The sequence below is a fragment of the Streptomyces sp. NPDC050564 genome, assembly GCF_044457265.1.
Classification (GTDB): domain Bacteria; phylum Actinomycetota; class Actinomycetes; order Streptomycetales; family Streptomycetaceae; genus Streptomyces.
In genome coordinates this window covers 249,511-357,512 of sequence record NZ_JBITGS010000006.1, presented here as the reverse complement: position 1 = coordinate 357,512, position 108,002 = coordinate 249,511, and the positions used below count along the sequence as shown (strand labels likewise).

The following is a 108,002-nucleotide window of genomic DNA, read 5'->3' as shown; positions in this document are numbered from 1 at the left end:
CGCCGCGGCGGTCCCCACCCCCAGACGAGCCCCACCGCGCCCAAGCGGCCCCACCCCCCCCCGCACTGGGGGCGCGGCACCAAAAACCACCCCCCGGGGCCCCCCCCCGACCGGGGGGGGCCCCCTTCTGTGTGCCGGACGGCTCAGTTGAGTTCGTTGATTTGGTTGATCACGGCTACGGCGTTGTCTCCGTGGTCCGAGGAGTACAGGTTGTCGTTGATGCGCTGGTCATTGGCGTCTGTCTCGACGTGGCTGTTGGCGCCGACGATCTGCCCGTCGGATGTGACCATGGGGCCGCCGGACGCGCCCGCACCCATGTCGCAGTCCATCGACAGACGGTTGTCGAACGGATTCAAGTCGGCTGCGTCCTCGACATTTCCGGTGCAGTAGTACTGGGTGTACCCGTCCATGTCGGTCCGCTGGTAGCCCTCGCCCGGGAACCCGGAGTCGATGATGTCCGACCAGTCCGAGCCGTACCCGAACTTGTAGCCGAGCGCGCCGACGGTGGCCGTCAGGTTCGTGTATCCCTGGGCGGGTTCGACGGTGAAGGCGGCCATGTCGGCATCGTTGAAGTCTTTGTCCTGCGTCCACGCATTCGGGGCGACGAACGACTTTGCGACCCACTCGCCCCAGGGGGCGTCGTAGCCGCCGACGGCCTCGGAGTTCTTCTTGTAGCCGGGGATGAACACGACCAGGTCGTAGAAGCCGTCGGCTCCGCTGCCGTCGCCGGGGTGTACGCAGTGCCCGGCGGTCCATACGGTGTTGTTGCCGTCCGCGGCGATCGATGCTCCGCTACAGCCGTGCTCGTTGCCTGCGTGGTCAATGAACACGATCTTTCCGACGACGACCGCGGGGGTCGACTCGGGGAACGGGACGGGTTCGGCGTGGGACATGTCGGCGGCCGCGGCCATCGTCGAGACGGCCGTCTTCTGCGCGGGACGGATCTGCGGGGCCTCGGCGGTCAGGTGCGGGGCGGGGTCGGCGGCGGACACCGTTTTGTCCTCGGCCGCAGAGGCCGCCGTCTTGGCGGCGACCGCAGCGTCGCGGGCAATATCGGCCTGGTCGTTCTTCTCATTGGCCAGGGCCCGCTTGATGCGTGCGGAGGTCCAGTAGGCGCGGACCTTGTTCGGGTCGGTGGTCTGCTTGCCGACCGTCACACCCGGCGCTGCGGTCGCGGTCGCGGTGGGAGCCTCGGCGGCCGAGGCGGTCGTAAGGGAGGCGGGTATCAGCGCCATCGCGAGCATTACGGCCGTGGCCATCCTGCGGGGTCGGCGTATATGCACCGTAAAGCCTTCCAGTTGATGGATCTTCGTTCTGTCGCGCCGGAGCAGTGAATCATGATCACGTTGGGGTTTCCGTGAACTTCCTGTGCGTATCGGGTAGTTGGTGGGAACCGGGCTGGCCTGCGCCGCCTGTGAACCACCCCGCGATTTCGCCGCGCGGGCACTTTGATGCCGTGCGGGATGCGCATGCGCGCGGTGATGCGGGCGAGCTGCCGGCGGTGCGCGATGACGGCAACGAGCGCGTACGACGGCCTGGAGATCGGCACTGGCACCGGCCATTCCACGGCCCTGCTCTGCCACCGGCTCGGCGACGATCTGGTGACGTCCGTTGAGGTCGATGAGGGCGTTTCCACTCGGCCCCGGACCGCGCTCGGTCAATCCCGGTACGCCCCGCGCCTCGGGGTCGGCGACGGGCTCGCCGGATACAAGGAGGGGGCGCCGTACGTCCGGCTCGTAGCCACTTGCGGCATTCCGGATCGTGGGCAGCCTTCGACCAAGACGCCGGAGGCCGCCGGCTCGTTGGCCAGGGCGGACCCGAACCCTTGTGGGACGCCATCGACGAACACGTCCAGCGGTGGCAGAAGGACGGCGCGCCACCCCTGGAGCGCTTCTCGATCGAAGTGAGTTCAGAGGGCCGGCAAGTCACTTGGCCCACGGCTTGGCGCATCGCAGCGAGAAAGGCGACAGCGGCCGGTCCTGCACCCACGCAAGTTCGAGACAGGCCGCCGTGCCGTCAGCCATTACTGGCGCTGTACGTCAGAGCGCGTCCACGCCGCTCACCCTCCAGCCCTCGGACGTGCGCGTCAGCGTCATCCGCACCCGGTTCAGGTCCACGCGGGAGCCCGAGACCTGGGTGCTCGTGGTCACCTGGTTGACGAAGAGGAGGACCACGGCTCGGTCCGCCGAGGCCGAGACCACGGAGGCCGAGGGGGAGCCGCCGGTGGGCTGTGCCACCGTCGCCTTCACCACCCCGTGGTACTTCCTGGCCGTCGGTCCGACCACCGTTGTGGTGGTCTTGCCGTACTCGTCGCGGAAGTGTCCGGTGAGGTGGGCGCGTGCCTTGGCGAAGTCGTGGTCCAGGTGCCGGTAGTCGTACGACAGGACGACGGGTGCTGACTGCCGCGCGGCCGTGAGTGCCTGCCCGCGCGCCTGGTCGGCCCGGACTCCCTGCCGGTACTGCCATCCGAGCACGGCGGCCGCGGCCAGGCCCGCCACGAGCAGGACGCACAGGACCGCGGTGAGCAGCCGCCGCCGGACGCGCCGCGTCGCCGCACCGAGGGCAGGGTTGTCGCTGCCAGGCCCTGTCGCGGTACCGGAGCCCGGCTCACCCCTGCCGCGCCGCGTCGCCGCATCGCGGCCCGGCTCGCCCTCATCCCCCGGCGCGTCCTCCTCGAAGGACTCCGGTGACGGCTCGGGCGGGTCGTCCCAGCCCTCCTTCTCCGGGGCCTCGACGAGCAAGGTGCGTCCGGCGGCCGGTGCCTCGGGCCGCCCCAGGGCCTCCTCGTCGGTGGAGGGTCCCGGCTCGCGGTGGCCGCGCTCCGCGCGCTTGGCTGCCGCGCGCTTGGCAGCCGCGCGGGCGGCCGCGGTCATGGTGTGCCGGGTGCTCGAACCGGAACCCGAGCCGCGGCCTTGGGTGGTCGTCTTCGCCACGGTCTTACTCCTCATGTGCTCTTGGGGCGTACGGCGGTCAGGGCGCGGTCAGCCGACGAACTCGACATCCGAGGTCAGCCAGCGGCCGTCCCGTTGCACCAGGTCGAGCTGGAGCCGATAGGTGCGCGCCTCGCCCTTGGGCGCGGCGGTGTTGGTCACCTTGCTGTCGGCGACCACCAGGACGCGGGCCGAGTGCTCGTCGGAGCGGACGATGCCCGCGTCCAGGACCTGGCCCTCGGACACGGACTCGTTCTCGGCGACGAGCTTGGTCAGCTGCCCGGTCTGCGCGGCGAACTGCTTCTTGAAGTCGCCGGTGGCGCCCTTGAGGACGTTCGCGCTGTCCCGGTCGTAGTGCCGGTAGTCGAGCGAGGTGAAGTTCAGCGCCGACTGGCGGGCCGCGGCCAGGATGTCCTGGCGCCGCTGCTCCGCCTGACGCTGGTCGTAGAGGTTGAGGCTCAGCCAGATCGTCAGTGCGGTGGTCAAGACGGTCGCCACGACCAGCCCCACCGACCAGGCCCTGCCCGACCAAGCCCTGTGCGACCGGGCCGCCCCCAAGCAGGCCCTGCCCGTCAGTGCTTTGCCCGGCCCGGCTCCGCCCGTCTGTGCTTTGCCCGGCCCGGCTCCGCCCGTCTGTGCCTCGCCCGACAGGGACCTGCCCGTAAGCGCCTTGCCCGTAAGTGCCTCGCCCGCCATGTCCCCGCTCACGCCATCGGTCCGACTAGCAGCCATTGCCACGACTCCCTTCCGAACACCGCCTGTTGGCCGCCCGTCGAGCCGATCTCGACGGGGATTCCGTCCGGGCCGGTGGCGGTGCCGGTCTCCGGGTCGTACGGCGTCGCGTACGCCGTCTGGTTCGCACCGGCGGAAGCGGTCGACGCCCCAGGGGCGTTCTGCGCGCCCCGTACCGACGTCTTGCTTCCGCGCGGGGCCGTGCAGTGCGCGTCGGTGTTCGCCGCGCGCGTGCTGGTGTCGGCGGGGTCGCGCCGTGTCGTCCCGTACCCCTGGGTGCACGGAGCCGGGTCGTCGGCGTTCACGACCAGGCCGAAGTGGGTGGTGCCGTCACCCGGGACGACGGTGTAGCTGCCCGCGACCAGTGCCGGGAAGGTGACCAGGGACTGCTCGACGCCGGGCAGGCGGGCCAGCGTGACCTGGCCGCCGCTGATCAGGTTGGCCAGCAGGACCGAGAGCTGTGGACCGGTGGACTTCAGCAGCGAGTTCACCTGCTGGGCGGCAGGCGTCGCGTTGCCGATCAGTTTGCGCAGGTCCCCGTCGCTCGACTTCAGCTGTGCGCTGAGCGTCGCCAGATCGTGCGCGAACGACTTGATGGACGAGCCCTGGTCGGCCTGCGTTTTGAGGACCTTCCGCGAGTCCTCGATGAGCGAGATCGTCTGGGGGAGTGAGTCGGACGCCGACTCGACGAGGGCGTTGCCCGAGTCCACCAGGCGGCTCAGGTTCGGACCGGTGCCGGAGAAGGCCTTGCCCAGTTCGTCGACCGTGACCTGGAGGTCGTCCTTGCCGACCGAGTTCACCAGGCGGTCCAGGCTGAGGACCAGGTCCGTGGTGGGCAGCGGCACGCGGGTGCTGCCGCGGGGGATGGCGCTTCCGTCGAGGAGGTACGGGCCATGCGAAGTACGCGGCTGCAGATCCACGTACTGCTCGCCCACCGCCGAGCGGTTTGCCACCACGGCGAGGGTGTCCGCCGGGATGCGCGGCGCGCCGTCCTTGATGTCGAGGTCGATCGAGACCCCATCGGCGCCGGTCAGCTGCAGCGCGCCGACGCGGCCCACCGGCACCCCGCGGTAGGTGACCTCGGCGCCGGGGAAGATGCCCCCGGAGTCGGCGAAGTCCGCCTGCACGGTGTAGCCGCGGCTCAGGACCTCGTCCACCAGGCCGGTGTACTCGGCGCCGACGTACGACACCCCGACGGCGGTGACGGTGGCGAAGGCGAGGAGTTGGGCTTTGACCGTACGGGTGATCACGGCTGGACTCCCTTCAGCATCAGCTCCGCGAGCGCGAGGTTGATCCCCTCGGGCAGGCCCGCGTCGCTTGTGCCGGTCGTGTAGCTGCTGGTGCACACCGGTGGGCACAGCGGCCCGCCGCCGCTCGACGGCGCCGAGGGGGACGACGGCACCGAGGGGGACGACGGCAGGCTCGGTGTGCTCGGCAGCGCGGTGGGCGTGGGGACCGTCGGCAGGTCCGGGAGATCCGGCAGGTCGGGGGTATCGGGCCCTTGGGAGTCGCCGTTCCCGTCGCCGGGCTTGCCCGAGCCGTCCGTCAGGTTCCCGTAGAGGTCCGACAGGTCGAGGTCGGCCGTGATGTGGAGGTTGACGTAGTCACCCTTGACGGCGTCCACCGCGTTGCGCGGGAACGGGTAAGTGGTCAGCAGCTCGAGGGAGTTGGGCAGATCGTCGCCCGCCTTGTTGAGCTGCTGCAGGATCGGCCGCAGCTGTTTCAGGTTCGCGACCGTGTCGTCGTGCGAGGCGTTGACCACCTTGGTGCCGGTCTTGCCCAGCTTCGACAGGGCGGTGAGCATCCTCGTCAGGTCGCGGCGCTGGTCGGCCAGGACCTTCAGGGCGGGTGGCATCGTGTCGACGGCCTGGGCGATCGTCTTCTTCTCCTTGCCGAGCCGCCCCGCGAGCCGGTCGACGGCCTTGAGGGCGTGGACGATGTCCTTCCGCTGGTCGTCCAGACCGCCGATGAACGTGTTCAGCTCCTTGAGCAGCGACCTGACCCGGTTCTCCCTGCCGTCCAGGGCCTTGTTCAGCTCCACGGTGATCGTCTTGAGCTGGGCCACTCCGCCGCCGTTGAGCAGGGCGGAGAGCGCGGACAGCACCTCCTCGATCTCCGGGTTGCGACCGCTGCGGGACAGCGGGATGCGGTCACCGTCGCCGAGCCGGCCCACGGGAGCGGTGCCGGTCGGGGCGGAGAGGGCGACGTACTTCTCGCCGAGCACGCTGGTCTGCCGCAGCTCGGCGATCGCGTTGGCGGGCAGCTTCACCGAGTCGGCGACCCGCAGCCGTACGCGCGCGTGCCAGCCGTCCAGCTCCACCTTCTCGACCGCGCCCACGGTGACGTTGTTGACCTTCACCGCCGACTGCGGCACCAGGTCGAGGACGTCGCGGAACTCGACGGTGACGTGGTACGCGTGGCCGTCGGCGGCGGCTCCGCCGGGCAGCGGGACGTCGTACCAGCCGTTGAACTCGCAGCCGGACAGCAGCAGCGAGCCGACCGCGGCCATCGCCACCGCCCCGACCCTGCGCCGCGCGCTCATGCGCTCGCCCCCAGAATTCCGCCGAGCGTCCGGTCGACCGTTCCCGTCACCGCGGAGCCCTGAGGCACCTTCGGCAGGGAGTCGAAGAGGTCCTTCAGCCCCTTGCAGTCAGGGTTCTTGCCGCCTTCGTCGCCCGTCGTCTTCAGTACGGAGCACAGCAGCGAAGCCGGATCCTGTGCCTGCTGCGCGTTGTTGCGGGTGTCGAGGGTGCCCGCGGACGGGTTGTAGGCGTTGTTCAGGTTCGACAGGCCCGTGGGAGCGACCTCCAACAGCTCGGCCAGCGCAGCCCGTTGGGTGACGAGCACCTTGGTCACCTTGCTGAGGCCCTTCACGTTCGAGGTCAGCGACTTCTTGTTGTTCTTCACGAAGGCGGACACATCGCCGAGCGCCGTTCCCAGGTTCGTGAGTGCGTCCGCGAGGTCCTTGCGCTCGCCCGCGAGCTGTCCTGCGACCTTGGCCAGGCTGGTGTTGAACGACCGCACGCTCGTGTCGTCGGCGGCCAGCGCCGCCGTGAACACCTGCAGGTTGCGTACCGTGCCGAAGAGGTCCGTGCGGCCGTCGGACAGCGTGGTGACCGCCTGCGAGAGGTCCTCGACCATCTGGTTGAGGTTCTCGCCCTGGCCGTCGAGGTTGTCCGCGCTCACCCCGAGCAGCCGCGACAGCGAGCCGTCCTTGTTGGCGCCCTTGGGGCCGAGCGCGTCGGCCGTCGTGTGCAGACTGTCGAAGATGCGGTCCAGTTCGACCGGCACGGCCGTCCGCGTCTCGGGGATGACAGCGCCGTTGCGCAGTACCGGGCCCTTTCGGTACACCGGCAGCAGCTGCACGTAACGGTCGCTGACCACCGACGAGTTGATGATCGCGGCCTTGGCGTCCGCCGGGACCTTACGGCCCTCGTCGTACTTCAGCTGCACCCGTACCCGGTCGCCCTGCGGCGTGATCTTCTCGACCTCGCCGATCCGGACGCCGAGGACGCGGACGTCCGAGCCGGGGTAGATGCCGACGGTGCGCGGGAAGTACGCGGTGATGTGCACGGACTCGGAGCGCGGCCACAGCACGTAGGTGAGCCCGGCGACGAGGGCGAGTGCGGTGACGACGGCCACGCGCCTCTTCAGGTTCTTCACTGGGTGCCTCCCGTGCGCGGCACCACCGGAGCGGCGACCAGGTTCTGGACGTAGCTGTCGAACCAGCGACCGTTGCCGAGGGCGTTGGTGAAGACCCGGACGTACGGCGCGAGCAGCTTGACGCTCCGGTCCAGGCTCGACTGATTGCGTTCGAGCATCCGCACCACGGTGTTCAGGCCCTTGAGCGCGGGCCCGATCTCCTTGTCGTTGTCCGCGACCAGGCCGGAGAGCTCGATGCCGAGCGCGGCGGAGCTCTTCAGCAGCTTGTGGATCGCCGTGCGCCGCTTGCTGATCTCCTTGAACAGCTTGTCGCCGTCCTTGACCAGCGCCGTGAAGTCCTCGGAGTGCTCGGCCAGCACGCCCGTGACGCCGTTCGCATGGTCGAGGAGTTCGCCCAGCGCCTTGTCACGAGAGGCGACGGTCCGGGAGATCCTCGACAGGCCCTTGATGGACGCCCGCACCTCGGCGGGCGAGTCCTGGAAGGTGGTGGAGATGGTGTCCAGGGCCTTCGCCAACCGGTCGGTGTCGACCTTCTCCGTCGTGGTGGTGAGATCGCTGAACGCCTGCACGACGTCGTACGCCGGAACCGTCCGCCTGAGCGGGATCTCGCTGCCGGGCTTCAGTTGACCCGATCCCTTGGGGTGCAGCGCGAGGTACTTCGCGCCGAGGATCGTCTTGACCCGGATCGAGGCGCCGGTCTCGGTACCGAACCTCGGATCGCCCTTGATCTTGAAGGTGACCTTGACGTGGTCGCCGTCCAGATCGACGTCCTCGACCTTGCCGACCTTGACGCCGGCGATCCGCACCTCGTCGCCGGGCTTGAGGCCGCCCGCCTCCGAGAAGGCCGCGCTGTACGTGTCGCCGCCGCCGATCAGCGGCAGGCTGTCGGCATTGAACGCGGCCACGGTCAGCAGCCCCAGGATGGTGAGGCCGACGGCTCCGATCACCACGGGGTTGCGCTCCCGGAAAGGGATCAGCCGCGGGCGGCGTATCCGTATGCGGGGCAGCTTCGGTGGGTCGATGCGGACTTTGACCAGGGGTTCGGGGCGGCGGGGGCGCGGTGCCCGGCGCGGCAGGAGCCGTATTTTCGGGAGCTTGGGTGGGTCGATGCGGACTTTGACCAGGGGTTCCGGGCGGCGGGGGCGCGGTGCCCGGCGTGGAAGCAGCCGTATTTTCGGGAGCTTGGGTGGGTCGATGCGGACTTTGACCAGGGGTTCCGGGCGGCGGGGGCGCGGTGCCCGGCGTGGAAGCAGCCGTATTTTCGGGAGCTTGGGCGGGTCGATGCGGACCTTGACCAGGGGCTCCGGGCGGCGCTTACGGGTCCTGCGCGGAAGGAAGTGCTTCGTCATGCGCCGCACCTCGCCCTCGCCACGTGCAGCTCGGGGGTGAGCACCTGCTTCGTCTTCGGCAGCACGATCCGGCCGTCGAAGTCGCAGAGGTAGAAGTTGAACCACGAGCCGTAGGACGCCGTCCCGGTCAGCTCGTTGAGCTTGTTCGGCAGCCGCTTCAGGACGCCCTCCACGGTGTTCTCGTTCTTGTTGAGCGTTCCGGTGAGATCGGTCAGCTCGGCGATGTCGTCCTTCAGCGGCGGACGCGCGTCCTTGAGCAGCCCGGAGGTGGCGTCCGTCAGGTCGCCGATGCCCACCAGCGACTGCCCGATGGGCTTGCGGTCGGCGGACAGCCCCGAAATCACCCGCCGCAGCTGCTTGAGCAGCCCGGAGAAGCGGGAGCCGCGCTTGTCCAGCGTGTCCAGCACGGTGTTGAGGTTGTCGATCACCGAACCGATCAGCTTGTCGCGGCCGGCCAGCGTCGTGGTGAGCGAAGCCGTGTGCACCAGAAGGCTGTTGACGGTGCCGCCCTCGCCCTGGAGGGTCCGGATGATCTCGGTGGCGAGCTGGTTGACGTCCTGCGGGCTGAGCGCCGCGAACAGTGGCTTGAAGCCGTTCAGCAGCGCGTTGAGGTCCAGCGCGGGCTGCGTGCGCGACAGCGGGATGGTGGCGCCGGGCTTCAGCCGGGTGCCGTCTCCCGCGCCCTCGGTCAGGGCGACGTAACGCTGTCCGACCAGGTTCCGGTAGCGGATGACCGCGCCGGTGCTGTGCAGCAGCGGACGGTCCGCGCCGACCGTGAAGGTGATCTCAGCCAGCGTCCGGTCCTTGATCCGGATGCCCTCGACCTCGCCGACCCGCACCCCGGCCACCCGGATGTCGTCGCCCTTCTCCAGGCCCGTCACGTCGCTGAACACCGCGCGATAGGTGTGCTCGGGGGTGAGGGAGATGTTGACGATGGTGGCGGCCAGCAGGGCCGTCGCCAGGATCGTCACCAGGGCGAAGAGGCTGAACTTGATCAGCGGGGCGGCGGTCTGCCGGGCTCCAGACGTCCTCGTGGCCCTCGTGGTCTTCGCGTTCTTCGTCGTCTCCGAAGTCTCCATAGCCTTCGTGGTCTTCATCGTCTTCGGGGTCCTCATGCGACGCTCACCGCCGTCCCGCGCGCCATCGGTCCGAACAGCAGGGTCGCGACCGGCGGCACCTCGTCAGCGGGTACGCCCATGACGGGCGCCACGATCGAACCGACGGCGCGCTGCTCGGCCCGGGTGGCGGAGACGCCGCCCGGACCGGAGGAACTACCCTTCGCGGACCCGTCGTTGAGGTGGACCCCGGGCGCGGGCACCTGCGGATGGGGCAGGTCACGGCAGTTCGGCCCCGACCGCTCGCCGTAGCGGGGGTACTCACCGGGTTCGTACGCCCCTTGCTGGCGCACGACTTCGAGCGTGATGTGCATCTTGCCGCCCCGGAACGCCTGCTCGGATGCCTGCTCCTCGCGCACCAGGCCGGCGAGGAGACAGGGGTACTCGGGCGAGTAGCGGGCGAAGAGTTCGAGCGTGGGGCGGGAGACCCGGCCCAGGGTGATCAGCCGGTCGCCGTTCGCGTCGAGGAAGTCGTTGGCGGTGCCCGCGGCGGTGGCCGTCGTGGTGAGCGCCGACGCGAGCCGGTCCCGCTGCTCGACCAGGGTGCGGCTGGTGGTGACGGTGTTGCGCAGGATCTTCATCAGGTCGGGAGCCGCGTCGCCGTACACCTCGGCGACGTCGGCCAGCCGGGCGAAGTCCTCGGTGAGGGAGGGCAGGTGAGGATTGAGCCGGTGCAGATAGTCCTCCACGCGCGTGAGGTTGTCGCCGATCCGGTCGCCGCGCCCTTCGAGGGCGGTGGCGAACGCGGAGAGCGTGGCGTTGAGCTTGCCGGGCTGCACGGTCCGCAGCAGCGGCAGCAGGTCGTTCATCAGCTGCTGGAGTTCGATGCCGACGCGGGTGCGGTCCTGGGTGATGACGTCCCCGGCGCGGATGGGGCGAGCCGCGGAGTGCGCAGAGCGCGCGGGCGCGACCAGATCGACGTACTTCTCGCCGAACAGCGTCTTGGGCAGCAGACGCGCGTGCACATCGGACGGGATGGACGCGACGTACTGCGGCTTGAGCGCGATGTCGAGAGTGGCCTTCGTCCCGTCGGCGTGCACCGCGCGCACCTCGCCGACCAACAGCCCGCGCAGTTTGACGTCGGCGCGCGGGTCGAGCTGGTTGCCGAGGCTGTCGGCCTCCAGCTCGATCCGTACCGCCGGGGTGAACACCTGCCGGTACACGGCGACGGACAGGGACAGCAGCAGCGCGAGCACGGCGAGGAACACAACGCCGTACAACCGCAGTCTCAGCACCCTCATACGGCTCACCCCGCAATCCGAACGGTCGTGTTGGCGCCCCAGATCGCGAGCGACAGGAAGAAGTCCAGGACGTTGATCGCGACGATCGAGGTCCGCACGGCGCGGCCCACGGCGACCCCGACGCCCGCCGGGCCGCCGCTCGCGTAGTAGCCGTAGAAGCAGTGCACCAGGATGATCAGGACGGCGAAGACGAGCACCTTCCCGAAGGACCAGAGCACGTCGACCGGCGGGAGATACTGCTGGAAGTAGTGGTCGTAGGTGCCCGCCGACTGGCCGTAGTAGCCGGTGGTGATGGTGCGGGCGGCGAAGTACGAGGACAGCAGCCCGATCACGTACAGCGGGATCACGGCGACGAAACCGGCGATCATCCGGGTGGTCACCAGGAACGGCAGCGAGGGCACGCCCATGACTTCGAGGGCGTCGGTCTCCTCGCTGATCCGCATCGCGCCGAGCTGGGCCGTGAAGCCCGCGCCGACCGTCGCGGAGAGCGCAAGGCCCGCCACCAGCGGGGCTATCTCCCGGGTGTTGAAGTACGCCGAGAGGAACGCCACGAAGTTGGAGGTGCCGAGCTGGTTCAGCGCGGCGTACCCCTGCAGGCCCACCTCCGTGCCGGTGAAGAACGACAGGAAGGCGATGACGCCGACCGTGCCGCCCACGACGGCCAGGGCACCGCGGCCGAAGCTCACCTCGGCGAGCAGCCGCAGGATCTCCTTCTTGTAGCGGCGTACGGTACGGCCCGTCCACGCCAACGAGCGGCCGTAGAAGGACAGTTGGCTGCCCAGTTCCTCCAGGCGATTCAGCAGCGCCATGATGACTCAGCCCCTCTGCGGAACGACTTGGAAGTACACGGCGGTCATCACGAAGTTCGTCACGAACAGCAACATGAAGGTGATCACCACCGACTGGTTCACGGCGTCGCCCACACCCTTCGGGCCGCCCTTCGCGGTCAGGCCCTTGTACGAGGCGACGATCGCGGCGATCGCGCCGAACACCAGCGCCTTCATCTCCGCCGCCCACAGGTCGGAGAGCTGGGCGAGCGTGGTGAAGGAGGCGAGATAGGCGCCCGGTGTGCCGTTCTGCAGCACGACGTTGAAGAAGTAGCCGCCCGCGACGCCGACCACCGACACCAGGCCGTTGAGCAGCACCGCCACCACCATCGACGCCAGGACCCGCGGGACGACCAGCCGGTGGATGGGGTCGATGCCCAGCACCTGCATCGCGTCGATCTCCTCGCGGATCTTCCGCGCCCCGAGGTCCGCGCAGATCGCCGTGCCGCCGGCGCCCGCGATCAGCAGCGCGGTGACGATCGGTGACGCCTCCCGCAGCACCGCGAGGACCGAGGCGGCCCCGGAGAAGGACTGGGCGCCGAGCTGCCGGGTCAGGCTGCCGATCTGCAGCGCGATGACCGCCCCGAAGGGGATGGACACCAGGGCCGTCGGCAGGATCGTGACGCTCGCGATGAACCAGGCCTGCTGGATGAACTCCCGTGCCTGGAACGGCCGCCGGGGCATGGTCCGGACGACGTCCAGCGCCATCGCGAAGAGGTTCCCCGATTGCCTGAGCGCTCCGGTCGGTGACAGCCTCATGCGTCCGCCACCTCACTTCGGTGCAGCTCCGACTCGCGGCGCGCGATCGCCTCCCAGCGAGGCGGGCGGGTGATGGCGGCGCTCGGCAGCAGACGCGGCGTCATGTCGTTGCCGACATGGCGGGCCCGTCGGTCGACCTCGCCGAGCCGCGCCAGCTCCTCCTCGACCTGCGCGGCGTCCTTCTCCTCGGCCATGCCGATCGGCCCCTGCATCCGGCCGTTCAGGAACTGCCGTACGACGGGCTCGTCGCTGGTGAGCAGCTTCTCGCGGGGCCCGAACATGACCAGCTCGCGCCGGAACAACAGCCCGATGTTGTCCGGCACCTGGCGGGCCGAGGCGATGTCGTGCGTGACGATCAGGAAGGTCGCGTTGATCTGCGCGTTGAGGTCGACGATGAGTTGGTTGAGGTACGCGACGCGCACCGGGTCGAGGCCCGAGTCCGGTTCGTCGAAGAGGATGATCTCCGGATCGAGGACCAGCGCCCGCGCCAGCCCGGCCCGTTTGCGCATCCCGCCGGAGATCTCGCCGGGCAGCTTTCCCTCGGAACCGATCAGCCCGACCATGTCCATCTTCTCCAGCACGATGCGCCGGATCTGGCTCTCGGACTTGCGGGTGTGCTCGCGCAGCGGGAAGGCGATGTTGTCGTACAGGTTCATCGAGCCGAACAGCGCGCCGTCCTGGAAGAGCACACCGAAGAGCTTCCGCACCTCGTACAACTCGTGCTCGCGCAGTTTCGTGACATCCCGGCCCGCGACCTTCACGGAACCCCGGTCCGGCTTCAGCAGTCCTACGAGCGTCTTGAGGAACACCGACTTGCCCGTGCCCGAGGGGCCGAGCATGACGGAGACCTCCCCGGCGGGCAGCGTCAGCGAGACGTCCTGCCAGATGACCTGGTGACCGAAGGACTTGGTCAGCCCTTCCACACAGATCTCGACACCCATCCGGTCCACCCTTCGCACCGCAGAGCAACTCCGACATCTGCTCTACGGGGCGGGGCGGGGCGTCCGTCGCGACGGACGCGGATTTTTTTCGAGGGTTCTGAGGGCTCTACGGCAGCGCCGTCGGCGTCGGTATCTCGACGGGAGCCTCGGGTGCGGCCGGAAGCGTCGTCGGGACCGCGGACGCGACCGGAAGATCAGGGAGAGCGGGCACGCTCGGCAGGCCGGACACCCCCGGGACCTCGGGAACGGACGGCACCGGCGACAGCGAGGCGTCCGGCAGGGGCGGCACCGACAGCGGCAGCAGCGACCGGTCGTGGCCACCGGGCGGCGCTGTCGGCGTCGCTTCGTGAGAGGTGGAGGCGGGCGACAGATCACGGGCGTTCGGGGTGGCTGCCCGGCCGGCGCCGTCGGGCCGGACGGTCTCCGTGGTCTTCTGGGCCATACGGGACACGGACGGACGCGGAGTCGTGCCCTGCCCGTCCCCGTCGTGGACATATGGCAGCACGAATCCCGCCACCACCAGCGTCGCGGCGGTCGAGGTCACCGCCACGGCCTGCGCGTGTCCGCCCGCGCGCGGCTTGACGCGCCCCCACAGGAACACGGCGAGGCCCAGCGTTCCGGCCAGCGAATTGCGCAGCGTGCGCCGGGCCCGGGCGAGCAGCGACTCGACGGTCCGATAGCTCAGCCCCATGCGCACGGCGACCTGGCCGACGTCGAGGTCCTCGGACTTCAGCCGGAGCGCCTCGGCCTGGCGCGCGGGCAGTTCCCCGCTGCGTACGGCCAGCCACTTGGCCTCGGCCCGGTCGCACACCGCCTCCTCGACGGGCACCGGCCCCGGCGCGGTGAGCGTGGGGCTGCGGTGCACCTCGGCCTCACGGTTGACCTGGCGGTACCGGTCGACGCACAGCCGCATGGTCACGGTCGTCAGCCAGGCGCCGAGGCGCTCGTCGTCCAGGTCGGGGCGTTCCGCGGCGCGCAGCATCGCCTCGTGCACCGCGTCCTCGGCGTCCTCCGGGCTCATCGACCTGCGCCGGGCCACCTTGAGCAGTTGCTCGCGGTGGCTCCACATGCGCTCCCAACGGTCGTGGGCCGCCTGAATCTCCGCAGGCATGTCCGGCATGTCTGTCGCCATGAGGGCCCCTTTGCGCTCACCCGCCGGTCCTGTGCCGTCCGGCGGGTGGCGACATTACCGCCCAGTATCCAGGGTTGTGGAGGGGGAGGAGGGCATCGAGTCCACACCGTTGCTGGTCAGCGGGCCGTCGCTGGGCAGCAGGTCGTCGCCGGGCAGTTCGATGTCCGGGCCGGGCGCGGGGAGTTGGGGCTCCTGCGTCTGTGTGGCCCCGCCCGCCGGACGGGACGTGGTGGGGGCCGGCGAGGCAGGCGCGGACGGCGCCGGGGAGGGGGTGGCGCTCGGACGGGTGGACGGTTTCGGTGTGGCCGGCGGCTGTGACGGCTTCGGGTGCGCGGAGGGCTTCGCGCGGTCGTCCGGCACCACCCGGTGCCCTTCCAGGTAGTACGCGTACCAGGCCCTGACCGTGCGCAGATACGCCTCCGAGTGGTTGTAGCCGAGGACCGCCCGGTCCAGCTCGGCCGGTTCGGAGAGGTCCCGCCCGCCAGCGCACAGATAGCGCCCGGCGGCGAGCGCCGCGTCGAAGACGTTGTCCGGGTCGGCCCGCCCGTCGCCGTTGCCGTCCGTGCCCCAGCGGGCCCAGGTCGACGGGATGAACTGCATCGGTCCGACCGCCCGGTCGTAGACCGGGTCCCCGTCGTATGCGCCGCCGTCGGTGTCCCGCACGAGGGCGAAGGCGCCGCCGTCCAGCCGCGGCCCGAGGATCGGCGCCACGGTCGTACCGTCCGCCGTCACCCGACCGCCCCGCGCCTGCCCGGACTCCACCTGGCCGATCGCGGCCAGCAACTGCCACCGCAGCCGGCAGCCGGGCGCGGTGCGCGCGAGCTCCGCCTCGGCGTGCCGGTAGGCGGCGAACACGCTCGCCGGCAGCGCGGCGCCGGTCACCGATGCCCCGCGCTCGCGTTCCCGGGTCCGCAGTGGCGGGAGGCCGGTGCGGTACGGGGTGTCGCCCGACACGCTCGGCCCGTGCTCGGCGGGCGCCTCCCGCTGAGGCACGGAGGCCCGTGCCGGGACCGCCCCCGGCGCCTGTGACGCGGTCAGCGCGGCCATCGCCGCCGCCGCGATCGCCGCACCCCGGATGCCTCTGACGCTGTGCCCTGCGTGCCCTGCCACGTTGCGCTCCCCTCCCTGTGGGCCGATGTCGTCTGCTCTACGGGGCGGGGCGGGGGGTCCGTCGCTCGCGGCGCGGCTATTTCGGGAAGGGGAGCGCACGCGTGTCCGCAAGGGGGGCGCACGCGGGTTCGCGGGGGGCCGGCCTTGCAGCGGGAAACCGATCGGTTTACTCTCGCAGGAGCGGGTAACCCGATCGGTTTCCTCATTCCGCATTTCTCGTTCCTCGTTCCCGGGAGTACCCATGACATCCATCGAAGGTTCGGTCGCCCTGGTCACCGGCGGCAGCCGCGGTATCGGCCGGGCGCTGGTGCAGTCCCTGTACGAGCGGGGTGCGAAGAAGGTGTACGCGACCGCGCGCGACGCCCGGACGGTCAAGCACCCCGACGCCGTGCCGCTGGCGCTGGAAGTGAGCGATCCCGCATCCGTCGCCGCGGCCGCCGAGCAGGCGCAGGACGTCACCGTCCTGATCAACAACGCCGGCGCGTCCGTGAACGCGAACTTCCTGGACTCGCCCGTCGAGGACGTCCGCCGCGAGTTCGAGACGAACTTCTACGGCCCCCTCCTCGTCACGCGCGCCTTCGTCCCGATCATCGAGCGCAATGGCGGCGGCCACATCCTCAACGTCCACTCGGTGCTCTCGTGGATCGGCCTCCTGAATTCCTACAGTGCGTCCAAGGCCGCCCTCTGGTCGCAGACCAACTCCCTGCGGCTCGACCTGAAGCCGCGCGGCATCGAGGTCACCGGACTCCACGTGGGTTACGTCGACACGGACCTGGCCGCCCATGTCGATGCGCCGAAGTCCACTCCCGAGAGCGTGGCAGCCCAGGCGCTCGACGGCATCGAGTCAGGTGCCTTCGAGGTGCTGGCCGACGATGTGTCCCGGCATGTCAAGGCCCAGCTGTCTCAGGACATCGGCGCGATGTATCCGCAGCTGGTGGCGTAATCGGACCGTGGGCCGGCGGCAGACGGGTGGCAGGCCCGCAATCGCAGAGGGGCGGCGGGCCTGCTCGCAGACGGCCGGCAGGGCGGGTGATCGCAGCCCGGCGGCAGGCGGGCGATCTCAGCCCGGCCGCAGACGGCTGATCTCGGACCGGCGGCAGGCGGGTGATGTCAGACCGGCAGCAGGCGGGCGATCAGCTCGCTGAGCTGCCGGGCGTTGCGGCACTCGTGCATCTCGACGAGTTCGGCGTAGGCGGGCGCGGCGGAATCGCCCGTGCCCCACTGAGGCCGCTGCTCGGGGTTCAACCAGTAGACGCGGCGGGCCCGTTCGGAAAGGTGCCGTACGGCCGGAAGATTCGGGTCGCTCATGTTCGTACGGGCGTCGCCGAGGACGAACACGGTCGTACGCGGCCCGACCGCGTCGGCGTACCGCTCGTCGAACTCGCCGAACGCGACACCGTAGTCGCTGCTGCCGTGCCAGCCCGTCAGCGTGGCCTCCGCCTGGATGCGGGCGCCCAGTCCCTCCGGGTCGGCCCTGCCGTGCACCAGCAGCCCGGTCACCTCGTCGATGCGGTTGACGAAGGCGAACACCCGCACCTTGCTGAACTGGTCGTGCAGCGCCTGCACCAGCAGCATCGTGAAGTCCGAGAATCCCGACACCGAGCCCGACACATCGCACAGCAGCACCAGTTCGGGCCGGACGGGGCGGCGCCTGCGCAGCACGGGGCGCATCGGCACCCCGCCCGTCGACAGCGACCCGCGCAGGGTCCGCCGCAGGTCGATGGTGCCCCGGGCGGCTCGGCGGCGGCGTGCGGCGAGCCGGGTGGCCAGCTTGCGCGCGAGCGGCTGAACCACCCTGCGCAGCTCGGCGAGTTGGGTTCGCCCCGCGAACAGGAAGTCGACCCGGTCGGCGGTCGGGGCCACCGCCCGCCGTGCGATCTCGTCCCGGCCGCGCCGCTCGGCGACCCGGCGCCGCGCCTCTGTGGCGACCTGTGCGCGGAAGGTTTCGATGCGCTGCCGGATCTCGTCCTCCAGCAGCCGGTCGGTGAACCCCGCTCCACCGCGCTGTGCCCGGACGCTGTCGCGCACCCGCGCCATCAGCGTCTGCGGGCGCAACCGGTCGAGCGTCTGGTACGACGACCAGCCGTCCGACCCCGGCGAGGAACCGTAGCCGCCGAACCCGTCCACTGCCTCGACCGCCAACTGCGCGATCGCCGCTCGGTCGTCGGCCGCGAGCGCGGCCGCGAGCCGGCTCCGCAGGTCCTCCCGGTCGGCGGGTGCCGCGCTGTCCGGCGGCGCCCCGACGCGACGCGGAAAGTACACGTCGAAGACCGGATCGAACACCCGCCGTTGCCCCGTGCTGTGGAGCAGCGTGGCGGCGAGGCCTTCGCGCAGCCGTTCCCGGTCCGCGAGGCCGAGCGCCTCCAACGCCTGCGCGGCGTCCAGGGTTTCCCCGGTACCGATCCGCACCCCGTGCGAGCGCAGCGTTCCGACAAGACCTGTCAGCCGCTCCGCCACATCGGCCGCTTGGTCGGCTGCACCCGCTGTTCCGACGGGACCCTTCAGCCGGTCCGCGTCACCGGCCGCCGGGTCGGCTGCGCCCGCCGGTCCGACGAGACCTGTCAGCCGCTCAGCCGCACCGGCCGCCTGGTCTGCCGCGCCCGCCGGTCCGACGAGGCCCGTCGGCCGCTCCGCCCCACCGGCGGCAGGGTCGCCCGCGCCCGCCGGCTGATCCGCCGCACCGGCCGACGCCGCGGTCACACGGCGTCCAGGTCGAGCTTGGCGGTCGCCTTGAGGACGTCGTCCTGGTGCTTGAGGAGCACGCCGAGGCTGTCGTGCACGACGCTCTCGTCGAGGGTGTCCGCGCCGAGCGCGAGCAGTGTGCGAGCCCAGTCGATCGTCTCGGCGACCGAGGGGACCTTCCGCAGATCCATCTCGCGCAGCGCGCCGACCACCCGCACCACGGACTCCGCCAACGCCACGTCGAGGCCCGGCACCTTCAGCCGTACGATGCGCCGCTCCAATTCCTCGTCCGGGAAGCCGATGTGGAGGAAGAGGCAGCGGCGGCGCAGTGCCTCGGACAGCTCGCGGCTCGCGTTCGAGGTGAGGACCACGAAGGGGCGGCTGGTCGCGGTGATCGTGCCCAACTCGGGGACGGTGACCTGGAAGTCGCTGAGCACTTCGAGCAGCAGGCCCTCCACCTCGACGTCGGCCTTGTCGGTCTCGTCGATCAGCAACACCTTGGGCTCGTCGCCGCGGATCGCGGTCAACAACGGGCGCGCCAGCAGGAATTCCTCGCTGAAGATGTCGGTGCGCGCTTCGTCCCACGTCTCGTCGCGGCCCGCGCTGATGCGCAGCAACTGCTTGGCGTGGTTCCACTCGTACAGCGCCCGGGACTCGTCGACGCCCTCGTAGCACTGCAGCCGGACCAGTCGTGCTCCGGCGACCTGCGCGACGGCCTTGGCGAGTTCCGTCTTGCCGACCCCGGCGGGGCCCTCCACCAGGAGCGGCTTGCCGAGGCGGTCGGCCAGGAAGACCGTCGTGGCGACGGCGGGCGACGCCAGATAGCCGGTCTCGGCGAGGCGCGCGGAGACATCGTCGACGGATGTGAACAGCAACGGGGCCTCCAGCTCGGCACGGGCGAGGTCGGCTCACTATCTAAGCGCTTGTTCACCACCCTGTCACGTGTGAGCGTGCTCGCACAGCGTCACGCGTGTGCGCGCTCGCAGAGGGTCACGCGAGGGTGCCGGCGGAGGGTCGGGTCACGCGTGTGGGTGCTCGCAGAGCGCCAGGCGTGAGGGTGCTCGCGCAGTCGTATACCGATCGGTTTCCTCGCTCCCTCTTGCGAGGTAACCTCGCGGTATGGCCACTACAGACAAGGCGTCCCCGAGAGACCGGCTGCTGGACGCGGCGGCCGAGCTCTCCTACCGCGACGGCGTCTCCATCGGCATCGAGGCACTGTGCCGGTCGGCCGGTGTCTCGAAGAGGTCGATGTACCAGCTTTTCGCCGGCAAGGACGACCTCCTCGCGGCCAGCCTGGAACGGCGCATTCCGGGGTACGTGGAGGAGCTCACGCCCGATCCGGGGGAGTCCGTCACACCGCGCGAGCGCATCCTGGGCGTCTTCGAGCGGCTGGAGAAGACAGCGGCGCTGCCCGAGTTCCGCGGCTGCCCCTTTCTCGCCGTGCTGGTGGAGCTGAAGGACCCCGAGCACCCGGCGAGCGCGGTCGCCGGGGGCGCCAAGCAGCGCCTCAAAGAGGTGTTCCGGGTCGAGGCCGAGCGCGGTGGCGCGCGCGACCCCGATCTCCTCGCCCGGCAGTTGATGCTGGTCTTCGACGGTGCGAGCGCCCGCGCGGGCGCCGGGATCGAGACCCTCGACGGGCTCACCACGACGACCGCGACGGTGCTGCTGGACGCCGCGGCCGTCAAGTAGCACCGCGCCGCTTTCGCTACCGCTGCCTCAGCCGGTGACCGTGAACCACGTGGTCCGGGACTTCTTCCACTCCGGGTGAGTGAGGTCCTTGGCCTCCGTGCCGTCGCCGTACAGATCGGCGGAGCCGTCGTCGGTGATCAGCTGGGCACGGGTGCCCGGGACGGTCAGGTCGGGGACGTCGACGACGGATTCCCAGCCGCCGGGGTCCGAGGTGGGGAGGTCGAGGCACTTGACCGGGGCGTGGGCCGGGTTGCCGTCCCAGGAGTACAGGGCGTACGGGTCGGTGTTGTCGTCGGCGGCCCAGGAGCCGGCGACGATCAGGTACTGGTTCGAGGCGTTCTTGCGGATGTCGCGGACCGAGAGGCCGCCGAGGTCGAGCTCGATCGGGGTGCCGAAGGTGGCCGACGCGCCGCTGCCGACCATCTTGTCGATGTTCGTGACGGGGACGAGGAGCGCCTTGCCGCCCGCCACCGCCGGGGCGAGGGGCGCGCGGAAGCCGATGTACGCCGTGGTCGTCGAACCCGGGGCGAACTCCAGGCCCTCCACGTTGAAGCCGTCGATCTGCTTGGGCACCTGACCGTCGGCGGTGCCCGCCGCGAAGCCGTACCGGTCGCCGTTCGCCTCGTCCCAGGCGACGAGGTCGTCGCGCAGCTTCGTGTACGCGCCGCCGTACGAGAGGGTCGTGGCCGCGCCCGTACCGGTGACCTTGGTCGTGAAGACCGTGTTGCGGGCCGACTTGTATTCGCCGTCCTTGTTGTTGCCCAGCGAGCCCGTCCAGTAGATGGTGTCGCCGACGCGGGCGGCGCCCTCGATGTCGATCTCCTTCGAGACACCGATCTTGGAGCTGAAGTCCCAGGTCCTGACGGGCGCACCCGATGTCGAACGGTCGTACAGGCGCAGCACGTTGGACTCGTCGTCCGCGACGACCGCGTACCCGCCGCCCACGTCGACGGCGGCGGAGGCGTCGCTGGAACCGGTGAAGTACCTGCTGTCCGCGCTCTGCTGGACGGCGGCCGACGCGGCGTAGTGCAGCGTCTTCGTGGCCGTCTGGCCGTCGACCCCCGTCACCTTCACGGTGAGGTCGGTGTAGCCGCGGCCGCGCGCGGCGACGGCGACCTTACGGGTGGCACCGGTTCCGGTGACGGTGACGTCGCCGGTGGTCGCCACGGAGGTCTTGCTGCTCTTGGTCACCGAGACGGCGAGCGCACCCGCGTCGGCACCGCTCTGGGCGACCGCCACCTGCACCACCGGATCACCGCTCGCGCCCACCGCGCCGGACAGGTACGCCGCCGACAACGAAAGGCTCGGTGTGCCGTAACTCGCCGCCCGCGCCTGGCTTCCCATCCCCATGACGGCGAGCGTAAGCACCCCGCTCACCACGGCAATCGCCCCGCGACCTGAGGGAAAAACGTAGTCCTGCACTGGGACCCTTTCGTCGACGTGATGCCGACGAGAAGGCTCAGCCGCCTCCGCCAACTCCATGCGGCGCGCGTAGGTCCGCGGGGTGAATACCTCCGGACACCGGCAGGTCGCGGGGTCGCAAGTGCGTCCTATGTTCCGGGAGTTGGGCCCTTGCCGACGGGTCCGAGCGACCGCTCCGTGACGCTCGCCAGGTGGGCGGTGAAGACCTCGCGCGCGTCCGGCGCCAGCGTGCGCAGGGCCACCAGTGCCGTGATGACGACGTCGCAGAGTTCCGACTGGACGTCGTCCCAGGTGTGGCTCGTGCCCTTGCGTGGGTTCTGGCCCGTCGCGCCGATCACCGCCTGGGCGACCTCGCCGACCTCCTCCGACAGCTTCAGCATGCGCAGGAGCAGGCCCTCCCGGCCGCCGTGCGCCCGATGGGCGTCCAGCCAGGCGTGCAGGCGGTCGATCGAGTCCCAGACGTCTTCATCAGCCATGCGGCCAGCCTCCCCAGCGACGGCACGCCCGACGCCTCCTGCTGGACCCGACGCCTGCTCGTCGACGCTTGCCTGCTCGTGAGCCCGACCACCCCTGCTCGTCTACTCGTCGATGAACGCCTGCTCGTCGAACAGCGCCTCCTGCTCGCCCTCCGCCGCCACCCGCACCCTCTTGTTCCGCGCTCCCACGACCAACGCCGTGACCGCCGCCGTCACGCCCAGTGCCGTCGGCACCATCCAGCCGCGGTTCACCGCGTGGCCCACCAGATGGTCGAGGGACAGCCGTCCGGGTCCCGTCACGGCGAGGCCCGCCGCCGTCAGACCCAGCGATGCCGCGTACTCGTAGCCGCCGTCAGCCGCGAAGAAGCCGTTCGGTGCGTGCACCGCCGCGGCGCCCGCCATCGCGCCGGCCGCCGCCGCGCCCGCCGCGGGCGTGGCGAGGCCCAGCGCCAGCAGCGTGCCGCCGCCCGCCTCCGCGAGTCCGGCCGCCCTCGCGCTCGTCTTCCCGGGCGTGTAGCCCATGGCCTCCATGGCCGCACCGGTCCCTTCGAGGCCGCCTCCGCCGAACCAGCCCAGCAGTTTCTGCGCCCCGTGCGCGGCCAGCACCCCGCCCGTGCCCAGACGGAGCAGCAGCAGTCCCAGATCGGTTCGGTCGAAACAGGTCACGGTGACTCCCAGAGCAGACAGCGGGCAACGGTTCCCTCCCCGGGTCTCCACCGTCGCACCGAACGGGCGAAGCCGACGCTCCCGGGCAGCCGTTCGGGTGGCGGACGCGGGGGACCGGTGTGAGTCTGGCTCCCATGACGATTCAGGTAGCGAAACTCAGCGATCCGGCCGTCCGGGCCTTCGTCACCGCGGTGAACGCCCACGACCGGGACGCCTTCCAGGCGCTGCTCGCACCCGGCGCCACCATGTCCGACGACGGCTCCGACCGGGACCTCGCCGACTGGACCGAGCGGGAGATCTTCTCCTCCCACGGCCACATGGACGTCGACAACGAGTCCAACGGAGGCCACTCCCTCATCGCCCGCTACAGCAACGACACCTGGGGCGAGATGAAGACGAAGTGGAGCTTCACCGTCGACGACGGCGGCAGGATCACCCGCTTCGAGACCGGCCAGGCGTAACCGTCACTCGCCGGGGGCTTGCCTTGGTGTGCGCTCCAACTCCTAGCGTCCAGTGGCATGGAGACCACTGAGCACGGGACGACTGGGACCACTGGGCACGGGACGACTGGGACCACTGGGCACGGGACCACTGAGCACGGGATCACCGAGCACAGGACACTGGGACGCAGCGGTATCGAGGTGAGCCCTCTCGGCTTCGGCTGCTGGGCCATCGGCGGCGAGTGGTCGACCCCCGACGGGCAGCCGCTCGGCTGGGGCAAGGTCGACGACGAGGAGTCCGTACGGGCCGTTCGGCGCGCCCTCGACCTCGGTGTGACCTTCTTCGACACGGCGGACGCGTACGGCGCAGGGCACAGCGAGCGCGTTCTCGCGCGGGCGCTGGGCAAGCGGCGCTCCGACGTGATCGTGGCCACCAAGTGGGGCAACGTGATCGACGAGGAGCGTCGGCTGCTCACCGGCAGCGACGACTCCCCGGCGTACGCCCGCCGTGCGCTGACCGCCTCACTGCGGCGCCTTGACACCGACCACGTCGACCTCTACCAGCTGCACCTGTCCGACGCGGACCCGGAGCGGGCCGCGCAACTCCGCGAGGCTTGCGAGGAGTTCGTACGGGAAGGGCTGATCCGCGCCTACGCGTGGAGCACCGACGACCCCGAGCGCGCGGCCGTCTTCGCCGAGGGCGCGCACTGTGCGGCCGTGCAGCATCGGCTCAATGTGCTGCAGGACGCGCCCGAACTCCTGGCGCTCTGCGCCGAGTCGGACCTCGCGAGCGTCAACCGCAGTCCACTGGCGATGGGGTTGCTGACCGGGAAGCACACCACGGGGCAGACCCTCGAAGCGGGGGACATCCGCAACACGCCGCCCGCCTGGCTGCCGGGCTTCACCGAGCAGGGCGGCGCCGACCCGCGGTGGCTCGCCCGGGTCGACGCCCTCAAGGAGATCCTCACCAGCGGCGGCCGTACCCTCGCGCAGGGCGCCCTCGCCTGGCTGTGGGCGCGCAGCCCGCACACCGTTCCCATCCCGGGGTTCCGCTCGGTCGCCCAGGCCGAGGAGAACGCGGGCGCGATCGCCAAGGGGCCGCTCACCGCCGGGCAGCTGGCCGAGGTCGACCGCGTACTCGGACGGTGAGCGGCGTCGCCCTGGAGGACGGCGTCCTCCAGGGCGTCCGCATTCCCCAGGACCGCGCACAGGCAGCCGTAAGACCACCGAAGGTCAGTGACCCTGACCGCCGTACGTCTGCTGCTGGGCGTACTGCTGCTGGGCCGGCTGCTGGGCGAACGGCTGGGCCGCGGCGGCACGGCGCGCGCCGCCCTGCTCGGTCAGCATGATCTGCCCCGCCTTGATGGTGGCCAGGCGCGGTGCGCGCCGGGCGATGGACGAGTCGTGGGTGACCATGATGAAGGTCAGCCCGTACTCGTGCCACAGGCCTTCGAGCAGCCCCATGATGTCGTCGCGGGTGCCCTCGTCGAGGTTGCCGGTCGGCTCGTCGGCGAGCAGCACCTTCGGCTTCTTGACCAGCGCGCGGGCGATGGCGACGCGCTGCTGCTGGCCGCCGGACAGCTCGCTGGGCGCATGGCCCAGGCGGTCGCCGAGACCGACCGAAGTCAGTGCCTCGGCGGCCCGCTCGTGCCGCTCCTTGGGCTTCACGCCGAGCGGTACGAGGGCGGTCTCGACGTTCTCCTGCGCGGTCAGCGTCGGGATGAGGTTGAAGGCCTGGAAGATGATGCCGATCTTCTCGGCGCGCAGCCGGGTCAGCTTGGCCTCGCTGATGGAGGCGAGGTCCACGCCGTCCAGTTCGACGCTGCCGGAGGACGGGCGGTCGAGGCCGCCGATCATCTGGAGCAGGGTCGACTTGCCGCCGCCGGTGGGGCCCTGGATGACGAGCTGGTCGCCGTCCTCGATGGCGAGGTCGACGCCGCGCAGCGCCTCCACCGTCTCCTTGCCCCGTGTGTAGCGCTTGGTGACGCCGGTGAGCTTGTACATGAAGGTCTCCGAAGATGAAGGAGGCGGGGCGCCGCGGCCCGGGGGGAACGGACGCGGCGCCCCGGCTCAGGGGGTATGGCCCGAGGGCGAGTTACGAGACACTGCGCAGCGCGTCCGCCGGGCGCATCCGGGAGGCGCGCCAGCCGCCCATCGCACCGGCGATCAGGCCGCCCGCGATGGCCAGGCCCGCCGCGAGCGCGATGGTGGTCAGCGAGACCGGCGCGGACAGCGCGATCTCCATGGTGTTCTTGGCCGCCGAGGCCGCCTGGCCGGGACCGCCGCCACCGGGGCCGCCGCCCATGCCGCCACCGCCGCCCATGCCACCGGTGGAGCCGAGCTCCGCCGTCAGCTTCGGGCTGATCGCGGTGATCGCGTACGCCGCGCCGAGGCCCAGGGCGATGCCGAGCGCGCCGCCGAGCAGACCGTTCACGATGGATTCGCCGACGACCTGGCGGGTCACCTTGCGGGACGGCCAGCCGAGCGCCTTCAGGGTGCCGAACTCACGGACGCGACGGGAGACGGCGGAGGAGGTGAGGAGCGCCGCCACCAGGAACGCGGCGGCGAGGACCGCGATGGACAGCCACTTGCCGACGCTGGTGGCGAGGTTGGAGGCGGTCGACAGCGAGCCGGAGACGGTGTCCGCGAGATCGGCGGACGTGGTGACCGTGGTACCCGAGATGTTCTTCTGGATCGTCTTCTTGACGGCGTCGATCTGCTTCGAGTCGGTCGCCTTGACGTAGATCGTGGTGACCTTGTTCTTCGAGTCGCCGAGCGTCTGCGCCTGCTTCAGCGGCAGGTAGACGTCGGTGGTCGACTCGCTGCTGTCCGGCGTCGCGATACCGATGATCGTGTACTTGGTGCCGGAGATCTTGAAGGTCTTGCCGACCTTGTACTTGTTCTCCTTGGCGTACGACTTGCTGACCACCGCCACCTTCGCGTTGGTCTGCGCGGTCGTGAAGGTCTTGCCCGAGGTGATCTTCGAAGTCGCCAGCGGGCCGAGGTCCTGGTTGGTGACGTCGACGCCCGCGACGGAGTACGAGTTCACGTCGAAGGAGGCGCCGCCGCCCTGCACCTGGGGCTGGCCCGTGCTGGTGCCGCCGCCGGGACCGCCCTGGCCGCCGCCCTGCTGGGTGGAGGACTGCGCCTTGCCCTGCGTGAAGGAGCCGTTGACCTTGGTGACGTTCAGGCTCAGCGCGCCCACCGCGCTCGCCACGCCCTTCTGCGCGGCGACCTCGGTGACGAGCGAGGACTTCAGGGTCTGACCGCCCTGCGTCATCACGCGGTCGGAGCTCTGGGTCGTCTTGCTGTCGTTGGACTTGGCGTCGAAGTCGAACTTCGGTCTGCCCGAGGCGTTGCTCGAGGGCGCCGTCTGGGCCTTGGTGACCGTCATGTCGGTGCCGAGCCCGTACAGCGACTTCAGGACCTTGTCCTGTGCCTGCTGCATGCCGGCCGACACCGAGTTGACGGTGATGACCAGCGCGATACCGAGCGCCAGACCCATGGCGATCACCAGCGCCGCCTTCTTGCGCCGGCTCAGCTCACGCTTGAGATAGATGCCAAACATCCCGTTCCTCAAAGGTTCTTGGCGCCCGCTGTGGGCGCGGCCACAAGCTATGGAGGAACCTTTGAGCCGGGCTGAGTAAGAGATGTGTGAGGGCTGAGAAAGTAGCGCCCGGAATCAATATTCCGTAAGACAGCCGATTCCTAGGCTCTCTAGGGCGTACTGCCAGGAAACGCCTGTTGAGTGGGCCTTGGTGAAGACAGCGGGCTCGCCCGGTACGCATCTCCCGGTGGGACGGTGGACGGTCGTACGGGGCGGGCCCGCGCCGTTTTGCCGCGCCTTTGTGAGTCCTTTATTACCCCGCTGTGCCACGCCGCGGAAGCGCTTTGTACGGTCCCGGGATGCGTGTTTCTTCTCGGGTTTCCCGTCGTGCCGCTCTCGGCCTCGCCGCGGCCGTCCCGCTGGCCGCGGCCACTTCCACGGCCGCCCCCTCCGCGTACGCCGCCACGACGATCGGCGGTGAACGGCTCGGCCGCACCGGCATTCAGGTGCGTGGCGTCTCGGGGCTGCCCAAGAGGCTCACCGCCCGCGCCTGGGTCGTCGCGGACCACGACAGCGGCCAGGTGCTCGCCGCGTTCAACGCGCACCGGCGGCTGGCACCCGCGTCCACCCTGAAGATGCTGTTCGCGGACACCGTGCTGAAGAAGTTCGAGCGGACCGAGAAGCACAGGGTGACCGACGCCGACCTCGCGGGGATACCGGCGGGCTCCAGTCTTGTCGGGGTCAAGCCCGGCATCACGTACACCGTCGAGCAGTTGTGGCAGGGCGTCTTCCTGCGCTCGGGCAACGACGCGGTGCACGTGCTCAGCCACATGAACGGCGGCGTCGCCGCGACCGTCGCCGAGATGCAGGCCAAGGCCGCGGACCTGCAGGCCCTGGACACGCACGTGATCAGCCCCGACGGCTTCGACCACAAGGGGCAGCTGTCGTCCGCGTACGACCTGACGCTCTTCGCCCGGCACGGCCTCGCCAATGCCGACTTCCGCGCCTACTGCGCGACCAAGACCGCCGATTTCCCGGCCGGCGGCAAGAAGACCTTCCAGATCCAGAACACCGACCGCCTGCTCACGGGCGCGTGGGGCGTGGAGCCGTACGACGGCCTGATCGGTGTGAAGAACGGCTACACCAGCAACGCGGGCAACACCTTCACCGGCGCGGCGACCCGCGACGGGCGGACCCTCCTCGTCACCGTGATGCACCCGAAGAGCGGCGGCAGCGGCGTCTACGAGGAGACGGCGCAGCTGCTCGACTGGGGTTTCAAGAACGCGGCGAACGCCGTGCCGGTCGGCACGCTGGTCGATCCGCTCAGCGAGGGCGGTGCGAGCGCGACGCCCACACAGAAGGCGGCGAAGGCGGCCGCGGGCGCACAGTCGGGGGCGTCGGGGGACGGCTCGTCGTGGGGACCGCTCGGCGGGGCCGGGGGAGTCGTCGCGCTGCTCGCGGGCGGGGTATTCGTGCTGCGCAACCGCCGGCGCAAGGCGGCCGACGACGCCGCGGACGGCCGTCATCGGCGCTGAACCTCGCGGCGCCCGCACATGTATGGGGGCAGCCGTTTCGCGGTCCGGTGCATACCTCGCGGTCCCGCGCGAGGTCCGCCCCCATCCGGTCCGCGGAACGGCTGCCACCTCCCCCCTCGGAGTGGGCCGATGGCCCTACCGAAGTCTTGTGCTCCAAGTGTGAAGCTCTGGTGGAGGAGGTGTTGAGCATAAGCCCACTACCGGCCCATATGGTCCGGAGGTTCAGCTTCCGTTTGTGTAAGTTGAGTCGTTGACCAGTCGTTGACGAACCGTTGAGGAGTGGTTGATCAGCCGTTCACGACGCGGGCGCGATCGGCTCAGCCGCGCCCCACGTACGGCATCGTCGTCGCCAGCACCGTCGCGAACTGCACGTTCGCCTCCAGGGACAGCTCCGCCATGTGCCGGACCGTGCGCGCCACATGGGCCACATCCATCACCGGCTCGATCGCCAGTTCGCCGTTCGCCTGGAGCGTTCCGGTCCGCATCCGCTCGGTCATGTCGGAGGCGGCGTTGCCGATGTCGATCTGGCCGCAGGCGATCCGGTACGGGCGCCCGTCCAGGGACAGCGACTTGGTCAGACCTGTCAGCGCGTGCTTGGTCGCCGTGTACGCGATCGACTGCGGGCGGGGCGTGTGCGCCGAGATGGAACCGTTGTTGATGATCCGGCCGCCCTGCGGGTCCTGCTCCTTCATCTGCCGGTACGCCGCCTGCGCGCACAGGAACGCGCCGTTGAGGTTGGTGTCCACCACGTGCCGCCAGGCGTCGTACGGCAGCTCTTCGAGCGGGACACCGCCCGGGCCGAACGTGCCGGCGTTGTTGAAGAGCAGGTCGAGCCGCCCGAAGCGGTCGCGCACGGCGCCGAAGAGGGCGGCCACGTCGTCGGGCCGCGAGACGTCGGCGCGTACGGCCACCGAGAGTCCCTCGGGGACGAGGGCCGCGGTCTCCTCCAGGGGCTCGGTCCGGCGTCCGGCCAGCGCCACCGACCAGCCGGTGCGCAGCAGTTCCACGGCTACCGCACGGCCGATGCCGGAGCCCGCTCCCGTCACCACCGCGATCTTCGTCTGCGGGACGTTCATGGCATGCATGGCGTTCATGGGGCCGCAGCGTACGGGAGTGTCCGCGGTGCGGAAGGGAGGGTCCGCAGTGCGGAACTCAGTCCGTGTCGGCCTCGCCCGGTTGGCTGACCTCGCCCGGATAACGGACGCCGATGCGGTCCCGTATCGCGTCGAGCGTCCGCATCACGGCGAGGCTGCCGTCGAGGGGGACGAGCGGGGACTCGGTCTCGCCGGCGCGCAGGGCGCGCATCGCCTCGGCGGCCTCGTGTCTGAGGCTGGTGCGCGGGCCGTCCGCCGGGTCGGCCGTGAACTTCTCCGGGTCGCGGCCGTCGCGGTGCAGCACGAGGCGGTCCGGGAAGAAGAAGCCCTCCGGGATGTCGATGCGGCCCTCGGAGCCGGTGACGGAGGCGGAGACAGCGGTGCCGCCGTTGATGGAGCAGTGCACCGAAGCGAGAGCGCCGCTCTCCCAGGAGAGCAGTGCTCCTGTTTGGAGATCAACGCCCTCGTCGGAGAGCACTGCTCTCGCGGTGATGTCCGAGGGCTCCCCGAGCAGCAGTTGCGCGAACGACACCGGGTAGACGCCCAGGTCGAGGAGCGCGCCGCCGCCCTGCGCGGGGTCGCGCAGCCGGTGCGACGGCGGGAACGGGCCGTTGATTCCGAAGTCGGCCTGCACGGTGCGGACCTCGCCGATCGCACCGTCGTCGACGAGCGTCTTGAGCCGCCGGATCAGTGGATTGCAGTACATCCACATGGCCTCCATCAGGAAGCGGTCGTGCTCCTTCGCGAGGGCGACCAGTTCCTCGGCCTCGCGCGTGTTCAGCGTGAAGGCCTTCTCGCACAGCACATGGCGCCCGGCCTCCAGGCACATCCCGGCGGCGGCCCGGTGCGCCGCGTGCGGAGTGGCGACGTACACGATGTCGACGTCCGGGTCCTCGGCGAGCGACGCCCAGTCCCCGTACGCCTTCGGTATCCCGAACCGCTCCGCGAAGGCTTTGGCCGAGGCGTCCGTCCGCGAGGCCACCGCCACGACCTCGGCGTCCGGCATGTCCACCAGATCCGCCGTGAACGCCGCGGCGATCCCCCCGGTCGCCAGAATCCCCCACCGCACGCGCTCGCCCGTCATCCCCGCCCCTTCGCCCTGTGATGCCGTGTGATGCCGTAGTTCCATGACCCCGAACACTGTGTTCGAACTGAGAGCATAGGTGGCGGATTACTCGGAGAGGGAGGGGCACATGCCCGAGCGTGGCCGCACCACGCGGGGAGAGCGGTTCGAGCGGGAGGAAGCCGGCCCGGAGGGGCACATAGCGAACACCACGCTGGCCGGCGTATCGGAAGCGGCGCCCAAAGCGTCGGACACCGGCGCCCTCCGCCGCACCGGACTCCTCGTCACCCTGATCCTCGGCGGCCTCACCGCCACGCCCCCGCTGGCGATGGACATGTACCTCCCCTCGCTTCCGGAGGTCACCCAGTCGCTGCACGCCCCGGCCGCGACCGTGCAACTCACGCTCACCGCCTGCCTCGCGGGCATGGCGCTCGGACAGCTCGTCGTCGGCCCGATGAGCGACAGATGGGGCCGCAAGCGGCCCCTCGTCGCCGGTCTCGTCGTCTACATCGTGGCCACCGCACTGTGCGCCCTCGCACCGAACGTCGAACTCCTCGTCGCCTTCCGGCTCGCGCAGGGCCTCGCGGGCGCGGCCGGAATCGTGATCGCCCGCGCCGTCGTCCGCGATCTGTACGACGGCGTGGCGATGGCCCGGTTCTTCTCCACCCTCATGCTGATCTCCGGCGTCGCCCCGATCATCGCGCCCCTCATCGGCGGCCAGATCCTGCGCTTCACCGACTGGCGGGGCGTATTCGTGGTGCTCACGGCGGTCGGCATCGCGCTGACCGCCCTCGTCTGGTTCCGGCTCCCCGAGACTCTCGCACCGGCCGAACGGCACAGCGGTGGCGTCGGTGAGGCGCTGCGCGCCATGCGCGGACTGCTGGCCGACCGGATCTTCGCCGGATACATGCTCGCGGGCGGGTTCGCCTTCGCCGCACTGTTCGCGTACATCTCGGCGTCGCCGTTCGTCGTGCAGGAGATCTACGGCGCCTCCCCGCAGACGTTCAGCCTGCTCTTCGGCCTCAACTCCGTCGGTCTGGTGATCGTCGGCCAGATCAACGGCAAGGTCCTGGTCGGCCGGGTCAGCCTCGACAAGGCGCTCGCCGTCGGCCTCGCGCTCATCGCCCTCGCCGCGACCGCGCTGCTGCTGATGTCCACGGGCGCCTTCGGCGAGGTGGGGCTGGCTCCAGTGGCCGCCGCCCTGTTCGTGCTGATGTCCTCGATGGGCCTGGCCATGCCCAACACGCAGGCCCTCGCCCTCATGCGCGTCCGGCATGCCGCCGGCTCCGCGTCCGCCCTCCTCGGCACCTCCTCCTTCCTCATCGGCGCGATAGCCTCGCCCCTCGTCGGCATCGCCGGGGAGCGCACCGCTGTCCCGATGGCCGTCGTCCAGCTGGCCGCAGTACTGGTGGCCATCGCCTGCTTCGTGGGACTCTGCCGCCCCTGGCAGACGGGACGCACATCGGACGGAAAGGCGGCGGACAGCTGAGCGCACCGAGACTGCGCACCGACACACCCGAACGGGCCGGGCTCGACCCCGAAGAACTGCGTCACCTCGTACGGGAGGTCCGCTCCCTCACGCGCGGACCGGACCCCTGGGCGGCCGGTGTGGTGGTGATCGCGGGGCGTGGCCCGGTCGTCGCCGTCGAGGCGGCGGCGGGGTGGGCGGTGCGCTACGCGACCTACGACGAGGCGACGGACAGGGGGGTCGAGCTGCCGCCCGCGGCGCGGGTGCCCATGACCGTCCACACACCCTGCGACCTGGCCTCCCTCACCAAGCTGTTCACCGCGGTCGCTGCGGTGCAGCAGCTGGAGCGCGGCACGCTCGGCATCGACGCGCGGGTGGGCGCGTATCTCCCGGAGTTCCGCGCGGCCGCCGCCTACGGCATCACCGTACGGCAGCTGCTCACCCACACCTCCGGGCTGCGCCCCGAACTCCCGCTGTACGACTGCCCGGACGACGCCGCACGCCTGGCACTGCTCCGCGCGGAGGCCCCCTCGTCCGAACCGGGCGAGTACCTGTACTCGGACGTGAACCTGCTCCTCCTCCAGTACGTCCTGGAGCGCATCACCGGGCGCACGCTCGACGTCATCGTCCGGGACTGCATCACGCGGCCGCTCGGCATGACGGCCACCGGGTTCGGCCCCTGCCCGGGCGCGGCGGCCACCGAGGACCAGCGGCGGCCGTGGGCCAAGGCCGACCGGGGGATGCTGCGGGGTGTGGTGCACGACGAGAACGCGTGGGCGCTCGGTGGGGTGGCGGGCCACGCGGGCCTCTTCTCCACGGCTCACGACCTGGCGATCTTCTGCCGCACCCTGCTGGCCGGCGGCTCCTACGGCCCCGCCCGCATCCTCGGCCCCGACTTCGTCGAGCTGATGCTGACCCCGCCCGGCCTCGGCTTCGCCATCGACCAGCCCTGGTTCATGGGCGCCCTGGCGGGGCGCGGCGCGGCGGGGCACACGGGCTTCACGGGGACATCGCTGGTGCTCGACCCGGCGACGGACACCTTCCTGGTGCTGCTGGCCAACACCGTGCATCCGCGGCGCCGCCCGGCGGACAACGCGCCGCGCGCGGCGGCGGGGACGCGCCTGCGGCGGGCGGTACGGGGGGCTTGAGGGGTGGGTTTTTCGCCCCCTCCGCCCCTGCCCGTCCGGTACCAGCCTTTCGGCTGCGGGTGGGTGGGGGCTGGTCGTGCAGTTCCCCGCGCCCCTAAAACCCGACCGGCCTTTCGGGTGCGGGTGGGTGGGGGTTGTTCGCGCCGTTCCCCGCGCCCCTAAAAGCTGCGCAGTCCCCAGGTACGGGACGGGCAGGGGCGGAGGGGGGCGAGGAAACCCCCCGCCCGGACACAACCCATTCGCCTCCCGCCCGGCGGGCACCCCGCGGCGCACCATGGGCATCAACTGCATCAACTCCCCCTGCGGTTGAGTAAGGAGCCCTCCTTGCACCCTCCCCGCCGCGCCACGCCCCGGCGCTATCTCATGTGCCCGCCCGCGCACTTCGAGGTCACGTACGCCATCAACCCCTGGATGAACCCCGCCAAGCCGGTCGACGTGCCGCTCGCCGTCGCCCAGTGGGAAGGCCTCCGCGACCGCTACCGATCGCTCGGCCACACGGTCGAGGAGCTCACCCCCCGCCCCGGCCTGCCGGACATGGTCTTCGCGGCGAACGGCGCGACCGTCGTGGACGGCCGGGTGCTCGGCGCCCGGTTCGCGTACCGCGAGCGCGAGCCGGAGGCGGCGGCCCATCTGGAGTGGTTCCGCGCGCGCGGCTTCGTGCAGGTGCGGGAGCCGGTCCACGTCAACGAGGGAGAGGGCGACTTCGCGGTCACCGCGTCGTACGTGCTCGCGGGCCGCGGCTTTCGCGCGAGCCCTCTCTCGCACGGCGAGGCCCAGGAGTTCTTCGGCCGCCCGGTGATCGGACTGGATCTCGTCGACCCCCGCTACTACCACCTGGACACGGCCCTCGCCGTCCTGGACGACACGGCGGACGAGGTCATGTACTACCCGCCCGCGTTCTCCCCCGGCAGCCGCGAGGTGCTGCGCCGGCTGTTCCCCGAGGCCCTGATCGCCACCGGCCAGGATGCCGCCGTGTTCGGCCTCAACGCGGTCTCGGACGGCCTGCACGTGCTGCTTCCGCAGGCCGCGACCGGCCTGTTCGACCCTCTCCGGGACCGCGGCTTCGAGCCCGTCGGCATCGACCTCAGCGAACTCCTCAAGGGCGGCGGCAGCGTGAAGTGCTGCACGCAGGAACTGCGGAACTAGTCTTCCGCGGCCGGTGGCCAGGCGTCGCCCCACTCCGCGTCACGGGCCGCCCGGTACAGCGGTCCGTGGCGCTTGGTCACGGTCTCCCGGCGCAGCGACGGCTCGGTCTCGCAGAGATCCAGGAGTACTTGGCCCTTTCGGATCTGCGGCTTGCGTACGACGCGGGAGGAGGCCGGGGCCGGCGGGAAGCGGGTGGCGGCGACGTAGCTGAACTTCTCGTCCTCGTACGGCAGGGAGCCACCCTTGACCTGGCGGTGCAGGGAGGACCGGGCCACCCGGGCGGAGAAGTGGCACCAGTCCTCGCCGGGGACGATGGGGCAGGCCGCGCTGTGCGGGCAGGGGGCGGCGACGTGGAACCCGGCACGGATGAGGCGGTCGCGGGCCTCGATGACGCGGGTGTAGCCGTCGGGGGTACCCGGCTCGATGACGACGACGGCCTGGGCGGCGGCCGCGGCGGCGTCCACGACGGAGGCGCGGTCGGCGTCGGTGAGCTCGCCCAGGACGTAGGACACGGTGACGAGATCAGTGCTCTCGATGGTGAGCGCCGATCCGATACGAGAGCGGTGCCATTCGGCGTTCTTCAACTCCGGGTTCGCGGCGGCGATTTCCCGGCCCAGCGCGAGCGCGGGCTCCGCCCAGTCCAGCACCGTCACCGGACGGGCGCCCTCCCAGGTCGCGTTCACCGCCCAGGTCGCCGCGCCCGTGCCGCCTCCGACGTCCACGTGGCTGCCCGGCGCCCATCCGGGTACCGCGTCCGCGAACGCCTCCAGGGCCGTGTGCACCGCCTCGAACGTGGCGGGCATGCGATAGGCGGCGTACGCGACCACGTCCGAGCGGTCGCGGAGGATCGGGGTGTGCGTCGGGGTGGTCCCCCGGTAGTTGGCGATCAGCCGCTCGACCGCCTGCGCGGCGGCCTTCGGCGGCAGCCCGTCGAGCAGCCCGGCGAGGGCGGTGCGCAGGGTGTCGGCGGGGGTCAGGGGGGCGTTCACCCGGTGATTCTACGGTTGGCCGGGGCGTGGCTCGGAGCGGTGTTTCGCCCTCCGCCCCTGCCCGTCCCGACCGGCCTTTCGGCTGCGGTTGGGTGGGGGTTGTTCGCGCAGTTCCCCGTGCCCCTGAAAGGGGCGCAGCTCCCAGGGACGGGACGGGCAGGGGCGGAGGAGGCGAAAAACCGTTGCCCCAGCCGTCGCACCCCCCGCCGGAGGCGAGACGTACCGTATCGTCGCCCTGATAAGTTCCCCCCATGGCCGAAAAGCCCAAGCCCAAGCCCACCCCCGACGCCACTCGCCGCAGCGAGAAGTCGCGTCGCGCGATCTACGACGCGGCCCTCGCCCTCGTCGGCGAGGTCGGCTATCCCAAGACCACGATCGAGGGCATCGCGGCCCGTGCCGGAGTCGGCAAGCAGACGATCTACCGCTGGTGGTCGTCGAAGGCGGACGTGCTCCTCGACGCCTTCATGGACCTCGGTGATCAGGCCGCGCGGGCGGCGGGGCAGGAGCCGTACGAGATCCCGGACACGGGGGATCTGGCCGCCGACCTCAAACTGGTCCTGCGCGCCACCGTGGACGAGCTGCTGAACCCGAGGTTCGAGATCCCGGCGCGCGCCCTGACCGCCGAGGGCGTGGTCAACGAACGGCTCGGAGCGGTGTTCGTCAGCAACCTCCTCGAACCTCAGCTCCAGCTGTACGTGACGCGGTTGCGCTCGGCGCAGGGCAAGGGGGACGTACGCCGGGACGTCGACCCCCGCATCGCCCTGGAACTGTTCGTCTCCCCGCTGGCCCAGCGCTGGCTCCAGCGCACCGGCCCGATCTCGTACGAGTACACCGACACGCTCGTCGACTACGCGCTCTTCGGCCTCGCCCCGCGCTGATACGCGCTCTTCGGCCTCGCCCCGCGCTGATACGCGCTCTTCGGCCTCGCCCCGCGCTGATACGCGCTCTTCGGCCTCGCCCCGCGCTGAGTGGCCGAGGCTGCCGCCAAGCGGCCCGGCGCGTCCGTGACGATGCCGTCGCAGCCCAGCCGGAGCGCCCGGTCGCGCTGGGCCGGAGTGATCACGGTGTGCGCCCACACACGCGGGACGCCGGATGTCACGGCCCGTACGAGATCGACGTCACGCGCCTTGTAGTCGACGTCGAGGACGTCGACGAACGACCTCCAGCGCTCGGGGTGGTCGGTGCGCATCTGGGCCGCCGACCGCCACAGCTGGCTGAGCAGGCCCAGCCGGTGGGCGCGCCGGGCCACTTCCGGGTCGTTGGAGTTCACGAACGCCGAGCGGGTCAGACCGCGGTCGCGGATCATCGCGGCGAGTGTGCCCAGACTCTTCGGGTCCTTCGCCTCCAGCGTCAGCACGATCCGCCCGCCGAAGCGGTCCAGCACCTCGGCGACGGTCGGCGGCCGCTCCGGGTGCCGGCTGCCGGGTTGTGCGTTCCTGGGGCGCAGCCGCACGCTCCGCCACTGCCGCAGGCTCAGGTCCCGTGCCGCTCCACGCGTGTAGGTCGTGCGGTCCAGGGTCGCGTCGTGCATGACCACCACGGTCCCGTCGCGCAGCGTGCGGGTGTCGAAGTCGAGCACCTGCGCCGTACCGCGCCGGTACGCGGCCGTCAGGCCCGACATGCTGTTCTCCAGCACTTCCCGGGCGCCGCCACGGTGAGCGACATAGGTCACGCGGGGGAGAGCGTCCACCGTCAGCGGCCCCGCCCCCCACTCCAGTGGAGACGGCGGGCCGCCGGGCCCGGTGAGGGCGAGCGAGGTGAGACCGGCGAGACCCAGGAACGCAGTCCGTGTGAGCATGGCGACCACGGTAGGGGGACGAATCCCGCAAAAGTGTGGAATGACACCCGATCCGGGCCGGGGAGACGCGTCTCCCCACCCACCCCGGATGTGGGCTCTGGCCACCCGGGGCGCAGGATGGTGGGACGATAGAGCTTGGTGATGTCTTGCAGATGGCCTTTTGAAGGCCTGTTGTCGGCACGCGGTGAAGGCCCGTTGTCGGCACGAACGGCTAGGCGAGGGGAAGATGAGCGCAGACTTCGGCCGCCGTTCCGGCGCGCAGGGCAGGATCTCCCAGTGGCTGCGCGGACGCCGGCCGAAGGATCCTGTGGAAAGCGCTGACGGCGGGCGTGAGGCCCTGCTGCTCGCCGCGGCCGCCGCGGGGCTGCCGCTCGCACAGGCCGCGTACCCCTCCGGCTACCGGTGTTCCTGTGACCGCGTCGGCTGTCCCACTCCCGCGCGCCACCCCGTCTCCTTCGCCTGGCAGACGCAGTCCACGACCGACCGAGCGCAGATCGAGCGGTGGGCCCGGCATCAGCCGAAGGCCAACTTCATCACCGCGACCGGCATGGTGCACGACGTTCTCGACGTGCCGCTGGACGCGGGGCGCGAGGCGCTGGAACGGTTGCTCGCCTCCGGCATCGAGGTCGGGCCCGTCGCGGAGTCGGGCGGCGACCGGATGCTCTTCTTCACGGCCACGCGGGGTACGCCCGAGGACGAGGACGAGTGGTGGCCCTGCGAGCTGGACTGCCATCCCGAGACGATGGACGAGCATCCGGGACTGCGGTGGCACTGCCGTGGCTCGTACGTCCTTGTCCCGCCGGCGCGGTTGCCGGGTGACCTGACGGTGGAGTGGGTACGGGGGCCGGAGCACGCCCTGCCGGATCCGCTGACGCTCCTTGAGATCCTGACCGACGCGTGTGCCCGTTACGCGGGCGAGAACGAGTCGGACCAGCTGGCCGCCTGGCCCCACCGGGGCTGAACTCCGACGCACGGCGCCGGTGGCTGCGCCCGGCCTTCCCCCACGCTCTCGGCTTCGCCCGAACAGGGGAGACCCCCAGCGCCGTGCGCAATGACTGCCCACAGCCGTGAACAGCCGCTACTCGCCCTCCGCCCCCGTCAACCCCTCGATCCGTCCCAGGATCGCCACGCCCTTGCCGGCCGCGTTCCTCGGCGGGTCCAGGGCCGCTTGGTTGGAGATGAACTCCAGGGTGAGGGACTGCTTGATCTCGCCGGTCGTCAGGGCCTGGACGTCGGCGCTGGGGGTGGGGATCGCGCTGCCCGCCGCGGCGGTCTGCTTCTCGTAGCGGTGGGTGGTGAAGAAGACCAGGGCCCCGCCGTCCGTGGTGCGCAGGCCCACCGGGGCGTAGCCGCCCGAGCTCAGCGGCTCGTCGATGTACTGCCGGGCGAGGCCGGGCTTGCTGGCGAACTTCTTGCGCTGGGCCCGCCACTGCGAGGTGTGGGTGCCCGCGGCGAAGCCGTCGCCGCCGGCCTTCAGATACGTCGCATACGACTGGCTCAGCTTCTCCGGCTCGATCGCCAGGGCCGCGTCGTCCGCCGTGACCGGCTCGGCCCAGCCGGCGTCGTCCTTCTTGAACGTCGGTACGTCGTCGGCGGCGAGGACGGTCAGATACGAGACCTGCCACACGTCGTTCGCCCCGGAACGGGTGAAGACGAGCAGCCAACGGCTGGTCGGCAGGCCCTTGTTGGCCGCGGTGTCGGCCACGAACCAGCGCGGCCAGCCCGCCTTCTCGGGTATCACGAACTTGGCATCGCTGAACGTCAGCGGCGAATGCGCCGGATTTCCGCCCGGGTTGTTCTTGTGCCCGGCCTTGAGCTTGGCGCCGTCGATGTCGGCGAGCGGCCCTGCCACCCGGTCCGCGTCCAGCGAACTGTCGTACTCCTTGTCCGCCTTGTTGTAGGCGGTGGTGAAGTCCTTGAGCGCGCGGGCGGCCTCGGCCCGGGTCGCCGCCGGTACGACCTCCCGCTCGCCGTGCACCACCACGCAACCGCTCGCTGTCAAGGACAGAACGGTCACCGCCCCCGTTGCCAGGGCGAATTGGCTCAGACGGTTCGGACTACGAAGCCTTCGAGGGCTGCGACCCGCGCGATCCCTGCTCATCAGGTACCTTCACCTTCCCCTTCCCGGAGGCGAACCCTACCGGGGCGAGGAAGATCGCGAGTGTCGGGACCAGGTACAGCGCCCACACCGTGACCTGGAGGACGGTCGGGTCCGGCTGGAAGTTGAAGACGCCCTTGAGCAGGGTGCCGTACCAGCTCGTCGGATCGATGGTGTTGCTGATGTCGAAGGCCAGGCTCGTCAGGCCCGCGATGAAGTCGGCCTCCTGCAGGTCGTGGACGCCGTACGCGAGCACACCCGCGGCGACGACGACGAGCATGCCGCCGGTCCAGGTGAAGAACTTGGCGAGGTTGATCTTCAGCGCGCCCCGGTAGAAGAGCCAGCCGAGGAAGACCGCGGTGGCCAGGCCCAGGGCGACGCCGACCAGGGGGCGCGGCGTGCCGTCGCTGGCCGCGTGCACCGACGCCCACACGAACAGCGCCGTCTCCAGGCCCTCCCGGCCGACCGCCAGGAACGCGGTCGCCACCAGCGCGCCCGTGCCCATCGCCAGCGCCGCGTCCAGCTTGCCGTGCAGCTCGGACTTGAGGTGCCGGGCGGTGCGCCGCATCCAGAAGACCATCCACGTCACCAGGCCCACGGCGAGGATCGACAGCGAACCGCCGAGCGCCTCCTGCGCCTGGAACGTCATCTCCTGAGAGCCGAATTCGAGCGCGCAGCCGAAGCCGAGCGCCAGCGCGACCGCCACGCCGATGCCGATCCAGATCGGCTTCAGGGCGTCCCGGCGGTCGGTCTTCACCAGGTAGGCGATCAGGATGCAGACGACGAGGCTGGCTTCCAGACCCTCGCGCAGGCCGATCAGATAGTTGCTGAACACGGGCTACGCCTCCTTGGAGAACAGCGCGCGGCCCCACCAGTCGTCCTTGTCGCGGACGCCGGGCGGGACGGCGAAGACCGCCGAACTCACATGCTGGATGTACTCGTTGAGCGCGTCGGAGCGCGACAGGTTGCGCTGCAGCGGGATGAAGCCCTTGCGGACGTCACGCTGGTAGGCGAGGAAGAACAGGCCCGCCTCCAGCCGGCCGAGGCCGTCCGTGCCGTCCGTGAAGGAGTAGCCGCGGCGCAGGATGGTCACCCCGTTGTTGGAGTCGGGGTGCGCGAGCCGCACATGCGCGTCCGGCTTCATCGCCTTCAGGAACGGCTTGTCACGCTCCTTGGCCTTGCCGACCGGGGCGCCCTCGCCCTTGTCGCGGCCGAAGACGTCCTCCTGCTCCTGGAGCGAAGTCCGGTCCCAGGTCTCGATGTTCATGCGAATGCGTCGGGCCACGAGGTACGAGCCACCGGTCATCCAGCCGGGGCCGTCACCCTCGCCGACCCACACGAACTTCTTCAGCCGGTCCGTCTCGGTGCCCGCGATGTTGCGGGTGCCGTCCTTGAAGCCCATCAGGTTGCGCGGGGTCTGCGCGTCCGGCGTCGTCGACGAGGTCTTGCCGAAGCCGAGCTGCGACCAGCGGATGGCGACCTTGCCGAACCCGATGCGGGCGAGGTTGCGGATCGCGTGCACCGCGACCTGCGGGTCGTCCGCGCACGCCTGGATGCACAGGTCGCCGTTGCTGCGGGCCTTCTCCAGGTTGTCGCCCGGGAACTTCGGCAGGTCGACCAGCGCCTCGGGACGCTGGTCCCGCAGCCCGAACTTGTCGAACAGGGAAGGCCCGAAGCCGATCGTCAGCGTCAGCCGCGACGGCTTGAGGCCCAGCGCCTCACCGGTGTCGTCCGGCGGCGCCTCGGCCAGACCGCCGTACGCGCCCTCGCCGACCGCGTGCCCGGCGGTGATCCGCCGCGCGGCCTCGGTCCAGTCCTTGAGCAGCTGGACGAACTCGGCGCGGTCGTCCGTCTTCACGTCGAACGCGGCGAAGTGCAGGCGGTCCTGCACGGCCGTGGCGATGCCCGCCTGGTGCGTGCCGTGGAAGGCGACCGCGGCGCCCGTCTCGGCGGCGGTCGGGTCGACGTCGTTGCCGGTGCGGGTCATCGCCACCGCGCCGCCGGCCGCGGCGGCACCGAGCGCGAGACCCGCGCCGCCCCAGCCGATCAGCGAACGCCGGGAGGGCGAAGAGCCGGTGGTGTCCTCGGTGGCTTCCGTGGTGTCCGTGGTGTCCGTGGTGTCCGTCATGGTGGCGGCTCCTACTTCACTACGGCGGCGGCGAGCTTGGAGAGGGGCTCGGCGAGCGCGTTGACCGCGTCCGAGAGCTCCTTGCGGTCGGCATCGCCGACCTTGTCGTACGAGGTGAAGTCGTACGAGGTCTTGTCCGTGCGGTATTTGTCGAGCAGCGTGTTCAGCGCCGTGAACTGCTTGTCGAGCTCCGTCGTCAGCGCGGCGTCGTTCTCCTTGGCGACCGGCTTCAGCAGCTCGTACGCCTCCTGCGCGCCCTCGACGTTGCCCTTGAAGTCGCTCAGGTCGGTGTGCGAGTAGCGGTCCTCCTCGCCGGTGACCTTGCCGGTGGCGACCTCGTCGAGCAGTTCCTTGGCGCCGTTGGCCATGGAGGTCGGGGTGATCTCGGCCTTGCCGACCCGCTTCTGCCAGTCGGTCAGGTCCGTCACCAGCTGGTCGGCGAGCTCCTTCTCGCGGTCGCCGATCTTCTTGTCCTGCCAGAGGGACTTCTCCAGCCGGTGCCAGCCGGTCCAGTCCGTGGCCGGATCCTGGCCGTCCTCCAGACCGTCCTCGCGCACGTCGACCTTCGGGTCGATGTCACCGAAGGACTCCGCGACGGGCTCGGTGCGCTCCCAGCCCAGGCGGGAGGTGGCGAACTCCTTCTTGGCGGCCTCGATGTCGCCGGCCTTGATGGCCTTCGCGAACGCCTCGGCCTTCGGCAGCGTCTCGTCGGCCTGAGTCTGCGCGTACTCGCGGTAGGCGGCGACGGCCTTGTCCAGGCGCGGGTCGCGCTGGGCGACCTTGCCGCCGGTGACGGTGAGCTTCTGGCGGACGCCGTGGCCCTTCATGCCCGGGCGGCAGGCGATCTCGTACGAGCCGGCCTTGACCTCGGCCGTCAGCGTGTACTTGGTGCCCGGGCCGATGTTCTCCTTCTCGGAGACGATCCGGTCGTCCGGGAAGACGATCTCGACCTCGGTGGCCTTCGAGCCCTTGTTCTCGATCTTCAGGGTGACCTGGCCGGCCGGGACCGACTTGGCGGAGGTGTCGCACTTGGAGTCGGCGGCGGTCACCTGGATCGCGTCGCCGCTCTTGGCGTCGCTCTTCTCGGTGCAGCCCGTGACGGCGGTCAGAGCGGCCGCGGTGGCGGCAGCGGTGACAACTGAGAGTCGGACGGCTCGCATTCAGGCTCCAAGAGAAGAATCGGACAATCCGCACGGCGGGGCCCGTGCCGGCTTGGTGAGGCTGGCCTAACTTATCTGAGGCTTGCCTCACTGATACCCACCGGTCCGGTGATTCAGCTCTCACAGAGGCTGTACAGGAACGGCTTGATCACGGCGGCTCAAAACAAACCCCAAGGAATGGTCAAGCGCAGGTCAAGTCTCGGATGTGGAGTGATCAGTGCCGCACCGGTCCTGGGGTTCGGGAACACCTCCACCGGCCGGCGATGGGCGTCGCTCGGCAAGCCGCCGGTGCGGACCTCGGCCGGCGGACCGTCGGCCGCGACATGACCGGCGCACAGAGTCGCCACCCGGTGTGCGTATGCGTCCGCCGGCCCCGGATCGTGCAGCACCACGACCACGGCGTCCCCGGCATGCGCCCTTTCCCGGCACACCCCCAGTACCAACTTCTGGTGCCTCAGCTCGAGTTCGGGCGCCGTCCAGTGGGCCGCAGAGCGCCCGTGGACGCGTACGACTCGCTCCGGGAGTGGCGTGGAGCGGCAACGGGCCGTGCTGGAACGGGCGTACGGCGATGTGATGTCCACGCTGCCGTACGAGCACGGCCGCACCCGCTCCTGGCCCCTGCCCGGCGGTCCCGCGGCCTGGGACGCGCTCGCGGCGCGGGTGATGTTTGAATGCCGGAGTGACTGACTACGACGTGCTGCGGGTCTTCTGCGGACCCGGCGGCGGGTATGGCAATGAGCTCGGTGTCGTGCGTGAGGGTTCGGTGATGCCGGATCGCGAGGAACGGCAGGCGTTCGCCGCGAAGCTCGGGTTCAGCGAGACCGTGTTCGTGGACGACCCCGAGCGTGGGGTCATCGACATCTACACGCCGACGCTGCGGTTGCCGTTCGCCGGACATCCGTGCGTCGGGGTGGGGTGGCTGCTCGACGTGCCCGAACTGGTCACCCCTGCGGGAGTGGTGGGGGTACGGCTCGACGGGGAGTTCAGCTGGATCGAGGCGCGGGCGGAGTGGGCACCGACGCGTACGTTGCGGCGGTACGGGTCCGCCGCCGAGGTCGACGCGCTGGCCGTCCCGGCGCCGGGTGAGTGGATCTACGCCTGGGCCTGGGAGGACGAGGCCGCGGGGCGGGTGCGGGCCCGTGCGTTTCCCGGGCGGGACGACGGGATCGAGGAGGACGAGGCGACGGGGGCGGCGGCGCTGCTGCTGACGGATCGGCTGGGCCGGGCGCTGAACATCGTGCAAGGCGTGGGCTCGCAGATCCTTACGGCGCCCCAGCCGGGAGATTGGGTCGAGGTCGGGGGCCGAGTACGACTGGAACGGTGAGGGTAACGGTGAGGGCTTTCCGCCCCTGTTTTTCAGGGCGCGGGGAACTGCGCTACCAGCCCCCACCCACCCGCGCCCGCAGTGCAGCCCACGGGCCCCGGGCGGAGCCCCTGACGTTCACGCGCTGAGCGGGAACTCCTCCCCGAGCGCACGGAAGACCCCGATGTTCAGGGTGAACGCCCACTTGCACTCGGCGACGATGCGCTGCTTCTCCAGGTCGTCGGCGCGAACTCCGTCCAGCAGTTCGCGGTAACCGCGCTTGAACGCGGCCGGGTTGGTGATGTCCTCGAAGACGTAGAAGCGGACGCCGTCACCCTTGCGGGCGAAGCCCCAGGTCCGCTCGGCCCTGCCACGGATGATCCGGCCGCCCGAGAGGTCGCCGAGGTAGCGGGTGTAGTGGTGGGCGACATAGCCGCCGGGCCACGTCCGGGCGCACTCGGTGACACGGGCCGCGTAGGCCCGGGTCGCGGGCAGGGCGGTGAGCGTCGCGCGCCAGCCGGGGCCCCGGAGATGGGCCAGATCGCGCTCCAGGGCGGCGCGGCGCAACAGCTCCGGCCGTACGAAGGGCCCGGCCACCGGATCGGCCGCCAAGCGCTCGGCGTCCGCCTCCAACGCCTCGTACACGAACCACAGTTGCTCGGTGTAGCGCGCGTACGCCTCGACGCCCAGCCGGCCGCCGAGCAGATCGCTCATGAACGTCGAGGTCTCCGCCTGCGTGTGCTGCTCGTGCGAGGCGGTGCGGATGAGTGTCGAGAAGGAGGTGCTCGACGTGTCCGTCGTGCTCGACGTGTCCGTCGCGTTCATGATGCCTCCGGAGCCGAAGAGCGAGGACGAAAGTCACCCCGACCTTCTATGGTTAGGCTTACCTAAGTTAATTGGTTCCCGACACTCTGTCGGTAAAACCGTACCTCGATTTCCGATCAAGGCCACATGCGAAAGCCCGCCCTGTGGACAGGGCGGGCTTTCGCATGGACGAGGGCTCTGCGAGGGACTACGGCAGGGTCAGGATCTCCGCCCCGCTGTCCGTCACCACCAAGGTGTGCTCGAACTGGGCCGTACGCTTCCGGTCCTTCGTCACGACGGTCCAGCCGTCGTCCCACATGTCGTACTCGTGCGTGCCGAGCGTGAGCATGGGCTCGATCGTGAAGGTCATCCCGGGCTGGATGACGGTCGTCGCGTGCGGGCTGTCGTAGTGCGGAACGATCAGCCCGGAGTGGAAGGACGAGTTGATTCCGTGGCCGGTGAAGTCCCGCACCACCCCGTACCCGAACCGCTTCGCGTACGACTCGATGACGCGCCCGATGATGTTGATCTGGCGGCCGGGCTTGACCGCCTTGATGGCGCGGTCGAGGGACTCGCGGGTCCGCTCGACGAGCAGCCTGCTCTCCTCGTCGACGTCGCCGACCAGGTACGTCGCGTTGTTGTCGCCGTGCACCCCGCCGATGTACGCGGTCACGTCCAGGTTGATGATGTCGCCGTCCCGCAGGACCGTGGAGTCGGGGATGCCGTGGCAGATGACCTCGTTGACGGAGGTGCACAGCGACTTGGGGAATCCGCGATAGCCGAGAGTCGAGGGGTAGGCGCCGTGGTCGCACATGTAGTCGTGCGCCACCCGGTCCAGCTCGTCCGTCGTCACACCCGGCGCGATGAGCTTTGCGGCCTCGGCCATCGCCTGCGCGGCGATCCGCCCGGCGATCCGCATCGCCTCGATCGTCTCGGGCGTCTGCACCTCCGGTCCGGTGTACGGCGTGGGGGCGGGCTTGCCCACGTACTCGGGACGCCGGATGTTTCCCGGGACGGGACGGGTGGGAGAGAGCTCCCCTGGTACGAGCAGCGACTGGCCAGACATGCCAGCGAGTCTAACCAGCGGGCATGGGGCACCATGTCCGTGGCGAAAGGAGCCGGTCATGGCCCTCTTCAAGAAGCGCACCGTCGGCAAACCCGGCGAGTGGTACTACTGCCTGGAGCACAAGAAGGTCGAGGAGGGCCCCGACTGCCCGGGCAAGGACCGCTTCGGGCCGTACGCCTCCCGCCAGGAGGCGGAACACGCGATGGAGATCGCCCGCGAGCGGAACCTCGAGTGGGAGACCGACCCCAAGTGGCATGACGCGCCGGGGGCGACATCGGGCTCGGAGGACGACTGAGGCGGACGGCTGCGTGGCGGGCGCCGATGACGGGTTGTGGCGGGGGCGTCGTGGTGCCTGCGACGGGCTGAGGCCCGGTCGTCCTGGTGCCGGCGACGGGGCGAGCCGAGGTCCGTCGGTAGGCGAGTGTCACGGGCGGTGCCGGTGGGAAAACGACGGCCCGGCCGCCAGGCCGGCCGTCAAGCCACCGCCTGCCGCGCGGAGCGCAACCGCACCGCATGCTCATTCGTCCGCACGTCGTACGCCATCAGCCTCGGCAGGCACAGTGCCAACAGCCCCACCGCGCCGACGCACATCAGGCCTCCCGACCAGATGGACGCCCGCACGCTCGTCCACGCCGCCATCCCGCCCGCACGGACCTGACCGAGCTGAGGCCCGACCGAGTACGAGAGCAGCTCGATCCCGGCGAGCCGCCCCCGCAGCTCGTCCGGGATCGTCTGGTTCCAGATGGCGGCGCGGAAGATCCCGCTGACCATGTCGCAGCAGCCGCCGATCGTGAGGAAGAGCAGCACCAGCCAGACGTTGCCCACGACACCCGCGGCCGCCATGGCGAGCCCCCACAACGCCGCGGCCAGCGCGACCATCCGCCCGTGCCGGTGGATGCGCGAGGTCCACCCGCCGGTGAGGCTCACCAGCAGCGACCCGGCCGGCACCGAGGCGTACATCAGGCCGAGCGACCACTGGGCGTCGAGCTCGTCCGCGAGGAACGGCAGCAGCGCGAGCGGCATGGCGAAGAACATCGCCCCGAGGTCGATCGCGTACGTCCCGAGCAGCTCCTTGCGGCTCCACGCGTACCGCGCGCCCTCGGCGATGGACCGCAGCGACGGCTTCGCGGCCTCGTGCGCGGCGGGCGACGCGGCGATTCCCACGACCATCACCACCGACATGACGAAGGTCACCAGGTCCACGGCGTACGCCCAGCCGAGCCCGGCGTACGCCACCACGACACCCGCGAGCGCCGGGCCCGCGACGCCGCCCACGGTCCAGCGCAGCGAGTTGAGCGAGGCGGCGGCCGGCAGGTCTTCGTGGGCCACGATCCGGGGTGTGAGCGAGTCAAGGGCGGGCCGCTGGATCGCGCCGAGCGCGGAGGAGAGCCCCGCGACCGCGTACAACGGCCACACCGCCGGCTGCGGCACCAGCGCGTTGACGAGCAGCGCGGCGCACAGCACGCCCTGCCCCGCCTCCGTGTAGACGATCAACTTCCGCTTGTCCAGGGCGTCGGCGAGCGCCCCGCCGTACAACCCGAACACGACCAGCGGCACCAGCTCCACCGCGCCGATCGCTCCCACCGCCACCGCCGACCCGGTCAGCACCTTCATCTGCACCGGCAGCGCGACGAACGTCAGAAAACTCCCGAAGTTCGTGATCAGCCCGGCCACCCAGAGCCGCCGAAAGTCGGCGGACGCCCGCCAGGGGGCGAGATCGGGGAGCAGCGCACGGAGCCAAGAGGAGGGGACGGGCGCGGATGCGGGGGCGTCGTCGGTCACGACGGGTCATGCTCGAGGGAGGCCTGGGCGAGGGCAACTGCTTTTCGGCGCGGAGGTGGCAGGGGTCGGCGCGGACGGCGTACGCGTGCGTCGGGGGAGGCGCCTGTGACGTGTCCACCGAAGCCGCCCCCAGGCCGGCGTTCAGCCGAGGCGGTGTCCGGGCCGGCGTTCGGCTCGTCGGCCGAGGCTGTCCCTCGGGCCGGCCGAGGACTTGCCGGCCGAAGCCGCCCATCGGCCGATCCAGGAGCTGTCCGCCGAAGGCGGGAAGGCACCCGAGGCGGGTGGGCAGGCGGAAAACCGTCGCGAAGCGGCGAGGGTGTCCGCCGAAGGCGGGGGACGAGACCGAGTCGAGTGGGTGGGCGGGCATCCGTCGCGAAGCGGCGAGAGTGTCCGCCGAAGGCGGGGGACGAGACCAAGTCGGGTGGGTGGGGGTAGGTGGGCGGGAAACCGTCGCGAAGCGGCGAACACGGCCGCCGGACGACGGCAGCCGCCGACTACCACCGAGCAGACGGCGGCGCCGTCAACTGATCCGCGAGCCGTGACAACCGGTCACGGAACCGCCGTCGCCCCCGCGGCGAGGGCAGCGCGTTCTCCCCGGCCGCCGCACTGACAAGATGCTGCACGGTATCGAGATCGAGCTCGGGCTCAGCCGGTACCGCGAGCGACTCGTGGGCCAGAGCCGGCAGCTCACGGTCCCCCGCGGCATCCCCCGCGGACAGCGCCAGTACCGTCGCCCCGGCCCGCCGCGCGTCATGGACCCGCTCCAGCAACGGCGCTCCGGGCGCGCCCGGCGACACCACAAGCAGCGTCTCTCCCCGCCGAGCCGCGTCGATACGCCCCAGCCCCACCGCCAGGTGGGCCGGATCGGACTCCCGCGCCCCGTGCCGCACCAACGTCGGCGACAGCTCCGGTGTCCCCGACCACGCCGCCTCGTCCACGAGATGCGCGGCGAGATGCCACGGCTCGTACTCCTCGGTGCCGACCAGCAGCAATCCGCCCCCGTACGACACCACGGACCCCCGCAGCGCCCCCGCGAACCGTCGCGTGGCCCCCAACCACTCGGTTCCGGCGAGCACTTCGCGCAACAACGCGACCCGTACGGCATCCATGCGCACGCATCTTGCCGCAATCGGCCACTCGTGACCCGGAGTTCACCACGAATTCGCCCGAGTTGGGCAGAGGCCCGCATCAGCGGTCACATAAGGAGTCAGCCCATGACAGAAGCGAGCACCCCCTTCCGCGCCGGCCGCGAAGGCTATGCCGGCTTCCGGATCCCCGCGGTCGTCGCCACGGCTACGGGCACGCTCCTCGCCTTCTGCGAAGGCAGGGTCGACTCCGTGCAGGACCACGGCAACATCGACATCGTGCTGAAGCGGTCGTCGGACGGCGGCCGCACCTGGGGTCCGCTCCAGGCGGTCGCCAAGAACGGCGACAACCTCGCGGGCAACCCGGCGCCCGTCGTCCTCGACACCGGCCGCGTCCTCCTCGTACACGTCCGCAGCGCGGCGACCGCGAGTGAGGACGCCCTTCTGCGCGGCAAGGTGAAGGCTGCCGACGGGCGGCGTGTCTGGGTGCAGCACAGTGACGACGACGGGCTCACCTGGTCGAGCCCGAAGGAGATCACCGCACAGGTGAAGAAGGCGAGTTGGCGGTGGTACGCCACCACGCCCGGGCACGCCATCCAGCTCACCACCGGCCGCGTCGTCGTCCCCGGCAACCACACGCTCCCGCCCACCGGCACGGACAACGGCACCGAAGCGAAGTACAACAGCGGCCACTGCCTGCTCAGTGACGACCGCGGCGAGACCTGGTACCTCGGCTACATCGACGAGAACACCAACGGCTACATCAACGCGAACGAGACGACCGCGGCCGAACTCCCCGACGGGCGTGTCTACTTCAACACCCGCAATGACTCCCCGTCCCCCGGCAACCGCGCCGACTCCCACTCCCGCGACGGCGGCAAGAGCCTGCAGAAGCCCTTCCGCCCGCAGGCAGGCCTTGTCACCCCCGTCGTCCAGGGCAGCCTCCTCCAGCTCCGCGACCCCGACCTGCTCCTCTACTCGGGCCCCGCCGACCCCGCCTTCCGCGCCCTGATGACCGTGCGCGCCAGCACGGACGGCGGCAGCACCTGGCGCCCCGCCGCCACACTGGACGGACTGCCCGCCGCGTACTCCGATCTCGTACGCGTCGACGCGACGACCGTCGGCCTCCTCTACGAGACGGGCGACTTCGGCGCGTACGAGACGATCACCTTCCGCCGCATCCCGGTGACCGCCCTCACCTGACGCCCACGGTCGCGATCCGCGCACGTAAAGTCGGGCCATGACCTCTACTGACAGTGCACAGAAGGCCCCCGCCAAGGACCCCTGGGACCTTCCCGAGGTGTCCGGGCTCGTCGTCGGCGTGCTCGGCGGCACCGGGCCCCAGGGCAAGGGACTGGCCTACCGGCTCGCCCGGGCCGGCCAGAAGGTGATCATCGGCTCGCGGGTCGCGGAGCGCGCGCAGGGCGCGGCCGAGGAGCTCGGGCACGGCGTCGAGGGCGCCGACAACGCCGAGTGCGCGCGGCGCAGCGACATCGTGATCGTCGCCGTGCCGTGGGAGGGCCACGGCAAGACCCTCGAATCGCTGCGCGAGGAGCTGGCGGGCAAGCTCGTCGTCGACTGCGTCAACCCGCTCGGCTTCGACAAGAAGGGCGCGTACGCGCTGAAGCCGGAGGAGGGCAGCGCCGCCGAACAGGCTGCCGCCCTGCTGCCCGACTCACGCGTCACCGCCGCCTTCCACCATCTCTCGGCCGTTCTCCTCCAGGACCCGGAGATCGAGGAGATCGACACCGACGTGATGGTCCTCGGCGAGGAGCGCGCCGACGTCGAGATCGTGCAGGCCCTCGCCGGCCGCATCCCGGGCATGCGCGGCGTCTTCTCGGGCCGCCTGCGCAACGCCCACCAGGTCGAGTCCCTGGTCGCGAACCTGATCTCGGTGAACCGGCGCTACAAGGCCCACGCGGGCCTGCGGGTGACGGACGTATAGCGCCTCACGGGCATGGGGGACACTGGACGCGTAGCACTCGTCACTCGTCCGCAATGTCCGTCAGGAGCCACCCCCCATGCCCCGCCTCGCCCTCTATGCGCTCGCCGTCTGTGTCCTCTCCGTCGCCGCGGCCGTGGTCTCCTTCGTCCAGGGCAGCTGGCTGGGGATCGTGTGGGTGCTGCTGGCGGGCCTGTCGTCCAACATGACGTGGTACTACGTCCGGCGTGGCCGGGGCGGAGCGTCGGTCAGCGGCTGACAGTGCAGTACTCGTTGACACCGTCCCAGAAGCGGTACAGGTCCTGGCCGCAGTAGCGCTGGACGTCGTCGATCCCCAGGGCGCCCAGGATCGAGTAGATCGCGTCGAAGAACACGCTGTTCACCGACGGAATCCACAGAATCGCGAACACCGCCAGCAGCCCGAACGGCGCGAACGGCTCCACCTGGCGACGGATGTTGTACGACAGCCAGGGCTCGATCACGCCGTAGCCGTCCAGGCCCGGTACCGGCAGGAAGTTCAGGATCGCGGCCGTGACCTGGAGCAGCGCGAGGAACGCCAGCGCGTAGCGGAAGGCGTCCGGGACGCCGTCCAGGGCGTGCAGCCAGAACGGTGCGGTGCAGACGACGGCGAAGAGGACGTTGGTCAGCGGGCCGGCCGCCGAGATCAGGCTGTGCTTCCAGCGGCCCTGGATCCGGTTCCGCTCGATGAAGACCGCGCCGCCCGGCAGACCGATCCCGCCCATGATCACGAAGATCACCGGCAGCACGATGCTCAGCAGCGCGTGCGTGTACTTCAGCGGGTTGAGCGTCAGATAGCCCTTCGCGCCGATCGAGATGTCGCCGCTGTGCAGGGCGGTGCGCGCGTGCGCGTACTCGTGCAGACAGAGCGAGACGATCCAGGCGGCCGTCACGAAGAGGAACACGGCCACGCCGGGCTGCTCGGCGAACCCGGTCCAGGCCGCCCAGCCGGTCACCGCCATGACGGCCACGATCCCGACGAAAACGGGACTGATCCTCCGGTCGCTGCTGCGGGTCGCGGCGGTGGTCATGGGGCTCCCTGGACTGCTGCTCATGGGGTGGGACTGCCCGACCGTACCGGGCTCATGCGGAAAACGTCTCGCGATCGGCCGTTGGTTCCGGAGAGGGTGGGGACATGGGGCGATGGTGGGTCTTCTACGCGGACTGGCAGATGGAGTGCTGCGGCACACCGTTCTCGGTGGGGGACGAGATGAGCTGGCCGCTGCTGCTCATGGACTCGGACGACGTGCTCGGCGGTGGCTGGTACGACGAGCTGAGCAAGCTGTCGAGCCTCGCCGAAGCGGTGCGCGACGAGGACGGGGGTGTGATCACGACCCTGCGGACGGACGACGGGCTCACGGCCGCGCTGAACGAGGATCCCGTGGCCCGGTCCGACACGGACTCCGAGCCGTGGATCCGGATGGTCGGACTGCTCACCGTCCAACGACACGGTGGTGAGTGGCCCGAGACCACGGGCACGGTCCGTTCGATCCACGTGGTGCACCAGGAGTTCGCGGAGACGTCCCCCGGCTCGCACACTCTCGAACCGGTGCCCGCCTCGCGGCGCCTGCAGAGCGTGGACAGCTGTCCGAAGTGGTTCGGTGAGCGGCCGTCCGGCGTCCTGGCCGAACTGGACGTGCCGGACCCCCGCACCTGACACCACGCCACCGGAGACAATGGACCCCGTGCGCTACCGCATCCTCGGCACCACCCAGGCACTCCGCCCCGACGGCACGCCCGTCCCGATCGGCGGGGCGCGGCTGCGCGCCCTGCTGACCGTGCTCGCGCTGCGGCCCGGACGGACCGTGCCTGCGGCCGTCCTGGTCGACGAGGTGTGGGACGGCGACCCGCCCGCGGACGCGCCCGGCGCGCTGCAGGCGCTGGTCGGGCGGCTGCGCAGGGCGCTCGGGCCCGACGCGGTGCACTCGGTGGACGGCGGCTACCGGCTCGCCGCGGCGGCCGACGACGTCGACCTGCACCGTTTCGAGCGCCTCGCGGGCGAGGGCACGCGTGCCCTCGCCGACGGCGACCCGGCAAAGGCGGCCGCGGTCCTCGACGACGCCCTCGCCCTGTGGCACGGCCCGGCCCTCGCCGACCTCCCGGACCGCGCCGCCGAGACGGCCCGCTGGGAGACCCGCCGCCTCGACGTCCGCCGTGCCCGCCTCGCCGCGGCCCTCGCCCTGGGCCACGCCGAGGAGTCCCTGCCCGAACTCACCGCCCTGTGCGATCTCCACCCCTTGGACGAGCCGCTGCACGCCCTGCGTCTGCGCGCCCTGCGCGACGCCGGGCGCCCCGCCGAGGCCCTCGCGGCCTACGAGTTCGTCCGCGCACTCCTGTCCGACCGTCTGGGTTCGGACCCAGGGCCCGAACTCCGGGCCCTGCACAGGGAGTTGCTCGCGCCGGACGAGAGTCCCGCCACTGCGGGTCGTGATCGTGGCCCTGGCCGTGGGCCGTACGGGAACGGGAACACCGCCGAGCACCGTGCCGGTCCGGACGGTCCCGGCGCCCGGAACGCCGGAGCCGGAGTTCCGGCCCCCGGCCGAGGAGACGCGGTCCACGCCTTCGCCCGGGACGGAGCCGGCGGGCAGGCCGCCGCACAGCCCGGCGCCCCCGCCCCGGCCGTGGGTGCCGCTGCCTCGGCCCTCGGCTCCGCCGCCCTCTCCCGTACCCGCCCGGCGCCGCCGCCCCCGGGCAACCTCCGCGCCCGCCTCACCTCCTTCGTCGGCCGTGAGGCCGACATCGATGCCATCCGGGGTGATCTCGCGGCGGCCCGGCTCGTGACGCTGCTCGGGCCCGGTGGGGCCGGCAAGACACGGCTGTCGCAGGAGGCGGCGGAGGCCGTGGCGTACACGGCACGGGACGGGGTGTGGCTGGCCGAGCTCGCCCCGGTGGACGATCCGAAGGCGGTGCCCGAGGCCGTGCTCACGGCCGTCGGTGCGCGGGAGACCGTGCTGCGCGGTGCCGGTGCCGAGGAGATGCGGGCCGTGGCCGACCGGCACGACGATCCCCTCACGCGGCTCGCCGAGCACTGTGCCAAGCGGCGCATGCTGATCATCCTCGACAACTGCGAGCATGTCGTGGACGCCGCCGCCCACCTCGTCGAGGAGCTGCTGGAGCGGTGCCCGGGGCTGACCGTACTCGCCACCAGCCGTGAACCGCTCGGCGTGCCGGGGGAGTTGCTGCGTCCCGTGGAGCCGCTCCCGGAGCCCGTCGCGCTGCGACTGCTCGCCGACCGCGGGGCCGCGGCCCGGGCCGGCTTCCGGATCGACGCCGACGGCGAGACCGCCGCGGCGGCGGCCGAGATCTGCCGGCGCCTCGACGGGCTGCCGCTCGCCATCGAACTCGCCGCCGCCCGGCTGCGGATGCTCACCCCGCGCCAGATCGCCGACCGGCTCGACGACCGGTTCCGCCTGCTCACCTCCGGCAGCCGCACGGTCCTGCCGCGACAGCAGACCCTGCGCGCCGTCGTCGACTGGTCCTGGGATCTGCTCGACGAGGACGAACGGGACGTGCTGCGGCGGCTGTCCGTCTTCGCGGGCGGCTGCGGCCTCGCCGCCGCCGAGACGGTCTGCGGGCCCGCCGCCCTGGAAGCGCTCGGCTCGCTCGTCGACAAGTCCCTTGTCGTCGCGGCCCCTTCGGATGACGGAGAGATGCGCTACCGGCTCCTGGAGACCGTCGCCGAGTACGCGGGCGAACGCCTCGACGAGTCCGGCGACCGCCTCGCCGCCGAACGCGCCCACCTCACGTACTACCGCGAACTCGCCCGCACCACCGACCCCGCACTGCGTGGCCCGGGGCAGGGCGTCGCGATCGCCCTCCTCGAACGCGAGTACGAGAATCTGCGCACCGCCCTGCGGCACGCCGTCGCCGAGCGCGACGAGCAGGAGGCGATCTGTCTCGTCCTCTCGCTGAGCTGGTACTGGCAGATCCGCGACCAGCGCATCGACGCCCGCACCTGGTCCCGCGAGGTCATGGCCCTTGGCCCCGACCCCTTCACAGAGCCCCTGCGCCCGGCCCTCCCGCTGCACGAGAGCTGCACGGCCGCCCCGCCGCCGATGCGCCCGGACGTCCTGGAAGAGGCCCGGCGCGGAGTGCACCTCGTCCATCTCGCCTGCATGGACATGGACTTGGACGCCTGGCAGACCCCGGAGGCCAAGGAGAAGCTGCGCATCATCAGCGAGACCTACCGGCCGGGCCTCCCGCAGACCTGCCGCAGCCCCGGCAACCTCTGGTTCTACGCCGTCCTGCTCACCGGCGACATAGAGCGGGTGCGCGAGGTCATCGACGTGTCGGTCGACACCTGCCGCGAACTCGGCCTCGAGTGGGAACTCGCCGTCGCCCTCCAGATGCGCGCCAACATCCTCGCCAACCGCGCCGACATGGTCGGCGACGCGACCCGCGACGCCGACGAGGCCCTGGAGATGTTCGCCCGCATCGGCGACGCCTGGGGTGCCGCCGAGGCGCTGTCCGCGCGCGGCGAGGCTCATGAGCGCACGGGCGAGTACCGGGCCGCCGCCGCGGACTACTCGCAGGCGAACACGTACGCCGAGCAGCTGGGTGCTCGCGCCCAGACGGCTGTGCTCAACGTCCGACTCGCCAGCATGTACATCGAGTTGGGGGAGCCCGAGCGGGGCGAGCGGATGCTGCGCGACGTGCTCGCGGAGGGCCATGGAGCCCAGAACGAGGCCATGCCCGCGGCCCGGCTCTTCCTCGCGATGTGGCTCGGCCGCACCGATCGGGCCGTCGAGGCGCGCGAGCAGCTGCGGCTGCTGCGCGAGGACTTCGCGGCCAGCACCTTCGTGGTCTTCGACGGGTTCGTACTCGGTGTGGATGCCTGGCTGGACACGGTGGAGGGGCTGCACGCGAGCGCCCTGGACAAGGCACGCAAGGCCATGGCGCGGTCCATGGACCCGCTGGCGCAGATGATCGCGCCGCACATGACCTCCGCTCATCTGACCACCGCCGCCATCGCCCTCACAGGCCTGGACGGCGGCAGCCGTGTCCGCGAGGCGGCCCGGCTCCTCGGCGCCGCAGACCACTTGCTGCCGCCGGGCCACTTCTCCGGCCCGATGGAGGACGAGGTGCGCACCCGCGCCGAGGCGGGCGTGCGGGCCGTACTCGACGACGCGGCGTACGAGGCCGCGTACGCCGAGGGCGGCGGGCTCTCCGCGGAGGAGGCCGCCGCCCTCATCTGACGCGAACCGGGGGCCATGGTCATGGCCGTCATGCGTGGCTGAACGTCAGCTCTTGGTGCGGAACTTGTGGATCGCGATCGGTGCCATCACCAGCGTGAGGGCCGCCGTCCAGGCCAGGGTCATCCACAGGTGGTGCGCGACCGGGCCGCCCACCATCAGGCCGCGCACGGTGTCCGCGAGGTTGGACAGCGGGTTGTAGTCGGTGAAGGTCTGCAGCCAGCCGGGCATGGTCGCGGGCGGCGAGAAGATCGACGAACCGAACTGCAGGGGGAACAGCACCAGGAAGCCCATCGCCTGCACGGACTGGGCGTTCTTCATCGTCACCCCGAGGACCAGGAAGATCCACATCAGGGCCGAGGCGAAGAGAGTGGCGAGCCCCACGGAGGCGAACAGGCCTGGCCAGTTCGTGATGTCGAAGCCCACCAGTACGCCCACGATCATGAGGATCGTCGTGGCGACGACCATCCGCATCAGCTCCACCACGATCTTGGCGAAGAGTACGGAGCCCTGGCCGATCGGCAGGGTGCGGAAGCGGTCCATCACCCCCTTGTGGAAGTCCTCGTTGAAGCCGGTGCCGACGGCTGTCGCCATGTTCATGGTCGTCATCGCCATCAGACCGGGCACCACGTACTGCACGTACCGGTCCTGCCCGCCGCCCAGCGACTGCCCGATGGAGCCGCCGAAGACGTACACGAACAGCAGGGTGAAGACGATCGGCATCAGGACGGCGTCGAACATCGACTCCGGGTCCTGGCGGATCCACAGCAGGTTGCGGCGGACCAGGGCGCCGATGTGGCGCGCGTGTGCGCGCGGCGAGATATGGGAGTCGCTCTGGGCGGCGAGGGGGGCTTCGACAACGGCGGTACTCATGCGGAGACCTCCTCGTAGGCGCGGGCGGGGGCGGCGTCCTGCGGGGCACCGGCCTTGTGGCCGGTGAGGGAGAGGAACACCTCGTCGAGGCTGGGCAGTTCGGTGCTGATGGAGCTGATCGTGATGCCGCGCGCGGTGACCGCGCCGACCACGGCGGTGAGCTGTTCGTCGCTGAGGATCGGGACCAGGACGGTGCCGGTCTCGGTGTCCACGGCCGAGGCGGCGAGACCGGTGAGGCCCAGCTCGTCGAGCATGCCCGCGAGCGGGCGCAGCTCCAGCGGGTCGACCGGGCGGATCCGCAGTGTGCGGCCGCCGACCCTCGCCTTCAGCTCGTCGATCCGGCCGCTGGCGATGACCTTGCCGCGGTCGATGACCGTCAGCTCGGAGGCCAGCTGTTCGGCCTCCTCCATGTACTGGGTGGTGAGCAGCACGGTGGCGCCGTCGGCGACCATGCGCTTGACCTCGTGCCACACCTCGTTGCGGGTGCGCGGGTCGAGGCCGGTCGTCGGCTCGTCCAGGTACAGCACGGCGGGCTGCCCGATCATGGAGGCGGCGAGGTCGAGACGGCGGCGCATACCGCCGGAGTACGTGGACGCCGGGCGCTTGGCGGCCTCGGTGAGCGAGAAGCGCTCCAGGAGTTCGTCGGCGCGGCGCCGGGCGTCCTTGCGGGGCAGGTCGAGCAGCCGCCCGATCATGTACAGGTTCTCCCAGCCGGGGAGTTTCTCGTCGACCGAGGCGTACTGGCCGGTGAGGCCTATGACTCGGCGCAGCTGGCGGGGCTGCTTCAGTACGTCGTAACCGGCGACCGTGGCGTGGCCGGCGTCGGGGGTGATGAGGGTGGACAGGCAGCGGACGAGGGTGGTCTTGCCGGCGCCGTTCGGACCCAGCACGCCGAGGACGGTGCCCTCGTGCACGTCCAGGTCCACGCCGTCCAGTGCCTTGGTCTCGCCGTAGTGCTTGACCAGCCCCCGTACGGTGACGGCGCTCTTGGCGCCGCCGCTGGGGTTCTTGTCGATTCGCGTCATGGCCATCAAGGTGCCAGCCGCCACCGACAAACCGCCTACAGCCGACCGACAGCCGCCGATATATCGCCGACGGGCGTGCCGTCGGCGCTTGTCCGCCGGTGGGTGGGTCGGGGCCGTGCCGGTACATCCGCCCCGTCGCCGGTGGCAGATCGCTTCGGCTTCATGGTCCTGCCTGTTGGCAACCGCGTAAGCGACGGGGCCTGTGATGTACCGGCACGGCCTCTCCCGCGCGTCGGCGACTGCGGGTGCTTTTTCAGCTCCGTGCGTCGGCGACTGCGGGTGCTTTTCAGCCCGTCCGGCGTTTGAGGACGAGGCCGTCCAGGCCGAAGCGGGGGTCTGGGGGCGGCAGCCCCCAGGTACGGGACGGGTAGGGGCGGAGGGGGCGAAAGAACCCTGACGGCGCCGTGAGGAAAAGGCGCAGCCCGCCGACGGGGGAAATCGGCGGGCTGCCCTTGGTGCCGCAGTGGCTCAGTGGACGGAGTGTTCCTCGAGGGGGAACGTCCCGCCGACGACGTCCTCGGCGAACGCCTTCGCCGCGTTGCCCATGACCTCACGCAGGTCGGCGTACTTCTTGACGAACTTCGGCACCCTGCCGCCGGTGAGACCGAGCATGTCGGTCCAGACGAGGACCTGCGCATCGGTCTCGGGACCCGCGCCGATGCCGACCGTCGGGATCTGCAGCGTGCGCGTGACCTCGGCGGCCAGCTCCGCCGGGACCAGCTCCAGGACGACGGCGAACGCACCCGCGTCCTGCACCGCCTTCGCGTCCCGCAGCAACTGATGCGCGGCCTCGTCGCCACGGCCCTGCACGCGGTAGCCCATGGCGTTCACGGACTGCGGGGTCAGGCCGATGTGCGCCATGACCGGGATGCCGGACTCGACGAGCAGTTCGATCTGGCGGTGCGAGCGCTCGCCGCCTTCCAGCTTCACCGCGCCGACCCCGGCCTCCTTGACGAGGCGGGTGGCCGAGCGCAGCGCCTGCACCGGGCCCTCCTGGTACGACCCGAAGGGCAGGTCGCCCACGATCAGGGCGCGGCTGGTGCCCCGCACGACCGCGGCGGACAGCATGGTCATCTCGTCCATGGTGACGGGCACGGTCGTCTCGTACCCCAGGTGGCAGTTGCCCGCCGAGTCGCCGACGAGCATGACCGGGATGCCGGCCTCGTCGAAGACGGACGCGGTCATCGCGTCGTACGCGGTGAGCATGGGCCACTTCTCGCCGCGCTCCTTGGCGGCGGTGATGTCGCGCACCGTGATGCGGCGGGTGCTCTTGCCCCCGTACAGCGCCTTGCTGCTGTCGGTGGACGGGCGCACACCCTGCACGGGCTGCTTCTGGGCAGCCGAAAGCTGCGTCATCGCAACGGCTCCTTCTGTCATCTCGAGGCGCCCTTACGGCGTCCCCGGACCAGGTCCATGGTGGCACCTCGTGCCACGCGCGGCTAGAGCGGGGCGAGCGATCTGCGTCTCGGCGCGCGGGGTTCCATCTCCCTTGGTAAGTTCTCCGTAAAGTATATTCGATACGAGACGGTTCCGTATCGAATCGCACCTAGTCTGAGCGCCATGACGACTTCCGCTCCTCCTGCCGACCGACGTGTGCCAGAGGCGGTGCATCGGCGCCGCTGGGCGATCCTCGGCGCGCTGATGCTCAGCCTGCTGATCGTGGTGCTCGACAACTCCATCCTGAACGTTGCGATCAAGACCATCTCGACCCCGGCGCCCACCGGGCTCGGCGCCACCCAGAGCGAGCTGGAGTGGGCCATCAACGCCTACACGCTCGTCTTCGCCGGACTTCTCTTCACCGCGGGCCTGCTCGGCGACCGGCTGGGCCGCAAGAAGGTGCTGCTCGCCGGTCTCGCCGTCTTCGGCATCGGCTCTGCGTTGGCCGCGGAGTCCGGCTCGCCGGTCCAGCTCATCGTGTTCCGCGCGCTGATGGGCCTCGGCGCCGCCTTCGTGATGCCCGCGACGCTCGCCGTCCTGATGAACGTCTTCGAGCGCGACGAGCAGCCCAAGGCCATCGGCATCTGGGCCGGCGGCGTCGGCCTCGCCATCGCGATCGGCCCGATCACCGGCGGCGTCCTGCTCGACCACTTCTGGTGGGGCTCGGTCTTCCTCATCAACGTGCCGATCGTGCTGCTCGCGCTTGTCCTGATGTTCTGGCTGGTCCCGGACTCGCGTGACCCGAACCCCGGCCGCGTCGACGCGATCGGTGTCGTCCTGTCGGTCATCGGGCTCGTCCTGCTCGTCTACGGCATCATCAAGGGCGGCCAGCTCGCCGACTTCACCGATGCGACGGTCCTCGCGACCATCGCGGCCGGACTCGTCGTCCTCGCCGGCTTCGTCGTGTACGAGAAGCGCAGCGACCACCCGTCCATCGACGTCACGTACTTCAAGAACAAGGTCTTCTCCGCGGCGATCGCCGCCATCGCGCTCGTCTTCTTCGCGCTGATGGGTGTGACCTTCTTCTCCGTCTTCTACACGCAGAGCGTGCGAGGCTACTCGCCGCTGCAGACCGGCCTGTTGATGCTGCCGCTCGCCGCGGCCCAGATCATCTTCGCGCCGCGCGCCCGGCTCGTCGTCGACCGCTTCGGCAACCGGGCCACGTGTACGGCAGGGCTGCTGATCATCGCCGCGATGCTCGCCGCGTTCGCCGTCCTCGAGACGGACACACCGATCTGGCTCCTCGAGGTCATCTTCTTCCTCATGGGCACCGGTATGGCGCACATCATGACCCCGACCAGTGTCGTGATAATGCAGGCCCTGCCGCGCGAGAAGGCGGGCTCCGCCTCCGCGCTCAGCAACACCTTCCGCCAGGTCGGCGGCGCCCTCGGCATCGCCGTTCTCGGCTCCGTCCTCTCCACGGCCTACCGCACCGGCATCGAGGACAAGCTCGGTGTCGTCCCGGCCGGCCTGCGCCACACCGCGGGCGAGTCCATCGAAGCCACCCTCGGCGTCGCCGCCAAGCTCGGCCCCCGGGGCAAGGCCCTCGTCGGCCCCGCCAACGACGCCTTCCTGCATGCCATGCACGTGACCGCCCTGTGCGGCGCGGGTGTCGCGATCGTCGGCGCGGTCATCGTGGCCGTGTTCCTGCCGGGCCGGACCCCGGAAGTCCAGAAGGGCGAGGAGGAAACCGAGTTGGTGCCGGCCGGGGAGCACTGACCGGCCGTACGGGACCGCGGGCACCTGGCACCGGGTGCCCGCGGGCGCCGCACCTGGGGAGAATGAACGCCGGTCAAGGGAAAAGGAGTTCGATGTGAGCCTCGCGCACAGCCGAGCCGGGCATGAGGGGCCCGCCAGGGGGCGCCCCCGCAGCGAGGCCGTGGAGCGCTCGATCATCGAGGGCGTCATGAAGCTCCTGGAGGACGGCGTACCGCTCGGGGACCTGTCCATCGAGCGCATCGCCCGCACCGCGGGTGTCGGCAAGGCGACCATCTACCGTCGCTGGAGCGGCAAGGAGGAGCTCTTCGTCGACGTGCTGCGCGCCGCCGAGCCCGAGGACCCCGAACTCCCCGGCACCTCGATGCGCGACGACCTCATCGTCCTGTTGGAGTCGCTGCGCCAACGCGGCCTGATCAACCGCTCGTCGGCGATGCTGCACAACGTGTACGCCCAGATGAAGAGCAGCCCCAGACTCTGGAACGCGTACCACGCGACCGTCGTCGACCCGCGGCGCAGACTGGGGTACGAAGTCCTGCGCCGCGGACAGCGAAACGGCGAACTCCGTGAGGACGTCGACGTCGACCTGGTCAACGACATCTTCGTCGGCCCCATGCTCGTCCGTGCCGTCCTGCGCCCGGAGAGCGAACTTCCCGAAGGCCTCTCGGAGCAGATCGTCGACACACTGCTGGAGGGACTGCGGCCGGCCAAGCCGTAGTTTCCGTGGTCCTGTTGGTCCCGCCTGTTCCTGACGGTTCGTTTCGCCGGCTTCTGACGGGGCGAATGTGCGCGTTTCGTCACAGAGGGCGCGCTCCATGCCCGTATTCGGAACTCCGAACACGAAGTTGTACGTCCCCTTGCCCGTACGGCCGTCACGGGACGGCGAGAACGACACCGATCATCCCCTAGGGTCGTAGCCGAGGGGCAGACGGTGCGCACGGCAGGTTGTGAGGCGACGGTATGGCGCAGGCGTATATGACGGAGACGGGCAGCGGCGGCCAGGAGCCGGACCGCAGAGGGTCCCGACTTCGGCGCCTGCTCGACGGCTGGCGCGGTGACCGCGGCATCTGGCGTCGAGGTCTGATCCTCGCCGCGCTGGCGGTGATCCTCGCTCTGGTGATGCTGCTGCACGCGCAGATCCCGAACACCATCGGCAACCTCGGCAGCCTCACGGAGACGTTCCTGCCCTGGCTGGGCCTGTTCATCCCGATCCTGCTGATCCTCGCCTTCGTACGGAAGTCGGCGAGCGCCCTGATCGCGGTGCTGCTGCCCGCGAGCGTCTGGCTGAACCTCTTCGGCGGGCTGCTCACCGACAAGACCGGCAGCGGCGGCGACCTCACCGTCGCCACGCACAATGTCAACGCCGAGAACCCGGACCCGTCGGGCACCGCCCGCGACGTGGCCGCCTCCGGCGCCGATGTGCTGGCCCTGGAGGAGCTGACGGCCTCGGCGGTCCCGGTGTACGAGAAGGCGCTCGCCTCGACGTACAAGTACCACTCGGTGCAGGGCACCGTCGGACTGTGGAGCAAGTACCCGCTGACCGGCGCCCAGCCCGTGGACATCAAACTGGGCTGGACGCGCGCGATGCGGGCAACGGTGACGACGCCGGCCGGACAGGTCGCCATCTACGTCGCTCACCTGCCCTCGGTCCGCGTGAAGCTGGAGGCCGGGTTCACCGCCCGGCAGCGCGACAAGAGCGCCGACGCGCTGGGCGAGGCGATCGCCGATGAGCCGCTGAAGAAGGTCGTCCTGCTCGGTGACCTCAACGGCACGATGAACGACCGCGCGCTGAACGCCGTCACCGCGCAGATGCGCTCCACTCAAGGCGCGGCGGGCAGCGGGTTCGGGTTCAGCTGGCCGGCGTCGTTCCCGATGGCCCGGATCGACCAGATCATGGTCAAGGGCATCGAGCCCGAGACCTCGTGGACCCTGCCCGAGACCGGCAGCGATCACCTTCCGATTGCCGCCCGCGTCAAGGTGGGCGCAACCGCGTCTTAACCTCCTGGAATACTGGGCCTGAGAGAGTTTGTTTCCCAGCTAAACTTATAGCTGAACCCACAGCTTGACCCCCGCGTCCCGTGCACATCGGTGTGCACGGGCGCGCCCATGCGCGCGTATGTCGTCCCTGTGCCTGCGTACGCCCATGGAAACCGCTCGTACCCCGCCCCGCCGCACGTTCTCCGCTCCTCTGAAAGGCCCCTCATGCCCCTGGCCCTGCTCGCCCTCGCCGTGGGCGCCTTCGGCATCGGCACCACCGAGTTCGTGATGATGGGCCTGCTGCCCGACGTCGCGGACGACCTGCACATATCCATCCCCGCCGCGGGCCACCTTGTCTCGGCCTACGCCCTGGGTGTCGTGATCGGCGCCCCCCTGCTCGCGGCCGCCACCGCCCGCATGTCGCGCCGCAAGGTCCTGATCGCCCTGATGGGCCTCTTCGTGGTGGGCAACGCGCTCTCCGCCTTCGCCCCCGACTACCACTGGCTGCTGGCCGCCCGCTTCCTCAGCGGGCTGCCGCACGGCGCGTTCTTCGGCGTCGGCGCCGTCGTCGCCACGAACCTGGTCGCCCCCGAGCGCAAGGCGCGCTCCGTCTCGCTGATGTTCCTCGGGCTGACGGTGGCGAACGTCGCCGGTGTGCCGGTGGCGACGCTCATGGGCCAGCACCTGGGCTGGCGTGCCACATTCCTGGGCGTGAGCGCGATCGGTGTCGCCGCCATCGCCTCGCTCGCGCTCCTGATCCCGCGTGATCATGGGCATGCCCCCACCGGGGGTCTGCGCGGCGAAGTGGCCGCACTGCGCTCCCTCCCGGTCTGGCTGGCCCTGGGTACGACGGTGGCGGGCTTCGGGGCGCTCTTCTCCGCGTACAGCTACATCACGCCGATGCTCACGGAGTCGGCCGGGTACGCCGACGGCAGCGTGACCTTGCTGCTGGCCCTCTTCGGTGTCGGTGCGACCGCGGGCAACCTGGTGGGCGGTCGCCTCGCGGACCACTCCCTGCGCGGCACCCTCTTCGGTGGCCTGGCGTCCCTCGTCGCGGTCCTCGCGCTCTTCCCGGTTTTCATGACCACGCAGTGGAGCGCGGCCGTCGCGGTCACCCTTCTCGGCGTGGCCGCCTTCATCACCGGCTCGCCGCTCCAGCTGATGGTCATGGAGAAGGCCTCCGCCGCACCGTCCCTCGCGTCCTCCGCCAACCAGGCGGCGTTCAACCTCGCGAACGCCGGTGGTGCGTGGATCGGGGGGCTCGCTCTGGCCGCGGGCTTCGGAGCGACGTCTCCGGCGGTCGCGGGAGCGGCCCTCGCGGTGCTCGGCCTTGCCGTGGCCGGCGCCGCGTACGCGGTCGACCGGCGTCGGGCCGGCGTGGTCGCGGGAGCCACCGCGGGGAGCTCGGGGCGGCTTGTCGCGGCGCACGTTCCGCCGCGCGCGGAGCGCGTCGATCACTGATGCGCCGGGCCGCGCCCCGAAAGGGTCGCGGGGAACGGCGCGACAAGCCCCCACCGTCTCGAGGTCAAAAGACAACCGAGGGGGCTGGGGGCGCAGCCCCCAGGTACGGGAATGGGTAGGGGCGGCGGGGTCGAATAACCCCCCGCGGTTACCCCTAACCCCGTCGCGCTGCTCCGGGCGGGCCGGGCCCACTCCTCGCGTCGATACCCGGTGGGGGTAAGGTGGCCGCATGGTGACGAGAAGCCGGGCGCGCGAGGTGTTGCTCTTCGCCGCGCTGCTTCTCGGGATCGTGACGATGCACACGCTGGGGCATCCTTCAGGGCACGGCTCGGCCCGGAGCTCCGGGTACTCGTCGTACTCCTCGGACGAGGGCTCCGGGGGGCACGGGCACTCCTCGTCCGCCATGTCGCACCCCCTGTCCTCCCCGCCGGGCCGTGCGCAGGAGCACGCGGCGGGCGCGTCGATGACCGCCGACATGCCCCCCATGAACGGCATGGACCCCCTGTCCGTCTGCCTCGCCGTACTCGGCGGCGCCACCCTCCTCCTGCTGCTCGCGGCGGCGCTGGGCACCCCGTGGGCGAGCGGCGCCACACAGCCCGCACGCGCAGGGCTGCTGCGCGCCCTGTGGCCCCACCCGCCCCCGCAAAGAACCCTTCTCTCCCGTCTGTCGGTGCTGCGCATTTAGGCCGGTGCACCGGCTGCTTCGGGCTGCCCGTTCGGAGGTGGGAACCTCCGGGCGTCGAGCGGTGTACCAGAAGCAGCGGACGCGTCCATCCGCACGCACATCACCACGACGAGGTGTTACTCAGCCATGCGCACCACCACACCCATGCGCACGCACACGCGCCGCGCCGTCCTCGGCGCGGCGGCCGCCGTCGCCGGGACGGGGATTCTGTCCGCCTGCTCCAGCGCAGGTCACACGGGTCACGACGGAAGCGGATCCACCGGCGGTCCGAAGGGGTACGTCGACCCGGCGGGCCGCGAAGTCGCCGTCGCCGAGAAGAAGCGGGGCTCGGGCCCCGTCCGCAAGGTGCGGCTCACCGCCGCCGAGGCCGCCCTCGACCTGGGCGGTCGTACGGTCAAGTCCTGGGCGTACGGTGGCGACCTGCCCGGCGAGGCGGTCCGCGTCACCGCCGGGGACACCCTCGCCCTCACGCTCGCCAACCATCTCCCGGAGGCCACGTCCCTGCACTGGCACGGGATCGCCCTGCGCAACGACATGGACGGCGTACCCGACCTCACCCAGCGGGCCGTCCAGCCGGGCGCCGACTTCACCTACCGGTTCACGGTGCCGCACCCGGGCACGTACTGGTTCCACCCGCACTCCGGACCCCAGCAGGACCGCGGTCTGTACGCCCCGCTGATAGTGGAGGACCCCAAGGAGCCCCTGTCGTACGACAAGGAGTGGGTGGTCGTCCTCGACGACTGGGTCGACGGGGTGGACGGGTCCACCCCGGACGCCGTGCTCAAGCAGTTGAGCGGCGGCATGGGCATGGACATGGGTGACGACGGGAGCATGGATCACTCCGGGCACGACATGTCCACCATGTCCATGCGAGGTCAGGAATCGCCCCCGCCCGGTCCCTCCCGTCTGCTCATGGGTTCCGAGAGCCGGTTGCTGGGCGGCGACGCCGGGGATGTCGCGTATCCGTACTACCTGGTCAACGGGCGTACGGCGAAGGCGCCTTCGGTCTTCCGGGCGCGCCCCGGGGACCGCGTCCGGATCCGGATCATCAACGCGGGCGGCGACACCGCCTTCCGCGTGGCCCTCGGCGGGCACGAGATGACGGTGACGCACACGGACGGCTTCCCGGTGCGGCCCGTAAGGACGGACGCGCTGCTGCTCGGCATGGGCGAGCGGTACGACGTCCTCGTCACCGTCAAGGACGGCGTCTTCCCGCTGACCGCGCTGGCCGAGGGCAAGAAGGCGTCGGCGCAGGCGCTGCTGCGGACGGGCGGAGGTGCGGCGCCCGCCGGGTCCGTGCGGCCGAAGGAACTCGACGGGCGGCTGTTGACGGCGGACCGGCTGCGGGCCGACACGTCCGTGGCGCTGGCCGAGAAGGAGCCGGACCGCACGGTGAAGCTGCAGCTCACGGGCGGGATGGAGAAGTACGACTGGGCCTTCGACAAGAAGCCCTACCGTGCCGGGGCGGATCAGCGGCATCCCGTCCGGGCCGGGGAGCGGGTGCGGCTCGTGTTCTCCAACTCCACGAGCATGTGGCACCCCGTCCATCTGCACGGGCACACCTTCGGCCTGGCCAATGTGGTGGGCGGCCCGCGCAAGGACACCGCGATCGTGCTGCCGAACGGGACGCTGACGGTGGACTTCGACGCCGACAATCCGGGCCTGTGGATGGTCCACTGCCACAACGTCTACCACTCGGAGGCGGGGATGATGACCGTGCTCGGTTACCGGAGCTGAGGCGCCGGATCCGGGCCGCCGGGCCCTGAGGGTGGGGCGTTTCCACGCCGGTCTCCACGTGGGGCGCCCCACACCCCATTGTGTCGCTCTGACGATTACACTGGGCCCGTGCCTCAACTACGCCTCGCCCTGAATCAGATCGACTCGACCGTCGGCGATCTCGCCGGCAACGCCGAGGCGATCCTCCGTTGGACCCGGCACTCCGCCGAGCAGGGAGCGCATCTGGTGGCGTTCCCCGAGATGGTGCTGACCGGGTATCCCGTGGAGGACCTCGCCCTGCGGCCGTCCTTCGTCGAGGCCTCCCGTGCGGCGCTGCGCTCGGTGGCCACCCGGCTCGCCGACGAGGGCTTCGGGGAGCTGCCGGTGATCGTCGGCTACCTCGACCGTTCCGAGACCGCGCAGCCGAAGTACGGGCAGCCGGCCGGCGCCCCGCAGAACGCCGCCGCGGTGCTGTACGGAGGCCGGGTGGCGCTGACCTTCGCCAAGCACCACCTCCCCAACTACGGCGTGTTCGACGAGTTCCGGTACTTCGTGCCCGGCGACACCATGCCGGTCGTGCGGGTGCACGGGGTCGATGTCGCCCTAGCCATCTGCGAGGACCTCTGGCAGGACGGCGGGCGTGTGCCGGCCGCCCGTTCCGCCGGGGCCGGGCTGCTGCTGTCCATCAACGCCTCGCCGTACGAGCGCGACAAGGACGACACCCGCCTCGAACTGGTCCGCAAGCGGGCCCAGGAGGCCGGGTGCACCACCGCCTATCTCGCGATGATCGGCGGGCAGGACGAGCTGGTCTTCGACGGGGACTCGATCGTCGTCGACCGGGACGGTGAAGTCGTCGCGAGGGCGCCGCAGTTCGCCGAGGGATGCGTCGTACTGGACCTGGATCTGCCTGCTGCCGCCGCCTCACCGGTGGAGGGTGTGGTGGACGACGGGCTGCGGATCGAGCGGCTCGTGCTCTCCGAGGATCCGCTGCCCGCGTACGAGGCGGAGCTCGCCGGGGGGTACGCGGAGCGGCTGGACGACGACGAGGAGATCTACTCGGCGCTGGTGGTCGGGCTGCGGGCGTACGCGGCCAAGAACGGGTTCCGGTCGGTGCTGATCGGGCTGTCGGGCGGTATCGACTCGGCGCTGGTGGCCGCCCTCGCGTGTGACGCGCTGGGCGCGCAGAACGTGTACGGCGTTTCGATGCCGTCGAAGTACTCGTCCGACCACTCCAAGGACGACGCGGCGGAGCTGGCGCGGCGGACGGGGCTGAACTTCCGGACCGTGCCGATCGAGCCGATGTTCGACGCGTATATGTCGTCGCTGGGGCTGACGGGGCTGGCCGAGGAGAACCTTCAGTCCCGGCTGCGGGGCACGACGCTGATGGCCATCTCCAACCAGGAGGGGCACATCGTGCTGGCGCCCGGCAACAAGTCGGAGCTGGCCGTGGGGTATTCGACGCTGTACGGCGACTCGGTGGGGGCGTACGGCCCCATCAAGGACGTGTACAAGACGTCGATCTTCCGGCTGGCGGAGTGGCGGAACCGGGCGGCCGTGGACCGGGGGCAGACGCCGCCGATTCCGGAGAACTCGATCGTCAAGCCGCCGAGTGCGGAGTTGCGTCCCGACCAGGTCGACACGGACTCCCTCCCGGACTACCCCGTCCTGGACGCGATCCTCGAACGGTACGTCGACCGGGACGAGGGCGCGGACTCCATCGTCGCTGCCGGGTTCGAGCGGGAGCTCGTCGTGAAGACGCTTCGTATGGTCGACACGGCGGAGTACAAGCGGCGGCAGTACCCGCCGGGTACCAAGATCTCCGCGAAGGGCTTCGGCAAGGACCGACGCCTCCCCATCACCAACCGCTGGCGCGAACACGCCTAACGGGTTTTCGCCCCCCGCCGCCCCTGCCCGTCCCGACCTGGGGCTCCGCCCCGGACCCCGTTCGCGCAGTTCTCCGCGCCCCTGAAAAGGGGCGCGGAGAACTGCGCAATCTTTTGGCATGGGTCTCGGGGCGCGGCCCCCAGGTACGGGACGGGCAGGGGCGGCGGGGGCGAAAAACGTACGCCCGCCCCCGATCAGCGAGGGGCGGGCGCAACGCATCGTGATGCGTCGTCAGTGGCGACGGTACGAGTCGACGTAGCCCGGGGCGGGGGAACCCACACCGGTGACGTCGTCGTAGCCCTTCACGGCCTTCAGGGAGCTGTCCTTGCCGAGGCTGCGGACGGAGGTGATGACACCGTCAGCCGCGTCGTAGCCGTTAGCGAAGTCGATACGTGCCACGGCGAGCCCGGAGTTCGTGGGGTTGTCCGTGACGTCGTGGTACGCCTTCGAGCCGTACTTGGCGTAGATGGCGGGGTTGGCGAAGCCGATCGCCTTGCCGCCGCCCGCCTCCTGGGCGAGCGCCTGGACGGCCGCGATCACCGGCGCGGCCAGCGAGGTGCCACCGATCCGGTACTCGCTGTACTGCTCCGTCCCGTCCGGGAAGGTCTGCGTCTGGCCGACCTTGAAACCGGTGTTCGGGTCGGCGATCGCCGAGATGTCCGGGACGACACGGTTGCCGGCGGCGTTGTTGGCCTTGGCGAGCGCGTCCGGGACGACACCCTTCTGGTAGTAGGGCTCGGCGACCGTCTTGCTGGTGCCGCCGCCCGCACCCGAGGTGAACGCGCCGGGGAAGTTCGTCCAGCTCTTGCCGTCGTCGGACAGCACAGCCTTCTCGGTGCCCCAGCCGGTCTCGAACAGGTACTTGTCGTCCTTGCCGACCGCCAGCGACGTACCGCCGACCGCCGTCACCCACGCCGAGTTGGCCGGGGTGTCGACCTGCTTCGTACCGGTGTTGGCGACCTCGTCGCCGTTGTCGCCGGAGGAGAAGTAGAAGCCGATGCCCTCGACCGCGCCGAACTGGAAGACCTGGTCGTAGGCGGCCGCGAGGTCCGGCGTCTGGTTGGCCTCGATGTCGCCCCACGAGTTGGAGACGATGTCGGCCAGGTGTCCGTCGACGATCTTGTTCAGCGAGTCGAGCAGATCGTCGTCGTAGCAGGAGGCGGCACCCACGTACGTGATGCTCGCGCCCGGCGCGACCGCGTGCACGGCCTCGACGTCGAGGGTCTCCTCGCCGTACCAGCCGGCCGCTCCGCACTCCTTGGTCTTCGTGTAATTCTTCGGCAGCACCTGGCGCAGCTGGCCGCTGGAGTACGCGGCGTCACCGTGCTTGCCCGCGTACGTCTGCGCGTCGAAGGCGATGGTCGGCGAGGCGTACGCGTCGGTGATGGCGACGCGCACGTTCTTGCCGGTGCGCGTGCCCGCGCCGTACGCGGCGCGCAGCTGCTTGCCCGTGTAGCCCTTGACCGCGTACGGGATCTTCGAGCCGTAGGCGTCCGGCAGGGTGCTCGCGATGTTCGAGCCGTAGTACGAGGAGAACGGCCCGGAGTTCTTGAACACCGCGTCCGGAGGCGGCAGCTGGTCGCTGTGCGTCGCCTTGTGCGGGGCGTTGTCCAGGCCGGTGACGGTCAGGACGGCGCCGTTCAGGGCGGCCGGCGCGGAGGCCGTCTTCGACGGCGCCCGGTAGGTCTTGTTGCCCTTGGCGTAGTTGTGCAGCTGGGTGCCGAACGCCTTCTCGGCGGCGGCGACATCACCGGTCACGGAGATGTAGTGCTGCGTGGTGCCGGTGACCTTCAGGCCGGCCGACTTCAGCCACGAGGTCACCGCGGCGACCTGGGCCTTCGTGGCGCCGAAGCGCGCTTGCGTCTTCTTGGCGCTCAAATACTTGCCGTACGACGCCGAGTTCGGGTCGGACACGGCCTTGGCGTACGCCGCCAGACCGGAGGCGTCCCGGCCGGCGAGGTAGACCCGGGCGGAGACCTGGGAGCTGTCGGACGTGGCGCCCTTGTCGGCCTTGGCCGTGGCCCACGCGGGCTTGGTGCCCGTAAGGGTGTCCCGGCTCGGGCCGTCCGCGGCGTGGGCCGCGGGTATGCCGAGCGCCAGCGCGCCGGCGAGCAGCGGCAGTGTCGCTGCCATGCTCACCCCGGCGCGCGTTTTGGCGCGGTTGGATCTCATAGAACCCCCTGCGATGCGGTTCGTCGCATGTAGTGGTTGGTCGGCGATCCGCGTAGACCCGCGCCCTACCAGGGCACGGGGAATGGATCACAGATGGGGGCCACTCTTTCGATGAACCGTTCATGCCAGGGGAATGAAAAGGCCAAGGAAACCCCAAGTGGCAGTGATTGGGGTGGATTTGGGCCGGTATGGAGAGGGGGTGCTGCCCGATCGAGGGTTTTCCCTTTTTCTTCTGTCAAGGGGTTGCTTGTTTCCGTAAGCACATCGCGTCGTCCGGCAGCGCATGACGCGTCCGCAAGCGCGACGCGTTGTCTGTAAGCGCCTCGCGCCTCCATGGCGTTAAGGGGGTGTGAAGCAGCTGGAGTTCGAAGAGTTCTACCGGTGCGGCCGGGACGTCTGCCTGCGCGCGGTCCTCGCCGCGGTGGGCGACCGGCAGCTGGCCGAGGACCTCGTCGCCGAGGCGTTCGCCCGGGCCTGGGCCGTCTGGCCGCGGGTGCGGCGGCATCCGGCCCCGCGCGCCTGGATCGTACGGACGGCGCTCAACACCCGGATCTCGTGGTGGCGGCGGCGTCGGTACGAGGTCGCGCTCGGCGACGGCCAGGACGCCGAGGCCGCGCAGCCCGGCGGATCGGGGCTCGACCCCGCGCTGCTGACCGTGCTGCGCCAACTTCCCCTGCGGCAGCGGGAGGTGATCGCCCTGCGGGTCTTCCTCGACCTCGACACCGCGACCACGGCGAAGACGCTCGGGATCGCCCCGGGGACCGTCACCGCCCATCTGTCGCGAGCCGTCGGGACGCTGCGCGGCCACCTTGTCACCCTCAACACCCCGGAGGCGGGATCGTGAACACCATCGATGACGACAGGGACGTACTGAACGCGCTGAGGAGCTCGCTCGACGACGTCACCCTGCCCGTGCCCCTCGAGCGGATCGTGGCCGAGGGCCGCGCGGTCCGGCGGCGGCGCAGGCGCGTGGCCGTGGCGGCCGTGGGTGTGGCGGCGGCCGCGGGACTCGCACTCGGCGTGCCGGGTTACGGCCACCCGTCGACGGCGCCGCCGTCCGGGGGCGCCGAGTCCGTCGCGTTCACCGTCGCCAAGCGGACGGACGGCACGGTCGCGGTGACCTGGACGAAGGAGCAGTACTTCAAGGACCCGGCGGGGCTGCAGAAGGCGCTGCGCGACGCGGGGTTCCCCGTCCTGGTGAAGACCGGGGTGTTCTGCAAGGGGCCGGACGATCACACGCAGGTGGACGAACACGGCTCGGGGGTGGGGGTCGAGGACGTCGTGAAGCGGGAACGGCGGGACGACGACACCGTCGTCTTCATCTACGACCCCGCGGCCATGCCCGCCCACACCCAGCTCTTCATCGGATACCTGAACCAGGCCCAGCTCGCCGTCACCGACGGCCGCCCGGGTTCGGTGGAACGCCTGGTGCCGACCGGCGTCCCCCTGAAGTGCGGTACGGACTGGCGCAGTTGACCATCAGGCGGCGGAAGGGCAGTTGACCACCAGGCGGAGGGGGCGGACGGGTCCGGGGCGCTGCCCCGGACCCGTCCCATGCCCTAGTCGCGAGCCTTCGCGCCCCGCTCCTTCAGCATGTCCGCCATCAGCTTGATCTCCGACTGCTGCGCGTCGACCATGCCCTGCGCGAGCTTCTTCTCCACGCCGACCTCGCACTTGGCGACGCAGCCCTCCGCCATGTGGATGCCGCCCTTGTGATGGTCGGTCATCAACTGCAGATAGAAGATCTCGGCCTGCTTGCCGCTCAGCGTGTTCAGCTTCTTCATCTCGGTGTTGGTGGCCATGCCCGGCATCAGCGCGCCGTCCTTGCCGGAGGCCATGTCGCCCATGCCCATCCAGGTCATCGGCGCGTCCGAGGACACCTTCGGCAGCTCCCACAGGTCGAGCCAGCCGAGCAGCATGCCGCGCTGGTTGGCCTGCGTCTGCGCGATGTCGTACGCGAGGCGCCGCACCTCGACGTCCTTGGTGCGGTCGCGCACGATGTACGACATCTCGACGGCCTGCTGGTGGTGGACCGCCATGTCCCGCGCGAAACCCGCGTCGGCGGAGTCGGCGGTGGGCGCCTTCATCCCGGAGCCGTCACCGTCGGCGACCGCGTAGGTGATCGCCCCGGCCGCGACGAGCACGGCCGCCGCGGCCCCCGCGATCCACCCGACGTGCCTCACTGGGACAGACCGTTGGTGCAGGCGGCGCCCGGCTCGGGCGTCTGCTTGCCCTGCACGAACTCCGCGAAGAACTTGTCGACGTTCGGGTCGCTCGCGGCCGTCACCGTGCGCTGCTTGCCCCAGGCGCTGAGCATGATCGGGTCCTTCTGGTCCTCGACCGGGCTCATCAGCGTGTAGGGGGTCTTCTTGACCTTCGCCGCGAGCGCCTTCACGTCGGCGTCGGAGGCCTTGCTGTTGTACGTCACCCAGACCGCGCCGTGCTCCAGGGAGTGCACGGCGTTCATGTTGTTGATCGCCTTGGTGTAGACGTCGCCGTTGCAGTTCATCCACACCTGGTTGTGGTCACCGCCGACCGGGGGCTCCATCGGGTACGTCACGGTCTTGGTGACGTGGTTGCGCGCCAGCGTGCCCTTCCAGGTCTTCACGCCGTCCGCGCCGGTGACGAAGTGCCCCGACGCCGCCTTGGAGTCGCTCGCCGTGTCGCTCTTGTCGGACTGCGACTTGACGAGGACGACGCCGCCGACGACGAGACCGGCGACCACGACCACGCTTGCGGCGATCGTGAGGATCCGGTTGCGACGCTCGCGGGACTGCTCGGCGCGGCGCATCTCCTCTATGCGCGCCTTGCGCGAGGTGCTGCTGCTGTTCTTGGCGGAACCCATGGCGAGTCCTTTGTGGGGAATGGGACGGTCGGGTCCGCTGATCGTAGTGGGGGAGGAGGGGACGCATGCACGAAGCCCCACAGGAATGACCGAAGAGGTGGCTTTCGTACGGGAGGAAAGATCGCTCTCGTCCAGATAATTTGAATCGTGGATGCGTATTATTTACGCTCGCGGTATGCGGCTGTTGCGATCCACCGACCTGGCCCTGCGCGTCCTGATGCGGCTCGCCGTCGCAGGCGAGTCCACCCCCACGACCCGCGAGGTCGCGGCGGACATGGATGTGCCATACACGCATGCCGCGAAGGTGGTCGCCGAGCTCCAGCACCTCGGGCTGCTGGCGGCCCGCCGGGGTCGGGGTGGCGGCCTCGCGCTCACCGAGGAGGGGCGCAAGGCATCGGTCGGCGCCGTCGTCCGAACCTTCGAGGGGGACGGGGACGTCGTCGAGTGCGAGGGCGCCACGCCCTGCCCGCTGCACTCCGCGTGCCGTCTGCGGGGCGCACTGAAGCGGGCCCAGGAGGCGTTCTTCGCCTCACTGGACCCGCTGACCGTCGCGGACATGGTCGCCGCGCCGACCGGGCCGGTGCTGCTCGGGATCTCCAGGAGGCCCTAGCTCTCCAGCTCGTCGCGGCTCTCCGGCTCTGCGGCCGCTCTTGCGGCAACTTTGCGGCTTTGTGGCTCTGTGGCGACTCTGCGGCTCTCCAGCGCTGCGGCTCTCTAGCGCTGCGCGAGCCAGAGGTCCGGCCCGAACACCTCGTAGTGGATGTCGGCGGCCGCCACGCCCTTCCCGATGAGCTGCTCCCGTACCGCCCGCATGAACGGCAGCGGACCGCACAGGTACGCGCGCGTGCCTGACGGAATCGTCACTCCGGTGAGGTCGACCAGGCCCGTGCGGTCGGCCGGGTGCCCGGGCTCGGGCTGCTCGTACCAGAAGTGGACGGCCGCGTCCGGCAGTTTGCCCGCGTAGGCCTCGTGGTCGGTGCGCAGGGCGTGCTCGGCAGGGGACCGGTCCGCGTGGACGACGGTGACCGGGGTGCGGTGGCCGGTGGCCGCGAGCTGCTCCAGCATCGCGATCATCGGGGTCACGCCGATCCCGGCGGAGGCGAGCAGGAGCGGCGCGTCGTCGGCGTCCAGGACCAGATCGCCGTACGGGTCGGAGAGCCGCAGCCTGCTGCCCACCTCCACGCGCGCGTGGAGGTGGTTCGACACCTCGCCGTCGGGCGTGGCGCCCCCGTGCACGCGCTTGACGCCGATCTGGCGCACGGGCGAGCCCGGAGCGCTGGAGAGGCTGTACTGGCGTATCTGACGGGCCCCGTCGGGAAGCTCGACCTGCACCGAGACGTACTGTCCCGCCCGGAAGTCCGGCACCAGGCCGTCGTCGGCCGGGCGCAGCCGAAAGGTCGCGACGTCCGCGGTCTCCTCGACGCGTTCGAGGACCTCCCACTCCCGCCACCCGCCGCCGCCCCGCTCCTCGGACAGCCGCCGTTCGATGGCGATGAGGGCGTTCGCCATCAGCCAGTAGACCTCGTCCCAGGCGGCCGCGACCTCGGAGGTGACCGCGTCGCCGAGCACCCCGGCGATGGCCGCGAAGAGGTGCTGGTGGACGACCTTGTACTGCTCGGGCTCGATGCCCAGGGAGGCGTGCTTGTGGGCGATGCGCTGAAGCATCGCGTCGGGGCGCTCGTCCGGGTGCTCCACGAGGTACGTGGCGAAGGCGGCGATCGAACCCGCCAGGGCCTGGCGCTGGGTGCCGGCGGCTTGGTTGCCGCGGTTGAAGAGATCGCGCAGCAGCTCGGGGTGCGCGGCGAACAGTCCGTCGTAGAAGCGCTCGGTGATCTCTCCGATGGCGGCGCCGACGACGGGGAGGGTGGCGCGCACGGTGGCGGCGGACTGCTCGGACAGCATCAGGACTCCTCAAGGGCCGAGGCGGGAAGGGGCGGTTGCGGCCTCTTGTCTGCACGGCACGCTAGTAAAACTTGCATCTGAGATGCAAATTAAAACGCCTGGGTGTGAGGAAGGCCGCGGTCCGCCATTTCAGAGACGCGGCCGAGCAGGCAAGATGGGCGTCAGAGCAGGACACCTGCCGTACGCGAGGCGTTCAGGCCGTGGTCGCCCAGGTGATCAAGGTCCGCAACGCGCACGAAATGGTGTTGTGGTGGGATGCTCAGGTGCCCCGATCGTCCACGAGGCGTGGGAGCAGGCGGCCTGACCAGCAAGGATGGGTGGAAGCGGAAGATGGACAAGCAGCAGGAGTTCGTGCTCCGGACACTGGAGGAGCGGGACATCCGGTTCGTACGCCTGTGGTTCACGGACGTACTCGGCTTCCTCAAGTCGGTGGCCGTGGCCCCGGCGGAGCTTGAACAGGCCTTCGACGAGGGCATCGGCTTCGACGGCTCGGCCATCGAGGGCTTCGCCCGGGTGTACGAGTCCGACATGATCGCCAAGCCGGACCCGTCGACCTTCCAGGTGCTGCCCTGGCGCGCCGAGGCTCCCGGCACGGCCCGCATGTTCTGCGACATTCTGATGCCGGACGGTTCCCCGTCCTTCGCGGACCCGCGCTATGTCCTCAAGCGCGCCCTGGCGAAGACCTCCGACCTGGGCTTCACCTTCTACACGCACCCGGAGATCGAGTTCTTCCTGCTGAAGGACCGTCCGCTGGACGGTTCGCGGCCCACCCCCGCCGACAACTCCGGTTACTTCGACCACACCCCGCAGAACGTGGGCATGGATTTCCGCCGCCAGGCGATCACCATGCTGGAGTCGATGGGCATCTCGGTCGAGTTCTCCCACCACGAGGGCGCCCCCGGCCAGCAGGAGATCGACCTCCGCTACGCCGACGCGCTCTCCACGGCGGACAACATCATGACGTTCCGCCTGGTCATGAAGCAGGTGGCGCTGGAGCAGGGCGTCCAGGCGACGTTCATGCCCAAGCCCTTCTCGGAGCACCCGGGCAGCGGCATGCACACGCATCTCTCCCTCTTCGAGGGTGACCGCAACGCCTTCTACGAGTCCGGCTCGGAGTACCAGCTCTCCAAGGTCGGCCGCTCCTTCATCGCGGGCCTGCTGAAGCACGCGGCGGAGATCTCCGCCGTCACCAACCAGTGGGTCAACTCCTACAAGCGCATCTGGGGCGGCTCCGAGCGCACGGCCGGCGCCGGCGGCGAGGCCCCCTCGTACATCTGCTGGGGCCACAACAACCGCTCCGCCCTCGTCCGCGTCCCGATGTACAAGCCCGGCAAGACCGGCTCCGCGCGCGTCGAGGTCCGCTCCATCGACTCGGGCGCGAACCCGTATCTGGCGTACGCGCTGCTGCTGGCCGCGGGCCTCAAGGGCATCGAGGAGGGCTACGAGCTCCCGCCGGGCGCCGACGACGACGTCTGGGCCCTCTCCGACGCCGAGCGCCGCGCCATGGGCATCGAGCCCCTCCCGCAGAACCTCGGCGAGGCCCTGGACCTGATGCAGCGCAGCGAACTGGTCGCCGAGACCCTCGGCGAGCACGTCTTCGACTTCTTCCTGCGCAACAAGAAGCAGGAGTGGGAGGAGTACCGCTCCGAGGTGACGGCGTTCGAGCTGCGCAAGAACCTGCCGGTGCTGTAGGCGCAGGTCAGAGCAGCGTCCGCGCAAAACTACAGGCGAGACCCGCGGTCAAGGCGTGCGGGTCTCGCTCTGGCGATATTCGCCTTGGGCCGTCTGTGGGCCGTCTTGCAGGCCTCTCCGGGCTGCCTGGTAGCAACCCTCCGCTTAGCAGGGAGAGTTGCACGGTGGCGCGCCTCTTGGTCAGGAAGCGGCCACCCGCATCAGGTCTGCGCCCCGGGCGAACGCCCGCGCACTCCCACACCTTGATCGGCTACACCACGACAAGGGACGCCATCCGGCCCTGACCTGGCCCCGTGTCCAGCGCGAGCGTTCCCGTGGTGGCGATGGCGAGGCCACGGTCGTCACCACCGCTGAAGCTCGGTCAAGTTCGGCGATGGTCAGGCAGGGTGGGCGTCCGTCGGCACCCGCTCGGGGTGCAAGGCCGGCCGCCCGGTCCGCCTTCGAGCATCGTATGCATCGACCCTGGGGTGCGGTGTGCCCCCGACGTGGTTGCACTCGCCAACGTGTGATTCACCACAGTCAGTTATGTTGTGCACAATTTAATTGCTGACTAGCGTCTGAAGTCGACACCCCAGCGCAGGGAGGCAACACCATGGATCCCGTCCGCTACGAGGATTACCGCCCCACCGAACGTCGGACTTACCGGGAGGAGTTGGATGCGGTGGTCGCACAGATGGCGCAGCGCACCCGCGCCTCGGTCGAGCGCGAGGTCGTCGGCCGCGCCGTCCGCACGGCCCACGGAAAGACCTACGGCCTTCTCGCGGCCACGGTCACGGTCGGTGACAACCGCGGCTTCTACGGTCAGGGCATCTTCGCCCGACCCACCGTGTACGACGCCGTCGTCCGCTACTCCAACGGCCTTGGTCACCAGCGCCCCGACCACCAGCTGGGCGCGGCGTGCGGGATGGGCATCAAGCTGTTCGGGGTCCCCGGCCCCTCACTGCTGGACGACGAACCGGACAGCGGTACTTTCGACCTCAACTTGATCAACAACGATGTCTTCTTCGCGAACACCGCCTACGACTACATGGTCATCGAGGACCTGTTCGCGGAGCTGCCGGAGGCCCTGGTGAACCCAGCCCGCCGCAAGACCTGGATGGCGGAGTTCCTGACCCGCCGGGGCACGCTCACCGATCCCGACAGCTGGCTGTGGGACGAACTGTTCGCCATGTTGTCGTTCACCACCGTCCCGCGCAGGAACCTGCTGTCGTACACCTACAACAGCATGGGCGCCTTCCGGTACGGCGACCACATCGCCAAGATCCGTACCGTGCCCACGACCGAGTCCGTGGCCTCCCTGACGCACGAGATCGTGGACGTGCGCGCGGACAACGAGGCGTTCCGCCACACACTCGTTGCCGAGGCCGCGGAACGGGACCACTCCTTCGAACTCCAGGTGCAGCTCAACACCGATCTGGCCCACATGCCGGTGGACAACACCTCCGTGAAGTGGCCCCAGGAACTGTCCCCGTGGGTGACCGTCGCCCATGTGGACCTCCCGCGCCAGGACATCGGCGGGGACGAGAACGTGGCGGCCGCCGACGCCACGTCGATCACACCGTGGCGCTCACGCGAGGAGCACCGGCCTGTCGGCGAGATCCAGCGGGTGCGGCAGGAGGTGTACCGGCGTTCGTCCATCGAACGGCACCGCATCAATGGACAGCAGCGGCGCGAACCGGTCGGCAGCGCGCAACTGCTCGGATGAGCCGGCTCAGCCGTGTCCCGCCGCCTGCGCCGACCGCACTCGGACTGCGGCAGGGCGACAAGCGACCCGGCAACGGATTCTCGACGCCGCTCACGTGCTCTTCCCGGAGCGTGACGACGTGTAGCGGTGGGCCGTCCCAAGTGGCGTGAACCGCCCGCACGGTGGGGCCCTGGGAGCGGCTGTGGGCGGCGTCGGCTCGGCTTGGTCGATGGCCTGCCCCCTTCAGGGGCGCGGCGGAGTCATGCCATCGCCGTCGCATGACCGCAGCTGCGCCGCCCGCACATGCCAGACGGACTACCGCAACCACGCCAGTCGTTCTGGGGGAATGCGCCCTGCCCCCTGCTCGGGAACTGCCATCTCGCCCAGCGGCGACCAGTCGTCCTGCGGAACGTTCGCGCTCATGATGCGGGGTGTTTCGACCGGATGGCGCCGGCAGCGTCTGCTGCACGGCCTTGAAGTGCGCCCAGCGCACGCTCGTAAGCGGGAAGGCCGCGGGTGCCCTGGAGCCGCTCGGTTTCGGCGGCGGAACCTGTTACCCCGGAACCGGCTACCCGAGGCCCTGCGGGGCGACGCGGCGGGATTCCCCGGGCCGCGCAAGAGGCGCAGGGCCTGCCGCGGGGGATCGGACGAGGCGGCCCTGCGCAGGAGGGTCAGCGCGTGGGGTCGAGAAGGATCTTGCGGACGCCGTCGGAGCGGCCTGCGAACAGTTCGTACGCCGCCGGGCCTTCGGAGAGGGCGAAGCGGTGGGAGACCACGACCTCTGGCTTGATCCGGCCGGCACGGGTGAGGGCGATCAGAGCAGGGAGTTCGTAATGCACGGAGCACAGCCCGATGGCGAACTCCAGTTCCTTGATCTGCGCAAGTCCCATATGGAAGGGGAAGGCCTTGCTCTGGCTGACCCCGATGACGCTGACCCGGCCGGCCTGCCGGACGGCCTTGAGGGCGAGTTCGATGGTGGCGTCCGAACCCACGGCCTCCACCACGGCGTCCGGCCCGCGTCCGTCGGTCATGTCCCGTATGGCCGTCCGCGCGTGCTCGCCCTCGACCGGCTCGACACCCAGGGTGGCGGCGAAGGCGCGGCGCTCCGCGACCAGGTCTGCGCCCAGCACCCGCGCGGCGCCCATCGCGAAGGCGGACTGGGCGGCCATGAGGCCGACCGGGCCGAGGCCGATGACCAGGACGGTCTCGCCGGGCTGGATGCGGGCTCGGCGGCAGCCGTACCAGGCCGTGGGGGCGTTGTCCGTCAGGACGACGGCGGCCTCGTCGGAGATGCCCTCGGGCAAGTGCACCAGATTGACGTCGGCGTATGGCACCGCCAGGGCCTGGGCCTGGCTGCCCGGGAGCTGCGGGCTCACCCCGTAGCAGAGGTCCGTGCTGGACGTGGCGCGCTCGCACCGGGCGGTGAACCCGGCCGCGCACGACCGGCACTCGTCACAGCCGACAGAGGCGGGCACCAGAACCCGGTCGCCGGGCCTGAAGCGGGTCACCTTGCCGCCGGTGTCGACAACTACGCCGACGCACTCGTGCCCCGGCGTGTAGCCCAGTTCCGAGCTGAACGGGTTGCCGCGGTAGATGTGCAGGTCGCTGCCGCAGATGCCGGCCGCTGTCACCTGCACCACCGCGTCGGTAGGGCTGGTGACGGCCGGGTCGGAGACATCCCCGTAGCGGATGTCGTGACGGCCGTGGTAGGTCAGTGCTTTCATCGGGTTTCTCCCCCTCAGCCCGGTCGGTCCGCGATCTTCAGCACCAGCTTGCCGTGGTTGTGACCACGGAACAGTCGCATCAGGATCGCCTCCTCGACGTGCTGCCAGTCGGTGGGCCGAGGCTCTCCCACGGGACGTGCGGCCAGGCGCACCTGGCCGTTGATTCTGCTCAACTCCGGCGGCTCCTTCGACGGTCGCGTTGGATCGGCGGCCGGCACGGTCGGCAGGCCGGCATCGGCGCGCACTGACGCTTCTCCAGAGCATACCGACCAGTCGGTACGAATGGTGAGCGTACGGGTGCCGTGCCGTCGGAGACAAGAGGGAGCCCGGCGCGACATGCGATTAATGCAATCTGGGCCGTGTCTGGGCCGTCGAAGGGCGGCCCAGGGTGACCAAGGACGACCGATGACGACTGCTCGGGCGCCTGTCAGCGCTGCGCGGACGCCGATCGCGCGAGGTCGCTCCGGGGCCGCGTCACTTCCTGCGCAACAAGTCACCGTCCAGGTCGACGTGGAAGCCGACCTTGTCCCGGTAGAACTCCTTCGCCCGGTCCACGTCGGAGACCGGCAGCAGGATCACTTCGAGGGTCATGTCCATGGGATGACTCCTTCGTCGCACGCGGGTGCCTCACTGGAACCGCCATCGGGTCTGGCTGAACGGCTCCCCCTTACCGAAGCCGAAAGCGGTCCGCGGCGCCACAGTGAAGACGAAGGAGGGCCCTTCCTGCCCCTGGAACGCGCCGTCGCGTACGTCGAAGTGCCACTCCGCGCCGTACTTCTCCTCCCACGCCTTGGCCAGCCCGTGCAGCCGCGCGTCGTCGGTCACGCGCACCGCCTCACCTTCGACGACCAGGTCGTAGCCCTCGGCCCAGGTGTTGGTTCCCGTGGTCAGCACGACATGCGGATTCCCGGCGAGATTGAGCGCCTTGCGCTCCCGCGCGCCGGTCGTGAAGTGCAGTGCCCCGTCCTGCCAGACGCCGAGCAGCGGCGTCACGTGCGGCCGTCCGTCCGGCCGCACCGTCGACAGCCAGTACAGCTCGGCCGCGGCCAGCCGGGCCAGGGCCTTCGGCCAGGGGGTCGCGGTCGCCCCGGGGCTGCCGTAGCGCGGGTCGAGATCCGTCTGCGGTTGGGTGCCGGACATGGTTCTCCTCCTCGATCGAGATGGTCCCGCCGTAGGGGAGACCGCGCACACCGGCGGAAGTCATCGCTCCGGGGTGTGGCCGCCCGCCCCGGCGCTTCTCTCAGGGACTGCGGTTACGCTCAAGTTCGTACGACCTTGATCCGACAGGAGGCCGAGGATGACGGCGCCGGGGCGCAGAAGCAGTACCTTTTCGCGGCTGCTGCGGCACGGTTTCACCGATCCCTCGGCCGCAGAGCGTCTCCTGGAGAGCGCCGAGCTGGAGCCCGTACGGTCCGATCCGGTGCTCCTGGAAGCGCTGGGCGCGACCGCCGATCCCGATCTGGCGCTGCACGGTCTTGTCCGGCTCGTCGAGGCGCAGGACGGGCACACGGCCCAGCGGGAACTGCTCGACACACTGATCGCGGCGAAGCCCCTGCGGGACCGGCTGCTGGGCGTTCTAGGGGCCTCCGCCGCGCTCGCCGACCATCTCGCCCGGCATCCGCGCGACTGGCACGCGCTCGTGACGTACGAGCCGCAGGACCTGCACCCCGGGGTGGCCGAGTTCGAGCGGGGGCTTGCCGAGGCGACCGATCCGGTCTCGCTGCGTGTCGCCTACCGGCGCTGCCTGCTGTCCATCGCCGCGCGCGACGTGTGCGGCACCACCGATCTCGCCCAGACCGCCGCCGAGCTCGCCGACCTCGCCACCGCGACCCTGCGCGCCGCACTCGCGATCGCCCGGACCGCCGGGCCCGACGACGCCGCGCTGTGCCGGCTCGCGGTCATCGCGATGGGCAAGTGCGGGGGCCACGAGCTCAATTACGTGTCCGACGTCGATGTGATCTTCGTGGGCGAGGCCGTCGACGGGGCCGATGAGCGCAAGGCCCTTCAGGCCGCGACCCGGCTGGCCTCTCACATGATGCGGATCTGCTCCGAGACGACCGTCGAGGGCAGCATCTGGCCGGTGGATGCCAACCTGCGCCCCGAGGGGCGCAATGGGCCACTGGTACGGACCCTCAGCAGTCATCTCGCCTACTACCAGCGGTGGGCCAAGACCTGGGAGTTCCAGGCGCTGCTCAAGGCCCGGCCCGTGGCCGGCGACATCGAGCTCGGCGAGGAGTACGTGGCCACGCTGGCGCCGCTGGTGTGGCATGCCGCCGAGCGCGACAACTTCGTCGCCGATGTGCAGAAGATGCGCCGGCGCGTTGTCGAGAACATCCCCGCCACCCAGATCGAGCGTGAGCTGAAGCTCGGGCCGGGCGGGCTGAGGGATGTCGAATTCGCCGTGCAACTGCTCCAGTTGGTGCACGGACGGGCCGATACGTCGCTGCGGAGCGGAACCACGCTGGACGCGCTGAAGGCGCTGGCCGCGGGGGGCTATGTGGGGCGCGCCGATGCCGTCCAGCTCGATGACGCGTATCGGTTCCTGCGGTCCATGGAGCACCGGATCCAGCTGTACCGGCTGAGGCGTACGCATCTTGTGCCGGAGGGCGAAGCCGATCTGCGGCGTATTGGCCGGTCGCTGGGGCTGCGGTCCGATCCTGTCGTCGAGCTGAACCGTGAGTGGAAGCGGCACGCGGCCGTGGTGCGGCGGCTGCACGAGAAGTTGTTCTACCGGCCGCTGCTTGATGCCGTGGCCCAACTCGCTCCCGGCGAGGCCCGGTTGAGTCCCGATGCGGCGCGGGAACGGCTCGTCGCGCTCGGGTACGCCGATCCGGCCGCGGCGCTGCGGCATCTGGAGGCCCTGGCGTCCGGTGTCACACGTAAGGCGGCGATTCAACGGACCTTGCTGCCGGTGTTGTTGGGGTGGTTCGCGGATTCCGCCGATCCCGATGCCGGGTTGCTGAATTTCCGGAAGGTGTCGGATGCGCTGGGCAAGACCCCTTGGTATCTGCGGCTGTTGAGGGATGAGGGCGCCGCGGCCGAGAACCTCGCGCGGGTGCTGTCGGCCGGGCGGCTCGCTCCTGACCTGCTGATGCGTGCGCCGGAAGCGGTGGCGCTGCTCGGGGACGGTGACGGGGCCGGGCTCGAACCGAGGTCCGGTGCCCACCTCGAGCAGGAGATCCTCGCGGCTGTGGGGCGCGCGGCCGGGGGTGAGCAGGCGGTCACCGCGGCGCGTGGGGTGCGGCGGCGGGAGCTGTTCCGTACGGCCGCGGCGGACATCGTCGCCTCTTACGGCACCGAGGAGACGCCCGCTGTCGCCGATCAGGGCGCGTTGGTGGACCGGGTGGGGGCTGCCGTCTCCGATCTGACGGCGGCGACGCTCGCGGGGACGCTGCGGGCTGTGGTGCGGGACGGGTGGGGGGAGACGCTGCCCACCCGGTTCGCCATCATCGGAATGGGGCGGTTCGGCGGGCACGAGCTCGGTTACGGGTCCGACGCGGATGTGCTGTTCGTGCATGAGCCCCGGGACGGGGTGGACGAGCAGGAGGCTTCGCGGGCGGCGAACGCCGTGGTGTCCGAGATGCGGCGGCTGCTGCAGGTTCCCAGTGCGGATCCGCCGCTGCTGATGGACGCGGATCTGCGGCCCGAGGGGAAGTCCGGCCCGCTCGTGCGGACGCTGAAGTCCTATGAGGCGTACTACCGGCGTTGGTCGTTGGTGTGGGAGTCGCAGGCTCTGCTGCGGGCCGAAGTCGTGGCGGGAGACGCCGATCTGGGGAGCCGGTTCATCGAGTTGGTCGATCCGTTGCGGTATCCGGCGGAGGGGCTCGGTGATGAGGCCGTCCGGGAGATTCGGCGGCTGAAGGCGCGGATGGAGTCCGAGCGGTTGCCGCGGGGGGCCGATCCCACGCTGCACGCCAAGCTCGGGCGCGGCGGGCTGTCCGACGTGGAGTGGACCGTGCAGTTGCTGCAGCTGCGGCACGGGTGGGTGGAGCCGGGGCTGCGGACCACTCGGACGCGGGCCGCGCTTGCCGCCGCCTGTGCCGCGGAGCTCCTGTCCGGCGAGGACGCGGCGATACTGGACGAGGCGTGGGTGCTGGCCACGCGGGTGCGGAACGCCGTGATGCTGGTGCGGGGGCGGGCGGGGGACACCTTCCCGTCCGGCGGGCGTGAACTTGCCGCGGTGGGACGGTACTTGGGGTATGGGCCGGGGCATGTCGGGGACATGCTCGATGACTACCGGCGTACGACGCGGCGGGCTCGGGCCCTTGTCGAGGAGCTGTTCTACGGGGCGTGAGCCCACCGGGGGCTGCGGTTCGGCCTGCGGTTCGGTGCGGCTCGTGGCCGTGCCGCCTCCCGCACCTCGACCCGTCGCGGTGCATCGGACGGTGCTGCTACACGGAGCCGTTTCCGGATCCGGACGTGAGCGATCTACCCGTACGGTCCCGACCGTGCGTTCGCGGGTGCGGGTGCTTCGGAGCCGGTGTGCGTGACATCGCCACTCCGGTGAGGACTCTCGCCATGCCCGCTATGACGCCCGATTTCGTGGTGCAGAGCGAGGATTACGTCACGGCCCAGGACTCACCTCGAGCCCCGCCGCCACGCTTGTTGGCCCGCCAGTAGTGCCGTACCAGGCCGGGAAACTCCTGGCGCAGACGGCGGGAGGAGACACCTTTGAGTGAGTTGACCAGCTTGGTGACGGTGACCTTGGGCTGGAAGTTCACCAGGAGGTGGACATGGTTGGTCTCGCCGTTGAACTCCACCAGCTCGCACTCGAAGTCCCCGCACACCGACCGCATGATCTCCTCCATGCGCGTCAGATGAGCATCCGTGAACACCTTGTGCCGGAACCTGATCACGAAGACCAAGTGCGCATGCATTAAGAAAACACAGCGCCGACCAGTTCTGATCTTCTGCATCTCACCCATAACCCAAGTATGTAGCGTGGCCGTCATGCAACTTCGGTACAGCTTCCGCCTGTACCCAAACACCGCCCAGCGCACCGCGCTGGCCCAGGCGTTCGGGTGTGCCCGCGTCGTGTTCAACGACGCGGTGCGCGCCCGTGAGGACGCCCGGAAGGCGGGCGCAGCGTTCCCGACGGCCGGTGAGCTGTCCAAGAAGCTGATCACCCGGGCCAAGCAGACCGTGGAGCGGTGCTGGCTGGGAGAAGTCTCCGCAGTGGTACTCCAGCAGGCTCTGCGTGACGCCGAGGCCGCCTACCGCAACTTCTTCGCCTCCCTCAATGGGGCCCGTAAGGGCACGCGGGTGGGTGCGCCCCGGTTCAAGTCCCGCAAGGACCACCGGCAGTCGATCCGGTTCACGGCCAATGCCCGCTGGTCGATCACCGGCAGCGGGCAGCTGAACCTGCCGAAGATCGGTGCGGTGAAGGTGAAGTGGTCCCGGACCCTGCCCACTCCTCCCTCCTCCGTCACCGTGATCAAAGACGCGGCCGGACGATACTTCGCGTCCTTCGTCATCGACACGGACCCGGACGCCGACGCCACCGCGATGCCCGACAGCGACCAGATGGTCGGCATCGACCTGGGCCTGACGCATTTCGCGGTCCTCTCGGACGGCCGCGTGATCGACTCCCCGCGGTTCCTGCGCCGCGCGGAGAAGAAGCTGAAGAAGGCCCAGCGGGACCTGTCCCGTAAGCAGAAGGGGTCGAAGAACCGCGAGAAAGCCCGCTTGAAGGTCGCCCGTGCCCACGCACAAGTGACCGATGCGCGCCACGAGTTCCACCACCAGCTCTCCACGAAGCTGATCCGCGAGAACCAAGCGATCGCTGTGGAGGACCTGGCGGTCAGGGCACTGACGCGCACCAGGCTGGCCAAGAGCGTGCATGACGCGGGCTGGGCACAGTTTGTGGCCATGCTGGAGTACAAGGCGGTCAGGTACGGGCGCACCCTGGTGAAGATCGGCAGGTTCGAGCCGACCTCCCAGACCTGCTCGGCCTGCGGCGTCAAGGACGGCCCCAAACCTCTCCACATCAGGGAGTGGACCTGCCCCGCGTGCGGCACGGTCCATGACCGGGACCACAATGCCGCGAAAAACGTGAAAACGGCCGCCGGACTGGCGGTTGCAGCCTGTCGAGCGCAGGTAAGACCAGGACTCGTCCTGGCACAGCGCGACGAAGCAGGAAGCCACGGATTCTCCCCCGAACCCCGTGCCGCGTAGCGGCACAGCAACGGACGAGAAGGCCACAATCCTCGGGCTTCAGCCCGAGGAGCAAGTCAATTCCGCCGGGTACGGCACGAGGAGGGTGTGCTGCGCACGCTCGTCGCGCCCGTCGTCGCGACCGTGCTGCTCGCGACGGCCATAGCGCTGGTGGTCACCCATATCGACCTGTTCACCGGCGCGTCCACCACGGTGAACACGGTCCTGATCGCCCTGTCGCCCGCCGTCTTCGTCGCGGGCCTGGCCCTCGCCTGGTGGCTGCGCCGCGAACGACCGCAGGTGTACGCGGAGTTCGCCGACGAGCCCGCCGAATAACCGTTCACCACAAGGGAGTCACCCGCATGCCCACCGCCGAGCTGATCCTCACCGGCGCCAAGATACGCACCCTCGACCCCGCCAGGCCGTACGCCACCGCCGTCGCCGTACGCGACGGACTGATCGCCGCCGTCGGCGACGAGAGCGACGTACGGGACTGGCGGGGGCCGGGAACGGAGGTCGTCCCGCTGGAGGGGGCGCACCTCGTGCCCGGGCTCGTGGACGCGCACAGCCACCCCGTGTGGGGGCTGGACATGGCCACCGGCGTCGATCTGTCCGCCGTGACGGACCTGGACGGGCTGCGGCGCGCGCTCGGCGCCGCGCCCCGTATCGACGGGTGGGTCATCGGGTTCGGGCTCGATCACAACGTCTTCGGCGGGCGGCCCGTGCACCGGGCCCTCGTCGAGGATGTACTCGGCGGCGCGCCCGCCTTTCTGCGGCTGTACGACGGTCACTCGGCCCTGGTGACCGAGGCGGCCCTCAAGGCCGCCGGGGTCCAGGGGCCGCGGGCCTTCGTCCAGCGCTCGGAGGTCGTCTGCGACGGCGACGGGCGGCCTACCGGGCACCTCGTCGAACACGCCGCGATGGAGCTGGTCGCCGAGGTCATGCCCCGGCCCTCGTACGCGGAGCGGCGGGCCCGGCTCGTCGAGCTGCTCTCCGCGATGGCCGCGACCGGGCTGACCGGGGCGCATGCGATGGACCTGGGGGATCCGGAGCTGGTCGGCGCCGTCGCCGAGGAGACCGCCCTGCCGGTGCGGCTGCGGTTCGCGCCCTGGTGCATGCCGGGAGCCGACGAGGACGCGCTGGGCGAGCTCGTGGCGCTCCAGGGGCGTGGCGGACGGCACTGGAGCATCGGCGGGGTCAAGTTCTTCATGGACGGGACGGTGGAGGGCGGTACGGCCTGGCTGGAGCATGCCGACTGTCACGGGCAGGGCACGGCGGCGTTCTGGCCCGACCCCGCCGCGTACACCGCCGCCGTACGGCAGCTGCACGCGGCCGGGGTCCGGACGGCCACGCATGCGATCGGGGACGCGGCCGTACGGCACGTTCTCGACACCGTCGAGGGGCTGGGGGCCTCAGGGCGGTTCGCGCACCGGATCGAGCACGTTGAGACCGCCCCGGACGGCACGCTTTCGCGCTTCGCGCGACTCGGCGTCATCGCGTCGATGCAGCCGCCGCACACCGCGTACACGCGGGGCGACCACGGCGACGAGTGGTCACGGCGGCTCGGCCCCGAGCGGGCCGGCCGGGCCTGGCGAACCCGGGACCTGCGGGAGGCCGGTGCGGTGGTCGCTCTGGGCTCCGACTGGCCGATCGCCCACTACGACGTGCGCGGTGTGCTGGCGACGGCACGGGAACCGTTGGGCGCCGCCTCCGCGCGCGGCGGTCTCACGGGGCTCCAGGCGCTGGAGGGCTGCTCGACGCATGCGGCCGTCGCCGCCGGCGAGGCAGATCGGACGGGGCGTATCGCGCCCGGGTACCGGGCGGACCTCTCGGCCTTCGGCCTGGATCCGGTGGAGGCGCCGGCGGACGAGGTGGCGCAGGCCCCGGTACGTCTCACCGTGACCGGTGGATTCGTCGCCCATCGCGGGGACTGAGCTCGCCCGGCACCACGGAACACCGCCGTCGTGGCCGAGCGACGTCGCGGCGGACAGAGGGGGCCGCACCTGACGGTGCGGCCCCTCCACAAGTCCGGCGAAGCAACTGTCCCCGCGCACGAATCCGCGGCGCGGCGCCGCTCAGCCACCACGGGGGTGTCCGGCGGCACCGAACGGGCCGAAGCCCCCTGCTCAGGCCTTCACCGGCAGCAGTGGCGCTCCCCGTGTCCCCGGCATCCGGCGCGGCAGCGCGTACGGCAGGGAGCCGAACCAGAGCCGCGCCACCAGGAAGCCGAAGGTCAGGCACAGCATGCCGCCCACCGCGTCGAGCCAGAAGTGGTTGGCGGTGGCGACGATCACGATCAGGGTGGTCGTCGGGTAGAGGATGCCCAGAATCCGGGCCCACGGTGCCGACGCCAGCGCGAAGATCGTCAGGCCGCACCACAGGGACCAGCCGATGTGCATCGAGGGCATCGCGGCGTACTGGTTCGACATGTGCTTCAGGTCGCCGGAAGCCATGGAGCCCCAGGTCTGGTGGACGAGGACCGTGTCGACGAAGTGGCCGCCGTTCATCAGGCGGGGCGGTGCCAGGGGAAAGAAGTAGTAGCCGACCAGGGCGACCGCCGTGGTGGCGAACAGGGCGAGCCGCGTGGCCGCGTAGCGGCCGGGGTGGCTTCGGTACAGCCACACCAGGACGGCCAGCGTCACCACGAAGTGCAGCGTCGCGTAGTAGTAGTTCATCCCGATGATCAGCCATGTCAACGAATTGACGGCGTGGTTGACCGACTGCTCGACGGAGATCCCGAGATGGTGCTCCGTCTGCCAGATCCAGTCCGCGTTGCGCAGCGCCTCGTGCTTCTGCTCCGGCACGGCGTTGCGAATCAGCGAATACGTCCAATAACTCACCGCGATGAGCAGGATCTCGAACCAGAAGCGGGGGCGACGCGGGGCCCGCAAGCGACGCAGGTAGTCCTTCCCCGCCTTCTCCTCCGCGACGGGCTGTGGAGCGGCCTGCTCCTGGCCTTCCAGTGTCGTCACGGTCGTCTCACCCATAGGCACAGAGTCTGCCAGAAAAGCGTTCCCCGACAGATCATCCCTTGGTTGGGTCCTCGTCGCATTTTCTACACCGGGAGGAGTCCGATGAGTGCCGTACTTACTCCTCCTCAGGGACGATTCCGGTCCCCAGGGGCAGAAGCGGTCGAACCACGCACCACAAGCTCCGGCATGAACACGAATTCACTGTGGGGTGCCGGGGTCCCGCCGATCTCCTCCAGCAACGTACGCACCGCCGCCTGTCCCATCGCCGGGACCGGCTTGCGGACGGTCGTGAGCGGCGGGTCGGTGAAGGCGATGAGCGGGGAATCGTCGAAGCCGACCACCGAGATGTCCTTCGGGACCTCCAGGCCGCGCTGGCGCGCCGCCCTTATCGCGCCGAGGGCCATCATGTCGCTGGCGCAGACGACCGCCGTGCAGCCACGGTCCATGAGGGCGGTCGCCGCAGCCTGACCGCCCTCCAGCGTGTACAGCGAGTGCTGGACCAGTCGCTCCTCGATGTCGTCGGGGCTCAGGCCCAACTGTTCCTGCATCGTGCGCACAAAGCCCTCGATCTTGCGCTGCACGGGCACGAACCGCTTGGGACCCAGGGCGAGTCCGATGTTCGTGTGCCCGAGCGAGACGAGGTGGGTGACCGCGAGGGCCATCGCCGCGCGGTCGTCCGGAGAGATGAAGGGAGCCTGCACCTTGGGCGAGAAGCCGTCGACGAGGACGAACGGGACGCCCTGTGCGCGCAACTGCTCGTAGCGCTGCATGTCCGCCGAGGTGTCGGCGTGCAGGCCGGAGACGAAGATGATCCCGGCGACCCCCCGGTCCACCAGCATCTCCGTCAGCTCGTCCTCGGTGGAGCCGCCCGGCGTCTGGGTCGCCAGGACCGGCGTATAGCCCTGCCGGGTCAGCGCCTGCCCGATCACCTGCGCGAGGGCAGGGAATATCGGGTTCTCCAGCTCCGGGGTTATCAGGCCCACCAGGCCCTCGCTGCGCTGTCGCAGACGTACGGGGCGCTCGTAGCCCAGTACGTCGAGCGCGGCCAGGACGGACTGGCGGGTGGTCGCGGCGACGCCCGGCTTCCCGTTCAGGACGCGGCTGACAGTCGCCTCGCTGACCCCCGCCTGGGCTGCGATGTCGGCAAGCCGTGTGGTCACAGGATTGGACTGTACCGGCCGGCCCTCGCCCTGCCCACCAACCAGACGCCGTGTGCGGACGGTTGATCGGCCCGTTCCGGGCTGCTGCGTCATCGCGCTCCCTCGTGTTCTGGTCGGCTCGGCGTCCCGTGCGTGCGCCGCGGGAAAGGGTGGCTCCTGCAAGCGCTGACGGGGGTGATGATCCCCGTACCCGTCGGCTGTGGCAAGAGCTTGCAGAGTCTTGCACAGGCGCCCACATGTCTGCTGAGCGGGCTTTTACCTGGGTCTCGCAGCCCAGAGCGAGAGGTCACGGGCGGGTAACTCTCGGCAGTCCTTGCACTTTTTTGCTGCAAGGTCTTTCGCCGCGCTTTCAACGCTGTTACGTTCACGTCGCCCGGCGGACGCAACGGCGCAGTCGGCAAGTCGGCAAGGGGAGCGGGCGGGACCGCTGCCCCCACCACTCGGGCTTTCACCCTCAAGGAGATCTCATGCGGCGTGGCATAGCGGCCACCGCGCTGGTGGCGTCCCTCGCCCTCGCGGCGACGGCCTGCGGCGGCAGCGACAGCGGCAGCGACAAGTCGGACGGCCCCCTCACCATCACCTGGTGGGATACCTCCAACGCCACCAATGAGGCGCCGACGTACAAGGCCCTGGCCAAGGAGTTCGAGAAGGCGAACCCGAACATCAAGGTCAAGTACGTCAACGTGCCCTTCGACCAGGCGCAGAACAAGTTCGACACGGCCGCCGGCTCCAAGGGTGCCCCGGACGTCCTGCGTTCCGAGGTCGGCTGGACCCCGGCCTTCGCGAAGAAGGGCTACTTCCTGCCGCTCGACGGCACCGCGGCTCTCGCGGACCAGGCGAAGTTCCAGCCCAACCTGATCGAGCAGGCCAAGTTCGACGGCAAGACGTACGGTGTGCCGTTCGTCACCGACACCCTCGCGCTCGTCTACAACAAGGCGCTGTACAAGAAGGCCGGCATCACCGAGGCCCCGAAGACCTGGGCCGACCTGAAGACCGCCGCCGCGACGATCAAGAAGAAGACGGGCGTCGACGGCTACTGGGGTTCGACCCAGGCCTACTACGCGCAGTCCTTCCTCTACGGCGAGGGCACCAACACGGTCGACGCCGACGCCAAGAAGATCACGGTGAACTCGCCCGAGGCCAAGAAGGCGTTCGGCACCTGGCAGGGTCTGTTCTCCGGCAAGGGCCTGCACAAGGCGGACACCACCGCCGACGCGTACGCCCACATCCAGGACGCCTTCGTCAACGGCAAGGTCGCTTCGATCATCCAGGGCCCGTGGGAGATCACCAACTTCTACAAGGGCTCGGCCTTCGCGGACAAGGCGAACCTCGGTATCGCCACCGTCCCGGCCGGCTCCACCGGCAAGGCGGGCGCCCCGACCGGCGGCCACAACCTCTCCGTGTACGCGGGTTCGGACAAGGCCCACCAAGAGGCCTCGCTGAAGTTCGTGAAGTTCATGACCTCCGCGAAGTCGCAGTCGACGATCGCCCTCAAGAACTCCACGCTGCCGACGCGTGACGACGCCTACACCGCCGAGGTCAAGGCCGACCCGGGCATCGCCGGCTACCAGAGCGTCCTCCCCGCCGCCCAGCCGCGCCCGGCGCTTCCCGAGTACGGCTCCCTGTGGGGCCCGCTCGACACCGAGCTGCCGAAGATCGCGGGTGGCAAGGAGTCCCTGGACAAGGGCCTGAGCAACGCGGAACTCGCGATCGCCAAGCTGGTCCCGGACTTCAGTAAGTGACCCCGCATGGCCGTCGGATCCTCCCCCACTCTCGACTTCGCTCGAGCGGGGGGACCCCCAGACATCTGGGGGGACGGATCCGGCGGCCATCGGCCTGTGCCAGCACCGACCCAGCCACTCCGTAGTGCCGTAGATCTTCCAGAAGGTGTCGAACCATGACAGTCGCCATCGATCGAGCGACCGGCAAGCGTCGTGACGACCGAGGACCCCGCCCCGGTCGGCTGCAGCGTCTGAAGCACTCGTACCAGAAGTACTGGTACGCGTACGCGATGATCGCTCCGGTCGTCGTCGTACTCGGCGGGTTGGTGCTCTATCCGCTGGTGCGGGGCTTCTACCTGACGTTCACGGACGCCAACAGCCTCAACTCGGCCCGCACGATCGGCGTCAACCACATCGACGCCACCTACAAGTTCATCGGCCTCGACAACTACAAAGACATTCTGTGGGGCCCCACCTCGTACGACCGCTTCTGGTCGCACTTCATCTGGACGATCGTGTGGACGGCGCTCTGCGTCGCCCTGCACTACTGCATCGGCCTCGGTCTCGCGCTGCTGCTCAACCAGAAGCTGCGCGGCCGGACCTTCTACCGGCTGATCCTGGTGCTGCCGTGGGCCGTGCCCACCTTCGTCACCGTCTTCGGTTGGCGCTTCATGCTCGCCGACGGCGGCATCATCAACTCCATGCTCGACGCGGTGCATCTGCCCTCGCCGCTGTGGCTCGAGGACACCTTCTGGCAGCGGTTCACCGCGATCATGGTCAACACCTGGTGCGGTGTGCCGTTCATGATGGTCTCGCTGCTCGGCGGACTGCAGTCCATCGACGCCACGCTGTACGAGGCCGCCGAGATGGACGGCGCGAGTCCCTGGCAGCAGTTCCGGTACGTCACCTTGCCGGGTCTGCGGTCCGTCAGCTCCACCGTCGTCCTCCTCGGCATCATCTGGACGTTCAACCAGTTCGCCGTCATCTTCCTGCTGTTCGGCAACACCGCCCCGGACGCGCAGATCCTCGTCACCTGGGCCTACTACCTGGGCTTCGGTCAACAGCCGCGTGACTTCGCGCAGTCGGCGGCCTACGGCATCCTGCTGCTGGCCATCCTGATCGTCTTCACCTCCTTCTACCGCCGCTGGCTGAACCGCAATGACCAGCAGCTCGCGATCTGAGGCAGGAGCCCCCATGAGCACCGCAACCCCCGAGATCAAGGCCGACAGCCCGGTGACCCCGCAGGCCCTCGCCTCCCTGTCGCGCGGCCCGGTCCGCCGCCGCGGCCGACGCAGCCTCCCCAGCTCCCTCGCCTCCCACGGCATCCTGATCGTCGCGAGCCTGATCGCGCTCTTCCCGATCGCCTGGCTGGTCTTCCTGTCCCTCGGCCCGGACAAGGACGACTACCTGCACCCCGGGCGCATCTTCGGCAAGATGACGTTCGACAACTACTCGTTCGTGCTGCAGCACACGAACTTCTTCGAGTGGATGAAGAGTTCGCTCATCGTCTCGCTCGGCACTACGGTCGTCGGCGTGATGGTCGCCGCCACCACCGGCTACGCGGTCTCCCGCATGCGCTTCCCGGGATACAAGAAGTTCATGTGGGTGCTCCTGGTCACCCAGATGTTCCCGATCGCCGTGCTCATCGTGCCGATGTACCAGATCCTCTCGGACCTGCAGCTCATCGACACCTACCTCGGTCTCATCCTCGTCTACTGCTCGACCGCGGTGCCGTACAGCGCCTGGCTGCTCAAGGGCTACTTCGACACCATCCCGTTCGAGATCGACGAGGCGGGACGCGTCGACGGGCTGAGCCCCTTCGGCACGTTCTTCCGGCTGATCCTGCCGCTCGCCAAGCCGGGCCTGGCGGTCGCCGCCTTCTACAACTTCATCACCGCCTTCGGTGAGGTCGCCTTCGCCTCCACGTTCATGCTGGACGACTCGAAGTACACCTTCGCCGTCGGTCTGCAGAGCTTCGTCAGCGAGCACGACGCACAGCGCAACCTCATGGCCGCCACGGCGGTGCTGGTCGCGATACCCGTCTCCGCGTTCTTCTACCTGGTGCAGAAGAACCTGGTGACCGGCCTGACCGCCGGCGGAACGAAGGGCTGATCCGCCCAGGATCCCCTTCATATGCCGAAGGCTCCCGCGCGCTCGACGTGCGCGGGTGGCGGCCGCGGTGCCCATCCGACCCCGCCGGCATCGCGGCCGCCTCATCCCCCCGCCCCCAGACGCAGCTATGACCCGAATTCCTCCCCCACTCCCGGCTTCTCCCTCCAGTGCCTCAAGGGCCTGGGGGGGACCCCCGGAGCGGGGGACCCCATCGCATCAAGGACGCCATGAGCCAGCACTCCGCCGACCAGGCCCCGAACTCCGCTCTCGCCACCGTCGCCGGCCACCGCGACTGGTGGCGCGACGCGGTGATCTACCAGGTCTATCCGCGCAGCTTCGCCGACAGCAACGGCGACGGCATGGGCGACCTGGAGGGCGTACGTTCCCGACTCCCGTATCTGCGCGACCTCGGCGTGGACGCCGTGTGGCTCAGCCCCTTCTACGCCTCGCCGCAGGCCGACGCCGGCTACGACGTGGCGGACTACCGGGCCGTCGATCCCATGTTCGGCAACCTCATGGACGCCGACGCCCTCATCCGCGACGCCCATGAACTGGGTCTGCGGATCATCGTCGACCTGGTCCCCAACCACTCCTCCGACCAGCACGAGTGGTTCAAGCGGGCGCTGCGTGAAGGCCCTGGTTCGCCGGTGCGGGAGCGCTACCACTTCCGGCCCGGCAAGGGGGCGAACGGCGAACTGCCGCCCAACGACTGGGAGTCCATTTTCGGTGGCCCGGCCTGGACGCGCGTGACCGAGCCGGACGGCACCCCCGGTGAGTGGTACCTGCACCTCTTCGCGCCCGAGCAGCCCGACTTCAACTGGGACCACCCGGCCGTCGGCGACGAGTTCCGCTCGATCCTGCGATTCTGGCTCGACATGGGCGTCGACGGTTTCCGTATCGACGTCGCCCATGGCCTGGTGAAGGCGGACGGGCTGCCGGACCTGGGCGACCACGACCAGCTGAAGCTGCTGGGCAACGATGTCATGCCCTTCTTCGACCAGGACGGCGTGCACGCCATCTACCGGCAGTGGCGCACGATCCTCGACGAGTACGCGGGAATGGAAAAAGGGCCCGAAGGGCCTTCCTTGGAAGGGCGGTGGTGGGAGACGGGTGGGCGGATCTTCGTCGCGGAGGCGTGGACGCCGACCATCGAGCGCACCGCCAACTACGTGCGCCCCGACGAGCTGCACCAGGCCTTCAACTTCCAGTACCTGGGCACCCATTGGGACGCGGCCGAGCTGCGCTCCGTCATCGACCGCACCCTCGACGCCATGCGGCCGGTGGGCGCCCCCTCCACCTGGGTGCTGTCCAACCACGACGTGACCCGGCACGCCACGCGCTTCGCCAACGAGGCCGGGCTCGGCACCCAGATCCGCACCGCGGGCGACCGGGAGCTGGGCCTGCGCCGGGCCCGGGCGGCGACCCTGTTGATGCTGGCGCTGCCCGGCTCCGCCTACCTCTACCAGGGCGAGGAGCTCGGCCTGCCGGACGTCGTGGACCTGCCGGACGAGGTGCGTCAGGACCCGGCCTACTTCCGGGGCGCCGGCCAGGACGGGTTCCGTGACGGCTGCCGGGTGCCGATCCCGTGGACCCGTACCGGCTCCTCGTACGGCTTCGGCAGTGGTGGCAGCTGGCTGCCGCAGCCCGCCGAGTGGGCCGAGCTGAGCGTCGAGGCGCAGACGGGGACCGAGGGCTCGACCCTGGAGCTGTACCGCAGTGCGCTCGCCGTCCGGCGCGCCGAGGCCGACCTCGGCGCGGGCGACTCGGTCACCTGGCTGAAGGCGCCCGAGGGTGTACTCGCCTTCCGCCGTGGGGAGTTCGTCTGCATCGCGAACACCGGGGGCGAGGCGGTGGCCGTCCCGGCGTACGGCCGCGTGCTCCTCGCCAGCGGTGAGGTGACCCTGTCGCAGGACGGTGAGGCGAAGCTGCCCGCGGACACGACCGTGTGGTGGGCGGCCTGACGCATGAGTGAGCGGTGCTCCGGTCTCCAGGGGATCGGAGCACCGCCGGTGCGTTCCTTCCAGGTGTCACTCACGCTGTAGCCGACACCCGAACCGGTGCTGTAGGAGCGGTTGTCGCCCGACTCCCAGGTCACATGGCCGGACGAATCCTTCTTGATGTACTTGTAGGTGAACGACGTCGACTTGGGCACGATCACGAGCCTGCGGTGGCGGGACGCATCAAGGACGTGGCGTTCACCGCGAGCCCAGGGCAGCTGGCCACCCTGGCGCTGTTCCGCAGGGGCGAGTCCGATCTGCTGTGCCGGGACGGCATGTGGTTCCTGTTGGCCACCTGCGAGGTGCCCGAAGCCGAACCGAACACCGACCCGGTGGACTTCGTCGGCATCGACCTCGGCATCGTGAACATCGCCACCACCTCGGACGGCGAGATCATGGCAGGGCGCGAGCTCAACCGCATCCGGGTCCGGGAGCGAGGCCTGCGGGCCAAGTTGCAGCGCAAGAACACCCCGTCCGCAAAGCGTCGGCTGAAGAAGCGCCGGCGCAAGGAGGCGCGGCGGGCGAAGGACATCAACCACAAGATCGCGAAGCATGTGGTGGCCGAGGCAGAACGCACCGGTCGCGGAATCGCCTTGGAAAACTTGGGCGGTCTCCGCGAACGGGTACGGCTTCGCAAGCCCCAACGGGCCACCCACTCCAGCTGGTCGTTCGCCCAGCTGGGGCAGTTCATCGCGTGCAAGGCCCGCCGTTCGGGAGTGCCTGTGATGCACGTCGATCCGGCGTACACCTCGCGCACCTGCGCCGAGTGCGGGCACGTAGACAAGGCGAACCGGGTCAGTCAGGCCTGGTTCGCGTGCCGGTCCTGCGGATTCGTTGATCACGCAGATCGGAACGGCTCCCGCAACATCCGCGCCCGGGCGTGGGAGTTGTGGCGACGCGGGGCGCCGTCAACGGCCCCAGCTCCACCCTCGAAACAGCAGGGTCGGGCTGGACGCAAGCGCAGCATCACCGCCAGTGATGCCCGCTGTGCAAGCCCGGCGCTCTAGCGCCGAGTGGTTGATGTTGTAGGAGTACGGCTGGTAGACGTCTCGCCAGTAGTAGTTCGTCTGCTTCAGCGACTCGGCGGGCGGGGCCACCTGGACCGCTCCGTACCCGGCCGGGTCGAGGACGTTCGTGCACTCGGAGGCGACCGACTTCCAGTTCCACTCCCACAGGTTGGCGATCACATCGCCGTTGGGGACACCGGTGTCGGCCGCGGCGGCCTGCTGAGCGGGCAGCGCGGCCAGGCCGCCGACCGCCAGCGCCGCGGTCACCAGCAGTCGGGTGACTCTTCGTCGTCGTATGGCCATCGTGGTGCGGCTCCTCTCCAGGATCGGTCAACTCGGGCCCGATGTACGAGGGTTGACACGTGTGGAGCCTGGGACCGCTGAAGAGGCCACGTCAATACGGAAGTTGAAAGTTCTTTCGACATCTTGCTGAAACTTGGTTGCAAGAGATACTTTCCGATCCCCCCACCCGCACGACGAAGTGCAGGAGCACACACATGGCAAGGAAAACGCTTGCCGCCTCGTTCGCCCTCGCGGCGGGCCTGGCGGCCTCGGTGGCCGTTCCCTCCGGTACGGCGGCGGCCTCCCCGCCCGGTACCAAGGACGTCACCGCCGTCCTGTTCGAGTGGAAGTTCGACTCGGTCGCCAAGGAATGCACCAACACGCTGGGCCCGGCCGGTTACGGCTATGTCCAGGTCTCCCCGCCCGCGGAGCACATACAGGGCTCACAGTGGTGGACCTCGTACCAGCCCGTGAGCTACAAGATCGCCGGCCGGCTCGGTGACGCCACCGCGTTCCAGAACATGGTGAGCGCATGCCACGCGGCGGGCGTGAAGGTCGTGGCGGACACGGTGATCAACCACATGTCGGCCGGTTCCGGTACCGGCACGGGCGGCTCGTCGTACACGAAGTACAACTACCCGGGCCTGTACTCCTCGTACGACATGGACGACTGCACCGCCACCATCAGCGACTACACCAACCGCACCAACGTCCAGAACTGCGAACTCGTCGGGCTCGCCGATCTGGACACCGGTGAGGAGTACGTCCGCAAGACCATCGCCGGCTACATGAACACCCTGCTCGGCTACGGCGTCGACGGCTTCCGCATCGACGCGGCCAAGCACATCCCCGCGACCGACCTCGCCAACATCAAGTCCCGGCTGAGCAACCCGTCCGTGTACTGGAAGCAGGAGGTCATCTACGGCTCGGGCGAGGCCGTCCAGCCGACCGAGTACACGGGCAACGGCGACGTGCAGGAGTTCCGGTACGCCTATGACCTCAAGCGGGTCTTCAACAACGAGAATCTCGCCTATCTGAAGAACTACGGCGAGGGCTGGGGGTACATGAGCAGCTCGGTCGCGAGCGTCTTCGTCGACAACCACGACACCGAGCGCAACGGCTCGACGCTCAACTACAAGGACGGTGCGAACTACACCCTCGCGAACGTCTTCATGCTCGCGTACCCCTACGGTGCGCCCGACATCAACTCCGGCTACGAGTGGTCCGACGCGGACGCGGGACCGCCCAACGGCGGCACGGTCAACGCCTGCTGGCAGGACGGCTGGAAGTGCCAGCACGCCTGGCCGGAGATCAAGTCGATGGTCGCCTTCCGCAACACCACCCGCGGCCAGTCCCTCACCGACTGGTGGGACAACGGCGCCGACGCCATCGCCTTCGGCCGCGGCAGCAAGGGCTTCGTGGCCATCAACCACGAGTCCTCCGCGCTGACCCGGACGTACACCACCTCGCTCGCCGCGGGCACGTACTGCAACGTCCAGAACAACACCAGCATCACGGTCAACAGCTCCGGCCAGTTCACGGCGACGCTGGGTTCCAACACCGCGCTGGCGATCTACTCCGGCAAGACCAGCTGCTGAAACATCTTGCTGCGCATTGCAAGACTCTTGCTGTAAACCTTGCGTGAGCGATACGGTCACGCGGGCGTTCGGCATCGTGGCCGAAACGCAGCGCGGGGTCGGACCCGAATACGCCGTAATCGCTAGGAGTTCACACCTGTGGACCTGATACCGAGAGGGCCGGCGCGCCGCCGTCTGAGGCTGCGCGCAGCCGTCCTCGCCGCCGCTCTGGCCGTATCGCTTGCGCAGCCCCTCGCCGCGCGGGCCGACGCCCCGCCCGCACCTCCGTCCGACGCGAAGCTCGCCGCCGAGCCGTCGCGACACGACGACACCCGCGAGCAGTTCTACTTCGTGATGCCGGACCGCTTCGCCAACGGCGACACGTCCAACGACCAGGGCGGCCTGACCGGGTCCCGCCTGTCGACCGGTTACGACCCCACCGACAAGGGCTTCTACCAGGGTGGCGACCTCAAGGGCCTGACCAAGAGGCTCGACTACATCAAGGGCCTCGGCACCACCTCCATCTGGATGGCGCCGATCTTCAAGAACCAGCCCGTACAGGGCACCGGCAAGGACGCCTCGGCCGGCTACCACGGGTACTGGATCACCGACTTCACCCAGGTCGACCCGCACTTCGGCGCCAACAAGGACCTGGAGACGCTGATCTCCAAGGCCCACGCCAAGGGCATGAAGGTCTTCTTCGACGTCATCACCAACCACACGGCCGATGTCGTCGACTACGAGGAGAAGTCCTACGACTACCTCTCCAAGGGTGCCTTCCCGTATCTGACCAAGGACGGCGTGCCCTTCGACGACGCCGACTACGCGGACGGCACGGCCAAGTTCCCGGCCGTCGACACCGACTCCTTCCCGCGTACGCCCACCGTGCCCGCCGCGAAGAAGAACGCCAAGGTCCCGTCGTGGCTGAACGACCCGACGATGTACCACAACCGCGGTGACTCCACCTTCGCCGGAGAGAGCTCCACGAACGGCGACTTCTCCGGCCTCGACGACCTGTGGACCGAGCGCCCCGAGGTCGTCAGCGGCATGGAGAAGATCTACGAGAAGTGGGTCCGGGACTTCGGTATCGACGGCTTCCGGATCGACACCGTGAAGCACGTGAACATGGAGTTCTGGACGCAGTGGGCCACCGCGCTCGACGCGTACGCCGCCCGGCACGGCCGGAAGAACTTCTTCATGTTCGGCGAGGTCTACTCCGCCGACACGTCGATCACCTCGCCGTACGTCACCCAGGGCCGCCTCGACGCCACGCTCGACTTCCCCTTCCAGGACGCGGCACGCTCGTACGCCTCCCAGGGCGGCAGTGCCCAGAAGCTCGCCTCGGTCTTCGGTGACGACTACAAGTACACGACGGACAAGGCCAACGCGTACGAGCAGGTCACCTTCCTCGGCAACCACGACATGGGCCGTATCGGATACTTCCTCGACCAGGACAACCCGAAGGCGACCGACGCGCAGTTGCTGAAGAAGGACGAGCTCGCCAACGAGCTGATGTTCCTCAGCCGCGGCAACCCCGTGGTCTACTACGGCGACGAGCAGGGCTTCACCGGCTCCGGCGGCGACAAGGACGCCCGCCAGACGATGTTCGCCTCCAAGGTCGCCGACTACCTCGACGACGACGAGATCGGCACCACCCGCACGCACGCGAGCGACGCCTACGACACGAGTGCGCCGCTCTACCGGCAGATCGCCGCTCTCTCCAAGCTCCGCAAGGAGAACCCGGCCCTCGCGGACGGCGTCCAGACGGAGCGGTACGCCGCCGACGGCGCGGGCGTGTACGCCTTCTCGCGCACGGACGCGGGCACCGGCACCGAGTACGTGGTCGCGGTGAACAACGCCGACGAGGCGAAGACGGCGACGTTCGCGACCGGCTCGGCGACCATGACGTTCCGTGGGATCTACGGGACGTCGACCACCGTGACGAGTGACGCCGACAAGAAGGTGACGGTCACCGTCCCGGCCGGGTCGTCGATCGTCCTCAAGGCCGCGGGCAGGCCCGGCGCTCCCGTAGCGAAGCCGTCGCTGACTCTGAAGGCCCCGGCCGAGGGCGCCACCGGAACCGTCGAGCTGTCGGCCGACGATGGGGGCACCTCCCGCTCGAGCGAAGCCGAGAGTGAGGGAGGCGGTCAGCTCAACCGCGTCGTCTTCGCCGCCCAGGTCGGCAACGGAAAGTGGCGGACCCTCGGCTCCGCCGACCACGCCCCGTACAAGGTCACCCAGGCCATCGGCGAGGACGTACCGGCCGGAACCGCCCTGCGCTACAAGGCGGTGGCGATCGACTCGGCCGGACGCACGGCGAGCGCGACAGCCACGTCGACGACCGGCACCCCGCCCGCCGAAGAGGTCCCGACGGCCTCCTCGCGCGACTACGCGATCGTCCACTACAAGCGCACCGACGGCGACTACAGCGACTGGCGGCTCTACGCCTGGGGCGACCTCGCCGACGGCGAGTCGACGACCTGGCCCGCGGGGCACGACTTCATCGGCCGCGACGCCTACGGGGCCTTCGCCTACGTGAAGTTGAAGCCGGGCGCCTCCAGTGTCGGCTTCCTCGTCATCGACAAGGACGGCAACAAGGACGTCGCCGCCGACCGCACGATCGACGTCACCAAGACCGGTGAGGTCTGGGTCGAGCAGGGCAAGGAGGCCGTACAGACCGAGCGGCCCGACTACCCGGCGCAGGACAAGACCAAGGCCGTCCTCCACTACCACCGCGCCGACGGCGACTACACCGGCTGGGGACTGCACGTCTGGACCGGCGCCGCGACGCCCACGGACTGGTCGAAGCCCCTGGAGCCGGTGAAGACCGACGCCTATGGCGCTGTCTTCGAGGTGCCGCTCGCCGAGGGTGCCACCAGCCTCAGCTACATCATCCACAAGGGCGACGAGAAGGACCTCTCCGCCGACCAGTCGCTCGACCTCTCGGCCAACGGCCATGAGGTGTGGCTGCTGAACGGCCAGGAGAAGTATCTGCTTCCGCAGCCCGCGGGCAGCGCGGCCGCACTCGACCTGACCACCTCCAAGGCAGTCTGGATCGACCGGAACACGGTCGCCTGGAACGGCTCCGATGCGGCGGTCTCCACCCAGCTGCTGTACTCGCACGACGGCTCGATCGTGGTCAAGGGCGGCGCGCTGACCAGCGACGACGAGCGCTGGCTCCGCCTGTCCAAGACCACCCTCACCGACGCCCAGAAGGCCAAGTTCCCGCACCTGAAGGACTACACCGCCTGGTCCGTCGACCCGCGCGACCGTGACCGGGTGCGCGAGGCGCTGAGCGGTCAGATCGTCGCGTCGCAACGGGCCGCCAACGGCGCGGTTCTGGCGGCGACGGGCGTCCAGATCGCCGGCGTACTCGATGACGTGTACGACGCGACCAAGGCACAGCTCGGTCCGGCCTTCCACCACGGGAGTCCCACGCTGTCCGTCTGGGCACCCACCGCGCAGTCGGTGAGCCTCGACCTCGACGGCTCCACGGTCGCGATGAAGCGGAACGCCACCACCGGCGTCTGGTCCGTCACCGGCGAGAAGTCCTGGACGAACAAGCCCTACCGGTATGTCGTGAAGGTGTGGGCGCCGACCGTCCAGAAGCTCGTCACCAACAAGGTCACCGACCCGTACTCGGTGGCCCTGACCGCCGACTCCAAGCGCAGCCTGGTCGTCGACCTCGACGCCAAGTCCCTTGCCCCGCACGGCTGGTCGAACCTGAAGAAGCCCAAGGCCGTGGCGCTGAAGGACGCCCAGATCCAGGAGCTGCACATCCGGGACTTCTCGGTGGCGGACAAGACCGTCCCCGCGAAGGACAAGGGCACCTACCTCGCCTTCACCGACAAGGACAGCGACGGCTCCCGTCACCTGAGGCAGCTGGCCGAGTCCGGTACGTCGTACGTGCACCTGCTGCCCGCGTTCGACATCGCGACGATCCCCGAGAAGAAGGCCGACCAGGCGGCCACGGACTGCGACCTGGCGTCGTACGCGGCCGACTCCGAGAAGCAGCAGGAGTGCGTGTCCAAGGTCGCCGCGAAGGACGCGTACAACTGGGGCTACGACCCGTACCACTACACGGTGCCGGAAGGCTCGTACGCGACCGACCCCGACGGCACCGAGCGCACGGTCGAGTTCCGCAAGATGGTCACCTCGCTGAACGAGGACGGTCTGCGGGTCGTCATGGACGTGGTCTACAACCACACCGCGGCGAGCGGACAGGCCGACACCAGCGTGCTCGACAAGGTGGTGCCCGGCTACTACCAGCGCCTGCTCGCCGACGGCAGTGTGGCCAACTCGACCTGCTGCGCCAACACCGCGACCGAGAACGCCATGATGGGCAAGCTCATCGTGGACTCGATCGTCACCTGGGCCAAGGAGTACAAGGTCGACGGCTTCCGCTTCGACCTCATGGGCCACCACCCCAAGGCCAACATCCTGGCGGTCAGGAAGGCCCTCGACGCGCTCACCCTCGCCAAGGACGGGGTCGACGGCAAGAAGATCATTCTGTACGGCGAGGGCTGGAACTTCGGCGAGGTCGCCGACGACGCCCGCTTCGTGCAGGCAACCCAGAAGAACATGGCGGGAACCGGGATCGCGACCTTCTCCGACCGGGCGCGTGACGCCGTACGCGGTGGCAGCCCGTTCGACGGCGACCCGGGCATCCAGGGCTTCGCCTCCGGTCTCTACACCGACCCCAACGCCTCGACCGCCAACGGAACGTCGGCGGAGCAGAAGGCGAGACTCCTGCACTACCAGGACCTCATCAAGGTCGGCCTGACCGGCAACCTCGCGAAGTACCACTTCACCGACTCCGACGGCAAGGAGGTCAAGGGCTCCGAGGTCGACTACAACGGCCAGCCCGCCGGCTACGCGGACGCGCCCGGTGACGCGCTCGCCTACGCCGACGCGCACGACAACGAGTCGTTGTACGACGCGCTCACCTACAAGCTGCCCGCCACCACGAGCGCGGACGACCGGGCCCGTATGCAGGTCCTCGCCATGGCGACGGCCACCCTCTCGCAGGGCCCGTCCCTGTCTCAGGCCGGCTCCGACCTGCTGCGCTCCAAGTCGCTCGACCGCAACTCGTTCGACAGCGGCGACTGGTTCAACGCCATCCACTGGAACTGCCAGGACGGCAACGGCTTCGGGGCCGGGCTGCCGATGGCGGCCGACAACGCCTCCAAGTGGCCCTACGCCACCCCGCTGTTGACGTCGGTGAAGGTGGGCTGCGACCAGATCGAGGGCGCCTCGGCCGCCTACCGGGATCTGCTGAAGATCCGTTCGACCGAGAGCGTCTTCGGACTCGGCACGGCCGACCAGGTGCAGTCGAAGCTGTCCTTCCCGCTGTCCGGGAAGGACGAGACGCCCGGGGTGATCACGATGCGGCTCGGCGACCTGCTCGTCGTCTTCAACGCGACGCCCGAGAAGCAGGAGCAGACGATCGGTGCCCTGGCCGGGACGGCGTACGCGCTGCACCCGGTGCAGGCATCGGGCGCGGACTCTACCGTCAAGTCCTCGTCCTACGCGGAGAAATCCGGCACCTTCGCCGTTCCGGGTCGTACGGTCGCGGTTTTCACCCGGACCTCGTGACAGCGCACTAACTTGGTGGGGGCAGGCCCGGACATCCCGGACTGCCCCCACCACCCGTGCCCCGAGGGGCTGTTGCATGGACGGCATCGACACCGAGTCCACCGTCATGGTGGTCGACGACACGGCGGCCAACCGCTATGCGCTGGGCGCACTGCTCAGCCGCGCCGGGCACAGCGTCATTCCCGTGGCCAGCGCGGGTGAGGCGCTCATCGAACTCGACCTACGGCTGCGCGCGGGCGACTTGCCCGACCTGGCGCTGGTGGACGTCGGGCTCCCGGACATGAACGGCTTCGAGCTGTGCCGCAGACTCAAGGCGCAGCCGCCCACGGCCGCCCTGCCCGTGGTGCACTTCTCCGCCGTGTCCGCGAGTCCCGCCGACCGCTGCCGAGGTCTGGACGCGGGCGGCGAGGCGTACTTGGCGGTGCCCGCGGAACCCGAGGAGATCCAGGCGGTCGTCCGGGCCGCGGTGCGCGGAGCCAGGATGCGCACGGGCGCCGAGACGCTGGTACGACGGCTGACACTGCTGTCGGAGACGATCGCGGCCGTGCAGACGGCGCGCTGCCTGCGGGAACTCGCCGACGCCGCGGCCGAGGGCACCGCCCGGCTCACCGGCTCGCCCGCCGCCGTGTTCGTCCTGGCCGAGGACGGCGAGCTCTACCGCGGAATGTCCCGGAGCAGGGCGCGGGCGGCGCTGCCGGACCACGGCGCGCACGAGGCCGTGGCCCGGCTGATCCGGCACGCGGCCGGGCACACCGGAGTACGCCGTACCGTCGTCCCCGCCCCGCTGTGGCCCGGGGGCTTCTTCCGGCCCGGCGTGTCCGAGGACGCGCGCCTCGTGCTGGCCCGGACCCAGGACGGCAGGACACCGGTGTGCCTGGCCACGCCCGCGCGCGCCGATCGCGACACGGCGCCGGAGGCCGACACCCTGGTGGCCCGGCTCGCCCGCGCCACCGCACTGGCGGCCGAGCCGCTGCTGATGTACCAGGCGGAGCGCCATGTCGCGCTGACCCTCCAACACAGCTTCCTGCCACAGGAGTTGCCTGCTCTGCCGGGCGTCGAGGTCGTGGTCCGCTATGTGCCCGCCTCCCGGCAGACCGAGATCGGCGGCGACTTCTACGCGGCCCTGCGCACCTCGGCCGGAGCGCTCACCGCGGTCGGCGACGTCGTCGGTCACTCGCTGGAGGCGGCCACCGTGATGGTCGAGATCCGGCACGCGCTGCGCGCCTACTGCGTCGAGGACTGCGACCCCGGGGTGCTGGCCCGGCGGCTCGACCGGATGCTGCAGCACTATCACCCCGACGTTACGGCCACCGTCTGTCTGGTCCTGGTCGACCCGGCGAGCGGGCGGGCCCGGATCGCCAACGCGGGCCACCTCTCGCCGCTGATCGTCGGCAACGACGGCACCGCCGACTACGTCGAGGTCCACGGCCCGCTGCTCGGCCTCGGCCTGGACCGCCCGCCGCCCACCGAAGTCGCCCTGACGCCCACGGACCGGCTCCTCATGGTCACCGACGGCCTCATCGAGACCCGGGGCACGGACCTGGAGGTCTCCCTGGAGCAGCTTCGCACCGCCGGGGCCGCGGCCCCGCCCGGCACGGCCGCCCTCTGCGACACCCTGCTGGACTGCTTCGGCCGGGACAGGGAGGACGACATCGCGCTGCTGGCGCTGCGGCTAGGGTGATCGGGAGACCCCGAGAACAGGAGTTCCCATGCCGCAGATCACCGTCGAGTTCTCCTCGGCGCTCGACCACGTCGACTGGCGCGGCTTCGCGCGCGAGCTGCACCCCGTGGTCGTGGAGACCGCGGCCGCGCGGCTCGAGGCGTGCAAGACGCGGACCCTGCGCACCGAGGACGACGTGGTGGGAGCGGAGGCGGACGGGCAGGCGATCGTCCACGTCACGATCGCCCTGCTCGCCGGCCGCACCGACGAGACCAAGGCGCGGCTCACCGAGTCCGCGCTGGAGCTGCTGCGCAAGCACATCGCGCCCACCGACGGGCTCGCGCTGCACGTGTCCGCAGAGGTCCGCGATCTCGATCCGTCGTACCGCAAGTTCGAGGAGTAGCCCTCAAAGCCTGTGTCACATCCCCGGCCGGGGATGTGACACAGGCTTTTATGCGGCCGGTGGCGAGGCCAGTGCGACCAGCCGGACGACGAGGTCGCTGAACGGCCCGTCGCCCGGCTCGTCCTTGAGCCCCTGGCGCAGCACCTGGCTCATCTCCTCGTCGTACGCGGCGCTCACCGCCGCCAGCGCCGCGAAGTCGTGCACGAGCTGCACCTCCAGCTCGCCACGTGGAATCCGCCGCCCGTCCAGCCAGATCAGCGCCGTCGACTCGACGAGCGAGATCCAGGAGCGGATCACCAGCTCCAGACGGGCGGGCGGGTTCTCGACCTGCAGATGCGAGAGCATCTGGACGTACGCGGCCTGCCGTACGCCGTCGACCAGCGCGTTGGTGGTGGACGAGCCCACCGCGGGGCCGCCCCGCATCAGCGCGGCGAAACCGGGCCCGTGGTCGTCCACGAAGTCGAAGAACCGGTGCATGACCCGCAGCAGCCGCGCCCCCAGCGGGCCTTCCCGGGGCTCCACGAACCGGCCCGCGAGATCGTCCGACGCGCGCTGCAACGCCGCCTCGTACAGGCTGAGTTTGCCGGGAAAGTAGTGGTAGACCAACGGCCGCGAGATGCCCGCGGCCGAGGCTATTTCGTCGATGGAGACCTCGTCGGGCGAGCGTCGGCTGAACAGTTCGAGGGCGACGCCGATCAACTGCTGCCGCCGCTCGTCGACACCCATCCTGCGGCGTACCCCGGTTGTCATACGAACACCTTACCGATCGGATCCGGCCCGGAACGGACCGGTCCGGCCACGGTCGTTCACATGTCCAACACAATTCTCTCACCGCGCGCCCGCGAAACACAGATCAGTATCGAGTCGGCACGCTCCGCATCCGTCAGCAGTTCGTCCCGGTGCTCGATCTCCCCGTCCAGCACCCGCTGCCGGCAGGTTCCGCAGAATCCCTGCTCGCAGGAGTAGGCGGTGCCCGGCAACTGCGCGCGGACGGCGGCGAGCACGGTGGAGTCGGCCGGCACGGTCACCG

The 108,002-nt window shown here is 70.1% G+C and carries 92 protein-coding genes and 5 pseudogenes (1 of these 97 running past the window's edge); 44 read left to right on the top strand and 53 right to left on the bottom strand.

Annotation, left to right across the window (positions count from 1 at the left end):
• Positions 1–143 precede the first annotated feature (143 nt).
• A complete protein-coding gene (locus ACIBK0_RS12795) occupies positions 144–1,259 on the bottom strand; it encodes a trypsin-like serine peptidase (RefSeq protein ID WP_399078662.1) in 1,116 nt (371 codons plus the stop codon).
• A gap of 192 nt (positions 1,260–1,451) precedes the next feature.
• Between ACIBK0_RS12795 and ACIBK0_RS12790 the strand changes: the two genes are divergently transcribed.
• Complete coding sequence (locus ACIBK0_RS12790) at positions 1,452–1,907, top strand: hypothetical protein (protein ID WP_399078660.1); 456 nt, start codon at positions 1,452–1,454, stop codon at positions 1,905–1,907.
• Between the two features lie 132 nt (positions 1,908–2,039).
• Here ACIBK0_RS12790 and ACIBK0_RS12785 read toward each other — a convergent pair whose 3' ends face one another.
• The 13 genes from ACIBK0_RS12785 to ACIBK0_RS12725 all read right to left on the bottom strand — a co-directional run bounded on the left by ACIBK0_RS12785 (position 2,040) and on the right by ACIBK0_RS12725 (position 15,736).
• A complete protein-coding gene (locus tag ACIBK0_RS12785; protein WP_399078658.1) occupies positions 2,040–2,933 on the bottom strand; it encodes a hypothetical protein in 894 nt (297 codons plus the stop codon).
• A gap of 48 nt (positions 2,934–2,981) precedes the next feature.
• Entirely contained in the window at positions 2,982–3,428 is a 447-nt protein-coding gene (locus ACIBK0_RS12780; RefSeq protein WP_399078656.1) for a hypothetical protein, read from the bottom strand.
• A 206-nt stretch (positions 3,429–3,634) separates the two neighbouring features.
• Positions 3,635–4,912, bottom strand: coding sequence for an MCE family protein (locus tag ACIBK0_RS12775; RefSeq protein ID WP_399078654.1), 1,278 nt, complete (start codon positions 4,910–4,912; stop codon positions 3,635–3,637).
• Positions 4,909–6,204: an MCE family protein gene (locus ACIBK0_RS12770; protein ID WP_399078652.1), complete on the bottom strand. Its 1,296-nt coding sequence runs from the start codon at positions 6,202–6,204 to the stop codon at positions 4,909–4,911. Before ACIBK0_RS12770 ends, ACIBK0_RS12775 begins: the two co-directional genes overlap by 4 nt.
• Positions 6,201–7,325: an MCE family protein gene (locus ACIBK0_RS12765; RefSeq protein WP_399078650.1), complete on the bottom strand. Its 1,125-nt coding sequence runs from the start codon at positions 7,323–7,325 to the stop codon at positions 6,201–6,203. The genes ACIBK0_RS12770 and ACIBK0_RS12765 overlap by 4 nt, the downstream gene beginning before the upstream one ends.
• A complete protein-coding gene (locus ACIBK0_RS12760; protein ID WP_399078712.1) occupies positions 7,322–8,302 on the bottom strand; it encodes an MCE family protein in 981 nt (326 codons plus the stop codon). Before ACIBK0_RS12760 ends, ACIBK0_RS12765 begins: the two co-directional genes overlap by 4 nt.
• Positions 8,303–8,670: 368 nt before the next feature.
• Positions 8,671–9,753: an MCE family protein gene (locus ACIBK0_RS12755; RefSeq protein ID WP_399078710.1), complete on the bottom strand. Its 1,083-nt coding sequence runs from the start codon at positions 9,751–9,753 to the stop codon at positions 8,671–8,673.
• 32 nt (positions 9,754–9,785) lie between these two features.
• A complete protein-coding gene (locus ACIBK0_RS12750) occupies positions 9,786–11,030 on the bottom strand; it encodes an MCE family protein (RefSeq protein WP_399078648.1) in 1,245 nt (414 codons plus the stop codon).
• A 5-nt stretch (positions 11,031–11,035) separates the two neighbouring features.
• The gene (locus tag ACIBK0_RS12745) at positions 11,036–11,839 is read right to left on the bottom strand and encodes an MlaE family ABC transporter permease (RefSeq protein WP_399078646.1); all 804 of its coding nucleotides are present in this window, start codon (positions 11,837–11,839) and stop codon (positions 11,036–11,038) included.
• A 6-nt stretch (positions 11,840–11,845) separates the two neighbouring features.
• Complete coding sequence (locus ACIBK0_RS12740) at positions 11,846–12,616, bottom strand: MlaE family ABC transporter permease (protein ID WP_399078644.1); 771 nt, start codon at positions 12,614–12,616, stop codon at positions 11,846–11,848.
• A complete protein-coding gene (locus tag ACIBK0_RS12735) occupies positions 12,613–13,557 on the bottom strand; it encodes an ABC transporter ATP-binding protein (protein ID WP_399078642.1) in 945 nt (314 codons plus the stop codon). Before ACIBK0_RS12735 ends, ACIBK0_RS12740 begins: the two co-directional genes overlap by 4 nt.
• Positions 13,558–13,663: 106 nt before the next feature.
• A complete protein-coding gene (locus ACIBK0_RS12730) occupies positions 13,664–14,689 on the bottom strand; it encodes a sigma-70 family RNA polymerase sigma factor (protein WP_399078640.1) in 1,026 nt (341 codons plus the stop codon).
• 54 nt (positions 14,690–14,743) lie between these two features.
• Positions 14,744–15,736, bottom strand: a complete 993-nt coding sequence (locus ACIBK0_RS12725; protein ID WP_399078708.1) for a lytic transglycosylase domain-containing protein — start codon at positions 15,734–15,736, stop codon at positions 14,744–14,746.
• 304 nt (positions 15,737–16,040) lie between these two features.
• Between ACIBK0_RS12725 and ACIBK0_RS12720 the strand changes: the two genes are divergently transcribed.
• Positions 16,041–16,742 carry an SDR family oxidoreductase gene (locus tag ACIBK0_RS12720; protein ID WP_399078638.1) on the top strand — a complete coding sequence of 234 codons (702 nt, stop codon included), beginning with the start codon at positions 16,041–16,043 and terminating at the stop codon, positions 16,740–16,742.
• Positions 16,743–16,909: 167 nt separating this feature from the next.
• On the opposite strand, the gene ACIBK0_RS12715 is transcribed toward ACIBK0_RS12720, so the two are convergent.
• Together ACIBK0_RS12715 and ACIBK0_RS12710 are read right to left on the bottom strand one after the other, a co-directional pair.
• Positions 16,910–18,304, bottom strand: coding sequence for a VWA domain-containing protein (locus ACIBK0_RS12715; RefSeq protein WP_399078705.1), 1,395 nt, complete (start codon positions 18,302–18,304; stop codon positions 16,910–16,912).
• A 191-nt stretch (positions 18,305–18,495) separates the two neighbouring features.
• Positions 18,496–19,353, bottom strand: a complete 858-nt coding sequence (locus ACIBK0_RS12710) for an AAA family ATPase (protein WP_399078703.1) — start codon at positions 19,351–19,353, stop codon at positions 18,496–18,498.
• A 247-nt stretch (positions 19,354–19,600) separates the two neighbouring features.
• On the opposite strand from ACIBK0_RS12710, the gene ACIBK0_RS12705 reads away from it, so the two are divergent.
• Positions 19,601–20,170: a TetR/AcrR family transcriptional regulator gene (locus tag ACIBK0_RS12705; RefSeq protein ID WP_399078636.1), complete on the top strand. Its 570-nt coding sequence runs from the start codon at positions 19,601–19,603 to the stop codon at positions 20,168–20,170.
• A 27-nt stretch (positions 20,171–20,197) separates the two neighbouring features.
• On the opposite strand, the gene ACIBK0_RS12700 is transcribed toward ACIBK0_RS12705, so the two are convergent.
• From ACIBK0_RS12700 to ACIBK0_RS12690, 3 genes are all read right to left on the bottom strand, one after another.
• Positions 20,198–21,520 (bottom strand): hypothetical protein, encoded by a 1,323-nt coding sequence (locus tag ACIBK0_RS12700; protein WP_399078634.1) that lies wholly within the window; start codon positions 21,518–21,520, stop codon positions 20,198–20,200.
• A 200-nt stretch (positions 21,521–21,720) separates the two neighbouring features.
• Complete coding sequence (locus tag ACIBK0_RS12695; protein WP_399078632.1) at positions 21,721–22,068, bottom strand: MazG-like family protein; 348 nt, start codon at positions 22,066–22,068, stop codon at positions 21,721–21,723.
• 102 nt (positions 22,069–22,170) lie between these two features.
• Complete coding sequence (locus ACIBK0_RS12690) at positions 22,171–22,734, bottom strand: DoxX family protein (protein ID WP_399078630.1); 564 nt, start codon at positions 22,732–22,734, stop codon at positions 22,171–22,173.
• Positions 22,735–22,868: 134 nt separating this feature from the next.
• On the opposite strand from ACIBK0_RS12690, the gene ACIBK0_RS12685 reads away from it, so the two are divergent.
• Both ACIBK0_RS12685 and ACIBK0_RS12680 read left to right on the top strand, forming a co-directional pair.
• Entirely contained in the window at positions 22,869–23,195 is a 327-nt protein-coding gene (locus ACIBK0_RS12685; RefSeq protein WP_399078628.1) for a nuclear transport factor 2 family protein, read from the top strand.
• Between the two features lie 57 nt (positions 23,196–23,252).
• Complete coding sequence (locus ACIBK0_RS12680) at positions 23,253–24,323, top strand: aldo/keto reductase (protein WP_399078626.1); 1,071 nt, start codon at positions 23,253–23,255, stop codon at positions 24,321–24,323.
• An 84-nt stretch (positions 24,324–24,407) separates the two neighbouring features.
• On the opposite strand, the gene ACIBK0_RS12675 is transcribed toward ACIBK0_RS12680, so the two are convergent.
• Positions 24,408–25,178, bottom strand: coding sequence for an ABC transporter ATP-binding protein (locus ACIBK0_RS12675; protein WP_399078624.1), 771 nt, complete (start codon positions 25,176–25,178; stop codon positions 24,408–24,410).
• A gap of 91 nt (positions 25,179–25,269) precedes the next feature.
• On the bottom strand, positions 25,270–26,742 hold the full coding sequence (locus ACIBK0_RS12670; protein WP_399078622.1) for an ABC transporter permease: 1,473 nt from the start codon (positions 26,740–26,742) through the stop codon (positions 25,270–25,272).
• A gap of 338 nt (positions 26,743–27,080) precedes the next feature.
• Here ACIBK0_RS12670 and ACIBK0_RS12665 point away from each other — a divergent pair, with 338 nt between their 5' ends.
• The gene (locus tag ACIBK0_RS12665; protein WP_399078620.1) at positions 27,081–28,256 is read left to right on the top strand and encodes a D-alanyl-D-alanine carboxypeptidase family protein; all 1,176 of its coding nucleotides are present in this window, start codon (positions 27,081–27,083) and stop codon (positions 28,254–28,256) included.
• 317 nt (positions 28,257–28,573) lie between these two features.
• On the opposite strand, the gene ACIBK0_RS12660 is transcribed toward ACIBK0_RS12665, so the two are convergent.
• Together ACIBK0_RS12660 and ACIBK0_RS12655 are read right to left on the bottom strand one after the other, a co-directional pair.
• Positions 28,574–29,350 carry an SDR family oxidoreductase gene (locus ACIBK0_RS12660; protein ID WP_399078618.1) on the bottom strand — a complete coding sequence of 259 codons (777 nt, stop codon included), beginning with the start codon at positions 29,348–29,350 and terminating at the stop codon, positions 28,574–28,576.
• Between the two features lie 58 nt (positions 29,351–29,408).
• Positions 29,409–30,434, bottom strand: coding sequence for a Gfo/Idh/MocA family protein (locus ACIBK0_RS12655; RefSeq protein ID WP_399078616.1), 1,026 nt, complete (start codon positions 30,432–30,434; stop codon positions 29,409–29,411).
• Positions 30,435–30,543: 109 nt separating this feature from the next.
• Here ACIBK0_RS12655 and ACIBK0_RS12650 point away from each other — a divergent pair, with 109 nt between their 5' ends.
• The 3 genes from ACIBK0_RS12650 to ddaH all read left to right on the top strand — a co-directional run bounded on the left by ACIBK0_RS12650 (position 30,544) and on the right by ddaH (position 34,175).
• Complete coding sequence (locus ACIBK0_RS12650) at positions 30,544–31,902, top strand: multidrug effflux MFS transporter (protein WP_399078614.1); 1,359 nt, start codon at positions 30,544–30,546, stop codon at positions 31,900–31,902.
• Positions 31,857–33,029, top strand: coding sequence for a serine hydrolase domain-containing protein (locus tag ACIBK0_RS12645; RefSeq protein ID WP_399078701.1), 1,173 nt, complete (start codon positions 31,857–31,859; stop codon positions 33,027–33,029). The genes ACIBK0_RS12650 and ACIBK0_RS12645 overlap by 46 nt, the downstream gene beginning before the upstream one ends.
• 324 nt (positions 33,030–33,353) lie before the next feature.
• Complete coding sequence (gene ddaH / locus ACIBK0_RS12640) at positions 33,354–34,175, top strand: dimethylargininase (RefSeq protein ID WP_399078612.1); 822 nt, start codon at positions 33,354–33,356, stop codon at positions 34,173–34,175.
• Here ddaH and ACIBK0_RS12635 read toward each other — a convergent pair.
• The gene (locus tag ACIBK0_RS12635) at positions 34,172–35,164 is read right to left on the bottom strand and encodes a small ribosomal subunit Rsm22 family protein (RefSeq protein ID WP_399078610.1); all 993 of its coding nucleotides are present in this window, start codon (positions 35,162–35,164) and stop codon (positions 34,172–34,174) included. The two genes, ddaH and ACIBK0_RS12635, sit on opposite strands and share 4 nt — an antisense overlap.
• Positions 35,165–35,415: 251 nt before the next feature.
• Between ACIBK0_RS12635 and ACIBK0_RS12630 the strand changes: the two genes are divergently transcribed.
• Complete coding sequence (locus ACIBK0_RS12630; RefSeq protein WP_399078607.1) at positions 35,416–36,042, top strand: TetR/AcrR family transcriptional regulator; 627 nt, start codon at positions 35,416–35,418, stop codon at positions 36,040–36,042.
• On the opposite strand, the gene ACIBK0_RS12625 is transcribed toward ACIBK0_RS12630, so the two are convergent.
• Positions 36,012–36,962, bottom strand: coding sequence for a glycerophosphodiester phosphodiesterase (locus tag ACIBK0_RS12625; protein ID WP_399078604.1), 951 nt, complete (start codon positions 36,960–36,962; stop codon positions 36,012–36,014). The two genes, ACIBK0_RS12630 and ACIBK0_RS12625, sit on opposite strands and share 31 nt — an antisense overlap.
• Positions 36,963–37,188: 226 nt before the next feature.
• Here ACIBK0_RS12625 and ACIBK0_RS12620 point away from each other — a divergent pair, with 226 nt between their 5' ends.
• Positions 37,189–37,923, top strand: coding sequence for a bifunctional DNA primase/polymerase (locus ACIBK0_RS12620; RefSeq protein WP_399078602.1), 735 nt, complete (start codon positions 37,189–37,191; stop codon positions 37,921–37,923).
• Between the two features lie 117 nt (positions 37,924–38,040).
• Here the strand turns inward: ACIBK0_RS12620 and ACIBK0_RS12615 are convergent, their stop codons facing one another.
• The 5 genes and pseudogenes from ACIBK0_RS12615 to ACIBK0_RS12595 all read right to left on the bottom strand — a co-directional run.
• A complete protein-coding gene (locus ACIBK0_RS12615; RefSeq protein ID WP_399078600.1) occupies positions 38,041–39,063 on the bottom strand; it encodes a hypothetical protein in 1,023 nt (340 codons plus the stop codon).
• On the bottom strand, positions 39,020–39,895 hold the full coding sequence (efeU, locus tag ACIBK0_RS12610; RefSeq protein ID WP_399078598.1) for an iron uptake transporter permease EfeU: 876 nt from the start codon (positions 39,893–39,895) through the stop codon (positions 39,020–39,022). Before efeU ends, ACIBK0_RS12615 begins: the two co-directional genes overlap by 44 nt.
• Before the next feature lie 3 nt (positions 39,896–39,898).
• Positions 39,899–41,188, bottom strand: coding sequence for an iron uptake transporter deferrochelatase/peroxidase subunit (gene efeB, locus ACIBK0_RS12605; protein ID WP_399078596.1), 1,290 nt, complete (start codon positions 41,186–41,188; stop codon positions 39,899–39,901).
• An 11-nt stretch (positions 41,189–41,199) separates the two neighbouring features.
• A complete protein-coding gene (gene efeO / locus ACIBK0_RS12600; RefSeq protein ID WP_399078594.1) occupies positions 41,200–42,348 on the bottom strand; it encodes an iron uptake system protein EfeO in 1,149 nt (382 codons plus the stop codon).
• Between the two features lie 158 nt (positions 42,349–42,506).
• Positions 42,507–42,812, bottom strand: a pseudogene (locus ACIBK0_RS12595) (hypothetical protein); the annotation flags it as partial.
• Positions 42,813–42,876: 64 nt separating this feature from the next.
• Between ACIBK0_RS12595 and ACIBK0_RS12590 the strand changes: the two are divergent.
• Together ACIBK0_RS12590 and ACIBK0_RS12585 are read left to right on the top strand one after the other, a co-directional pair.
• On the top strand, positions 42,877–43,035 hold the full coding sequence (locus ACIBK0_RS12590) for a hypothetical protein (protein WP_399078714.1): 159 nt from the start codon (positions 42,877–42,879) through the stop codon (positions 43,033–43,035).
• Positions 43,028–43,672, top strand: coding sequence for a PhzF family phenazine biosynthesis protein (locus ACIBK0_RS12585; protein ID WP_399078592.1), 645 nt, complete (start codon positions 43,028–43,030; stop codon positions 43,670–43,672). The genes ACIBK0_RS12590 and ACIBK0_RS12585 overlap by 8 nt, the downstream gene beginning before the upstream one ends.
• A gap of 117 nt (positions 43,673–43,789) precedes the next feature.
• On the opposite strand, the gene ACIBK0_RS12580 is transcribed toward ACIBK0_RS12585, so the two are convergent.
• Positions 43,790–44,476: a heme oxygenase (biliverdin-producing) gene (locus tag ACIBK0_RS12580; protein ID WP_399078590.1), complete on the bottom strand. Its 687-nt coding sequence runs from the start codon at positions 44,474–44,476 to the stop codon at positions 43,790–43,792.
• Between the two features lie 187 nt (positions 44,477–44,663).
• Entirely contained in the window at positions 44,664–45,521 is an 858-nt protein-coding gene (map, locus tag ACIBK0_RS12575; RefSeq protein WP_399078587.1) for a type I methionyl aminopeptidase, read from the bottom strand.
• A gap of 58 nt (positions 45,522–45,579) precedes the next feature.
• Here map and ACIBK0_RS12570 point away from each other — a divergent pair, with 58 nt between their 5' ends.
• Positions 45,580–45,816 (top strand): hypothetical protein, encoded by a 237-nt coding sequence (locus ACIBK0_RS12570; RefSeq protein WP_399078585.1) that lies wholly within the window; start codon positions 45,580–45,582, stop codon positions 45,814–45,816.
• 179 nt (positions 45,817–45,995) lie between these two features.
• Here the strand turns inward: ACIBK0_RS12570 and ACIBK0_RS12565 are convergent, their stop codons facing one another.
• Together ACIBK0_RS12565 and ACIBK0_RS12560 are read right to left on the bottom strand one after the other, a co-directional pair.
• Positions 45,996–47,303: an MFS transporter gene (locus ACIBK0_RS12565; RefSeq protein ID WP_399078583.1), complete on the bottom strand. Its 1,308-nt coding sequence runs from the start codon at positions 47,301–47,303 to the stop codon at positions 45,996–45,998.
• Positions 47,304–47,797: 494 nt separating this feature from the next.
• The gene (locus tag ACIBK0_RS12560; RefSeq protein ID WP_399078580.1) at positions 47,798–48,412 is read right to left on the bottom strand and encodes a hypothetical protein; all 615 of its coding nucleotides are present in this window, start codon (positions 48,410–48,412) and stop codon (positions 47,798–47,800) included.
• A 105-nt stretch (positions 48,413–48,517) separates the two neighbouring features.
• On the opposite strand from ACIBK0_RS12560, the gene ACIBK0_RS12555 reads away from it, so the two are divergent.
• From ACIBK0_RS12555 to ACIBK0_RS12545, 3 genes are all read left to right on the top strand, one after another.
• A complete protein-coding gene (locus tag ACIBK0_RS12555) occupies positions 48,518–49,591 on the top strand; it encodes an exo-alpha-sialidase (protein WP_399078577.1) in 1,074 nt (357 codons plus the stop codon).
• Between the two features lie 37 nt (positions 49,592–49,628).
• A complete protein-coding gene (gene npdG, locus ACIBK0_RS12550; RefSeq protein WP_399078575.1) occupies positions 49,629–50,333 on the top strand; it encodes an NADPH-dependent F420 reductase in 705 nt (234 codons plus the stop codon).
• Positions 50,334–50,409: 76 nt separating this feature from the next.
• On the top strand, positions 50,410–50,589 hold the full coding sequence (locus ACIBK0_RS12545; RefSeq protein ID WP_399078573.1) for a hypothetical protein: 180 nt from the start codon (positions 50,410–50,412) through the stop codon (positions 50,587–50,589).
• Here the strand turns inward: ACIBK0_RS12545 and ACIBK0_RS12540 are convergent.
• Positions 50,579–51,379, bottom strand: a complete 801-nt coding sequence (locus ACIBK0_RS12540) for a site-2 protease family protein (RefSeq protein ID WP_399078571.1) — start codon at positions 51,377–51,379, stop codon at positions 50,579–50,581. The genes ACIBK0_RS12545 and ACIBK0_RS12540 overlap by 11 nt on opposite strands.
• A 104-nt stretch (positions 51,380–51,483) precedes the next feature.
• Between ACIBK0_RS12540 and ACIBK0_RS12535 the strand changes: the two genes are divergently transcribed.
• Both ACIBK0_RS12535 and ACIBK0_RS12530 read left to right on the top strand, forming a co-directional pair.
• Entirely contained in the window at positions 51,484–52,005 is a 522-nt protein-coding gene (locus ACIBK0_RS12535) for a DUF6578 domain-containing protein (RefSeq protein ID WP_399078569.1), read from the top strand.
• Positions 52,006–52,024: 19 nt separating this feature from the next.
• Entirely contained in the window at positions 52,025–55,543 is a 3,519-nt protein-coding gene (locus tag ACIBK0_RS12530; protein ID WP_399078567.1) for an AfsR/SARP family transcriptional regulator, read from the top strand.
• Between the two features lie 45 nt (positions 55,544–55,588).
• On the opposite strand, the gene ACIBK0_RS12525 is transcribed toward ACIBK0_RS12530, so the two are convergent.
• From ACIBK0_RS12525 to panB, 3 genes are all read right to left on the bottom strand, one after another.
• Positions 55,589–56,413 (bottom strand): ABC transporter permease, encoded by an 825-nt coding sequence (locus ACIBK0_RS12525; protein ID WP_399078565.1) that lies wholly within the window; start codon positions 56,411–56,413, stop codon positions 55,589–55,591.
• On the bottom strand, positions 56,410–57,438 hold the full coding sequence (locus ACIBK0_RS12520; protein ID WP_399078563.1) for an ATP-binding cassette domain-containing protein: 1,029 nt from the start codon (positions 57,436–57,438) through the stop codon (positions 56,410–56,412). Before ACIBK0_RS12520 ends, ACIBK0_RS12525 begins: the two co-directional genes overlap by 4 nt.
• A 468-nt stretch (positions 57,439–57,906) precedes the next feature.
• Entirely contained in the window at positions 57,907–58,794 is an 888-nt protein-coding gene (panB, locus tag ACIBK0_RS12515) for a 3-methyl-2-oxobutanoate hydroxymethyltransferase (RefSeq protein ID WP_399078561.1), read from the bottom strand.
• A gap of 204 nt (positions 58,795–58,998) precedes the next feature.
• On the opposite strand from panB, the gene ACIBK0_RS12510 reads away from it, so the two are divergent.
• The 7 genes from ACIBK0_RS12510 (at position 58,999) to ACIBK0_RS12480 (ending at position 68,314) form a co-directional block, all read left to right on the top strand.
• Entirely contained in the window at positions 58,999–60,594 is a 1,596-nt protein-coding gene (locus ACIBK0_RS12510) for an MFS transporter (RefSeq protein WP_399078559.1), read from the top strand.
• Between the two features lie 94 nt (positions 60,595–60,688).
• Positions 60,689–61,309, top strand: a complete 621-nt coding sequence (locus tag ACIBK0_RS12505) for a TetR/AcrR family transcriptional regulator (RefSeq protein ID WP_399078557.1) — start codon at positions 60,689–60,691, stop codon at positions 61,307–61,309.
• 242 nt (positions 61,310–61,551) lie between these two features.
• Positions 61,552–62,589, top strand: coding sequence for an endonuclease/exonuclease/phosphatase family protein (locus ACIBK0_RS12500; protein WP_399078555.1), 1,038 nt, complete (start codon positions 61,552–61,554; stop codon positions 62,587–62,589).
• A gap of 204 nt (positions 62,590–62,793) precedes the next feature.
• The gene (locus ACIBK0_RS12495) at positions 62,794–64,029 is read left to right on the top strand and encodes an MFS transporter (RefSeq protein WP_399078553.1); all 1,236 of its coding nucleotides are present in this window, start codon (positions 62,794–62,796) and stop codon (positions 64,027–64,029) included.
• Positions 64,030–64,258: 229 nt separating this feature from the next.
• Positions 64,259–64,714, top strand: a complete 456-nt coding sequence (locus ACIBK0_RS12490; protein ID WP_399078551.1) for a hypothetical protein — start codon at positions 64,259–64,261, stop codon at positions 64,712–64,714.
• A gap of 144 nt (positions 64,715–64,858) precedes the next feature.
• Positions 64,859–66,451, top strand: a complete 1,593-nt coding sequence (locus tag ACIBK0_RS12485) for a multicopper oxidase family protein (protein WP_399078699.1) — start codon at positions 64,859–64,861, stop codon at positions 66,449–66,451.
• A 108-nt stretch (positions 66,452–66,559) separates the two neighbouring features.
• Complete coding sequence (locus ACIBK0_RS12480; RefSeq protein ID WP_399078549.1) at positions 66,560–68,314, top strand: NAD+ synthase; 1,755 nt, start codon at positions 66,560–66,562, stop codon at positions 68,312–68,314.
• 231 nt (positions 68,315–68,545) lie between these two features.
• Here the strand turns inward: ACIBK0_RS12480 and ACIBK0_RS12475 are convergent, their stop codons facing one another.
• A complete protein-coding gene (locus ACIBK0_RS12475) occupies positions 68,546–70,486 on the bottom strand; it encodes a protease pro-enzyme activation domain-containing protein (RefSeq protein WP_399078547.1) in 1,941 nt (646 codons plus the stop codon).
• A gap of 349 nt (positions 70,487–70,835) precedes the next feature.
• Between ACIBK0_RS12475 and ACIBK0_RS12470 the strand changes: the two genes are divergently transcribed.
• Entirely contained in the window at positions 70,836–71,330 is a 495-nt protein-coding gene (locus ACIBK0_RS12470; RefSeq protein WP_399078545.1) for a SigE family RNA polymerase sigma factor, read from the top strand.
• On the top strand, positions 71,327–71,962 hold the full coding sequence (locus ACIBK0_RS12465) for a hypothetical protein (RefSeq protein ID WP_399078542.1): 636 nt from the start codon (positions 71,327–71,329) through the stop codon (positions 71,960–71,962). The genes ACIBK0_RS12470 and ACIBK0_RS12465 overlap by 4 nt, the downstream gene beginning before the upstream one ends.
• Before the next feature lie 83 nt (positions 71,963–72,045).
• Here ACIBK0_RS12465 and ACIBK0_RS12460 read toward each other — a convergent pair whose 3' ends face one another.
• Complete coding sequence (locus tag ACIBK0_RS12460) at positions 72,046–72,669, bottom strand: DUF305 domain-containing protein (protein ID WP_399078540.1); 624 nt, start codon at positions 72,667–72,669, stop codon at positions 72,046–72,048.
• Entirely contained in the window at positions 72,666–73,331 is a 666-nt protein-coding gene (locus ACIBK0_RS12455; protein WP_399078538.1) for a DUF3105 domain-containing protein, read from the bottom strand. The genes ACIBK0_RS12460 and ACIBK0_RS12455 overlap by 4 nt, the downstream gene beginning before the upstream one ends.
• A gap of 175 nt (positions 73,332–73,506) precedes the next feature.
• Here ACIBK0_RS12455 and ACIBK0_RS12450 point away from each other — a divergent pair, with 175 nt between their 5' ends.
• Positions 73,507–73,941 (top strand): RrF2 family transcriptional regulator, encoded by a 435-nt coding sequence (locus tag ACIBK0_RS12450; protein ID WP_399078536.1) that lies wholly within the window; start codon positions 73,507–73,509, stop codon positions 73,939–73,941.
• 104 nt (positions 73,942–74,045) lie between these two features.
• Here ACIBK0_RS12450 and ACIBK0_RS12445 read toward each other — a convergent pair whose 3' ends face one another.
• Complete coding sequence (locus ACIBK0_RS12445; RefSeq protein WP_399078534.1) at positions 74,046–75,233, bottom strand: globin domain-containing protein; 1,188 nt, start codon at positions 75,231–75,233, stop codon at positions 74,046–74,048.
• A gap of 330 nt (positions 75,234–75,563) precedes the next feature.
• Here ACIBK0_RS12445 and glnA point away from each other — a divergent pair, with 330 nt between their 5' ends.
• Both glnA and ACIBK0_RS12435 read left to right on the top strand, forming a co-directional pair.
• Positions 75,564–76,925 carry a type I glutamate--ammonia ligase gene (gene glnA / locus ACIBK0_RS12440; protein ID WP_399078532.1) on the top strand — a complete coding sequence of 454 codons (1,362 nt, stop codon included), beginning with the start codon at positions 75,564–75,566 and terminating at the stop codon, positions 76,923–76,925.
• Positions 76,926–77,517: 592 nt separating this feature from the next.
• On the top strand, positions 77,518–78,630 hold the full coding sequence (locus ACIBK0_RS12435) for a catalase family protein (RefSeq protein WP_399078530.1): 1,113 nt from the start codon (positions 77,518–77,520) through the stop codon (positions 78,628–78,630).
• 650 nt (positions 78,631–79,280) lie between these two features.
• Here ACIBK0_RS12435 and ACIBK0_RS12430 read toward each other — a convergent pair.
• From ACIBK0_RS12430 to ACIBK0_RS12415, 4 genes and pseudogenes are all read right to left on the bottom strand, one after another.
• On the bottom strand, positions 79,281–80,333 hold the full coding sequence (locus ACIBK0_RS12430; RefSeq protein WP_399078528.1) for an alcohol dehydrogenase catalytic domain-containing protein: 1,053 nt from the start codon (positions 80,331–80,333) through the stop codon (positions 79,281–79,283).
• 14 nt (positions 80,334–80,347) lie between these two features.
• Positions 80,348–80,506, bottom strand: a complete 159-nt coding sequence (locus tag ACIBK0_RS12425; RefSeq protein ID WP_399078526.1) for a hypothetical protein — start codon at positions 80,504–80,506, stop codon at positions 80,348–80,350.
• 313 nt (positions 80,507–80,819) lie between these two features.
• A pseudogene (locus ACIBK0_RS12420) lies at positions 80,820–80,930 on the bottom strand (VOC family protein); the annotation flags it as partial.
• 30 nt (positions 80,931–80,960) lie between these two features.
• A complete protein-coding gene (locus ACIBK0_RS12415) occupies positions 80,961–81,473 on the bottom strand; it encodes a pyridoxamine 5'-phosphate oxidase family protein (protein ID WP_399078524.1) in 513 nt (170 codons plus the stop codon).
• Between the two features lie 157 nt (positions 81,474–81,630).
• Between ACIBK0_RS12415 and ACIBK0_RS12410 the strand changes: the two genes are divergently transcribed.
• The gene (locus tag ACIBK0_RS12410) at positions 81,631–84,627 is read left to right on the top strand and encodes a bifunctional [glutamine synthetase] adenylyltransferase/[glutamine synthetase]-adenylyl-L-tyrosine phosphorylase (protein ID WP_399078522.1); all 2,997 of its coding nucleotides are present in this window, start codon (positions 81,631–81,633) and stop codon (positions 84,625–84,627) included.
• Between the two features lie 265 nt (positions 84,628–84,892).
• Here the strand turns inward: ACIBK0_RS12410 and tnpA are convergent, their stop codons facing one another.
• Positions 84,893–85,258 (bottom strand): IS200/IS605 family transposase, encoded by a 366-nt coding sequence (tnpA, locus tag ACIBK0_RS12405; protein WP_399078520.1) that lies wholly within the window; start codon positions 85,256–85,258, stop codon positions 84,893–84,895.
• 25 nt (positions 85,259–85,283) lie between these two features.
• Between tnpA and ACIBK0_RS12400 the strand changes: the two genes are divergently transcribed.
• The 3 genes and pseudogenes from ACIBK0_RS12400 (at position 85,284) to ACIBK0_RS12390 (ending at position 88,420) form a co-directional block, all read left to right on the top strand.
• Positions 85,284–86,507: an RNA-guided endonuclease InsQ/TnpB family protein gene (locus ACIBK0_RS12400; RefSeq protein WP_399078518.1), complete on the top strand. Its 1,224-nt coding sequence runs from the start codon at positions 85,284–85,286 to the stop codon at positions 86,505–86,507.
• Between the two features lie 60 nt (positions 86,508–86,567).
• Positions 86,568–86,822, top strand: a pseudogene (locus ACIBK0_RS12395) (amino acid transporter); the annotation flags it as partial.
• Between the two features lie 26 nt (positions 86,823–86,848).
• Positions 86,849–88,420, top strand: a complete 1,572-nt coding sequence (locus ACIBK0_RS12390; RefSeq protein WP_399078516.1) for an amidohydrolase — start codon at positions 86,849–86,851, stop codon at positions 88,418–88,420.
• Positions 88,421–88,612: 192 nt separating this feature from the next.
• Here ACIBK0_RS12390 and ACIBK0_RS12385 read toward each other — a convergent pair whose 3' ends face one another.
• Together ACIBK0_RS12385 and ACIBK0_RS12380 are read right to left on the bottom strand one after the other, a co-directional pair.
• Entirely contained in the window at positions 88,613–89,473 is an 861-nt protein-coding gene (locus ACIBK0_RS12385) for a phosphatase PAP2 family protein (protein ID WP_399078514.1), read from the bottom strand.
• Positions 89,474–89,583: 110 nt separating this feature from the next.
• A complete protein-coding gene (locus tag ACIBK0_RS12380; protein ID WP_399078512.1) occupies positions 89,584–90,618 on the bottom strand; it encodes a LacI family DNA-binding transcriptional regulator in 1,035 nt (344 codons plus the stop codon).
• A 467-nt stretch (positions 90,619–91,085) separates the two neighbouring features.
• Between ACIBK0_RS12380 and ACIBK0_RS12375 the strand changes: the two genes are divergently transcribed.
• From ACIBK0_RS12375 to ACIBK0_RS12360, 4 genes are all read left to right on the top strand, one after another.
• Positions 91,086–92,360 (top strand): extracellular solute-binding protein, encoded by a 1,275-nt coding sequence (locus tag ACIBK0_RS12375; protein ID WP_399078510.1) that lies wholly within the window; start codon positions 91,086–91,088, stop codon positions 92,358–92,360.
• A gap of 155 nt (positions 92,361–92,515) precedes the next feature.
• Entirely contained in the window at positions 92,516–93,520 is a 1,005-nt protein-coding gene (locus ACIBK0_RS12370) for a carbohydrate ABC transporter permease (protein WP_399078508.1), read from the top strand.
• A gap of 13 nt (positions 93,521–93,533) precedes the next feature.
• On the top strand, positions 93,534–94,451 hold the full coding sequence (locus ACIBK0_RS12365; RefSeq protein WP_399078506.1) for a sugar ABC transporter permease: 918 nt from the start codon (positions 93,534–93,536) through the stop codon (positions 94,449–94,451).
• Positions 94,452–94,678: 227 nt separating this feature from the next.
• Positions 94,679–96,412, top strand: coding sequence for a glycoside hydrolase family 13 protein (locus ACIBK0_RS12360; RefSeq protein ID WP_399078503.1), 1,734 nt, complete (start codon positions 94,679–94,681; stop codon positions 96,410–96,412).
• 92 nt (positions 96,413–96,504) lie between these two features.
• On the opposite strand, the pseudogene ACIBK0_RS12355 reads toward ACIBK0_RS12360, so the two are convergent.
• Positions 96,505–96,603 (bottom strand): annotated as a pseudogene (locus ACIBK0_RS12355) (carbohydrate-binding module family 20 domain-containing protein); the annotation flags it as partial.
• A gap of 15 nt (positions 96,604–96,618) precedes the next feature.
• Here ACIBK0_RS12355 and ACIBK0_RS12350 point away from each other — a divergent pair.
• Positions 96,619–97,455, top strand: a pseudogene (locus ACIBK0_RS12350) (RNA-guided endonuclease InsQ/TnpB family protein); the annotation flags it as partial.
• On the opposite strand, the gene ACIBK0_RS12345 reads toward ACIBK0_RS12350, so the two are convergent.
• Positions 97,357–97,758, bottom strand: a complete 402-nt coding sequence (locus ACIBK0_RS12345; RefSeq protein WP_399078501.1) for a hypothetical protein — start codon at positions 97,756–97,758, stop codon at positions 97,357–97,359. The pseudogene ACIBK0_RS12350 and the gene ACIBK0_RS12345 overlap by 99 nt on opposite strands.
• A 194-nt stretch (positions 97,759–97,952) precedes the next feature.
• Between ACIBK0_RS12345 and ACIBK0_RS12340 the strand changes: the two genes are divergently transcribed.
• The 4 genes from ACIBK0_RS12340 (at position 97,953) to ACIBK0_RS12325 (ending at position 106,972) form a co-directional block, all read left to right on the top strand.
• Entirely contained in the window at positions 97,953–99,335 is a 1,383-nt protein-coding gene (locus ACIBK0_RS12340; protein ID WP_399078499.1) for an alpha-amylase family protein, read from the top strand.
• Positions 99,336–99,479: 144 nt separating this feature from the next.
• Positions 99,480–104,909: a pullulanase-type alpha-1,6-glucosidase gene (gene pulA / locus ACIBK0_RS12335; protein WP_399078697.1), complete on the top strand. Its 5,430-nt coding sequence runs from the start codon at positions 99,480–99,482 to the stop codon at positions 104,907–104,909.
• A 76-nt stretch (positions 104,910–104,985) separates the two neighbouring features.
• Entirely contained in the window at positions 104,986–106,590 is a 1,605-nt protein-coding gene (locus ACIBK0_RS12330) for a SpoIIE family protein phosphatase (protein WP_399078497.1), read from the top strand.
• A 28-nt stretch (positions 106,591–106,618) separates the two neighbouring features.
• Complete coding sequence (locus ACIBK0_RS12325) at positions 106,619–106,972, top strand: 5-carboxymethyl-2-hydroxymuconate Delta-isomerase (protein WP_399078495.1); 354 nt, start codon at positions 106,619–106,621, stop codon at positions 106,970–106,972.
• Between the two features lie 48 nt (positions 106,973–107,020).
• Here the strand turns inward: ACIBK0_RS12325 and ACIBK0_RS12320 are convergent, their stop codons facing one another.
• Positions 107,021–107,722 (bottom strand): TetR/AcrR family transcriptional regulator, encoded by a 702-nt coding sequence (locus ACIBK0_RS12320; protein WP_399078493.1) that lies wholly within the window; start codon positions 107,720–107,722, stop codon positions 107,021–107,023.
• 56 nt (positions 107,723–107,778) lie between these two features.
• Positions 107,779–108,002, bottom strand: the final stretch of a protein-coding gene (locus tag ACIBK0_RS12315; protein ID WP_399078490.1) for a PDR/VanB family oxidoreductase. The gene runs 829 nt beyond the window's last position; the window shows 224 of its 1,053 coding nt (coding positions 830–1,053); the start codon falls outside the window, past its right edge — the gene reads right to left on this strand; it ends in the stop codon at positions 107,779–107,781.

Excerpts from the sequence above, each read along its gene's own strand:
- ACIBK0_RS12675 (WP_399078624.1), bottom strand. The coding sequence starts at position 25,178 with ATGTACAAGCTCACCGGCGTCACCAAGCGCTACACACGGGGCAAGGAG.
- ACIBK0_RS12795 (WP_399078662.1), bottom strand. The coding sequence starts at position 1,259 with ATGGCCACGGCCGTAATGCTCGCGATGGCGCTGATACCCGCCTCCCTT.
- ACIBK0_RS12740 (WP_399078644.1), bottom strand. The coding sequence starts at position 12,616 with ATGAGGCTGTCACCGACCGGAGCGCTCAGGCAATCGGGGAACCTCTTC.
- ACIBK0_RS12490 (WP_399078551.1), top strand. The coding sequence starts at position 64,259 with ATGGTGACGAGAAGCCGGGCGCGCGAGGTGTTGCTCTTCGCCGCGCTG.
- ACIBK0_RS12580 (WP_399078590.1), bottom strand. The coding sequence starts at position 44,476 with ATGAACGCGACGGACACGTCGAGCACGACGGACACGTCGAGCACCTCC.
- ACIBK0_RS12770 (WP_399078652.1), bottom strand. The coding sequence starts at position 6,204 with ATGAGCGCGCGGCGCAGGGTCGGGGCGGTGGCGATGGCCGCGGTCGGC.
- ACIBK0_RS12525 (WP_399078565.1), bottom strand. The coding sequence starts at position 56,413 with ATGAGTACCGCCGTTGTCGAAGCCCCCCTCGCCGCCCAGAGCGACTCC.
- ACIBK0_RS12725 (WP_399078708.1), bottom strand. The coding sequence starts at position 15,736 with ATGGCCGCGCTGACCGCGTCACAGGCGCCGGGGGCGGTCCCGGCACGG.
- ACIBK0_RS12370 (WP_399078508.1), top strand. The coding sequence starts at position 92,516 with ATGACAGTCGCCATCGATCGAGCGACCGGCAAGCGTCGTGACGACCGA.
- ACIBK0_RS12385 (WP_399078514.1), bottom strand. The coding sequence starts at position 89,473 with ATGGGTGAGACGACCGTGACGACACTGGAAGGCCAGGAGCAGGCCGCT.
- npdG (WP_399078575.1), top strand. The coding sequence starts at position 49,629 with ATGACCTCTACTGACAGTGCACAGAAGGCCCCCGCCAAGGACCCCTGG.
- ACIBK0_RS12450 (WP_399078536.1), top strand. The coding sequence starts at position 73,507 with ATGCGGCTGTTGCGATCCACCGACCTGGCCCTGCGCGTCCTGATGCGG.
- ACIBK0_RS12340 (WP_399078499.1), top strand. The coding sequence starts at position 97,953 with ATGGCAAGGAAAACGCTTGCCGCCTCGTTCGCCCTCGCGGCGGGCCTG.
- ACIBK0_RS12695 (WP_399078632.1), bottom strand. The coding sequence starts at position 22,068 with ATGGCTGATGAAGACGTCTGGGACTCGATCGACCGCCTGCACGCCTGG.
- tnpA (WP_399078520.1), bottom strand. The coding sequence starts at position 85,258 with ATGGGTGAGATGCAGAAGATCAGAACTGGTCGGCGCTGTGTTTTCTTA.
- ACIBK0_RS12680 (WP_399078626.1), top strand. The coding sequence starts at position 23,253 with ATGGAGACCACTGAGCACGGGACGACTGGGACCACTGGGCACGGGACG.
- ACIBK0_RS12745 (WP_399078646.1), bottom strand. The coding sequence starts at position 11,839 with ATGGCGCTGCTGAATCGCCTGGAGGAACTGGGCAGCCAACTGTCCTTC.
- ACIBK0_RS12345 (WP_399078501.1), bottom strand. The coding sequence starts at position 97,758 with ATGGCCATACGACGACGAAGAGTCACCCGACTGCTGGTGACCGCGGCG.
- ACIBK0_RS12685 (WP_399078628.1), top strand. The coding sequence starts at position 22,869 with ATGACGATTCAGGTAGCGAAACTCAGCGATCCGGCCGTCCGGGCCTTC.
- ACIBK0_RS12410 (WP_399078522.1), top strand. The coding sequence starts at position 81,631 with ATGACGGCGCCGGGGCGCAGAAGCAGTACCTTTTCGCGGCTGCTGCGG.
- map (WP_399078587.1), bottom strand. The coding sequence starts at position 45,521 with ATGTCTGGCCAGTCGCTGCTCGTACCAGGGGAGCTCTCTCCCACCCGT.
- ACIBK0_RS12755 (WP_399078710.1), bottom strand. The coding sequence starts at position 9,753 with ATGGAGACTTCGGAGACGACGAAGAACGCGAAGACCACGAGGGCCACG.
- ACIBK0_RS12365 (WP_399078506.1), top strand. The coding sequence starts at position 93,534 with ATGAGCACCGCAACCCCCGAGATCAAGGCCGACAGCCCGGTGACCCCG.
- ACIBK0_RS12665 (WP_399078620.1), top strand. The coding sequence starts at position 27,081 with ATGCGTGTTTCTTCTCGGGTTTCCCGTCGTGCCGCTCTCGGCCTCGCC.
- ACIBK0_RS12375 (WP_399078510.1), top strand. The coding sequence starts at position 91,086 with ATGCGGCGTGGCATAGCGGCCACCGCGCTGGTGGCGTCCCTCGCCCTC.
- ACIBK0_RS12630 (WP_399078607.1), top strand. The coding sequence starts at position 35,416 with ATGGCCGAAAAGCCCAAGCCCAAGCCCACCCCCGACGCCACTCGCCGC.
- ACIBK0_RS12435 (WP_399078530.1), top strand. The coding sequence starts at position 77,518 with ATGGATCCCGTCCGCTACGAGGATTACCGCCCCACCGAACGTCGGACT.
- ACIBK0_RS12720 (WP_399078638.1), top strand. The coding sequence starts at position 16,041 with ATGACATCCATCGAAGGTTCGGTCGCCCTGGTCACCGGCGGCAGCCGC.
- ACIBK0_RS12360 (WP_399078503.1), top strand. The coding sequence starts at position 94,679 with ATGAGCCAGCACTCCGCCGACCAGGCCCCGAACTCCGCTCTCGCCACC.
- efeB (WP_399078596.1), bottom strand. The coding sequence starts at position 41,188 with ATGACGGACACCACGGACACCACGGACACCACGGAAGCCACCGAGGAC.
- ACIBK0_RS12750 (WP_399078648.1), bottom strand. The coding sequence starts at position 11,030 with ATGAGGGTGCTGAGACTGCGGTTGTACGGCGTTGTGTTCCTCGCCGTG.
- ACIBK0_RS12535 (WP_399078569.1), top strand. The coding sequence starts at position 51,484 with ATGGGGCGATGGTGGGTCTTCTACGCGGACTGGCAGATGGAGTGCTGC.
- ACIBK0_RS12735 (WP_399078642.1), bottom strand. The coding sequence starts at position 13,557 with ATGGGTGTCGAGATCTGTGTGGAAGGGCTGACCAAGTCCTTCGGTCAC.
- ACIBK0_RS12510 (WP_399078559.1), top strand. The coding sequence starts at position 58,999 with ATGACGACTTCCGCTCCTCCTGCCGACCGACGTGTGCCAGAGGCGGTG.
- ACIBK0_RS12485 (WP_399078699.1), top strand. The coding sequence starts at position 64,859 with ATGCGCACGCACACGCGCCGCGCCGTCCTCGGCGCGGCGGCCGCCGTC.
- glnA (WP_399078532.1), top strand. The coding sequence starts at position 75,564 with ATGGACAAGCAGCAGGAGTTCGTGCTCCGGACACTGGAGGAGCGGGAC.
- ACIBK0_RS12320 (WP_399078493.1), bottom strand. The coding sequence starts at position 107,722 with ATGACAACCGGGGTACGCCGCAGGATGGGTGTCGACGAGCGGCGGCAG.
- ACIBK0_RS12475 (WP_399078547.1), bottom strand. The coding sequence starts at position 70,486 with ATGAGATCCAACCGCGCCAAAACGCGCGCCGGGGTGAGCATGGCAGCG.
- efeO (WP_399078594.1), bottom strand. The coding sequence starts at position 42,348 with ATGCGAGCCGTCCGACTCTCAGTTGTCACCGCTGCCGCCACCGCGGCC.
- ACIBK0_RS12430 (WP_399078528.1), bottom strand. The coding sequence starts at position 80,333 with ATGAAAGCACTGACCTACCACGGCCGTCACGACATCCGCTACGGGGAT.
- ACIBK0_RS12415 (WP_399078524.1), bottom strand. The coding sequence starts at position 81,473 with ATGTCCGGCACCCAACCGCAGACGGATCTCGACCCGCGCTACGGCAGC.
- ACIBK0_RS12650 (WP_399078614.1), top strand. The coding sequence starts at position 30,544 with ATGCCCGAGCGTGGCCGCACCACGCGGGGAGAGCGGTTCGAGCGGGAG.
- ACIBK0_RS12625 (WP_399078604.1), bottom strand. The coding sequence starts at position 36,962 with ATGCTCACACGGACTGCGTTCCTGGGTCTCGCCGGTCTCACCTCGCTC.
- ACIBK0_RS12390 (WP_399078516.1), top strand. The coding sequence starts at position 86,849 with ATGCCCACCGCCGAGCTGATCCTCACCGGCGCCAAGATACGCACCCTC.
- ACIBK0_RS12500 (WP_399078555.1), top strand. The coding sequence starts at position 61,552 with ATGGCGCAGGCGTATATGACGGAGACGGGCAGCGGCGGCCAGGAGCCG.
- ACIBK0_RS12540 (WP_399078571.1), bottom strand. The coding sequence starts at position 51,379 with ATGACCACCGCCGCGACCCGCAGCAGCGACCGGAGGATCAGTCCCGTT.
- ACIBK0_RS12520 (WP_399078563.1), bottom strand. The coding sequence starts at position 57,438 with ATGACGCGAATCGACAAGAACCCCAGCGGCGGCGCCAAGAGCGCCGTC.
- ACIBK0_RS12730 (WP_399078640.1), bottom strand. The coding sequence starts at position 14,689 with ATGGCGACAGACATGCCGGACATGCCTGCGGAGATTCAGGCGGCCCAC.
- ACIBK0_RS12530 (WP_399078567.1), top strand. The coding sequence starts at position 52,025 with ATGGACCCCGTGCGCTACCGCATCCTCGGCACCACCCAGGCACTCCGC.
- ACIBK0_RS12495 (WP_399078553.1), top strand. The coding sequence starts at position 62,794 with ATGCCCCTGGCCCTGCTCGCCCTCGCCGTGGGCGCCTTCGGCATCGGC.
- ACIBK0_RS12570 (WP_399078585.1), top strand. The coding sequence starts at position 45,580 with ATGGCCCTCTTCAAGAAGCGCACCGTCGGCAAACCCGGCGAGTGGTAC.
- ACIBK0_RS12655 (WP_399078616.1), bottom strand. The coding sequence starts at position 30,434 with ATGACGGGCGAGCGCGTGCGGTGGGGGATTCTGGCGACCGGGGGGATC.
- ACIBK0_RS12330 (WP_399078497.1), top strand. The coding sequence starts at position 104,986 with ATGGACGGCATCGACACCGAGTCCACCGTCATGGTGGTCGACGACACG.
- ACIBK0_RS12660 (WP_399078618.1), bottom strand. The coding sequence starts at position 29,350 with ATGAACGCCATGCATGCCATGAACGTCCCGCAGACGAAGATCGCGGTG.
- ACIBK0_RS12700 (WP_399078634.1), bottom strand. The coding sequence starts at position 21,520 with ATGGGGATGGGAAGCCAGGCGCGGGCGGCGAGTTACGGCACACCGAGC.
- ACIBK0_RS12400 (WP_399078518.1), top strand. The coding sequence starts at position 85,284 with ATGCAACTTCGGTACAGCTTCCGCCTGTACCCAAACACCGCCCAGCGC.
- ACIBK0_RS12670 (WP_399078622.1), bottom strand. The coding sequence starts at position 26,742 with ATGTTTGGCATCTATCTCAAGCGTGAGCTGAGCCGGCGCAAGAAGGCG.
- ACIBK0_RS12555 (WP_399078577.1), top strand. The coding sequence starts at position 48,518 with ATGACAGAAGCGAGCACCCCCTTCCGCGCCGGCCGCGAAGGCTATGCC.
- ACIBK0_RS12615 (WP_399078600.1), bottom strand. The coding sequence starts at position 39,063 with ATGAGCAGGGATCGCGCGGGTCGCAGCCCTCGAAGGCTTCGTAGTCCG.
- ACIBK0_RS12620 (WP_399078602.1), top strand. The coding sequence starts at position 37,189 with ATGAGCGCAGACTTCGGCCGCCGTTCCGGCGCGCAGGGCAGGATCTCC.
- ACIBK0_RS12445 (WP_399078534.1), bottom strand. The coding sequence starts at position 75,233 with ATGCTGTCCGAGCAGTCCGCCGCCACCGTGCGCGCCACCCTCCCCGTC.
- ACIBK0_RS12705 (WP_399078636.1), top strand. The coding sequence starts at position 19,601 with ATGGCCACTACAGACAAGGCGTCCCCGAGAGACCGGCTGCTGGACGCG.
- ACIBK0_RS12790 (WP_399078660.1), top strand. The coding sequence starts at position 1,452 with ATGCCGTGCGGGATGCGCATGCGCGCGGTGATGCGGGCGAGCTGCCGG.
- panB (WP_399078561.1), bottom strand. The coding sequence starts at position 58,794 with ATGACGCAGCTTTCGGCTGCCCAGAAGCAGCCCGTGCAGGGTGTGCGC.
- ACIBK0_RS12560 (WP_399078580.1), bottom strand. The coding sequence starts at position 48,412 with ATGGATGCCGTACGGGTCGCGTTGTTGCGCGAAGTGCTCGCCGGAACC.
- ACIBK0_RS12455 (WP_399078538.1), bottom strand. The coding sequence starts at position 73,331 with ATGGGTTCCGCCAAGAACAGCAGCAGCACCTCGCGCAAGGCGCGCATA.
- ACIBK0_RS12545 (WP_399078573.1), top strand. The coding sequence starts at position 50,410 with ATGCCCCGCCTCGCCCTCTATGCGCTCGCCGTCTGTGTCCTCTCCGTC.
- ACIBK0_RS12325 (WP_399078495.1), top strand. The coding sequence starts at position 106,619 with ATGCCGCAGATCACCGTCGAGTTCTCCTCGGCGCTCGACCACGTCGAC.